The sequence below is a fragment of the Pseudomonas brassicacearum genome (assembly GCF_003732225.1).
Classification (GTDB): Bacteria; Pseudomonadota; Gammaproteobacteria; order Pseudomonadales; family Pseudomonadaceae; genus Aquipseudomonas; species Aquipseudomonas brassicacearum_E.
Map to the genome: position 1 here is coordinate 170,870 of NZ_MOBJ01000010.1, position 102,059 is coordinate 272,928.

General features: G+C 59.7%; 97 protein-coding genes, 1 other RNA gene and 2 pseudogenes (1 of these 100 cut by a window edge). 66 read left to right on the forward strand and 34 right to left on the reverse strand.

Annotated features, from left to right (window positions below; all coding sequences use genetic code 11):
- The 3 genes in view from BK659_RS17415 to BK659_RS17425 are tightly spaced (at most 34 nt apart) and all read right to left on the reverse strand, a layout consistent with a single transcriptional unit that may run on beyond the window.
- Window positions 1-503 carry the 5' portion of an amino acid ABC transporter permease gene (locus BK659_RS17415; RefSeq protein WP_123426236.1) on the reverse strand. Its footprint begins 148 nt before the window's first position, so 503 of the gene's 651 nt are visible here — the first part of the coding sequence; it begins with the start codon at window positions 501-503; its stop codon lies beyond the left edge, outside the window.
- A complete protein-coding gene (locus BK659_RS17420) occupies window positions 500-1,180 on the reverse strand; it encodes an amino acid ABC transporter permease (RefSeq protein WP_123426237.1) in 681 nt (226 codons plus the stop codon). Before BK659_RS17420 ends, BK659_RS17415 begins: the two co-directional genes overlap by 4 nt.
- Window positions 1,181-1,214: 34 nt before the next feature.
- Complete coding sequence (locus BK659_RS17425; RefSeq protein ID WP_123426238.1) at window positions 1,215-2,000, reverse strand: transporter substrate-binding domain-containing protein; 786 nt, start codon at window positions 1,998-2,000, stop codon at window positions 1,215-1,217.
- Window positions 2,001-2,254: 254 nt separating this feature from the next.
- Between BK659_RS17425 and BK659_RS17435 the strand changes: the two genes are divergently transcribed.
- From BK659_RS17435 to BK659_RS17455, 5 genes are all read left to right on the forward strand, one after another.
- Window positions 2,255-2,959: a FadR/GntR family transcriptional regulator gene (locus BK659_RS17435; RefSeq protein WP_123426240.1), complete on the forward strand. Its 705-nt coding sequence runs from the start codon at window positions 2,255-2,257 to the stop codon at window positions 2,957-2,959.
- A 120-nt stretch (window positions 2,960-3,079) separates the two neighbouring features.
- Complete coding sequence (gene trxA / locus BK659_RS17440; protein ID WP_003206727.1) at window positions 3,080-3,409, forward strand: thioredoxin TrxA; 330 nt, start codon at window positions 3,080-3,082, stop codon at window positions 3,407-3,409.
- A gap of 248 nt (window positions 3,410-3,657) precedes the next feature.
- Window positions 3,658-4,917: a transcription termination factor Rho gene (rho, locus tag BK659_RS17445; RefSeq protein ID WP_019694195.1), complete on the forward strand. Its 1,260-nt coding sequence runs from the start codon at window positions 3,658-3,660 to the stop codon at window positions 4,915-4,917.
- A gap of 141 nt (window positions 4,918-5,058) precedes the next feature.
- The gene (gene ubiD, locus BK659_RS17450) at window positions 5,059-6,525 is read left to right on the forward strand and encodes a 4-hydroxy-3-polyprenylbenzoate decarboxylase (protein ID WP_123426241.1); all 1,467 of its coding nucleotides are present in this window, start codon (window positions 5,059-5,061) and stop codon (window positions 6,523-6,525) included.
- Window positions 6,525-7,502 carry a CDP-6-deoxy-delta-3,4-glucoseen reductase gene (locus BK659_RS17455; protein WP_123426242.1) on the forward strand — a complete coding sequence of 326 codons (978 nt, stop codon included), beginning with the start codon at window positions 6,525-6,527 and terminating at the stop codon, window positions 7,500-7,502. The genes ubiD and BK659_RS17455 overlap by 1 nt, the downstream gene beginning before the upstream one ends.
- On the opposite strand, the gene BK659_RS17460 is transcribed toward BK659_RS17455, so the two are convergent.
- Window positions 7,499-7,978, reverse strand: coding sequence for a sn-glycerol-3-phosphate transporter (locus tag BK659_RS17460; RefSeq protein WP_123426243.1), 480 nt, complete (start codon window positions 7,976-7,978; stop codon window positions 7,499-7,501). The two genes, BK659_RS17455 and BK659_RS17460, sit on opposite strands and share 4 nt — an antisense overlap.
- A 342-nt stretch (window positions 7,979-8,320) precedes the next feature.
- Between BK659_RS17460 and BK659_RS17465 the strand changes: the two genes are divergently transcribed.
- The gene (locus BK659_RS17465) at window positions 8,321-8,959 is read left to right on the forward strand and encodes a gamma-glutamylcyclotransferase (protein WP_123426244.1); all 639 of its coding nucleotides are present in this window, start codon (window positions 8,321-8,323) and stop codon (window positions 8,957-8,959) included.
- On the opposite strand, the gene glpT is transcribed toward BK659_RS17465, so the two are convergent.
- Entirely contained in the window at window positions 8,956-10,305 is a 1,350-nt protein-coding gene (gene glpT, locus BK659_RS17470; protein WP_054594577.1) for a glycerol-3-phosphate transporter, read from the reverse strand. The two genes, BK659_RS17465 and glpT, sit on opposite strands and share 4 nt — an antisense overlap.
- Before the next feature lie 328 nt (window positions 10,306-10,633).
- Between glpT and BK659_RS17475 the strand changes: the two genes are divergently transcribed.
- Window positions 10,634-11,242: an energy transducer TonB gene (locus tag BK659_RS17475; RefSeq protein WP_123426245.1), complete on the forward strand. Its 609-nt coding sequence runs from the start codon at window positions 10,634-10,636 to the stop codon at window positions 11,240-11,242.
- 125 nt (window positions 11,243-11,367) lie between these two features.
- Here BK659_RS17475 and BK659_RS17480 read toward each other — a convergent pair whose 3' ends face one another.
- Together BK659_RS17480 and BK659_RS17485 are read right to left on the reverse strand one after the other, a co-directional pair.
- Window positions 11,368-11,976, reverse strand: a complete 609-nt coding sequence (locus BK659_RS17480; protein WP_259740276.1) for a flagellar basal body-associated protein FliL — start codon at window positions 11,974-11,976, stop codon at window positions 11,368-11,370.
- A 57-nt stretch (window positions 11,977-12,033) separates the two neighbouring features.
- The gene (locus BK659_RS17485; protein ID WP_123426246.1) at window positions 12,034-13,011 is read right to left on the reverse strand and encodes an NADPH:quinone oxidoreductase family protein; all 978 of its coding nucleotides are present in this window, start codon (window positions 13,009-13,011) and stop codon (window positions 12,034-12,036) included.
- A 151-nt stretch (window positions 13,012-13,162) separates the two neighbouring features.
- Here BK659_RS17485 and BK659_RS17490 point away from each other — a divergent pair, with 151 nt between their 5' ends.
- Complete coding sequence (locus BK659_RS17490) at window positions 13,163-13,570, forward strand: flagellar basal body-associated protein FliL (RefSeq protein ID WP_123426247.1); 408 nt, start codon at window positions 13,163-13,165, stop codon at window positions 13,568-13,570.
- A gap of 143 nt (window positions 13,571-13,713) precedes the next feature.
- Here the strand turns inward: BK659_RS17490 and BK659_RS17495 are convergent, their stop codons facing one another.
- Window positions 13,714-14,166 carry an EVE domain-containing protein gene (locus tag BK659_RS17495; RefSeq protein WP_123426248.1) on the reverse strand — a complete coding sequence of 151 codons (453 nt, stop codon included), beginning with the start codon at window positions 14,164-14,166 and terminating at the stop codon, window positions 13,714-13,716.
- 198 nt (window positions 14,167-14,364) lie between these two features.
- Here BK659_RS17495 and BK659_RS27780 point away from each other — a divergent pair, with 198 nt between their 5' ends.
- Window positions 14,365-14,526 carry a hypothetical protein gene (locus BK659_RS27780; RefSeq protein WP_185015404.1) on the forward strand — a complete coding sequence of 54 codons (162 nt, stop codon included), beginning with the start codon at window positions 14,365-14,367 and terminating at the stop codon, window positions 14,524-14,526.
- A 43-nt stretch (window positions 14,527-14,569) separates the two neighbouring features.
- On the opposite strand, the gene BK659_RS17500 is transcribed toward BK659_RS27780, so the two are convergent.
- The 4 genes from BK659_RS17500 to BK659_RS17515 all read right to left on the reverse strand — a co-directional run bounded on the left by BK659_RS17500 (window position 14,570) and on the right by BK659_RS17515 (window position 15,995).
- Entirely contained in the window at window positions 14,570-15,175 is a 606-nt protein-coding gene (locus BK659_RS17500) for a 5-formyltetrahydrofolate cyclo-ligase (RefSeq protein ID WP_123426330.1), read from the reverse strand.
- An 87-nt stretch (window positions 15,176-15,262) separates the two neighbouring features.
- Window positions 15,263-15,441, reverse strand: a non-coding RNA gene (gene ssrS, locus BK659_RS17505) — 6S RNA.
- 30 nt (window positions 15,442-15,471) lie between these two features.
- Window positions 15,472-15,789 (reverse strand): cell division protein ZapA, encoded by a 318-nt coding sequence (locus BK659_RS17510; protein ID WP_123426249.1) that lies wholly within the window; start codon window positions 15,787-15,789, stop codon window positions 15,472-15,474.
- Complete coding sequence (locus BK659_RS17515; protein ID WP_123426250.1) at window positions 15,786-15,995, reverse strand: TIGR02449 family protein; 210 nt, start codon at window positions 15,993-15,995, stop codon at window positions 15,786-15,788. Before BK659_RS17515 ends, BK659_RS17510 begins: the two co-directional genes overlap by 4 nt.
- 127 nt (window positions 15,996-16,122) lie before the next feature.
- Between BK659_RS17515 and BK659_RS17520 the strand changes: the two genes are divergently transcribed.
- The 9 genes and pseudogenes from BK659_RS17520 to gcvH all read left to right on the forward strand — a co-directional run bounded on the left by BK659_RS17520 (window position 16,123) and on the right by gcvH (window position 25,211).
- On the forward strand, window positions 16,123-16,680 hold the full coding sequence (locus BK659_RS17520) for a YecA/YgfB family protein (protein WP_123426251.1): 558 nt from the start codon (window positions 16,123-16,125) through the stop codon (window positions 16,678-16,680).
- A gap of 27 nt (window positions 16,681-16,707) precedes the next feature.
- The gene (pepP, locus tag BK659_RS17525) at window positions 16,708-18,042 is read left to right on the forward strand and encodes a Xaa-Pro aminopeptidase (RefSeq protein WP_123426252.1); all 1,335 of its coding nucleotides are present in this window, start codon (window positions 16,708-16,710) and stop codon (window positions 18,040-18,042) included.
- Entirely contained in the window at window positions 18,039-19,226 is a 1,188-nt protein-coding gene (ubiH, locus tag BK659_RS17530) for a 2-octaprenyl-6-methoxyphenyl hydroxylase (RefSeq protein WP_123426253.1), read from the forward strand. Before pepP ends, ubiH begins: the two co-directional genes overlap by 4 nt.
- A gap of 4 nt (window positions 19,227-19,230) precedes the next feature.
- Window positions 19,231-19,317, forward strand: a pseudogene (locus tag BK659_RS28050) (tetrameric acyl-CoA thioesterase); the annotation flags it as partial.
- 9 nt (window positions 19,318-19,326) lie between these two features.
- The gene (locus BK659_RS17540; RefSeq protein WP_185015407.1) at window positions 19,327-20,544 is read left to right on the forward strand and encodes a 2-octaprenyl-3-methyl-6-methoxy-1,4-benzoquinol hydroxylase; all 1,218 of its coding nucleotides are present in this window, start codon (window positions 19,327-19,329) and stop codon (window positions 20,542-20,544) included.
- 251 nt (window positions 20,545-20,795) lie between these two features.
- The gene (locus BK659_RS17545; RefSeq protein ID WP_123426255.1) at window positions 20,796-21,797 is read left to right on the forward strand and encodes an extracellular solute-binding protein; all 1,002 of its coding nucleotides are present in this window, start codon (window positions 20,796-20,798) and stop codon (window positions 21,795-21,797) included.
- Window positions 21,798-21,921: 124 nt separating this feature from the next.
- On the forward strand, window positions 21,922-23,538 hold the full coding sequence (locus BK659_RS17550; protein WP_123426256.1) for an ABC transporter permease: 1,617 nt from the start codon (window positions 21,922-21,924) through the stop codon (window positions 23,536-23,538).
- A 155-nt stretch (window positions 23,539-23,693) separates the two neighbouring features.
- Window positions 23,694-24,776, forward strand: coding sequence for a glycine cleavage system aminomethyltransferase GcvT (gene gcvT / locus BK659_RS17555; RefSeq protein ID WP_123426257.1), 1,083 nt, complete (start codon window positions 23,694-23,696; stop codon window positions 24,774-24,776).
- Between the two features lie 51 nt (window positions 24,777-24,827).
- The gene (gene gcvH / locus BK659_RS17560; protein WP_123426258.1) at window positions 24,828-25,211 is read left to right on the forward strand and encodes a glycine cleavage system protein GcvH; all 384 of its coding nucleotides are present in this window, start codon (window positions 24,828-24,830) and stop codon (window positions 25,209-25,211) included.
- Between the two features lie 158 nt (window positions 25,212-25,369).
- Here gcvH and BK659_RS17565 read toward each other — a convergent pair whose 3' ends face one another.
- The 3 genes from BK659_RS17565 to BK659_RS17575 all read right to left on the reverse strand — a co-directional run bounded on the left by BK659_RS17565 (window position 25,370) and on the right by BK659_RS17575 (window position 28,506).
- Window positions 25,370-26,101, reverse strand: a complete 732-nt coding sequence (locus BK659_RS17565) for a hypothetical protein (protein WP_123426331.1) — start codon at window positions 26,099-26,101, stop codon at window positions 25,370-25,372.
- 179 nt (window positions 26,102-26,280) lie between these two features.
- Window positions 26,281-26,970, reverse strand: a complete 690-nt coding sequence (locus BK659_RS17570; protein ID WP_123426259.1) for a hypothetical protein — start codon at window positions 26,968-26,970, stop codon at window positions 26,281-26,283.
- A gap of 393 nt (window positions 26,971-27,363) precedes the next feature.
- Complete coding sequence (locus BK659_RS17575; protein WP_123426260.1) at window positions 27,364-28,506, reverse strand: DegT/DnrJ/EryC1/StrS family aminotransferase; 1,143 nt, start codon at window positions 28,504-28,506, stop codon at window positions 27,364-27,366.
- A gap of 153 nt (window positions 28,507-28,659) precedes the next feature.
- Between BK659_RS17575 and gcvP the strand changes: the two genes are divergently transcribed.
- Entirely contained in the window at window positions 28,660-31,533 is a 2,874-nt protein-coding gene (gene gcvP, locus BK659_RS17580; protein ID WP_123426261.1) for an aminomethyl-transferring glycine dehydrogenase, read from the forward strand.
- A gap of 157 nt (window positions 31,534-31,690) precedes the next feature.
- Here the strand turns inward: gcvP and BK659_RS17590 are convergent, their stop codons facing one another.
- The 3 genes from BK659_RS17590 to BK659_RS17600 all read right to left on the reverse strand — a co-directional run bounded on the left by BK659_RS17590 (window position 31,691) and on the right by BK659_RS17600 (window position 34,382).
- Window positions 31,691-32,023: a DUF2388 domain-containing protein gene (locus tag BK659_RS17590; protein WP_123426262.1), complete on the reverse strand. Its 333-nt coding sequence runs from the start codon at window positions 32,021-32,023 to the stop codon at window positions 31,691-31,693.
- A 97-nt stretch (window positions 32,024-32,120) separates the two neighbouring features.
- Window positions 32,121-33,902, reverse strand: a complete 1,782-nt coding sequence (tfpB, locus tag BK659_RS17595; RefSeq protein ID WP_123426263.1) for a type IV pilus assembly ATPase TfpB — start codon at window positions 33,900-33,902, stop codon at window positions 32,121-32,123.
- A gap of 141 nt (window positions 33,903-34,043) precedes the next feature.
- Window positions 34,044-34,382: a hypothetical protein gene (locus BK659_RS17600; RefSeq protein WP_123426264.1), complete on the reverse strand. Its 339-nt coding sequence runs from the start codon at window positions 34,380-34,382 to the stop codon at window positions 34,044-34,046.
- 125 nt (window positions 34,383-34,507) lie between these two features.
- Between BK659_RS17600 and BK659_RS17605 the strand changes: the two genes are divergently transcribed.
- Window positions 34,508-34,981 (forward strand): Lrp/AsnC family transcriptional regulator, encoded by a 474-nt coding sequence (locus BK659_RS17605; RefSeq protein WP_123426265.1) that lies wholly within the window; start codon window positions 34,508-34,510, stop codon window positions 34,979-34,981.
- A gap of 107 nt (window positions 34,982-35,088) precedes the next feature.
- Here BK659_RS17605 and BK659_RS17610 read toward each other — a convergent pair whose 3' ends face one another.
- Complete coding sequence (locus tag BK659_RS17610) at window positions 35,089-36,456, reverse strand: CYTH domain-containing protein (protein ID WP_123426266.1); 1,368 nt, start codon at window positions 36,454-36,456, stop codon at window positions 35,089-35,091.
- A gap of 157 nt (window positions 36,457-36,613) precedes the next feature.
- Here BK659_RS17610 and argE point away from each other — a divergent pair, with 157 nt between their 5' ends.
- From argE to BK659_RS17660, 10 genes are all read left to right on the forward strand, one after another.
- Window positions 36,614-37,780: an acetylornithine deacetylase gene (argE, locus tag BK659_RS17615; RefSeq protein ID WP_123426267.1), complete on the forward strand. Its 1,167-nt coding sequence runs from the start codon at window positions 36,614-36,616 to the stop codon at window positions 37,778-37,780.
- Between the two features lie 226 nt (window positions 37,781-38,006).
- Window positions 38,007-39,305, forward strand: coding sequence for an amino-acid N-acetyltransferase (argA, locus tag BK659_RS17620; RefSeq protein ID WP_123426268.1), 1,299 nt, complete (start codon window positions 38,007-38,009; stop codon window positions 39,303-39,305).
- Between the two features lie 557 nt (window positions 39,306-39,862).
- Window positions 39,863-41,185 carry an OprD family porin gene (locus BK659_RS17625; protein WP_123426269.1) on the forward strand — a complete coding sequence of 441 codons (1,323 nt, stop codon included), beginning with the start codon at window positions 39,863-39,865 and terminating at the stop codon, window positions 41,183-41,185.
- Between the two features lie 290 nt (window positions 41,186-41,475).
- Entirely contained in the window at window positions 41,476-42,114 is a 639-nt protein-coding gene (locus BK659_RS17630; protein WP_123426270.1) for a peroxiredoxin, read from the forward strand.
- Between the two features lie 323 nt (window positions 42,115-42,437).
- Window positions 42,438-43,031, forward strand: a complete 594-nt coding sequence (ssuE, locus tag BK659_RS17635) for an NADPH-dependent FMN reductase (protein WP_123426271.1) — start codon at window positions 42,438-42,440, stop codon at window positions 43,029-43,031.
- A 90-nt stretch (window positions 43,032-43,121) separates the two neighbouring features.
- Window positions 43,122-44,090 carry a sulfonate ABC transporter substrate-binding protein gene (locus BK659_RS17640; RefSeq protein WP_123426272.1) on the forward strand — a complete coding sequence of 323 codons (969 nt, stop codon included), beginning with the start codon at window positions 43,122-43,124 and terminating at the stop codon, window positions 44,088-44,090.
- 25 nt (window positions 44,091-44,115) lie between these two features.
- Entirely contained in the window at window positions 44,116-45,264 is a 1,149-nt protein-coding gene (gene ssuD, locus BK659_RS17645; protein ID WP_123426273.1) for an FMNH2-dependent alkanesulfonate monooxygenase, read from the forward strand.
- Between the two features lie 8 nt (window positions 45,265-45,272).
- Window positions 45,273-46,061 (forward strand): aliphatic sulfonate ABC transporter permease SsuC, encoded by a 789-nt coding sequence (ssuC, locus tag BK659_RS17650; RefSeq protein ID WP_123426274.1) that lies wholly within the window; start codon window positions 45,273-45,275, stop codon window positions 46,059-46,061.
- Window positions 46,058-46,864: an aliphatic sulfonates ABC transporter ATP-binding protein gene (ssuB, locus tag BK659_RS17655; protein ID WP_123426275.1), complete on the forward strand. Its 807-nt coding sequence runs from the start codon at window positions 46,058-46,060 to the stop codon at window positions 46,862-46,864. The genes ssuC and ssuB overlap by 4 nt, the downstream gene beginning before the upstream one ends.
- 33 nt (window positions 46,865-46,897) lie before the next feature.
- The gene (locus BK659_RS17660) at window positions 46,898-47,113 is read left to right on the forward strand and encodes a TOBE domain-containing protein (RefSeq protein WP_003213899.1); all 216 of its coding nucleotides are present in this window, start codon (window positions 46,898-46,900) and stop codon (window positions 47,111-47,113) included.
- A 199-nt stretch (window positions 47,114-47,312) separates the two neighbouring features.
- Here the strand turns inward: BK659_RS17660 and BK659_RS17670 are convergent, their stop codons facing one another.
- Window positions 47,313-47,951: a TetR/AcrR family transcriptional regulator gene (locus BK659_RS17670; RefSeq protein ID WP_123426277.1), complete on the reverse strand. Its 639-nt coding sequence runs from the start codon at window positions 47,949-47,951 to the stop codon at window positions 47,313-47,315.
- Window positions 47,952-48,192: 241 nt separating this feature from the next.
- Window positions 48,193-49,569, reverse strand: coding sequence for a glutamine synthetase family protein (locus BK659_RS17675; RefSeq protein ID WP_123426278.1), 1,377 nt, complete (start codon window positions 49,567-49,569; stop codon window positions 48,193-48,195).
- Window positions 49,570-49,847: 278 nt separating this feature from the next.
- On the opposite strand from BK659_RS17675, the pseudogene BK659_RS17680 reads away from it, so the two are divergent.
- From BK659_RS17680 to BK659_RS17715, 8 genes and pseudogenes are all read left to right on the forward strand, one after another.
- Window positions 49,848-50,162, forward strand: a pseudogene (locus BK659_RS17680) (gamma-glutamyl-gamma-aminobutyrate hydrolase family protein); the annotation flags it as partial.
- A gap of 74 nt (window positions 50,163-50,236) precedes the next feature.
- The gene (locus BK659_RS17685) at window positions 50,237-51,595 is read left to right on the forward strand and encodes a glutamine synthetase family protein (RefSeq protein WP_071552892.1); all 1,359 of its coding nucleotides are present in this window, start codon (window positions 50,237-50,239) and stop codon (window positions 51,593-51,595) included.
- A gap of 53 nt (window positions 51,596-51,648) precedes the next feature.
- Window positions 51,649-53,013 carry an aspartate aminotransferase family protein gene (locus tag BK659_RS17690; RefSeq protein ID WP_123426280.1) on the forward strand — a complete coding sequence of 455 codons (1,365 nt, stop codon included), beginning with the start codon at window positions 51,649-51,651 and terminating at the stop codon, window positions 53,011-53,013.
- A 200-nt stretch (window positions 53,014-53,213) separates the two neighbouring features.
- Window positions 53,214-54,308, forward strand: a complete 1,095-nt coding sequence (locus tag BK659_RS17695; protein ID WP_123426332.1) for a polyamine ABC transporter substrate-binding protein — start codon at window positions 53,214-53,216, stop codon at window positions 54,306-54,308.
- A 244-nt stretch (window positions 54,309-54,552) separates the two neighbouring features.
- Window positions 54,553-55,647, forward strand: coding sequence for a polyamine ABC transporter substrate-binding protein (locus tag BK659_RS17700; protein ID WP_123426281.1), 1,095 nt, complete (start codon window positions 54,553-54,555; stop codon window positions 55,645-55,647).
- A gap of 71 nt (window positions 55,648-55,718) precedes the next feature.
- Window positions 55,719-56,861, forward strand: a complete 1,143-nt coding sequence (locus BK659_RS17705; protein ID WP_123426282.1) for an ABC transporter ATP-binding protein — start codon at window positions 55,719-55,721, stop codon at window positions 56,859-56,861.
- A 35-nt stretch (window positions 56,862-56,896) separates the two neighbouring features.
- Window positions 56,897-57,778, forward strand: a complete 882-nt coding sequence (locus BK659_RS17710; RefSeq protein ID WP_185015408.1) for an ABC transporter permease subunit — start codon at window positions 56,897-56,899, stop codon at window positions 57,776-57,778.
- Window positions 57,775-58,665 carry an ABC transporter permease subunit gene (locus tag BK659_RS17715; RefSeq protein WP_123426284.1) on the forward strand — a complete coding sequence of 297 codons (891 nt, stop codon included), beginning with the start codon at window positions 57,775-57,777 and terminating at the stop codon, window positions 58,663-58,665. The genes BK659_RS17710 and BK659_RS17715 overlap by 4 nt, the downstream gene beginning before the upstream one ends.
- Window positions 58,666-58,775: 110 nt before the next feature.
- On the opposite strand, the gene BK659_RS17720 is transcribed toward BK659_RS17715, so the two are convergent.
- Entirely contained in the window at window positions 58,776-59,417 is a 642-nt protein-coding gene (locus tag BK659_RS17720) for an HD domain-containing protein (RefSeq protein ID WP_123426285.1), read from the reverse strand.
- Between the two features lie 266 nt (window positions 59,418-59,683).
- Here BK659_RS17720 and BK659_RS17730 point away from each other — a divergent pair, with 266 nt between their 5' ends.
- Window positions 59,684-60,649, forward strand: a complete 966-nt coding sequence (locus BK659_RS17730) for a GlxA family transcriptional regulator (protein ID WP_123426287.1) — start codon at window positions 59,684-59,686, stop codon at window positions 60,647-60,649.
- Window positions 60,650-60,756: 107 nt separating this feature from the next.
- Here the strand turns inward: BK659_RS17730 and BK659_RS17735 are convergent, their stop codons facing one another.
- Window positions 60,757-63,168 carry a penicillin acylase family protein gene (locus BK659_RS17735; RefSeq protein ID WP_123426288.1) on the reverse strand — a complete coding sequence of 804 codons (2,412 nt, stop codon included), beginning with the start codon at window positions 63,166-63,168 and terminating at the stop codon, window positions 60,757-60,759.
- A gap of 101 nt (window positions 63,169-63,269) precedes the next feature.
- Window positions 63,270-63,854: a DUF6436 domain-containing protein gene (locus tag BK659_RS17740; RefSeq protein ID WP_123426289.1), complete on the reverse strand. Its 585-nt coding sequence runs from the start codon at window positions 63,852-63,854 to the stop codon at window positions 63,270-63,272.
- A gap of 109 nt (window positions 63,855-63,963) precedes the next feature.
- Between BK659_RS17740 and bipL the strand changes: the two genes are divergently transcribed.
- Window positions 63,964-64,917, forward strand: a complete 954-nt coding sequence (bipL, locus tag BK659_RS17745; protein WP_123426290.1) for a phospholipase BipL — start codon at window positions 63,964-63,966, stop codon at window positions 64,915-64,917.
- A gap of 120 nt (window positions 64,918-65,037) precedes the next feature.
- Here bipL and BK659_RS17750 read toward each other — a convergent pair whose 3' ends face one another.
- Window positions 65,038-65,790, reverse strand: a complete 753-nt coding sequence (locus BK659_RS17750; RefSeq protein ID WP_123426291.1) for a DUF2059 domain-containing protein — start codon at window positions 65,788-65,790, stop codon at window positions 65,038-65,040.
- 132 nt (window positions 65,791-65,922) lie between these two features.
- Between BK659_RS17750 and BK659_RS17755 the strand changes: the two genes are divergently transcribed.
- The gene (locus BK659_RS17755; protein WP_123426292.1) at window positions 65,923-66,555 is read left to right on the forward strand and encodes a 2OG-Fe(II) oxygenase; all 633 of its coding nucleotides are present in this window, start codon (window positions 65,923-65,925) and stop codon (window positions 66,553-66,555) included.
- Between the two features lie 2 nt (window positions 66,556-66,557).
- A complete protein-coding gene (locus BK659_RS17760; RefSeq protein WP_123426293.1) occupies window positions 66,558-67,061 on the forward strand; it encodes a 2-thiouracil desulfurase family protein in 504 nt (167 codons plus the stop codon).
- A 120-nt stretch (window positions 67,062-67,181) separates the two neighbouring features.
- Here BK659_RS17760 and BK659_RS17765 read toward each other — a convergent pair whose 3' ends face one another.
- The gene (locus BK659_RS17765; protein WP_123426294.1) at window positions 67,182-67,850 is read right to left on the reverse strand and encodes a transporter substrate-binding domain-containing protein; all 669 of its coding nucleotides are present in this window, start codon (window positions 67,848-67,850) and stop codon (window positions 67,182-67,184) included.
- Window positions 67,851-67,982: 132 nt separating this feature from the next.
- Here BK659_RS17765 and BK659_RS17770 point away from each other — a divergent pair, with 132 nt between their 5' ends.
- Window positions 67,983-68,420 (forward strand): DUF4399 domain-containing protein, encoded by a 438-nt coding sequence (locus BK659_RS17770; protein ID WP_123426295.1) that lies wholly within the window; start codon window positions 67,983-67,985, stop codon window positions 68,418-68,420.
- A gap of 62 nt (window positions 68,421-68,482) precedes the next feature.
- Here BK659_RS17770 and serA read toward each other — a convergent pair whose 3' ends face one another.
- The gene (serA, locus tag BK659_RS17775) at window positions 68,483-69,712 is read right to left on the reverse strand and encodes a phosphoglycerate dehydrogenase (RefSeq protein WP_123426296.1); all 1,230 of its coding nucleotides are present in this window, start codon (window positions 69,710-69,712) and stop codon (window positions 68,483-68,485) included.
- 204 nt (window positions 69,713-69,916) lie between these two features.
- Here serA and BK659_RS17785 point away from each other — a divergent pair, with 204 nt between their 5' ends.
- From BK659_RS17785 to BK659_RS17795, 3 genes are read left to right on the forward strand one after another with little or no spacing between them, the layout of a single operon-like run.
- On the forward strand, window positions 69,917-71,311 hold the full coding sequence (locus tag BK659_RS17785) for an FAD-binding oxidoreductase (protein ID WP_123426297.1): 1,395 nt from the start codon (window positions 69,917-69,919) through the stop codon (window positions 71,309-71,311).
- A gap of 40 nt (window positions 71,312-71,351) precedes the next feature.
- Window positions 71,352-72,017 (forward strand): fumarylacetoacetate hydrolase family protein, encoded by a 666-nt coding sequence (locus BK659_RS17790; RefSeq protein ID WP_123426298.1) that lies wholly within the window; start codon window positions 71,352-71,354, stop codon window positions 72,015-72,017.
- Complete coding sequence (locus BK659_RS17795; RefSeq protein WP_404942537.1) at window positions 72,007-72,915, forward strand: SdiA-regulated domain-containing protein; 909 nt, start codon at window positions 72,007-72,009, stop codon at window positions 72,913-72,915. The genes BK659_RS17790 and BK659_RS17795 overlap by 11 nt, the downstream gene beginning before the upstream one ends.
- 134 nt (window positions 72,916-73,049) lie before the next feature.
- Here the strand turns inward: BK659_RS17795 and rpiA are convergent, their stop codons facing one another.
- Window positions 73,050-73,724 carry a ribose-5-phosphate isomerase RpiA gene (rpiA, locus tag BK659_RS17805; protein ID WP_123426300.1) on the reverse strand — a complete coding sequence of 225 codons (675 nt, stop codon included), beginning with the start codon at window positions 73,722-73,724 and terminating at the stop codon, window positions 73,050-73,052.
- 258 nt (window positions 73,725-73,982) lie between these two features.
- Here rpiA and ilvA point away from each other — a divergent pair, with 258 nt between their 5' ends.
- Both ilvA and BK659_RS17815 read left to right on the forward strand, forming a co-directional pair.
- Window positions 73,983-75,497, forward strand: a complete 1,515-nt coding sequence (gene ilvA / locus BK659_RS17810) for a threonine ammonia-lyase, biosynthetic (protein ID WP_123426301.1) — start codon at window positions 73,983-73,985, stop codon at window positions 75,495-75,497.
- A gap of 39 nt (window positions 75,498-75,536) precedes the next feature.
- On the forward strand, window positions 75,537-75,962 hold the full coding sequence (locus BK659_RS17815; protein ID WP_123426302.1) for a DUF2269 family protein: 426 nt from the start codon (window positions 75,537-75,539) through the stop codon (window positions 75,960-75,962).
- 104 nt (window positions 75,963-76,066) lie between these two features.
- Here the strand turns inward: BK659_RS17815 and BK659_RS17820 are convergent, their stop codons facing one another.
- A complete protein-coding gene (locus BK659_RS17820) occupies window positions 76,067-76,723 on the reverse strand; it encodes a histidinol-phosphatase (protein WP_123426303.1) in 657 nt (218 codons plus the stop codon).
- Between the two features lie 143 nt (window positions 76,724-76,866).
- On the opposite strand from BK659_RS17820, the gene BK659_RS17825 reads away from it, so the two are divergent.
- Both BK659_RS17825 and ptsP read left to right on the forward strand, forming a co-directional pair.
- On the forward strand, window positions 76,867-77,346 hold the full coding sequence (locus BK659_RS17825; protein ID WP_008064982.1) for an RNA pyrophosphohydrolase: 480 nt from the start codon (window positions 76,867-76,869) through the stop codon (window positions 77,344-77,346).
- Between the two features lie 22 nt (window positions 77,347-77,368).
- A complete protein-coding gene (gene ptsP, locus BK659_RS17830; protein ID WP_123426304.1) occupies window positions 77,369-79,648 on the forward strand; it encodes a phosphoenolpyruvate--protein phosphotransferase in 2,280 nt (759 codons plus the stop codon).
- A 163-nt stretch (window positions 79,649-79,811) separates the two neighbouring features.
- Here ptsP and BK659_RS17835 read toward each other — a convergent pair whose 3' ends face one another.
- On the reverse strand, window positions 79,812-80,558 hold the full coding sequence (locus BK659_RS17835) for an NRDE family protein (protein WP_123426305.1): 747 nt from the start codon (window positions 80,556-80,558) through the stop codon (window positions 79,812-79,814).
- 124 nt (window positions 80,559-80,682) lie between these two features.
- Between BK659_RS17835 and BK659_RS17840 the strand changes: the two genes are divergently transcribed.
- The 6 genes from BK659_RS17840 (at window position 80,683) to BK659_RS17865 (ending at window position 85,888) form a co-directional block, all read left to right on the forward strand.
- Window positions 80,683-81,465, forward strand: coding sequence for a sulfite exporter TauE/SafE family protein (locus tag BK659_RS17840; protein ID WP_123426306.1), 783 nt, complete (start codon window positions 80,683-80,685; stop codon window positions 81,463-81,465).
- 97 nt (window positions 81,466-81,562) lie between these two features.
- Window positions 81,563-82,378, forward strand: a complete 816-nt coding sequence (gene lgt, locus BK659_RS17845; protein ID WP_123426307.1) for a prolipoprotein diacylglyceryl transferase — start codon at window positions 81,563-81,565, stop codon at window positions 82,376-82,378.
- Between the two features lie 63 nt (window positions 82,379-82,441).
- Window positions 82,442-83,413, forward strand: coding sequence for a thymidylate synthase (locus BK659_RS17850; protein ID WP_123426308.1), 972 nt, complete (start codon window positions 82,442-82,444; stop codon window positions 83,411-83,413).
- Between the two features lie 254 nt (window positions 83,414-83,667).
- Window positions 83,668-83,871, forward strand: coding sequence for a co-regulatory protein PtrA N-terminal domain-containing protein (locus BK659_RS17855; protein WP_019694124.1), 204 nt, complete (start codon window positions 83,668-83,670; stop codon window positions 83,869-83,871).
- 188 nt (window positions 83,872-84,059) lie between these two features.
- Entirely contained in the window at window positions 84,060-84,647 is a 588-nt protein-coding gene (locus BK659_RS17860) for an undecaprenyl-diphosphatase (RefSeq protein WP_123426309.1), read from the forward strand.
- 59 nt (window positions 84,648-84,706) lie between these two features.
- The gene (locus BK659_RS17865) at window positions 84,707-85,888 is read left to right on the forward strand and encodes an MFS transporter (protein WP_123426310.1); all 1,182 of its coding nucleotides are present in this window, start codon (window positions 84,707-84,709) and stop codon (window positions 85,886-85,888) included.
- On the opposite strand, the gene cadR is transcribed toward BK659_RS17865, so the two are convergent.
- Complete coding sequence (gene cadR / locus BK659_RS17870; protein ID WP_123426311.1) at window positions 85,885-86,334, reverse strand: Cd(II)/Pb(II)-responsive transcriptional regulator; 450 nt, start codon at window positions 86,332-86,334, stop codon at window positions 85,885-85,887. The two genes, BK659_RS17865 and cadR, sit on opposite strands and share 4 nt — an antisense overlap.
- A gap of 84 nt (window positions 86,335-86,418) precedes the next feature.
- Here cadR and BK659_RS17875 point away from each other — a divergent pair, with 84 nt between their 5' ends.
- The 9 genes from BK659_RS17875 (at window position 86,419) to BK659_RS17915 (ending at window position 96,785) form a co-directional block, all read left to right on the forward strand.
- Window positions 86,419-88,704, forward strand: a complete 2,286-nt coding sequence (locus tag BK659_RS17875) for a heavy metal translocating P-type ATPase (RefSeq protein ID WP_123426312.1) — start codon at window positions 86,419-86,421, stop codon at window positions 88,702-88,704.
- Window positions 88,705-88,720: 16 nt separating this feature from the next.
- A complete protein-coding gene (locus BK659_RS17880) occupies window positions 88,721-89,584 on the forward strand; it encodes a LysR family transcriptional regulator (RefSeq protein ID WP_123426313.1) in 864 nt (287 codons plus the stop codon).
- Window positions 89,585-89,743: 159 nt separating this feature from the next.
- On the forward strand, window positions 89,744-90,820 hold the full coding sequence (locus BK659_RS17885; protein ID WP_123426314.1) for a putative 2-aminoethylphosphonate ABC transporter ATP-binding protein: 1,077 nt from the start codon (window positions 89,744-89,746) through the stop codon (window positions 90,818-90,820).
- On the forward strand, window positions 90,820-92,544 hold the full coding sequence (locus BK659_RS17890; protein ID WP_123426315.1) for a putative 2-aminoethylphosphonate ABC transporter permease subunit: 1,725 nt from the start codon (window positions 90,820-90,822) through the stop codon (window positions 92,542-92,544). Before BK659_RS17885 ends, BK659_RS17890 begins: the two co-directional genes overlap by 1 nt.
- Window positions 92,545-92,597: 53 nt before the next feature.
- Window positions 92,598-93,623, forward strand: a complete 1,026-nt coding sequence (locus BK659_RS17895; protein WP_123426316.1) for a putative 2-aminoethylphosphonate ABC transporter substrate-binding protein — start codon at window positions 92,598-92,600, stop codon at window positions 93,621-93,623.
- A 128-nt stretch (window positions 93,624-93,751) separates the two neighbouring features.
- Complete coding sequence (locus BK659_RS17900; protein WP_123426317.1) at window positions 93,752-94,885, forward strand: TIGR03364 family FAD-dependent oxidoreductase; 1,134 nt, start codon at window positions 93,752-93,754, stop codon at window positions 94,883-94,885.
- On the forward strand, window positions 94,885-95,442 hold the full coding sequence (locus BK659_RS17905; RefSeq protein ID WP_123426318.1) for a phosphonate degradation HD-domain oxygenase: 558 nt from the start codon (window positions 94,885-94,887) through the stop codon (window positions 95,440-95,442). Before BK659_RS17900 ends, BK659_RS17905 begins: the two co-directional genes overlap by 1 nt.
- A gap of 142 nt (window positions 95,443-95,584) precedes the next feature.
- Window positions 95,585-96,115, forward strand: a complete 531-nt coding sequence (locus BK659_RS17910) for a hypothetical protein (RefSeq protein ID WP_123426319.1) — start codon at window positions 95,585-95,587, stop codon at window positions 96,113-96,115.
- Window positions 96,116-96,329: 214 nt separating this feature from the next.
- The gene (locus BK659_RS17915; RefSeq protein ID WP_123426320.1) at window positions 96,330-96,785 is read left to right on the forward strand and encodes a hypothetical protein; all 456 of its coding nucleotides are present in this window, start codon (window positions 96,330-96,332) and stop codon (window positions 96,783-96,785) included.
- Between the two features lie 26 nt (window positions 96,786-96,811).
- Here BK659_RS17915 and BK659_RS17920 read toward each other — a convergent pair whose 3' ends face one another.
- Together BK659_RS17920 and BK659_RS17925 are read right to left on the reverse strand one after the other, a co-directional pair.
- A complete protein-coding gene (locus tag BK659_RS17920; RefSeq protein WP_123426321.1) occupies window positions 96,812-98,188 on the reverse strand; it encodes a GTPase/DUF3482 domain-containing protein in 1,377 nt (458 codons plus the stop codon).
- Entirely contained in the window at window positions 98,181-99,560 is a 1,380-nt protein-coding gene (locus BK659_RS17925) for a DUF2868 domain-containing protein (protein WP_123426322.1), read from the reverse strand. Before BK659_RS17925 ends, BK659_RS17920 begins: the two co-directional genes overlap by 8 nt.
- Window positions 99,561-99,645: 85 nt before the next feature.
- On the opposite strand from BK659_RS17925, the gene BK659_RS17930 reads away from it, so the two are divergent.
- Window positions 99,646-100,158 carry a dihydrofolate reductase gene (locus BK659_RS17930; RefSeq protein ID WP_123426323.1) on the forward strand — a complete coding sequence of 171 codons (513 nt, stop codon included), beginning with the start codon at window positions 99,646-99,648 and terminating at the stop codon, window positions 100,156-100,158.
- A 120-nt stretch (window positions 100,159-100,278) separates the two neighbouring features.
- On the opposite strand, the gene BK659_RS17935 is transcribed toward BK659_RS17930, so the two are convergent.
- Window positions 100,279-101,670, reverse strand: a complete 1,392-nt coding sequence (locus tag BK659_RS17935; protein WP_123426324.1) for an L-cystine transporter — start codon at window positions 101,668-101,670, stop codon at window positions 100,279-100,281.
- Between the last annotated feature and the right edge of the window lie 389 nt (window positions 101,671-102,059).

The following is a 102,059-nucleotide window of genomic DNA, read 5'->3' on the forward strand; positions in this document are numbered from 1 at the left end:
TCGGTGAAACCGATGATCGAGGTCACCGCTGTGCCTTTGACCACCTGCACCGAGAAGCCCACGGTCGGTGCCACGCCAATGCGCAAGGCTTGCGGCAGGATCACGTAACGCAGTTGTTCAAAGGGATTGAGCGCCAGGCTCGCCGACGCTTCCCACTGACCGTTGGCGATCGAGTCGACGCAACCGCGCCAGATCTCCGCCAGGTAAGCGCTGGTAAACAACGTCAGGGCAATCGCCGCCGCCAGCCACGGCGAAATCTCGATCCCCAGTAGCGCCACGCCGAAAAACACCAGAAACAGCTGCATCAACAGTGGCGTACCCTGGAACAGTTCGATCCAGGTACGGGCGAAACTGCGCGGCAGGGCGTTTTTCGAAATGCGCAGGGTCATGATCAGCAAGCCGATCAGCCCGCCACCGATAAACGCCACCAGCGACAGTGCCAGGGTCCATTGCAGGCCGGTGAGCAAGTTGCGCACGATGTCCCAGAAGGTGAAATCGCTCATTGGCTAGTCCTCGCGCTGCTTCTGGCTATAAACCGTCGCCCAATCCAGCCCAGCAACTGGCGGATCAGCAAGGCCATGCACAGGTAAACCAGTGTGGTCAGGGCGTAGGTTTCGAAGGCGCGAAAGTTGCGTGACTGAATGAAGTTGGCGGCAAAACTCAGTTCTTCCGTGGCGATCTGCGAGCACACCGCCGAACCGAGCATGACGATGATGATCTGGCTGCTCAGGGCCGGCCAGACCTTGCCCAGCGCCGGCAGCAGCACCACGTGGCGGAACGCTTCGAAACGGCTCATCGCCAACGCCGCCGCGGCTTCCAGCTGCCCGCGCGGGATCGCTTGAATGCCGGCGCGAATGATTTCCGTCGAATAGGCGCCGAGGTTGATCACCATCGCCAACACCGCGGCCTGCCATTCGGAGATTTGCAGGCCCAGCGACGGCAAGCCGAAGAAGATGAAAAACAGTTGCACCAGAAACGGCGTGTTGCGGATCAATTCGACATAAACCCCGAAAATCCCGGCAAACGGACGGATATTCCACGCCCGTACCACGGCGCCGACAATCCCCAGGCTGACCCCGAGCAGCGCGCCGATGGCCGTTAGCTCAAGGGTGAACAGCGCACCGCGCAGCAACAGGTCGGTGTTTTGCACCACCGGTAAAAAGTCGAACTGATAGGCCATGGGCAGGTTCCTCGATTAAGCGGCGTCGCGACAATCAGAGATCGGCTGGCAGCGGTTGCTTGAGCCAGGTCTGGGAGTTTTTCTCCAGGCTGCCGTCGGTTCTGGCGGTGGCGAGGATCTGGTTGACCTTGTCCAGCAGCGCCGGCTCGTTCTTGTTCACGCCAACGTAGACCGGCGAGTCCTTGAGTTTCACTTTCAGCGCTGGAATGCGTTTCGGGTTGCGTTCACTGATGGCCACCATCACCACGTTGCCGCTGGCGATCAGGTCGACCTGGCCTGCGAGGTAAGCGGCGACGGTCGAGTTGTTGTCTTCGAAGCGCTTGATGGTTACGCCTTGCGGGGCAACGGCGGTCAGCTCGATGTCTTCGATGGCGCCACGGGTGACGCTGATGGTTTTGCCTTTGAGGTCATCCAGGCCGTTGATGGCGACCTCGGGCGGGCCGAAAACCGCGAGATAGAAGGGGGCATAGGCGCGGGAGAAGTCGATGACCTTCTCGCGCTCAGGGTTTTTACCGAGGCTGGAGATCACCAGGTCGACCTTGCCGGTGGTCAGGAACGGAATGCGGTTGGTGCTGTTGACCGGCGTCAGTTCGAGTTTGACCTTGAGCTGGTCGGCCAGGAGCGCAGCAGTGTCGATGTCCAGGCCGCGGGGTTTCATGTCCGGGCCCACCGAGCCAAACGGCGGGAAATCCTGAGGCACGGCGACCTTGAGTGTCCCGCGCTTGACCACATCCTCCAGGCCGTCGGCATGGGCGGGGAACTGACAGAGCATCAGGCTGGCGAACAGGGCAGTGAGCAGGGCGCTGCAACGCTGGGTCATGGCAAATCTCCGGATTCGGCAAGTGATTTCTGCGAATCGACAGAGCACAGCCCGTGCCAACCCCCGGCGAAATGCCTGTCAGACCGCGGATTTACTGGCATTGATCGGTCTTACTGGTCTGAACAGTTGCTGGTTTTTTCGCACCTTGATCGGGCATCGCCCAAGGCGCTCGAACCCCCGTGGGGCACGACTTGCCTGACTCGGCGATTAGCTTTACAACTAGCCGCTCACTGGTCTGGCTCGTCTGAAAAAACATGAATTCCATCTCCCGCGCCGTACCCGAAGTGGCGCTGCACGCCATCCGTAAACTGATTGCCGAACAGGGTTTCGGGCCGGGGGATGTGCTGCCTTCGCAGCGCGATCTGGCAGTGCAACTGGGTGTGAGCCGGGCGTCGCTGCGCGAGGCGCTGTCATCCTTGAGTGCCTTGGGGGTGATCAGCGTGCAGCCGGGCAAGGGGGTATTCGTGCAGGCGGTTGAGCCATCCCCGGCGATGTCGGGGGTGAGTTGGCCGTTCGCTGCTCAAGCCTCGCCTGTGGATATCTTTCAACTGCGCTATGCCCTGGAGGGTTTCGCGGCGGGGTTGGCGGCGGTGACGTTGAGCGCCGATGAGCTGGATGCCCTTGAAGACAACGTCGCAGCGATGCGCGACGAGTTGCGTGCCGGGGACTTCGACGCGGCGGCGCGACTGGATTTCGAATTCCATCGGCGAATCCTGCTGGCCAGCGGCAATCAGGCGATGTTGAGCATTCTGACGGCGAGTGCCGAGCTCTTTCTGGAGAGCCAGAAACTACCGTTCATCCGGGCCGAACGGGCCATGGAAACCTGGCAAGAACACCGCAAGATCCTTCGAGCGCTGGCCCGCCGGGCTTCGAGTGCCGCCCAGAAGGCTATGCAGGAGCATGTGCGCAACGCGGCCCTGCGCACTGGAATTTCCTTCGTGACCCCCGCCACGCCGTGACTTGAGCTATACCCAAACTCATGGGCCGCCATAGCGAGACTCAATCATCTGCGGCTTCCTGAACGAGGGAAGGGCAGCTATGATGGGCCACGTTTTTTTGCTTACAACCTGGAGACTTCCATGAGCAGCGATCTTATCAAACACGTTAGCGACGCTAGCTTCGAAGCTGACGTACTCAAGGCCGAAGGTGCTGTACTGGTCGACTACTGGGCTGAGTGGTGTGGCCCATGCAAGATGATCGCTCCGGTTCTGGACGAAATCGCTGAAACCTACAAAGGCAAGCTGACCGTTGCCAAGCTGAACATCGACGAAAACCAGGAAACCCCGGCCAAGCACGGCGTGCGTGGTATCCCGACCCTGATGTTGTTCAAAAATGGCAACGTCGAAGCGACCAAGGTTGGCGCGCTGTCGAAGTCGCAACTGGCTGCCTTCCTCGACGCCAACATCTAAGCGTCGTTGCAAGTGTCACCCAAAAGGCCCCGCAAATAGCGGGGCCTTTTCGTTATTCAGGGCTAGACGCTCCGAAACTCAGGTGTTACATTCGGCCCCGCACTGGTTTCTCCAGCGCCCCCTGCAAGCCGTCGCCGACGCTCTCCTTTTCGAATAAGTACGCGATCCTGTCGCCTTCTCTGCGGCGCGGCCTCATTAAGCCAAAAGCTTAATTTCCCCCCCTCCATAAATGATTACGTCATTCCTATATGAATCTGACTGAACTCAAGCAAAAGCCGATTACCGAACTGCTCGAATTGGCCGAACAGATGGGCATAGAAAATATGGCCCGTTCGCGCAAGCAGGACGTGATTTTCTCCTTGCTGAAAAAGCACGCGAAAAGCGGCGAGGAAATCTCCGGTGATGGCGTGCTGGAGATTCTCCAGGACGGCTTCGGCTTCCTCCGCTCTGCTGACGCCTCCTATCTTGCCGGCCCAGACGATATCTACGTCTCGCCGAGCCAGATCCGTCGCTTCAACTTGCGCACCGGTGACACCATCGTTGGCAAGATCCGTCCTCCAAAGGAAGGCGAGCGTTATTTCGCACTGCTCAAGGTCGACACGATCAACTACGATCGTCCCGAGAACGCGAAAAACAAGATTCTCTTCGAGAACCTGACCCCGCTGTTCCCGACCGTGCGCATGAAGATGGAAGCCGGTAACGGTTCCACCGAAGACCTGACCGGTCGCGTCATCGACCTGTGCGCCCCGATCGGTAAAGGCCAGCGCGGTCTGATCGTTGCTCCGCCAAAAGCGGGCAAGACGATCATGCTGCAGAACATCGCTGCCAACATCGCTCGTAACAACCCTGAAGTTCATCTGATCGTGCTGCTGATCGACGAGCGTCCGGAAGAAGTAACCGAAATGCAGCGCACCGTGCGCGGCGAAGTGGTTGCCTCGACGTTCGACGAGCCGCCAACCCGCCACGTGCAGGTTGCCGAGATGGTGATCGAGAAGGCCAAGCGCCTGGTTGAACACAAGAAAGACGTGGTCATCCTGCTCGACTCCATCACCCGTCTGGCGCGTGCGTACAACACCGTGATCCCGAGCTCCGGCAAGGTCCTCACCGGTGGTGTCGATGCCCACGCCCTGGAGAAACCAAAGCGTTTCTTCGGTGCTGCTCGGAACATCGAAGAAGGCGGCTCGCTGACCATCATCGCTACCGCGCTGGTTGAAACCGGCTCGAAGATGGATGAAGTGATCTACGAAGAGTTCAAAGGCACCGGCAACATGGAACTGCCTCTGGATCGCAAGATCGCTGAAAAGCGCGTCTTCCCGGCCATCAACATCAACCGTTCCGGCACTCGCCGCGAAGAGTTGCTGACCGCCGACGACGAGTTGCAGCGCATGTGGATCCTGCGCAAGCTGCTGCATCCTATGGATGAAGTCGCTGCCATCGAGTTCCTGGTCGACAAGCTGAAACAGACCAAGACCAACGATGAGTTCTTCCTGTCGATGAAACGCAAGTAAGTCGAGCGGGAATGCGAAAGCCGGGGAAACCCGGCTTTTTGCTATCTGATTTTTGATGATTTGCCAGGTCACTCTTCTGAACGGGTGGGTTCGAGGCTAAACTCATGCCCCCGAACGCCATGGCCAAAACGAGGCTAATGCATGCAGTATCGCGACTTGCGCGACTTTATCAGCGGCCTGGAACAGCGCGGCGAGCTCAAGCGCATCCAGGTTCCGGTGTCACCAGTGCTGGAAATGACCGAGGTCTGCGATCGCACCTTGCGGGCCAAGGGCCCGGCGCTGCTGTTCGAAAACCCGACCGGCTATGACATTCCCGTGCTTGGCAACCTGTTCGGTACGCCTGAGCGCGTGGCTTTGGGCATGGGCGCCGAAGCCGTCAGCGAACTGCGCGAGATTGGCAAACTGCTGGCCTTCCTCAAAGAGCCTGAGCCGCCAAAGGGTCTGAAAGACGCCTGGTCCAAGCTGCCGATCTTCCGCAAGATCATCGCCATGGCGCCGAAAGTCGTCAAAGACGCGATCTGCCAGGAAGTGGTCATCGAAGGCGATGACGTCGACCTGGCGATGCTGCCGGTGCAGACCTGCTGGCCCGGCGATGTCGGCCCGCTGATCACCTGGGGCCTGACGGTCACCAAAGGTCCGAACAAGGATCGCCAGAACCTCGGCATCTATCGCCAGCAGGTGATCGGCCGTAACAAAGTCATCATGCGCTGGCTGAGCCACCGTGGCGGCGCGCTGGACTACCGCGAGTGGTGCGAGAAGCATCCGGGCCAGCCGTTCCCGGTGTCCGTGGCGCTGGGCGCCGACCCTGCGACCATACTGGGTGCCGTGACGCCGGTGCCGGACAGCCTGTCCGAGTACGCCTTCGCCGGCCTGTTGCGCGGTAACCGCACCGAGTTGGTGAAGTGCCGTGGCAACGACCTGCAAGTGCCGGCCACCGCCGAGATCATCCTCGAAGGCGTGATCCATCCGGGCGAAATGGCTGACGAAGGTCCTTACGGCGACCACACCGGCTATTACAACGAAGTCGACAGCTTCCCGGTGTTCACCGTCGAGCGCATCACGCACCGCATCAAGCCGATCTACCACAGCACCTATACCGGCCGTCCACCGGATGAGCCGGCGATCCTTGGTGTGGCGCTGAACGAAGTGTTCGTGCCGATCCTGCAAAAGCAGTTCCCTGAGATCACCGACTTCTACCTGCCGCCCGAAGGCTGCTCGTACCGCATGGCCATTGTGACCATGAAGAAGCAGTATCCCGGCCACGCCAAGCGGGTAATGCTCGGTGTCTGGTCGTTTTTGCGACAGTTCATGTACACCAAGTTCGTTATCGTCACTGACGACGATATCAACGCCCGCGACTGGAACGACGTGATCTGGGCCATCACCACGCGCATGGACCCCAAGCGCGATACGGTGATGATCGATAACACGCCGATCGACTACCTCGACTTCGCCTCGCCGATTTCCGGCCTGGGGTCGAAGATGGGGCTCGATGCCACGCATAAATGGCCCGGTGAAACCACCCGCGAGTGGGGCCGGGTGATCGTCAAGGATGAGGCGGTGACACGCCGGATCGATGCCATCTGGAATCAGTTAGGAATAGATTGATGCGTGTAACCTTGCAGCCGTCCGGAGCAGTGCTTGAGATACTGCCCGGCGAGCGGATTCTCGATGGGGCGCGGCGCCTGGGCTATGAGTGCCCGCAAAGCTGTCGTAATGGCAACTGCCACGTTTGTGGAGCGTTGCTGGTTGAAGGCCGGGTCAAGCAGTCAGGCGATGTGCGCGACCACGGCGAGTTCTACACTTGCATAGCAGAGCCGCTGGAAGACTGCATCGTATTGTGGGATGGCGTCCTTGCGCTGGGAGAGCTACCGGTGCGCAGCCTGTCGTGTCAGGTCACTGAATGCATAGACGTTGGCGGCGATACCTGGCGGGTTCGACTGCGGGCTCCGGCTGGCAAGCCGCCGCGCTATCACGCTGGGCAGTACCTGCTGATCGAGCGCGAGAATGGCGAAAAATCTGCCTTCTCATTGGCCTCGGCACCGCACTCGGGGCGAGATCTGGAAATTCATGTGCTGGCGCGCGAAGCCAGCGCACTGAGCCTGATCGAGCAGTTGCAGCGCAATCGCATGGTGCGCATCGAAATGCCCTTCGGCGATACGCATCTGGCCGAATTGCCTGAGAGTCCGCTGGTGTTGATGGCTGCGGGTACCGGCATGGGGCAGATCCACAGCCTGATCGAGCATTGCCGGGCCAAGGGTTTCAAGCATCCGGTGCATTTGTACTGGGGTGTGCGGCGACCGGAAGATTTTTATCAGATCGAGCATTGGGATGAATGGCTGAAGCTGCCCAACCTGTTCCTGCACAAGGTCGTCAGCGATCTGTGCGGTTGGGAAGGGCGTTGCGGCATGTTGCACGAGGCGGTTTGCGAGGATTTCCCCGATCTGAAATCCCTGCATGTGTATGCCAGTGGTTCGCCGGCGATGGTTTACGGCACTCTGGACGCCTTGGTCAACGCCGGGATGGACGCCCACCAGATGCGCGCTGACGTCTTCGCCTACGCGCCCCGACCGCAAGCAAGCTAGAAGCGCACGCCGGTGGTGATCATCGCGGCATTAAAACCGAGCAGAACCAGCTCGGCGGCCACCGGACCGTAATGCGCGCCCAGTGATGGAATGATCACGGGCGCTACGCCGAAGTGGTTGAGCGGAATCTTGTCCTTGTACTCGCCGCTGTAACCCTGAAGTAATCCACCGGTCAGCTTTATATACACCGGATAGTCGGCGCTCTCGTAACGCTTCCCCGCATAGGCGTAATACGAGCGCTGACTGAACGAGTTACGAAAAGTCGCTGCGCCAAACAACCAGCCGGATGCTTCATTGCGTTCAAGGCCGATCAGGTCCTGATTGTTATTGTGATCGGGGTCTGGCGAATAGTGCTTGGTGTAGAGGCTACCTTGCAGGTACCAGAAACCCTTGTCTTCCCGAGTCGGGCTTTCTACTGCCAGCGCCGGGGTGGCCAGCGCCAGTAACAGCAGACCGTACATTTTCAGGTTTTTCATCTTGCGACCTCTATTGGTAATTCGGCTTGCGCCTGTGGAGGCTGCTATACGCCTGCATTCAAAGAAGGGGCGGCAGGGTATCAGACGAATACGTCAGAAAGATCTGTTAAGTGACGGTTGATTCTGAACGGCCGCAAGGCTTATGCATATTTCATTCGGGTATTTAAGGTATTTCCCAAAGAGTATTAGGCTATATATCAGGCTCCTTCATGGGTTGCAGTCCTTGATATAGAAGGGTCATACGTCCTTTAGCACTTTTCGTTTTACGTTTACTGCTATATGTTCTATGACGTTAATCTTACTTACATCTTGTAATACTTGTGGGACTGAACACCCTTTGCCATGACCGCCATTGAATCTGCTTGTTTGAATCTGGCTTACCCTCCGCGGCTCGATCTGGGCGCGCAGCTGACTCACGAACAATTGCTCAGCTCGATGCAGTCCACCATGGCTCGGCACAAGGGTGGGCCGGTCTGGTTATTCGCTTATGGTTCATTGATCTGGCGCCCGGAATGCACAGCCGTCGAGCGGGTGCGCGGGCGCGTGCATGGTTACCATCGCGGCTTGTACCTGTGGTCCCACGAACACCGCGGTACGCCGGAAATGCCGGGGCTGGTGTTTGGTCTGGATCGCGGCGGCTCTTGCAGCGGCTTTGCCTATCGGTTGCCCGAGGAGCAATTGGAAGCATCGCTGTACGCACTTTGGCAGCGCGAAATGCCGGTGCCGTCTTATCGCCCGCACTGGCTCAATTGCCGGCTGGAAGACGGAAGCAAGGTTCAGGCATTGGGGTTTGTTTTGGAGCGGCACCTGCCCAGCTACGCCGGCAACTTGCCGGACCATGTGCTGAGCCAGGTGTTCGAAAGCGCTTGCGGGCGTTACGGTACCACTCGCGATTATGTCGAGCAGACTGCACACGCCCTGCGCAGCCACGCCATGCCAGACCGGAATCTGGAGGCGCGGCTCAAGCGCTGCAAGGCTTAAGCGAGTGCTTCACGACCCTGACTGGCGACTTGCTTGTGCCACAAAGTCGGTGCCAGGCAAGCCATCGCCAACAGACACGCACCGACCAGCAACACGAAACCGCCATCCCAGCCGAAGTGGTCCACGGTGTAGCCCATCGCTGCACTGGCCGCGACCGACCCGCCCAGATAACCGAACAAACCGGTGAAACCCGCAGCAGTGCCGGCGGCTTTCTTCGGCGCCAGTTCCAGCGCTTGCAGGCCGATCAGCATCACCGGGCCATAGATCAGGAAGCCGATAGAGAACAGCGCGATCATGTCGATGGTCGGGTTGCCGGCCGGGTTCAGCCAGTAAACCAGGGTCGCCACGGTGACCAATGCCATGAACACCATGCCGGTCAGGCCACGGTTGCCGCGGAAAATCTTGTCCGACATCCAGCCGCACAGCAGCGTGCCCGGGATACCGGCCCACTCGTAGAAAAAGTACGCCCACGAGGTTTTATCCACGTCGAAGTGCTTGGCTTCCTTCAGGTAGGTCGGCGCCCAGTCCAGCACGCCGTAGCGCAGCAGGTAGACAAAGACGTTGGCCATGGCGATGTACCAGAGCATTTTGTTGCGCAGCACGTACTTGACGAAGATTTCCTTGGCGCTGAATTCGTCTTCGTGGCTGGCATCGTAGCCTTCCGGGTAATCGTTCTTGTACTTCTCGATAGGCGGCAGGCCTACCGATTGCGGGGTATCGCGCATCACCATGAAGGCGAACACTGCCACCAGCAAGGCCACGGCTGCCGGGACGTAGAACGCCGCGTGCCAGTCGTTGAAAAGGCCCATGCCAAGCAGGAACAGCGGGCCAATCAGGCCGCCGCCGACGTTATGCGCGACGTTCCAGACCGACACCACGCCACCACGTTCCTTCTGCGACCACCAGTGCACCATGGTCCGGCCGCTCGGCGGCCAACCCATGCCCTGGGCCCAGCCGTTGATGAACAGGAGGATGAACATCATGGTCACGCTGGACGTTGCCCAGGGTGCGAAACCGAAAATGAACATGACCCCGGCCGATACCAGCAAGCCAAAGGGCAGGAAGTACCGCGGGTTGGAACGGTCGGACACCAGGCCCATCAAAAACTTCGACAAGCCGTAGGCAATCGCGATTGCCGACATCGCCAGGCCCAACTGGCCACGGGTGTAGCCTTCGTCGATCAGGTACGGCATGGCCAGGGAGAAGTTTTTGCGCAGCAGGTAATAACCCGCGTAGCCAAAGAAAATCCCGGCGAAGATTTGCCAGCGCAAGCGCCGGTAGGTGCTGTCTACGTGTTCTTCAGGCAATGGAGCCTGATGTGCGGCAGGACGAAAGAAAGCAAACATTCAAGAGCTCCAAATTTCTTGTTTTGACTGCGGATGCGAATGTTACAGTTTCGTTACCGAAGATGGCACCGTTTCTCATCTGTAAAAAAGACGCAAATGAACAAAATCGCGCGTTCTTTTATGAACATGTCGCTCAGATGTAAGGAGAGGGCGGCGTAGGAATAATTACCCGAAGGCCTGAGTGCGGTTCTTTCGCGCAACGTAGGGCGAAGATTTAGGAAATGTCCTGGGTTCAGATGAGAGGTCATCGCATTTAGCTTCTGGGGTTTGAGCCTTAACCTTCGTACTGATGCCAAATTCGGTATTTCAGTCGCAAGGGAGTGGGGTTATGCGGTGGTTTATGTTGTTTTTTTTACTGGTATTGTCTGGTGCTATCCGGGCCGGGGAGGTGTTTTTGATACCGGAAAACAATCCAAAGCCGCTTTACCCCAGGGCGCTTCACAGAGCAGGGATTACCGGCGATGTGCGGGTCGGTTTTACCGTTCATGCCGATGGGTCAGTCAACAAGATCAATATTCTTCAAAGCGACCATCCAGATCTCGCCGAAGCGACCAAGGTCGCGATAGGGCAGTGGCGGTTCAAACCGTGGACGGTTGAAGGTGACAAACCAGCCGAACTGGAAATTATTGCGCCGATGGTTTTTCTACTTGATGCACCGAATGGCATCAACCAGTGGCTCAAAGAGCTGAAATGCAGCGAGGTCAACAAGGGCCTTGTTGGTACCGTGGATTACCACTGGATCGATTTAGCTGCGTTTCATTACACCCGTGCTTATCTGTCGAATGGGTTTCCCCAAGGACAATTGTCGACAGAACAACGTCTGGCGATGATCGCCAAACTGAATAGACGTGTGCCGAGTATTGCCAGGCAATGTCTGGAGTACCCAGCCTCCAGATACATGAGGTTGCTGCCGGAGGAGATTCGTAGGTTGCTTTAGAGACAAAGTAAGCAGCGTCGCCGTCGACGGCGGTGACGCTGCTTTGTTTCAGACAGTGTAAAGCGATGAGGAATCAGCGAGCCTGCACCTGCACTTGAATGAAGCCTTGGTCGGTTTCTCTATAATCAGCTGCCATCTCCGGGCAGCAGATGTTCCTGGACCTTCTGGCTATGGGATTCGACCAATTGCCCCTGGTCGTCGAAGCGCAACACGATCAGCCAGTTATAGACGTCCTCTGGCCAGGATTTCTGCCCGGTCAACGCTTGGCCATCGCCACCGAACGCTTCGATCAAATTGTCGATATGCCCGTGATGCCAGGCGATCAATACGACCGAGGCCTGGTTCTTCTTGCCCAGCGATTTGACCAGTTTGTCGACTTCTTCATCGGCATAGGGTTGCTCGATCGGAATGTGCAGGCGTTGCGACAGCGGTGTCAGGGTCAGCCGTGGTCGTGCGCTGGACTTGCTGTCGCTGGTGGCGATCAGTCGTTGCGGTACCAGGTTCTTGCCGCCCAGCTGCAGCGGGTTGAAATAGTGCGCATAAGCCTCAGCGCGCTGCTCGCCACGAGGGCTTAATCCTGTGCCCTGATCGGGCTTTTCCGCGTGCCGGACGATCAGCACCGTGACATTTTTCAGGCCCTGAGCGGCCTTGTCACTCTGATTTGCCGGTGCCTGCGTTGAAGTCACCAGCGCAGGCAAGACAGCCAGACCCAATAACAATTTACGCAGCATCATGCTCAACCTCCGTCCTGTGATGGGTAAACAGACTCGAAGCGTAGCAGGGAGTCTGGTTCACCGTACCTGCACCACCACCTTTCCAACGGCCTTGCGCTGGCCCAGATCATTGATGGCGTTGGCGGCCTGAGCCAGCGGATACACCTGCGACACCAGAGGCTTGAGCTTGCCTTCGGCGAACCAGCCAAACAGTTGCTGGAAGTTTGCGGCGTTGTCTTGCGGCTGGCGCTGGGCGAAGGAACCCCAGAACACGCCAACGACTGCGGCGCCTTTGAGCAGGGCGAGGTTTACCGGCAGTTCCGGGATGCGTCCGCTGGCGAAACCGACCACCAGCAGGCGACCGTTCCAGGCAATGGCGCGGATCGCCTGGTCGAACAGGTCGCCACCCACCGGGTCGTAGATCACGTCGGCACCGTTGCCGTCGGTCAGGCGTTTGATTTCGTCCTTGAGGTTGGCTTCGCTGTAATTAATCAGCTCGTCGGCGCCGGCAGCCTTGGCCACCGCGAGTTTCTCGGCGCTGCTGGCGGCAGCGATGACCCGGGCGCCCAGGGCTTTACCGATTTCCACGGCGGCCAGGCCCACACCACCCGAAGCGCCGAGCACCAGCAGGGTTTCCCCCGGTTGCAGGTTGCCACGCTGTTTCAGCGCGTGCATCGACGTGCCGTAGGTCATGCTGAACGCGGCGGCGGTGTTGAAGTCCATGGACGGCGGGATGGGCAGTACGTTGTAGCCCGGCACCGCGACTTGCTCGGCAAAACTGCCCCATCCGGTCAGTGCCATGACCCGGTCACCGACCTTGAGGTGGCTGACCTTTTCGCCCACCGCGCTCACCACTCCAGCGGCTTCACCGCCCGGCGAAAACGGGAAGGGTGGCTTGAACTGGTATTTCCCCTCGATGATCAGCGTGTCCGGGAAGTTCACCCCGGCCGCATGCACGTCCAGCAGGATTTCGTTCTTCTTGGCGGCAGGACTGGCGACTTCTTCCAGCACCAGCGATTCGGCAGGGCCGAAGGCTTTGCACAGCACGGCTTTCATCAGGGCTATTCCTTTGGGAGTGATGGCCGATAAGTGTAGGTGTGTGAGTCGACGGGTCAACGAGCATGCCCGACCCTGATAGTCAGCCATAAGCTTTGTGCTTGGGCTGCGGGTCGCTATGCTAGGCCGCAAACCGGATTAGGAGCGAATTGTGAAAGCGTGGATCATGTTGATGCTGGCCCTGTCTCTGCCTGTGGCAGCGATGGCCGAGGAAGCCAAAGAAGGCGAAGCGCCGAAAGTCAGCTATATCAGCCTGACCCCACCGTTCGTGGGTAACTACGGGCTGGATGGCACCCCGAAGCTCAAGGTCTACAAAGCTGATGTGGCGTTGCGGGTAACCGGTGACGAAGCGGTCAAGGCGGTGAAGGCCAACGAGCCGTTGATCCGCAATCAGCTGGTGGCGCTGTTCGCCCAGCAAACCACTGAAACCATGAGCAACGTCGAAGCGAAAGAGAAGTTGCGTCAGGAAGCCTTGAAGCAGACCCAGCAAGTGATGAATGACGAAACCGGCAAACCGGTGGTTGACGACCTGTTGTTCAACAACCTGATCATCCAGTAAGTCCTTCGCTGTTCGGGCGGCCCTCATCGCGAGCAAGCTCGCTCCCACACTGAAACGGTGTCAGTCCACAGTATTGTGAACGGCACTAATCCCCTGTGGGAGCGAGCTTGCTCGCGATAGCATTTGTGCAGTCGCCGCATTACTCACGAACGCAACACCAACACCGCAGCCCATTGCTCGGCCGTCACCGGCATCACCGATAGTCGTGAGCCTTTCTGCACCAACGGCATTTCTGCCAGCGCCGTTTGCTGCTTCAGATAGTCGAGCTTCAGCACCTTGCCAAACGTCTCGATATGGGCGACGTCGATCGCGCTCCAGGCATTTTTCTCGGGCGTGGCCTTCGGGTCGAAATAAACACTCTCCGGCTCCAGCGCCGTCGGGTCCGGATACGCCGCTTCAATGATTCGCCCGATCCCGGCGATGCCCGGCTCGGGGCAGCTGGAGTGATAAAAGAAAAACTCGTCGCCGACCGCCATGGCCCGCAGAAAGTTGCGTGCCTGATAGTTGCGAACACCGTCCCAGCGGGCTTCGCCGAGCTTCTCCAGGCCTTTGATCGAGAGCTCGTCGGGCTCGGATTTCATAAGCCAATAGGCCATCTTTTTTGCTCCGAAAGCGGTGGCCGGAAAAGGTGCCCGGCAATTTTATGACAAACCGACGGTCGGTTGACGCCAGCGTTTGCGTGTCGCTTCACGTTACCGCAAAATGCCGGACTTTTAAGCGAGACGCGGCAAGCACGGCCTATTTCGGCAACCGTTGCTGTCATCGTGTGCGACATGCCTTGAGGGGGGCAATCGATGAAACGCAAACCGGATTTACTGTGGATTTTAGTCATTGTGTTCGGCCTGGGCGTCGTAACCACGGGTTATGCGCAAAGCCTGTGGGCGAACAAGACCGATGCGCCGATCGAAGTCGCGCAACTGCAACAGCAACAACATCTAAAGCCGCACAAGCGCTAAAACCGAAGCAAGCGACGCCGCTGATGGCGGTGGCGTCTGAAGTCTAGCCTGCGAAATACCACTTCCTGTCAGTCACCGTTCCTTGCAACGGTACATCCCAGCTCGCTTGAGCCAGTTTTTCGACTTGCTGACATTCATGGGCCAGACCCAGCAGCGTCGGCTTGCGCCAGTTTTTGCGGCGCGCCAGATAGGCCAGGCTGCGATCATAGAAACCGCCGCCCATTCCCAGGCGTCCACCGTGTTCGTCAAAACCGACCAACGGCAACAACACCAGGTCCAGTGCCCAGACCTTGCGTTGCCTGGCCTGGTTGACCCGTGGTTCGAGAATGCGAAAGCGGTTGGGCCGCAGCTTTTCGCCGGGGCGAATCCGCTGGAAGACCATCTTGGTCCGCGGCCAGGCACTGAGTACCGGCAGATAGGTCGCCTTACCCCGGCGTTGAGCGGCACGCAGCAGCAGGCGCGGGTCGATTTCACCGTCGGTGGGCAGGTACAGGGAAATGTGTTTGGCGCGGCGAAACAGCGGATGCTGCGCCAATTGCCGATACAGCCCGCGTGCGGCCTGGCGTTGCTCGCAGTGCGAGAGTGCGCGACGGGCCTTGCGCAGCATGCGTCGAAGTTGCGGGCGGGAAAGCGGCGCAGGTTCGGTCATCGTCATGGGCTGTTCGAGTGTCGAGGGCAGCAGATTGATGCCTTCGTAAAAAGCCGATGCCAGCAAAAACTGGCATCGGCTTGAATCAGGCTCCCCGGATGAACCGCTGTCGACTTAGCCCTTGAACCCGAAAGTTCAAGGTGGAAGATGCAGTAGACCTTAAGGCTTTCCGTCTAGCGGACATGCACACCGGCCCAACGTGCAACTTCCAGGGTAGTGCGAATCGGCTCAGGGACATCGCCAACTGGCAAGCACCCCAGGGAGTGGCGCGAGTATACCGCAACCACCCTCAGGAATCAGCCCTTGCTGACATCCGTATCGGTGGCGAGCACCAGATCCACGCGTTCGAGCAGATCGCGCACCTGCTCGCGAGTCGAGCCGCTGGCCTGCACATCAGGACGTTCCTGGGTGTGCAACAGATCGTGAGTGATGTTCAGCGCGGCCATCACGGCGATACGATCGGCGCCGATGACTTTGCCGCTGCTGCGGATCTCGCGCATTTTGCCGTCCAGGTAACGGGCGGCGCTCACCAGGTTGCTGCGCTCTTCCTGGGGGCAAATGATCGAGTACTCTTTATCGAGGATCTGCACGGTAACGCTATTGCTTGAACTCATGAGTCTTGCTCCAGGGCTTTGAGGCGCGAAATCATCGATTCGACCTTACGCCGGGCGATTTCGTTTTTTTCAATGAGATGAGCGCGTTCCTCGCGCCAGGTCTTTTCCTGAGCTAATAAGAGTCCGTTTTGGCTCTTAAGTTGCTCGACTCGGGCAATTAGCAGCTCGAGTCTGGCCATCAGCGCTTGCAGGTCGTTGTCTTCCATAGTGTTCCACGGGATTTGTCTGATGGGCGGTAACTGGCGGACAGCCTTTAATAGTCTTGGCGAGTCTGTCGATGTAGGATACAAGGCCTTCATTCTAGACATAGCGCCGTCTGGCGCCTAGCTGCCCATGACCATTCAGAATTCCCCGTATAACGCCTTCGCCACCCTGCTGAGCTCCAGCGGCCATCCTTGCTCCCCTGCCGAGCTTCACGGCGTGCTGCTGGGCCGCAGTTGCACCGGTGTCGGCTTTGATGCCGACACCTGGTTGGCTGACGTCGCCGAGCTGCTGGAAACCGAACCGGCCGATAACGTACGCAACGCGCTGATCGGCCTGCAAGAAATGGTCAAGGGCGAGTTGACGGGCGACGACGTCACCGTGGTCCTGTTACTGCCGACCGACGACGCGCCGCTCACCGAACGTGCCGCTGCGCTGGGCCAATGGTGCCAGGGCTTCCTCCACGGCTTCGGCGTGAACGCGGGCGGCCTGGAACTGAGCAAAGATGCCCAGGAAGTGCTGCAAGACCTCGCCGCCATCGCTCAGGTGCAAGATGCCCTGGAAGAATCCGAAGACGGCGAAGGCGACTACATGGAAGTGATGGAATACCTGCGCGTCGCGCCATTGCTGCTGTTCGCCGAGACCAAGAAACCGGCGCAAGCCGCTGCTGCCAAACCTTCTCTGCACTGATCGTTTGTAAGGGACTTCCATCTGCCCATGATTCATATCCCTAAATCGGAATACACCCGCCGCCGCAAGGCGTTGATGGCGCAGATGGAACCCAACAGCATCGCAATCCTGCCGGCCGCCGCCGTGGCGATCCGCAACCGCGACGTCGAGCACGTTTACCGTCAGGACAGCGACTTCCAGTACCTGAGCGGTTTTCCCGAGCCTCAGGCGGTCATCGTATTGATGCCCGGCCGTGAGCATGGCGAATACATTCTGTTCTGCCGTGAACGCAACGCCGAACGCGAACTGTGGGACGGCCTGCGTGCCGGGCAGGAAGGCGCGATCCGCGATTTCGGTGCCGACGACGCCTTTCCGATCACCGACATCGACGACATCCTGCCGGGCCTGATCGAAGGCCGTGACCGGGTCTATTCGGCCATGGGCAGCAACCCCGAATTCGATCGTCACCTGATGGACTGGATCAACGTGATCCGCTCCAAGGCGCACCTGGGCGCCCAGCCGCCGAACGAATTCGTTGCGCTGGATCATCTGCTGCACGACATGCGCCTGTATAAATCGGCGGCAGAAGTGAAGGTGATGCGCGAAGCCGCACGGATTTCCGCGCAGGCCCACATTCGCGCCATGCAGGCCAGCCGTGCCGGCTTGCATGAATTCAGCCTGGAAGCCGAGCTCGATTACGAGTTCCGCAAAGGCGGGGCAAAAATGCCGGCTTATGGTTCGATCGTTGCCGCCGGGCGTAACAGCTGCATCCTGCATTACCAGCAGAATGACGCGCTGCTCAAGGATGGCGATATGGTGTTGATCGACGCCGGTTGCGAGATCGACTGCTACGCCAGCGACATCACCCGCACCTGGCCGGTCAATGGCAAGTATTCGCCGGAACAGAAGGCGATCTACGAGTTGGTGTTGGCGTCGCAGGAAGCCGCGTTTGCCCAGATCGCACCCAACAAGCACTGGAATCAGGCGCACGAGGCGACGGTTCAGGTGATTACGGCCGGTCTGGTGAAGCTCGGTTTGCTGCAGGGCGACGTAGACGAGTTGATCGCCAGCGAAGCCTACAAGGCGTTTTACATGCACCGCGCCGGCCATTGGCTGGGCATGGATGTGCATGACGTCGGCGAGTACAAGGTCGGCGGTGAATGGCGGGTGCTGGAAGTCGGCATGGTGTTGACTGTCGAGCCGGGCATCTACATTTCCCCGAACAACATGAGCGTGGCGAAGAAGTGGCGCGGCATTGGCGTACGCATCGAGGATGACGTGGTGGTAACCAGACAGGGCTGTGAAATCCTGACCAACGGCGCGCCGAAAACGGTCGCCGAGATCGAGGCCTTGATGGCCGCTGCGCGGACTGAAGCCGCATGAGCAGAGTCAATCTGGCAATCATCGGTGGCGGTCTGGTGGGCGCCAGTCTGGCGTTGGCCTTGCAGGCCGGTGCCCGTGCCCGTGGCTGGAAGATCGTGCTGATCGAGCCGTTCGCGCCTGGCCATACCTACCAGCCAAGCTATGACGCGCGCTCTTCGGCGCTGTCCTTTGGTGCTCGGCAAATTTATCAGCGGCTGGGCCTGTGGCAGGAAATCTCCCGCCGCGCCGAGCCGATCAAACAGATTCATGTCTCCGACCGTGGGCGTTTCTCTACCGCGCGGCTATCGGCCATGGAAGAGGGCGTTCCGGCCCTGGGTTACGTGGTGGAAAACGCCTGGCTGGGCCAATGCCTCTGGCAGGGCCTGGACAAGGACGTGATCAGTTGGCGCTGCCCGGCCGAAGTCACGCGCATGGAGCCGTTGGAAGACGGTTACCGCCTGACCCTCAACGACGAAACCAGCCTTGAATGCGACCTCGCGGTGCTGGCCGATGGCGGCCGTTCGGGCTTGCGCGAGCAGCTGGGGATCGGCGTCAAAAAGCGTCCATACAATCAAAGTGCGTTGATCGCCAACATTACCCCGAGCGAAGCCCACAACGGCATGGCGTTCGAGCGCTTCACCGATGATGGCCCCATGGCCTTGCTGCCGCTACCGGAAAACCGCTGCGCGCTGGTCTGGACTCGCCTGGGCATGGACGCGCAGCGTCTGGCCGCACTCGATGAGCGCAGCTTTCTCAGCGAGTTGCAGGGCGTGTTCGGTTATCGCCTCGGCACCCTCAAGCAGGTCGGTGCGCGGCATCTGTACCCGTTGTCGCTGATCGAAGCCGAAGAGCAGGTGCGTCCGCATCTGGCCGTACTGGGCAACGCTGCCCACAGCCTGCACCCGATTGCCGGCCAGGGCTTCAACCTGTCGCTGCGCGACGCCAAGGCCCTGGCCGAAGCGCTGCTCGCCAGCCAGAGCACGCCGGGTGACTTCGCCACCTTGCAGGCTTACCGCGAACGCCAGCGCCTGGACCAGAACCTCACCGTGGGTTTCTCCGATCAGGTCACCCGTTTGTTCGGCAGTACCCAACCGCTGGTATCGCTGGGCCGCAACATCGGCCTGTTGGGCCTCGATCTGTTGCCGCCGGCCAAACGCTGGTTCGCTCGGCAAGCGATGGGGTTGGGAACACGTTCCGATGGTTGAGTGGTTGCAGGTCGATGTTCACGACGGCTTGGTGGCGCGGGTCGATAAAACTTTTTACGTGCGGCTCAAGCCGCAAGCGAGACAGGCTTAAAGCATGGAAATGCGCGCAGATCTGCTGATTGTCGGGGCCGGAATGGTCGGGAGCGCGTTGGCGCTGGCGTTACAGAACAGTGGGCTGGAAGTCCTGCTGCTCGACGGCAGCCCCATGAGCGTCAAACCCTTCGACGCGCAGTCGGCGTTCGAGCCTCGAGTGAGTGCCTTGTCGGCCGCCAGTCAGCGGATCCTCGAACGTCTGGGTGTGTGGGAAGGCGTCGTCAGTCGGCGCTGCAGCGCTTATACCGACATGCATGTCTGGGACGGCAGCGGCACCGGGCAGATTCATTTCTCGGCCACCAGCGTCCACGCCGAGACGCTCGGGCATATCGTCGAGAACCGGGTGGTGCAGGATGCGCTGCTCGATCGCCTGCATGATTGCGACCTGGGCCTGCTGGCCAATGCGCGCCTGGAGCAGATGCGCCGTTCCGGCGACGACTGGCTGCTGACCCTGGCCGATGGCCGCACGCTGCGTGCACCGCTGGTGATCGCGGCTGACGGCGCCAACTCGGCGGTGCGCCGCCTCACCGGTGTCGCGACTCGCGAGTGGGATTACCTGCATCACGCCATCGTCACCAGCGTTCGCAGTTCGCTGGCGCACCAGATGACGGCCTGGCAGCGTTTCACCGACCATGGTCCGCTGGCGTTCCTGCCATTGGCGCGTGACGGCCAGCAAGACTGGTGCTCGATCGTCTGGTCGACCACCCCGAGCGAAGCCGAGCGGCTGATGGCGCTGGACGACGAAGGTTTTTGCCGTGAACTGGAGCGCGCCTTCGAAGGGCGCCTGGGCAGTGTGCTGAGCGCCGACCCACGACTGTGTGTGCCGTTGCGTCAGCGCCATGCCAAGCGCTATGTGGCTGAAGGCCTGGCGCTGATCGGCGACGCCGCTCACACCATTCACCCGTTGGCCGGGCAGGGCGTCAACCTTGGCTTCCTCGATGCCGCGGTGCTGGCCGAAGTGCTGTTGCACGCGGCCAGCCGTGGCGAGCGCCTGGCAGATGTGAAAGTCCTCAGCCGCTACGAGCGTCGGCGCATGCCCCACAACCTGGCGCTGATGGCGGCGATGGAAGGCTTTGAGCGCTTGTTCCAGGCTGACCCTTTGCCGCTGCGCTGGTTGCGCAACACCGGATTGAAAATGGTCGACCAGATGCCCGAAGCCAAGGCGTTGTTCGTGCGCGAAGCGCTTGGATTGATCGGGGATCTGCCGGAGCTCGCCAAGGCCTGACATTTTGCGTCGGAGCTGATGCCCTCATCGCGAGCAAGCTCGCTCCCACACTTGATCTTCTTTGTTCACACGAATGTGCGCTTCAAGAAGATTCCCTGTGGGAGCGAGCTTGCTCGCGATGGCGGCGGCACATTCACCATCAATCGCCGGTGGTGCAACATCCGGTAACTCCTCCACGGCGGGATCGGTTGAGAAGCTAAATGTGAGTCCTTATCATTTCGGCTCATTTTTGATTTCGAGAGACCGCTCCCATGTTGGCACCGAAGCGTCTACTGACAGCCCTCGCCCTGACCCTGGTCGGCACCACCGCTCAGGCCGCTGACGAGGTGGTGGTCTACTCCTCGCGTATCGACGAACTGATCAAACCGGTCTTCGATGCCTACACCCAAAAAACCGGCGTAAAGGTGAAATTCATCACCGACAAGGAAGCACCGCTGATGCAGCGCATCAAGGCCGAAGGCGAGAACGCCACCGCCGACCTGCTGCTCACCGTCGATGCCGGCAACCTCTGGCAGGCCGAGCAAATGGGCATCCTGCAGCCGTTCACCTCGAAAGTGATCGATACCAACATTCCACTGCAATACCGCGCCGCTTCTCACGCCTGGACCGGTCTGAGCCTGCGGGCGCGGACCATCGCCTATTCCACCGACCGGGTAAAACCCTCGGACCTGACCACCTACGAAGCGCTGGCTGACAAGCAGTGGGAAGGTCGTCTGTGCCTGCGTACCGCGAAGAAGGTCTACAACCAATCGCTGACCGCGACCCTGATCGAAACCCATGGCGCGGAAAAGACCGAAGAAATCATCAAGGGGTGGGTTCGCAACCTGTCCACTGACGTGTTCTCCGACGACATCGCCGTACTGCAAGCGATCAGCGCCGGGCAGTGCGACGTCGGTATCGTCAACACTTACTACTATGGCCGTCTGCACCAGCAGAAGCCGGACCTGCCGGTCAAACTGTTCTGGCCGAACCAGGCTGACCGTGGCGTACACGTGAACCTGTCGGGCATTGGCCTGACCAAATACGCGCCGCACCCGGAAGCCGCCAAGGCTCTGGTGGAATGGATGACCACGCCTGAAGCGCAAAAAATCTTCGCCGACGTCAACCAGGAATTCCCGGCCAACCCGACGGTGAAACCGTCCGCTGAAGTCGAGGCCTGGGGCACGTTCATCCCGGACACCCTGCCGGTTGAAGTCGCTGGCCTGCGCCAGGCTGAAGCCATCCGCCTGATGGACCGCGCGGGCTGGAACTGAGTCCGAAGCACTAAAGATCAAAAGATCGCAGCCTGCGGCAGCTCCTACAGGGGAACACAAACCCCGCGTAGGAGCTGCCGCAGGCTGCGATCTTTTTGCGTGATTCCCCCCAGAGAGCTTTGCCTTGGCCCATCCCGCCCAACGCCGTTGGTATCCGCTGGTTTTCGTCGTTGCCGCTCTGGTGCTGCTGCCGCTGAGCGTGTTGCTGCTGTCGTGGCAAACCGTCGATCTGCAGATCTGGTCGCACCTGTGGGACACCCAGATGCCGCGCCTGCTGGGCAACACCCTGACGCTGATCCTCGGCGTCGGAGTAGGCGTCACGCTGTTGGGTGTGAGCCTGGCGTGGCTGACCAGCCTCTGCGAGTTCCCCGGGCGACGCTGGCTGGACTGGGCGCTGATGCTGCCGTTTGCGATCCCGGCCTATGTGCTGGCGTTCGTTTTTGTTGGGCTGCTGGATTTCTCAGGCCCGGTGCAAACCCTGCTGCGTGAAGGGTTCGGCAGCGGTTTGCGGCTGCCGCGTGTGCGCTCCACCGGTGGGGTGATTCTGGTGTTGGTGCTGGTGTTTTATCCCTACGTCTACCTGCTGGCGCGCAGCGCATTTCTGGCTCAGGGCAAAGGTCTGATGGAGGCTGCGCGAGTGCTCGGTCAATCGCCGTGGCAAGCATTCTGGCGCGTGGCGTTGCCGATGGCGCGGCCGGCGATAGGTGCCGGAGTGGCCTTGGCGTTGATGGAGACACTGGCGGATTTCGGTGCGGTATCGGTATTCAATTTCGACACTTTCACCACGGCGATCTACAAGACCTGGTACGGCTTCTTCAGCCTGTCGAGCGCCGCACAACTGGCCAGCCTGTTACTGCTGGTGGTGATGTTGCTGCTTTACGGCGAACGCCGCGCTCGCGGCGCCAGCCGGGCGAGTAACGAACGTCCCAGGGGCAAGGCGCTCTATCACCTGCGCGGGTTCAAGGCCGTAGCCGCCACCGGTTGGTGTGGGCTGGTGTTTGCCTGCGCGTTTGTCATTCCGTTGCTGCAACTGGTGGTGTGGTTCTGGCAGCGTGGGCGCTTCGATCTGGATGAGCGTTACGCCGGGCTAATCACGCATACGTTGTACCTGGGCGCCATGGCCGCTGTGATCACCGTCAGCGTCGCGTTGCTATTGGCGTTTGCCCGGCGCCTGGCGCCGACGCGGGCGATTCGCTCCGGGGTCAGCCTGGCCAATATCGGCTACGCCTTGCCGGGCTCGGTGCTGGCGGTATCGATCATGTTGGCGTTCAGCTACCTGGACCGCGAACTGGTGGTGCCGCTGTCGGGCTGGCTCGGCGGTGCAGGCAAACCGTTGCTGTTGGGCAGCCTTTCGGCGCTATTGCTGGCGTATCTGGTGCGATTTATCGCAGTGGCCTACGGGCCGCTGGAAAACAGCCTGGCGCGGATTCGTCCGTCGTTGCCGGAAGCTGCACGCTGTTTGGGTGTCAGTGGGCCACGACTGTTTTTCAAAGTGTATCTGCCGCTGTTGCTGCCCGGTACGTTGAGCGCGGCGTTATTGGTGTTCGTCGATGTGCTCAAGGAAATGCCCGCGACCTTGCTGATGCGCCCGTTTGGCTGGGACACGCTGGCGGTGCGGATCTTCGAAATGACCAGCGAAGGCGAGTGGGCGCGGGCGTCATTGCCGGCGCTGACGTTGATTCTGGTGGGCCTGTTGCCGGTTATCGGATTGATCAGACGTTCGGCACATCGAAACGGCTAGGTGCCAGTCCTACACCTTGCGGCTACAATGCGCGGCATTCGGTGCGGTTCGTCCTTCAGACCAGGTTGCTGAAATTGGCTGGAAGCCCTCTATTTCAAGGCTTTCAACCACGCAGCGCCTGTCCGTACCTTCGCCACGCCCGGAAGGAGAAACCCATGGGACAGCGTACGCCTCTGTATGACCTTCATCTCGCACTCGGCGCGAAGATGGTCGATTTTGGCGGTTGGGATATGCCACTGCATTACGGCTCGCAGGTCGAGGAACACCATCAGGTGCGCCGCGACTGTGGGGTTTTCGATGTATCCCATATGACCGTAATCGATGTCAGCGGCCCTCAGGCCAAGGCCTGGCTCCAGCATTTGCTGGCCAATGATGTCGACCGTCTGCACAGCGTCGGCCGTGCCTTGTACAGCACCATGCTCAATGAACGGGGCGGGGTGGTCGACGATATGATCGTCTATCGCCTGGAAGACGCTTACCGCTTGGTGGTGAACGCCGCCACCCGTGATCAGGACATGGCCTGGATGCAGGCCCAGCTCGGCGCCTATCAGGTGCAACTGCACGAGCGCAGCGAGTTGGCGATGCTGGCGATTCAAGGTCCGCAAGCGCGGCAAAAGATCGCTGAACTGGTGACCCAGTCCCGTGGCACGTTGATCCAGCAACTCAAACCCTTCGAAGGACACTGTGACGGCGACTGGTTTATCGCCCGTACCGGTTATACCGGCGAAGACGGTCTGGAGATTGCCTTGCCGGCCGATCAGGCGCCGGGATTCTTCAACGATCTGATCGGTGCGGGTATATCGCCCATCGGTCTCGGCGCCCGCGACACGCTGCGCCTTGAGGCCGGAATGAACCTTTACGGTCAGGACATTCATCAGGATGTCTCACCGCTGGCGTCCAATATGGCCTGGAGCATTGCCTGGGAACCGGCCACTCGTCAGTTCATCGGCCGCGTAGCACTGGAGGCCGAACGGGCCGCCGGTGTGAAGCACAAACTGGTCGGTCTGGTGCTCGAAGAACGTGGGGTTTTACGCGCCCATCAGGTGGTTCGCATCGCTGATGTTGGCGAAGGGGAGATCACCAGTGGTAGTTTCTCTCCTACGCTTAGCAAATCGATCGCCCTGGCGCGGGTGCCGATGGCGACCGCCGACCGGGCAGAAGTGGAAATTCGTGGCAAGTGGTACCCGGTTCGGGTGGTCAAACCGACCTTCGTGCGTCACGGCAAAACCCTGATTTAACTTTTTCTGGCGGGCCAACACCGCTGACATTTCTTCTTGAGGACACAGAACATGAGCGATATCCCTGCCAACCTGCGTTTTGCCGAAAGTCACGAATGGGCCCGTCTGGAAGCTGATGGCACAGTGACTGTGGGCATCAGTGATCACGCTCAGGAAGCACTGGGTGATGTGGTTTTCGTCGAACTGACCGAAGTCGGCAACGTATTTGGTGCAGGCGATCAGGCTGGCGTGGTCGAATCGGTCAAGGCCGCTTCCGACATCTACTCCCCGGTCGCCGGCGAAGTGATCGCGGTCAATGAAGACCTGAGCGCCAACCCTGAGCTGCTCAACACAGACCCGTACGGCGCGTGGATCTTCAAGCTCAAGCCGGCCAATGCCGCTGATCTTGAGAAGCTGCTCGACGCAGCCGGCTACAAGGCCGCTATCGGCGAGTAATGCTCGCCCCGTAGGAGCTGCCGCAGGCTGCGATCTTTGTTCAGACGATCAAGAGATCGCAGGCTCCGCCAGCTCCTACAAAAGCGGGAAAACGCCGCGTTTCCGTTATCGGGGGTGCGGCGTTTTTCGTTTAATCCCGTAGGCATACTCTAAATAGACTAGCTGCTGGTTCGACGGGCAGTTAATGCGGCTTTCATCATCGCTTCATTTACCCTGACATTTACCCTGGCGTGCAGCTCTATTACTTCTTCTGGTGTCAGGCGCATTGCCGGCGCGCCAGATACCCAGGTGCCACTGTTCGTGTAAGTGACCGTTTTGGTTTCTCCGTCGTTTACGGTGATGACATAAGCGTTGGATACACTATTGGGGATTAATGAGCCCGCCACTTGTGTCGGGCCGAACCATAACTGAAACTCGTTTTTGGGTGTCATGATGGCTGTGCCGATACTCATGCCACCTGAACAGTTCACCCAAATAGTACGGCCTGTGGAATCCAGTAATATTTCACGTGGATTGGCCGGTAGTTGATTGTAAATTGTAACGTCTCCCTGAGTACCATTGTTTTTTGCGGTGCTAAACACACCATATATATCTAATGTCGTTGTTTGGCCGGTGTTGATGGGCAGGTTTTTTCCTCCTGAGGTGAAGGTGATATCGCCTTCTTGCAATGGCGTTGTTGTAAAGTTAGCCATATAGGAGTTGTTGGTAATGTCGAATCTGTTTTGGTATTGATAAGCGGGTTGGTTTGGCGTGGCAAGTGGGGGTTTCAAAAACCAGGTGGCGGTGAAGGTGCTGTTTATTTTCTTTGCCAGATAGAGGCTGTAGTTGTTGGTCTTTTGTGCAATCAATTGAGCCTCTTCGATATAAACGATAATAGTCTGAGTGCTCACGGCTGATCTCCCATTCATCCTGTGGGTGATGTCATGGCGGAGTTCCGAATCCACCAGACCCAATATGACTACGGCCTCGGTGCTCTCAATAAAAAACCCTGTAGATCCAGGATATACAGGGTTTTCATTGACCTAAGAAACGCCTGCGTTTCACAGACGATGCTTGATCAGCCCGCTTGCTAGGCTGTTTCTTTGATCCCGACTCTGGCGTGAAGCTCCTGGACTTGTTTGGCGCTCAGGCGGTTGGCTGGCTCGCCATTCACCCAGGTGCCGCTGTTGGTATAGGTGATGACGATGCTATCCCCATCGACCAATTTCTGTTGCGTCGGGTTAGACAGGTTTTGGGCAATTAATGAGCCTGTTTCCTGAATATTGCCGAACCATAATTGATATTCACTTTTTGGTGTCAGCGTCGCGGTGCCAATGTTCATGCCGCTCTGACGGTTTACCCAGATATTTTTTCCCGCAGCATCCAGTAAGATTTCATGTGGGTTGGCTTGTAGTTGGTTGATGATGACAACATCCGATGGCTTGGCATCCTTATTTGCCGGCGGTGAAAATATGCCGTTTACATCCAGTACGGTTGACTGACCTGTGCTGATTGCCCGGTTTTTCCCGCCGGAGGTAAAGGTGACATTGCCGGTGGTTACGGGGTCGTTTGTATAGTTGACCATGAACGACGGAGTCGTAATGTCAAATGTGTTTTTGTATTGATAACTAGGGTTGCCGACACTGGCTACGGGGCCTTTCGATTGCCAGATAACGGTGAAGTCGTTGTTTACCTTTTTTGCCAGATAGAGGCTGTAGTTGTTATCTTTTTGTGCTTTCAATTGTTCTTCTTCAATAAACAAAATTATTTGTTGGCTCATTTTTTTGAACTCCATTTCGAAGAGGTTGAAGCATCAGTAGTTGTTGTTGGCTGTGCAGTGGCTTTTCGTCGCCGCTGCTCAGTCCTCAGTAAACATAGCATGCAGATTTTCGGCCTATAGACTCATTGGCTATTGCGGCGTTTTATCTATCGCGATTGATTTTTTCAGAAATGGAGTGCGTTGATTAGCGCTGATTAATCACATGTTTGCGGATGAAGTTAGAATGAGCATCCGTTGGGTGTCTGGTTATTGGCGCAAAGAGTTGATCGATTGGCTATGTATATATAGCCATTCGTAAGTGTATCTATAGCCGGAATAAAAAACGCCCAATGCAATGCATTGGGCGTTTTAAATGTTGCAAGTGTCAGCCTGTTCAAAGGCTGGCCAGGTGACTCAGGCGTTTTGCAACACAGCTTTCACCGCTGCAACCGAACGCTCGACATCGCTTTTGCTCATGGCCGTGAACATCGGCAGCGAGACGATCAGGCGGCCGACACGTTCGGACACCGGGAACATGCCTTCCTTGAAACCGCGTTCGCGGTAAAGGCTCAGCAGGTGGATAGGCGGGTAGTGGTAGCCGATGCCGACGCCCAGTTCCTGCATTTGCTCCATGAAGGTCGCGCGGGCCGGTTTGCCGTCCTTGCGCTCTGGCAGCACCAGTTGGAACAGGTGCCAGTTGCTGTTGGTGAAGTCTGCCGGTGGCAGCTGTGCACCGTATTTGGCCTCGAAATCGCTGCCGAAACAGGCGAAGTAATGCTTGGCCAGTTCGCGGCGGTGAGCGGTGATGGCGTCAATGTGCGCGAATTGGCCCAGGCCAATGGCCGCTGCCACGTCGGTCATGTTGAATTTGCCACCCAGCACGTCGACGTCCAGGCCGTCGAAGCCGGTGCGGGTCACGCCTTGCAGGCGATATTTCTCGGCCAGCCGCACTTCTTCAGCGTTGTTCAACACCAGGCAGCCACCCTCCGAGGAGGTGACGTTCTTGTTCGCCTGGAAGCTGAACGACACGAAGTCGCCCGTAGCGCCGATGCGCTGACCATTCCAGCTCGAACCCAGCGCCTGGGCGGCGTCTTCGACAATCCGCAGGCCATGTTTCTTGGCGATTGCGTACAGGCGGCTCATGTCCACCGGCAAACCGGCGAGGTACACCGGGATGATTGCCTTGGTGCGCGGGGTAATGGCCGCTTCGAGCTGGTCCAGGTCGATGTTGCGGGTGATCGGGTCGATGTCGGCGAACACCGGAGTGGCGCCTACTTCGAGAATCACGTTGGCCGTGGCGACCCAGGAAATCGGCGTGGTGATGACTTCGTCACCGGCACCGATCCCGGCGATGCGCAGGGCGATCTCCATGGTGCAGGTCCCGGAGTTGAACGTGCGCACCGGGCGGCCGCCAAAAAACTCCGAGAGCTGGGCTTCGAACGCCTGAACCTTGGGTCCGCTGGTGATCCAGCCGGAGCGCAAGACATCGCCGACAGAGGCAATTGTGGCTTCATCGATAGTAGGTTTGGAAAATGGCAGAAAAGGCAATTGGCTCATGTCGATCAGTGCACCCGATTGGCTGACGGTAGTTATATGCGCTGCACATGATGAGCCTGATTGAGCAAAGACGCCATGCCGTCCGCGCAGGGGAGCTATGCTGCTTTGATCGAGTTGCATCGACGCTGAGCGCCATTCAAGAGAGAGCCCGTCATGTCCCAGTTGCCATCCTTGAGTCAGTTACGAGACCCGAATGCCTTCCTGCGGCGCCACTTGGGGCCGGACACCGCCGAGCAGCAGGCGATGCTCGACAGCCTCGGGCTCGGCAGCCGTGTCGAGCTGATCGAGCAGACGGTGCCGCCGGGAATTCGCCTCAACCGCGCACTGGACTTGCCGCCAGCGCTCGATGAAGAGGCGGCGCTGGCAAAACTGCGCGGCTATGCCGAACAGAATCAAGTCTGGACCAGCCTGATCGGCATGGGTTACCACGGCACCCTTCTACCCGCGGTGATCTTGCGCAACGTGCTGGAAAATCCCGGTTGGTACACCGCTTACACCCCGTATCAGCCGGAGATTGCTCAGGGCCGACTCGAAGCGCTGCTCAATTTCCAGCAATTGACCATCGACCTTACAGGCCTGGAACTGGCCAACGCCTCGTTGCTCGACGAAGCCACGGCTGCGGCCGAAGCCATGGCGCTGGCCAAGCGTGTCGCGAAGTCGAAAAGCAATCTGTTCTTCGTCGACGAAAACTGCCACCCGCAAACCATTTCCGTGGTGCAGACCCGCGCCGAGGGTTTTGGCTTCGAGCTGATCGTCGACGCTGTGGATAACTTGAAACAGCATCAGGTATTTGGCGCACTGCTGCAGTACCCCGATACCCACGGTGAGATCCGCGACCTGCGCCCGCTGATTGACCACTTGCACGCGCAACAGGCGCTGGCCTGCGTTGCGACTGATCTGCTGAGCCTGTTGTTGCTGACGCCGCCGGGTGAACAGGGCGCTGATGTGGTGTTTGGATCGTCCCAGCGCTTTGGCGTGCCGATGGGTTATGGCGGCCCTCACGCAGCGTTCTTCGCCAGCCGCGATGAATACAAACGGGCGATTCCCGGGCGGATCATCGGTGTGTCGAAAGATGCTCGCGGCAACGTCGCGCTGCGTATGGCCCTGCAAACCCGCGAGCAACACATCCGCCGCGAGAAGGCCAACTCGAACATCTGTACGGCTCAGGTATTGCTGGCCAACATCGCCAGTTTTTACGCGGTCTACCATGGCCCGCAGGGGCTCAAACGGATTGCTCAACGAGTGCATCGGCTGACCTGCATCCTTGCTGCCGGGCTTGAGCGCAACGGCATTGCCCGGCTCAACCAGCACTTCTTCGACACCCTGACCCTGGAGGTCGGCGGCCGTCAGACCGCAATCATCGAAAGCGCCAAAGCGGCACAGATCAACCTGCGGATTCTTGGGCGCGGGCAGCTCGGATTGAGTCTCGACGAGAGCTGCGATGAAGGCACCGTGGCGAAGCTGTTCGATGTGTTCCTCGGTGCCGATCATGGGCTGGATGTTGCCGGACTGGATGGCGAAGCGCTGATCCCGGGCATTCCCGATGGCTTGTTGCGGGCCACGTCGTATCTGCGCCACCCGGTGTTCAACGCCCACCACAGCGAAACCGAGATGCTGCGCTACCTCAAGCAACTGGAGAACAAGGACCTGGCGCTCAACCAGTCGATGATCCCGTTGGGCTCCTGCACCATGAAACTCAACGCCAGCAGCGAAATGATCCCGATCACCTGGCCAGCATTCGCCAATCTGCACCCGTTTGCACCGAAGGAACAGGCGGTGGGCTATTCGCTGATGATCAGCGAACTGGAGAGCTGGCTCTGCGCGATCACCGGTTTTGATGCGATCTGCATGCAACCCAACTCCGGCGCCCAAGGTGAATATGCCGGGTTGCTGGCGATCCGCAAATACCACGAAAGCCGTCAGCAAGGCGCGCGCGACATCTGCCTTATTCCCGCGTCGGCCCATGGCACCAACCCGGCCTCGGCGCAGATGGCCGGGATGCGGGTGGTGATCGTCGACTGCGACGATGCCGGTAACGTCGACCTCGATGACCTGAAAGCCAAAGCGACGGCTGCCGGCGACAAACTCTCCTGCCTGATGGCCACTTACCCTTCGACTCATGGGGTGTACGAGGAAGGCATCAGCGAAATCTGCGAAGTTATCCACAGTCATGGCGGCCAGGTGTACATGGACGGTGCCAACCTCAATGCGCAGGTCGGGCTGGCCCGGCCGGCGGATATCGGCGCCGATGTTTCCCATATGAACCTGCACAAGACCTTCTGCATTCCCCATGGCGGAGGCGGGCCGGGGATGGGGCCGATTGGCGTGCGGGCGCACTTGGCGCCGTTCGTGGCCAATCACCCGGTGGTGCCGATCGACGGACCTGATCCACACAATGGTGCGGTCAGCGCGGCGCCTTGGGGCAGTGCGAGCATTTTGCCGATCAGCTGGATGTACATCGCGATGATGGGGCCGCAACTGGCCGATGCCAGCGAAGTGGCGATTCTCTCGGCCAACTACCTGGCGAAACACTTGTCCGGTGCCTTCCCGGTGCTCTACACCGGGCGCAACGAGCGGGTGGCGCACGAGTGCATCCTCGACCTGCGCCCGCTCAAGGCGCAGACCGGTATCAGCGAAGAGGACGTCGCCAAGCGGCTGATGGATTACGGTTTCCATGCGCCGACCATGTCTTTCCCGGTGCCGGGAACATTGATGGTCGAGCCTACTGAAAGCGAGTCCAAGGCTGAGCTGGATCGCTTTATCAGCGCGATGCTGAGTATTCGCGCAGAAATTGCCGAGGTGCAGAATGGCAATTGGTCTGCCGAGGACAACCCGCTGAAACGCTCGCCTCATACCTTGGCGGACATTATCGGCGTCTGGGATCGGTCCTACAGCATTGAGCAAGCGGTGACCCCGGATACGCACACCAGGCTGCATAAATACTGGCCGGCGGTGAATCGCGTGGACAACGTTTACGGAGATCGCAACCTGTTCTGTGCCTGCGTGCCGGTGGATGAATACCGCTGAAATGCACGGGTTTGATGAGGCGCAAATCAAATGTGGGAAATGTGGGAGCGAGCTTGCTCGCGATGACGGTGTAACAGTCAGCAAAAATGTTGAATGTTATGGCCCCTTCGCGAGCAAGCTCGCTCCCACAATGGATCGCATTTTTACAGCAACAAAATTATTCCGGGGCGACCGCGTTCTTGGCCAAAATTGCGTTGGCCAACTCCATGTCGGTAGCCTTCAAACCTGGGTTGTCCGCACGGACTTTCTGCATTGCAGATTCCAGGTACGGACCGCGGATATTGCCGTCACTGGCTACGAAACTGCTGGCGTCGTCCTGAGCGGCAACGACCAGCTTGTGATCCCTGGAGGTCAGGTAGGTGGACGCGGTGGTCGCACCTGAGGAAATAACTTCTTGCAAGATGCCATCATGATCATGATCGCGAGCCATTGCTGAACCTACAGACAGGGACAGCAAGGCAAGCGTAGCGGCAGCAAGTTTAAAACGCATTATGGGTGACTCCAGTGGGATTTCTGGCAGGTTGGATTGCCAATACCCCAAACGAGTTCCGTAGCGTTCATCGGCGTGTTCGACCAGGATACCGCCCCTATTTCTGCTCACTCTGCGGCGTCACTCGCAGCACCTCTTCAATCGTCGTCAGCCCCGCCGCCACTTTTTGCGCACCCGACAGCCGCAGGCTGCGCATGCCTTCCTTGAATGCCTGGCGACGGACTGCGAGCAGGTCGGTGTCGGGGTTGATCAAGGCTTTGACGCCGTCGGTCATTTGCATGATTTCATAGACCCCGGCACGTCCGCGATAGCCGGTGTCGCGGCATTCCAGGCAGCCAATGGCGCGCTGGGCGTTGCTTGGCAGCGGTGCTTGCCAGGGGCGGGTCAAGGTTTGCCAGTCGTCTTCGCCCAAGGTCAGCGGCGCCTTGCAATGCGGGCATAAAGTGCGGACCAGCCGCTGCGCCATGACCCCCAGCACGGTCGCTTTGATCAGGTAATGCGGCACGCCGAGTTCCAGTAAGCGGCTGATGGCGCTCGGCGCGTCGTTGGTGTGCAGGGTCGACAGCACCAGGTGTCCGGTGAGTGCTGCCTGAATGGCCATTTCGGCGGTTTCGAGGTCGCGGATCTCGCCGATCATGATGATGTCCGGGTCCTGTCGCATCAGTGCGCGCACGCCGCTGGCAAAGGTCAGGTCGATGTTGTGCTGGACCTGCATCTGATTGAACGCCGGCTCGACCATCTCGATCGGGTCTTCGATGGTGCAGAGGTTGACCTCTGGCGTCGCGAGTTTTTTCAGCGTGGTGTAGAGCGTGGTGGTCTTGCCCGAACCGGTCGGCCCGGTGACCAGAATGATGCCGTTGGGTTGACGGGTCATGTCCTGCCAGCGGCGCAGGTCATCGGCAGAAAATCCGAGCTGGTCGAAGTCCTTGAGCAGCACTTCCGGATCGAAGATTCGCATGACCATTTTTTCGCCGAACGCAGTGGGTAGCGTCGACAGCCGCAACTCCACTTCGCCGCCATCCGGCGTCTTGGTCTTGACCCGGCCATCCTGGGGTTTGCGCTTTTCCGCGACGTTCATTCGCCCCAGGCTTTTCAGGCGGCTGACAATCGCCATGGTCACCTGCGGTGGAAATTGATAGACGTTGTGCAACACGCCATCGATGCGAAAACGCACGGTGCCTTGCTCGCGTCGCGGTTCGATGTGGATATCACTGGCGCGCTGCTGGAAGGCATATTGGAACAGCCAGTCGACGATGTTGACGATGTGCGCATCGTTGGCATCCGGCTCCTGATCGCTGGCGCCGAGGTTGAGCAGTTGTTCGAAGTTGCCCAGGGTGTTCATCTGCTGATCGGTGTTGGTCGCGCCACTGACCGATTTGGCCAGGCGGAAGAACTCCACACTGAAGCGCTGGATGTCCGCCGGGTTGGCCACTACCCGTTTGATCGGCAGCTGTAGAACGTGGGTCAGGTCAGCTTCCCAGCTGCGCACATAAGGCTGCGCACTGGCGACGGTGACGGCGTCGCGGTCGATCGATACGGCGAGGATCTTGTGGCGCTGGGCAAAGGCGTAGGACATCAGTGGGGTAATTTGCGCGACGTTTATTTTCAGCGGGTCGATGCGCAAATAAGGCTGACCGGCCTGTTGCGAGAGCCACAGGGTCAGGCTTTCCAGATCCAGGCGTTTGCCGGGGCGACTGAGGTCGTCGAGGTGTTGGCTGGCGAGAAACTCCAGCGGGTGCAACTGGCTGTTGCTGGTATTACGGCGGGTGGTCAGCGCGTGCTCGGCCGAGTCCTGGCTGATGAAGCCTTGGGCGACCAGTTCGCGCAGCAGGTCATTGAGATCCAGCCAGCGATCCTGAGTGGCGAGTTGAACGGACATCCGGGCTCCTTATGGAAACGATCCTGCAACGAGCGGTTTAGACAGGTGCGTCTCTGACCACAGATGCCAAGAATAGTCCCCACAAGGGCCGATCGTTTGGTCGTTGCCCGATTGATCGTTGCGAGTTTTTGCAGTGGTGCTTCAGCCGGTGGCCTGTGCAGGCTGAACCCGTTGCGAATCAGCCGTTTGCAGTTCCACCGAGCACACGCTGATCAGGTTACGTAATTTTTCCGCGATGACCTGAGCGCGGTGCCAGCTCAGGGCGTCCATGACGATATCGATCGACAGCAGGTCGTCCTGGCGCAGTACGTTGACGTGCTGCGGCACCAGAAACTGCAACGCAAACAGATTGAGCGTCCGGCACAACACGTCCGGCTCGGCCTCGGCCAGCAGTTGGTAGTGCACGCGGCAATGGGCATTGCTGATATTCCACACATCGGTGCGGGTGGGGGTGTTGCTGACGGCTTCGAGCGGGGGCATGGTCGGTCTCCAAATCACTGGAGAAATTTTTACATTCGGTGCCGGGTATTTCTTATCTATGATGGGGATAATTGGCGATAAATAGAATTGTTTAATTCTCAGTTGATGTCTTTACGGGTTTTTCTATGCATAGCGAACTTGACGCGTATGACCGACGGATTCTGGCGCTGCTGCAAGAGGACGCCTCGCTTTCCAGTGCGCAGATTGCCGAGCAGGTCGGGTTATCGCAGTCGCCGTGCTGGCGGCGCATTCAGCGGATGAAAGAGGAGGGCGTGATTCGCGGGCAGGTGACCTTGCTCGATCGCAAGAAAATCGGCCTCAACACGCAGATCTTCGCCGAGATCAAGCTCAACGCCCACGGGCGTTCGAACTTCACCGAGTTCACCGAGGCGATTCGCGGTTTTCCGGAAGTGCTGGAGTGTTATGTGCTGATGGGCGCGGTGGATTTTTTGTTGCGAATCGTCACGGCAGACATCGAAGCCTATGAGCGCTTCTTCTTCGAGAAGCTATCGATGGTGCCGGGGATTCAGGAGGTCAACTCGATCGTGGCCTTGTCGGAAATCAAGTCCACGACGAGTTTGCCGGTGTTGCGGGGGTAGGGTTTTGCAGTGAATGTGCGGGCCTCATCGCGAGCAAGCTCGCTCCCACAATGATCCGCGTCGTGCATAGATCCAGTGTGGGAGCGAGCTTGCTCGCGATGGCGGTCTTACATACGCAGCAACATCTTCCACGCGCGATTCTGATACACCGCAATCGCCTGCTGCTTGCGTGCATCCAGCACTTCGTCGGTGATCGGCTCGTTGGCCAGTTGCGCGAGTTTGTTCAGCTCACCGTACAGACGATCCATTTCCGGGATGTCCAGCACGTTGCGGGCATGGTGCAGCCAGGCCTGGATGCGTTCGATACGCGGCAGTTGCTCGGCCAGGTCTTCGGGCTGTTGCTGATAACGCTGCAACTGCAGGGACGTAGCTTCTTCACCCAGCAGGCGCGGCAGCCAGCTGCCCAGTTGCGCAGCGCCCTGGCGATTGCCGCGGGTGTTGCGATCGGCAGCCCAGGTACGGGCCAGCAACCAGCGCGAGGTGTTCAGGGAGAACAGGCCCCAGCGCGGGTCTTGCAGCTCTTCGAGGAATTGCTCCGGCGCGGCTTTGCGCACGTCTTCGTCGTCCAGACCGGCGTGTACCAGCGGGCGCCAGTCTTCGAGCAAGGCATCCAGCGCAAGACGCAGATCGTGAGTCGACTGACGTGGTGCGGCTTGACCCAAGCTGCTGAGCAGCGCGCGTAATTCAGCCAGGCTTTCGACCCAGTCCTGCAACAGGCGCCAGTGGCCGTTGAAACGGTATTGTTCGGCCAGACGCTGGCTGCTGCCCAGCAAGTGCCAGCTCAGCGCGGCGAAGGCGTCGTCCAGCGGCGTTTCGGTGGTGATCTGCGGTGCCGGCAGGCTCAACGAGTAGCTGTTGGCGTCGAACAAGCGGTAGCCGCGCTCGGCCTTACTGATGTCGCACGGCATCAGTGCGAGGGTCGCGGCCAGCTCGGCGGCCAGTTCCAGCAATGCCGCCGGCTCGCCTTCGCGCAGTTCCAGTTCCAGCTCGCAGATTTCTTCTTTCTGTTTGCCGGCAATCACGTGGCCCAGGTCCAGCGCGGCTTCGATGACCACTTTGGTCTTGCCACGGCCCCAGGCGATTTCCGCACGTTCGCGTACGAAATCAGTGGTGAAGATCGCCTTCAGGGTTTTCTTGTCCAGCTCGGCCAGTTCCTCAGGCCAGCATTCGCCGTCGAGTTTCTTCACGTCGAGCTTGGCTTTGGGCAGGTTCCAGTCGTATTCATGACGCTCGGACAGACCGGCGACGCTATGGCCACGGGTCTTGAGCGTTTGAATTACTTCTTCTCCATCGCGGCGCAGGCGCAGGGCGACCTTGGCGCGGGCCAGGTCACGCTCTGGCGTGTCGAAGTACTGGTTCATCAACTCACGGCGTTCCCAGCCACTTTTGTTGCGTTTTTTCAGTAACGGGTGCTCGCGCAGGGCGGCGAGGGTTTCGCGGCTGACGCGGAGTTTGATTTCGGTTTCTTTCTGCATGGCCGGAAAATCCAGGATCGGGAGCGCAGCCGGGGGAATGTGTGGCTGCCAAGGCCGTGCAGTGTACAGCACTCACTAAACCTACGCGCCGCGACGGTTTATTCCTGTCGCCAGATGGTTCTATGATGGACTTCAATTCGGGAGTTGGGAGTCAGCGATGCCTTTGCCGTCCATGAAAGAACAGTTCGCTTCGCTGATCGCCGCACCGTCCGTCAGCTGTACCCAACCCAACCTCGATCAATCCAATCGTGCGGTCATTGATCTGCTGGCGACCTGGCTCGGCGATCTGGGCTTTGCCTGCGACATCCAGCAGGTTAGTCCCGGAAAATTCAACCTGCTCGCCAGTTTTGGCAGCGGCCCCGGCGGCCTGGTGCTGGCCGGGCACAGCGACACGGTGCCGTTCGACGGCGCCCTGTGGCAGACCGATCCGCTGAAACTGACCGAAGTCGACGGTCGCTGGGTCGGTCTCGGAAGTTGCGACATGAAGGGCTTCTTCGCCTTGGCCATCGAAGCCGTGCTGCCGCTGCTGGATAAACCGTTCAAGCAACCGCTGATGATCCTCGCCACCTGTGACGAAGAAAGCTCGATGGCCGGCGCCCGGGCGTTGGCCGCTGCCGGCCGGCCACTGGGCAGGGCAGCGGTGATCGGTGAACCGACGGGGCTGAAGCCGATCCGTCTGCACAAAGGCGTGATGATGGAGCGCATCGACATTCTCGGTCAGAGCGGCCATTCGTCCGATCCGAGTCTGGGTCACAGTGCTCTGGAGGCCATGCATGATGCGATGGGCGAGTTACGTGGCTTGCGCCTGCAATGGCAGCGCGAGTTTCGCAATCCGCAGTTCAGCGTGCCGCAACCGACGTTGAATTTCGGCTGCATCCACGGTGGTGACAACCCGAACCGGATCTGCGGCCAGTGCTCGCTGGAATTCGACCTGCGGCCCCTGCCCGGTATGGACCCGAACGCATTGCGTGCGGCGATCCGGCAGAAACTCGAACCGGTCGCCGAGCTCCATCAGGTGAAGATCGACTACGCTCCGCTGTTCCCCGAAGTGCCACCGTTCGAGCAGGCGGCGGACTCGGAGTTGGTGCGGGTTGCTGAAAAACTCACCGGCCACCTCGCCGAAGCAGTAGCGTTCGGCACTGAAGCGCCTTATCTTCAGCGTCTTGGCTGCGAGACGTTGGTGCTGGGCCCTGGCGATATCGCCTGTGCTCACCAACCGGGGGAATACCTTGAAATGTCACGTTTGCAGCCTACCGTGCATCTATTGCGTCAACTGATCGAACATTACTGCCTGACCCCGGCCCAAAACTCGCCACCCTTGTAGGAGCTGCCGAAGGCTGCGATCTTTTGATTTTTTTAAGAAGCAAGATCAAAAGATCGCAGCCTTCGGCAGCTCCTACAGGGGTCGCAGTTAAATTGCCGGTGTTTAAACCCGTATTCATGAGGAGAGCGCGCGTGTCGCCAAGCCTGTTCCGACGATAACCATCAGCCCGCTGTGCGTATTGCTTCGTCCTTTTTATCGGCTGCTATTTATTACAGGCGCAGGTGTTATGCCCGAATACGTTAATTGGCTTCGTCACGCTTCCCCTTACATCAACGCTCACCGTGATTGCACCTTCGTCGTCATGCTGCCCGGCGACGGCGTCGAGCACCCGAACTTCGGCAATATCGTCCACGACCTGGTGCTGCTGCACAGCCTGGGTGTGCGGTTGGTACTGGTTCACGGTTCGCGCCCACAAATTGAAACCCGCCTTGCCGCGCGCGGCCTGACCCCGCATTACCACCACGGGATGCGCATCACCGATGCAGCGACCCTGGAGTGCGTGATCGACGCGGTGGGCCAACTGCGCATCGCCATCGAGGCGCGCTTGTCGATGGACATGGCGTCCTCGCCGATGCAGGGCTCGCGTTTGCGGGTGGCCAGCGGCAACCTGGTGACCGCACGGCCGATCGGTGTGCTCGAAGGCGTCGACTATCACCACACCGGCGAAGTGCGTCGGGTCGACCGCAAGGGCATCAACCGTCTGCTGGACGAGCGCTCCATCGTGCTGCTCTCGCCGCTGGGCTACTCACCGACCGGGGAAATTTTCAACCTGGCCTGCGAAGACGTCGCCACCCGCGCCGCCATCGACCTGGGCGCCGACAAGCTGCTGCTGTTCGGCGCGGACCTGGGGCTGATTGACGAGAACGGTCGTCTGGTCCGCGAGCTGCGCCCGCAGCAGGTACCCGCGCACTTGCAGCGTCTGGGCGCCAACTATCAGGCAGAGTTGCTGGATGCGGCGGCCGAAGCGTGCCGTGGCGGCGTCGGCCGTAGCCATATTGTCAGTTATGCCGAAGACGGCGCGCTGCTGACTGAGCTCTTCACCCGTGACGGTGGCGGCACGCTGGTAGCCCAGGAGCAATTCGAAGTGGTGCGCGAAGCGGCTATCGAAGACGTCGGTGGTTTGCTGGACCTGATCAGCCCGCTGGAAGAGCAGGGGATTCTGGTGCGTCGTTCGCGCGAAGTGCTGGAGCGCGAAATCGAGCAGTTCAGCGTGGTCGAGCGTGAAGGGATGATCATCGCCTGTGCGGCGCTGTATCAGATTGCCGATTCGGATGCCGGGGAGCTGGCCTGTCTGGCGGTGAATCCGGAATACCGCCATGGCGGCCGTGGTGACGAACTGCTGGAACGGATCGAATCCCGGGCCCGTGCTCAAGGGCTCAAAACCCTGTTTGTCCTCACCACCCGCACTGCGCACTGGTTCCGCGAGCGTGGCTTTGTGCCCAGCAGCGTCGAGCGCCTCCCGTCGGCCCGGGCCTCGCTGTACAACTATCAGCGTAATTCGAAGATCTTCGAAAAGACTCTGTAACCTTGGGCGCTTAGACTTCGCCCCGGGCACTGACAGATCGCCGGCTGCGCCTGCTCATGCAGGGGGCGTGCGCCGATCAGTTCTGCCGTTTTTCTGCCCGTTGCGGAATTTACCGGACGGGCGGTAAAAAAAATTATAGCGGTATACAAACTGTAACAATTTGACGGGAAGATGCACGTTTCGCCATGATGGCGTCGCTTATTTGATCGTGATTGACGTATGAAGAATACGTGAGCACGAATGGAACTAAAGAAGCGTCTGTAAATACCATTTAGGAATTAGCTCATAAGCCGATACCTCAGGATCCGGTTCGGTTGAGGTGTGCTGAGCTATATTCCAGAATCGTATGAAAAATGAATAAACAGTTCTTTTTGGGTTTATGAGGAAGTCATTAACCTGAACGGACCAAACACTGCGATTAGACCAAAGTCGTAGACGCGACTGCTTACGATTGACTTATCGGTCACGGTCTTGCGCTAATCGCGCATCGATGGGAACCGGGGCGCCAGATCCTGGACCAAAGTGCACAAAAAATTAGAAACGTAGAGGAGCGAAACATGAATAAGTCCACCTTGGCCCTGGCTGTGGCCGTAGGGGTTATGGCGCAGCAGGCAGGCGCCGCCGGTTTTATCGAAGACAGTAAGGCGACCTTGGGTCTGCGTAACTTCTACATCAACACCGACAACCGTACCGGCACCGGCGCGAACAAAAACGAAGAATGGGGCCAAGGCTTCGATCTGCGTTTCATCTCGGGTTACACCCAAGGTACTGTTAAGTTCGGCGTTGACGCCATTGGCCTGTACGGCGTGCGTCTGGACTCCAGCCCGGCCAAGAGCGGCAACTCGAGCGGCACTGCTTCTGGCGGTACGATTTTCCCAAGCGATGGCAACCGTGCGGTTCCAGACTTCGGCAGCCTGGGCTTGACCGGTAAGGTCAAAATCTCCGAGACCGAGCTGAAAATCGGTACCCTGCAGCCGAACAACCCGGTCATCAAGTACAACGATGGTCGTCTGCTGCCACAAACCTTCACCGGTGGCGAGATCAAGTCCAACGAAATCAAGGATCTGACCCTGACTGCGGGCGAGATCAATGAGGCCAAAGGCCGTAACTCCAGCAACGACGAAGGTCTGTCGATTGCCGGTGCCAACGCTGGCTCCAACTACGACGCGGGCAAGTTCAGCAACAAGTTCTACTACGCTGGTGCTGACTACAAAATCACCAAGGACCTGACTGCTTCGTACTACTACGGCGAACTGAAGGACTTCTACTCGCAGAACTTCCTGGGCCTGGTGCACAACTGGTCCATCGGTCCTGGCGTGCTGAAAAGTGACCTGCGCTACTACCGTAGCCGCGACAACGGTTCCAACGGCAACGACAAGAACTTCTTCACTACCGGTTTCTACGGCGGCAATACAACCAAAGGCAAGGTCGACAACGACCTGTACAGCTACTTGGCTCTGTACTCGGTTGAAGGTCACACCTTCGGTGGCGGTTACCAGTACACCAAGGGCGACAGCGACTTCCCTTGGCTGAACCAGGGTGACGGCTCGTCCAACAGCACCATCACCGACATGCAGATCCAGAAGTTTGCCCGCGCTGGCGAACGTACCTGGCAAGCTCGCTACGCCTATGACTTCGCCAAGGTTGGCGTACCGGGTCTGACCGCTGGTGTGATCTACCTGCACGGCAACAACATCGACAGCCCTACTGGTAGCAAGAGCGAGTGGGAGCGTGACCTGAGCCTGGCTTACGTTGTTCCGGAAGGCCCGCTGAAAAACCTCGGTGTTGCCTGGAAAAACGCCATGTGGCGCACCGACGTGGCCACCCGCGACCAGGACGAAAACCGCCTGATCGTCAGCTACTCGATCCCGCTGTTGTAATACCCAGGCGTTTACAAGCCTGTATAAAAAGCCCCGCTCGGCGTAAGCCTGGCGGGGCTTTTGCGTTTCAAGTCGGGCCCACCCCCGCAGACCCTCCTTCATTTCCCTCTTTGCAACAACTCAAGGCCTTCTCGAACCCTGGTTCCAAGACTGGTCTTCGTTGACGTATGCGTCCAGTGAACAGATGTTTAATATTCATTTATGATCTAAATAAATCGATATTTATTCTTTTTAATAAGTGCCGACACTAGGCACAGTAGGCTCATCACGCACTCACCAGGAGCAGCACCATGAGCCTCAGACTGGGCGACATTGCCCCCGATTTCGAACAGGATTCCAGCGCCGGCACCATCCGTTTTCACGAGTGGCTGGGCGATAGCTGGGGCGTGCTGTTTTCCCATCCGGCAGACTTCACACCGGTGTGCACCACGGAGCTGGGGTTTACCGCCAGGCTCAAGGATGAATTTGCCAAGCGCGGCGTCAAGGCCATCGCGCTGTCGGTCGACCCGGTGGATTCGCACCACAAGTGGATCGAAGACATCAACGAAACCCAGAACACCGTCGTCAACTTCCCGATCCTCGCCGACGCCGATCGCAAGGTCTCCGACCTCTATGACCTGATCCACCCGAACGCCAACGACACCCTGACCGTGCGTTCGCTGTTCGTGATCGATCCGGACAAGAAGGTTCGCCTGACCATCACTTACCCGGCCAGCACCGGACGCAACTTCCACGAGATCCTGCGGGTGATCGATTCGTTGCAACTCACCGACAACTACAAAGTGGCCACCCCGGCCAACTGGCAGGACGGTGATGAAGTGGTGATCGTGCCGTCGCTCAAGGATGAAGACGAAATCAACAAACGCTTCCCCAAAGGTTATCGCGCAGTGAAACCGTACCTGCGCCTGACACCACAACCCAACAAGTGAGCCATTGATATTTTTAGCGTGGCTTAAATCGCTATCGCGAGCAAGCTCGCTCCCACAGGTGTACGCATTCCAATGTGGGAGCGAGCTTGCTCGCGATAGCGGTCTGCCAGGCGCAACAGCTTCAAGGGTATCCAAAATGCAGGGGGTTTCAGGCCGTTTCGACGGCCTTTTTTTCGTCTGGAGAGTGCTTTTTCGTATATGCATTTAAAGAATAAACACATAAATAAATATGATTTATGGATATATAAATCAGCTGTTAAGGTCTGTCCAATGTCGCGAGACCGCACACTGCGAATCGCCAAAAAAGTTTAAGGAATTACCGCATGCTGGTCGTCTCACTCGGAGGAAGTCCCAGCCAACGCTCCCGCTCCGGGGTGCTGCTGGATCGCTCCCAACGCTGGTTGCAGCAACAAGGAGTCGAAGTAGTGAGTTATCAGGTGCGGGACTTCCCGGCTGAAGACTTGCTGCACGCACGCTTCGACAGCCCGAAGGTGGTCGATTTGCTGCAACAGATTGAAAACGCCGATGGCTTGCTGATTGCCACGCCGGTCTACAAAGCGTCATTTTCCGGCGCACTGAAAACCGTACTGGATCTGCTGCCTGAACGTGCCCTGAGCCACAAGGTTGTATTGCCGATGGCCACAGGCGGCAGCATCGCCCACATGCTGGCCGTGGATTACGCGCTCAAGCCGGTGCTGTCGGCGCTGAAAGCCCAGGAAATGCTTCACGGGATTTTCGCCGAAGACAGCCAGATCGCTTACGGCGAAGGCAGTGCCCAGGCGCAGTTGGCGCCACAGTTGGAGCAGCGTTTGTTTGAGGCGCTGGAGCAGTTCTTCAGCGCCATGGCCCGCCGGCCCAAGCCGCTGGACCCAAACCTGTTGAATGATCGTTTGTTGAGTGCTCGCTGGAGCATTTAAGCCTTACCCGAAAATTGAAGTACTGGCCTTACTCGCCCGCTAACGGGCAAGCAGGTGCAGCCAAAACCCTACTGCAAAAAGGAGAGCGCTATGCGCACTGTCATTTTGCGTCGTGGTCTGGTCGCTCTGTTTGCTGCGGCTGTGTCCTTCGGCGTTATTACTCAAGCTCAAGCGGCCGAGACTTTGCGAATCGGCTATCAAAAGTACGGCACCCTGGTGCTGCTCAAAGCCCGCGGCACACTGGAAAAACGCCTCGCCGCCCAAGGCGTCGACGTGCAATGGACTGAATTTCCCGGCGGCCCGCAGTTGCTCGAAGGGCTGAACGTCGGCTCGATCGATTTTGGCGTGACCGGCGAAACCCCGCCGGTCTTCGCGCAGGCGGCCGGTGCCGATCTGCTCTACGTCGCCTATGAACCGCCAGCGCCACACAGCGAGGCGATTCTGGTACCGAAAGACTCCGCGATCAAATCGGTGCAGGACCTCAAGGGCAAGAAAGTCGTCCTCAACAAAGGCTCCAACGTGCACTACCTGCTGGTGCGCGCCCTGGAAGACGCCGGTCTCAAATACACCGACGTTCAAACCGTATTCCTGCCGCCAGCCGATGCCCGCGCCGCGTTCGAACGTGGCAGCGTCGATGCTTGGGTGATCTGGGACCCCTACCAGGCCGCTGCCGAACAGCAACTGCAAGCGCGCACCCTGCGTGATGGCAGCGGCATCGTCGACAACCATCAGTTCTACCTGGCGACCAAGCCTTACGCCGAAAAACATCCGGCCGTGATCAAGGCGCTGGTGGAAGAAGTCCGCGCCATCGGCGAATGGTCCAAGGCCAACCCGGAGGACGTGACCCAGCAGGTCTCGCCGCTGCTAGGGCTGCCGGCAGACATCACCTTGAGCGTGGTGAAACGCCAAGGCTACGGCGCGCATTTCCTCACCCCGGAAGTGGTCGCGGCCCAACAGAAAATTGCCGACAGCTTCTACCAGCTCAAATTGATTCCGAAACCCCTGAGCATCAAAGACGTGATCTGGACGCCACCGGCAGCCGTTGCCACCGCGCCGTAATTCGACTTCCCAAGGAGACCACTCCATGAGCCTCAATATTTTCTGGTTCCTGCCTACCCACGGCGACGGCCATTACCTTGGCACCGCCGAAGGTGCTCGCGCCGTCGATCACGGTTATTTGCAGCAAGTCGCCCAAGCGGCGGATCGTCTGGGGTTCGGCGGGGTGCTGATTCCCACCGGACGCTCCTGCGAAGACTCGTGGCTGGTGGCCGCGTCGCTGATCCCGGTCACCCAGCGTTTGAAGTTTCTGGTCGCGTTGCGCCCCGGGATCATTTCCCCGACGGTGGCCGCGCGTCAGGCGGCGACCCTGGATCGGTTGTCCGGTGGGCGTGCGCTGTTCAACCTGGTAACGGGCGGCGATCCAGAAGAACTGGCCGGCGATGGATTGTTCCTGAGTCACGAAGAGCGCTATCAGGCCTCGGTGGAATTCACCCGGATCTGGCGTCGGGTGCTCGAAGGCGAGACGGTCGATTACGACGGTCAGCACATCAGCGTGAAGGGCGCGAAATTGCTCTACCCGCCGATTCAGCAACCGCGTCCGCCGCTGTACTTCGGTGGCTCCTCGGAAGCCGCTCAGGATCTGGCGGCCGAGCAGGTCGAAATGGTCCTGACCTGGGGCGAGCCACCGGCCGCGGTCGCCGAGAAGATCGAACAAGTACGCGCCAAGGCCGCGAAGCTCGGGCGCACTGTGCGCTTCGGCATTCGTTTGCATGTGATCGTCCGTGAAACCAACGCTGAAGCCTGGCAAGCGGCGGACCGTTTGATCTCCCATCTGGACGACGAAACCATCGCCCGCGCTCAGGCCTCGTTGGCGCGCTTCGACTCGGTCGGCCAGCAGCGTATGGCCGCGCTGCACGGCGGCAGCCGCGACAACCTCGAAGTCAGCCCGAACCTCTGGGCCGGTGTCGGTCTGGTACGTGGCGGTGCCGGCACAGCGCTGGTCGGCGACGGCCCGACCGTGGCGGCGCGGGTCAAGGAGTACGCGGACCTGGGCATCGATACCTTCATCTTTTCGGGCTACCCGCATCTGGAAGAGTCGTATCGGGTCGCGGAGCTGTTGTTCCCGCACCTCGACATCGAGCGGCCCGAATTGCCGAAAAGCGCCGGTTACGTCAGTCCGTTTGGCGAGATGGTTGCCAACGACATTCTTCCCAAAGCCGCGTCCCAGAGCTGAGGCGCACCATGAAGAGCGAAAAGATTATCCACAGCCTCGCGCCTTGGGCCTTGCCGGTGCTGCTACTGGCGGTGTGGCAGTTGTCGGTGTCGGCGGGCTGGTTGTCGACGCGGATTCTGCCAGCACCGAGCGCAGTGATCGAGGCGGGCGTCAGCCTGGTGCGCAGCGGCGAAATCTGGAAACACCTGGCGATCAGCGGCTGGCGCGCCGGCATTGGTTTTGTGATTGGCGGCGGTATCGGTCTGGCATTGGGTTTCATCACCGGCCTGTCGAAGTGGGGTGAGCGTTTGCTCGACAGTTCGGTGCAGATGATCCGCAACGTACCGCATCTGGCGCTGATTCCGCTGGTAATCCTCTGGTTCGGCATTGATGAGTCGGCGAAGATTTTCCTGGTGGCGCTGGGCACGTTGTTTCCGATCTACCTCAACACTTACCACGGCATCCGCAACGTCGACCCGGCCTTGGTGGAAATGGCGCGCAGTTACGGTCTGTCCGGTTTCAGCCTGTTCCGTCAGGTGATTCTGCCGGGTGCGCTACCTTCGATTCTGGTCGGCGTGCGCTTTGCCCTGGGTTTCATGTGGCTGACCCTGATCGTCGCTGAAACCATCTCTGCCAGTTCCGGCATTGGCTACCTGGCGATGAATGCCCGGGAGTTCTTGCAAACGGATGTGGTGGTGCTGGCGATTGTTTTGTACGCGGTGCTCGGCAAATTGGCCGACCTCGCGGCCCGTGGTCTGGAGCGGGTCTGGTTGCGCTGGCATCCCGCCTATCAAGTGGCCAAGGGTGGTGCAGCATGACGGCTCAACAACCCCCACGTCTGCTGCGCGGGATTCCGCTGGCGGTACGCAAACTGCAAAAAACCTTTGGCGCGCGGCAGGTGCTGCGCGAGATCGACCTGCACATTCCGGCCGGTCAGTTCGTCGCAGTAGTCGGTCGCAGCGGTTGTGGCAAAAGTACCTTGCTGCGCTTGCTGGCGGGCCTTGACCAACCCACGGGCGGCGAACTGTTGGCCGGCTCTGCACTGCTCAGCGAGGCGCGCGAAGACACTCGACTGATGTTCCAGGAAGCGCGATTGCTGCCATGGAAAAAGGTTATCGACAACGTCGGCCTCGGGCTCAAGGGTCATTGGCGCCAACAGGCTTTGGACGCATTGGATGCCGTGGGCCTGGCGGATCGTGCCGATGAATGGCCGGCGGCGTTGTCCGGCGGGCAAAAGCAGCGGGTGGCCTTGGCGCGGGCGCTGATCCATCAGCCGCGCTTGTTGTTGCTCGATGAGCCGTTGGGCGCACTGGATGCGCTGACTCGAATTGAAATGCAGCAACTGATCGAACGCCTCTGGCAACAGCACGGTTTTACCGTGTTGCTGGTGACCCATGACGTCAGCGAAGCGGTGGCGATTGCCGACCGGGTGTTGCTGATCGAAGAGGGCGAAATCGGCCTCGACCTGCACGTTGAACTGCCGCGCCCTCGGGTCCGCGGTTCACATCGACTGGCGGCGCTGGAAACCGAAGTACTCAACCGCGTGTTGTCACTGCCGGGCTCACCGCCCGAACCGGAACCTGTTTCACCCTTGCCCACGCAATTGCGCTGGGCTCACTAACGCAACGTTCTCCCAACCACAGGAATCAACCTCATGACTATCAAAGCCATCAACGTTCGTAACCAGTTCAAAGGCACCATCAAGGAAATCGTCGAAGGTGACGTGCTCTCGGAAATCGATGTTCAGACAGCGTCCGGCATCGTCACCTCGGTCATCACCACGCGCTCGGTCAAAGAGCTGGAACTGGTGATCGGCAGCGAAGTGATCGCCTTCGTGAAGTCCACCGAGGTGTCGATCGCCAAGTTGTAAGTCGTGCGCAGCGAACAACCCCGAAGGGTGTGAGCCCTTCGGGGTTTTTGTGGTTTTTTCTCAGGGTATCGGCGGTGCGGCCATCGCGAGCAAGCTCGCTCCCACATTAGATCTTCAGCGAACACACAATTTGTATACGACGCAGATCCAGTGTGGGAGCGAGCTTGCTCGCGATGAGGCCAGTGATGTCAGCAAAAAATCAGGCTGGAATTGCGCGCTTTGGCAGGTACGGCGGCAGATACAGTCCCAGATAAGCGTCGAACACCCGCATGCCTTCCTCAGCCATGCGCGGAGTGATCTGCCCGTGCTGTTGCACTGAACGCGCATAGACCCGGTCGCCCAATTCCATTGCCAGGGCAAACACATCGACATCCTTGGGCAGCGCCGGCAGTTCGAAATGCTGATCGAAGAGTTTGTGCATCAGGTCGCCGAGTTCGATGTCGTGCTGGCGGTCGGCCTGGGTGACTTCGGTCAGGCCGTGTTGAGCGAGGATCAGCTGGCGCGCGGCGGCGTCTTCGCTGTAGATGGCGAGCATGCGTTGCTCGACCAGTCGTGACAGATCACGCCAGCCCTTGAGCGAGTCGACTTCGATCGGTTCTTGCAGGCAAGCGCGGAAGGCGCTGTGGACGTCGGCGGTCAGGGCTTCGAGCAGGGCCGGGACGCTGGCGAAGAAGTGGTAGACCGATGACGGCGGGATCTCGGCGCGTTCGGCGACGCTGTAGATCGACAGGCTGGCCACACCCTCGGCGGCCAGCAGCGTGCGGGCGGCGTCGAGTATCGAGTCGATCCGGGCCTGGCTGCGTGCGCGGGGTTTGCGAAGGGGGGCGGGGCGCGTCATTGGAGTCTCCTGCGGGGCAGCGGGCATTGTACGAGCAGGGTTCGATGTTGTCTGCCAGGACGCCATCGCGAGCAAGCTCGCTCCCACAATTGATCTCCAGTGGACATCAAACTTGTGCTCAGCGCCGATCCAGTGTGGGAGCGAGCTTGCTCGCGATGAATTCACCTCGGTCCAGCTGAATGAGCCCATAAAAAAACGCCGCAGGCTGTGAGCCGGCGGCGTTGTTTTTTACTACGACCGCTTACACGGTGTGCAGGTACCAGTTGTACTCGAGGTCGGAGATGGAGTGTTCGAACTCCTCCAGCTCGCTCTCTTTACAGGCGACAAAAATGTCGATGTATTTCGGATCGATGTACTTGGCCATGACTTCGCTGTCGTCCAGCTCGCGCAGTGCATCGCGCAGGTTGTTCGGCAGGCTCTGTTCGTTCTGCTCGTAGCTGTTGCCTTCGACTGGCGCGCCAGGTTCGATCTTGTTGACCAGACCGTGGTGTACGCCCGCCAATACCGAAGCCATCAGCAAGTACGGGTTGGCATCGGCGCCGGCAACGCGGTGTTCGATACGTACGGCATCGGAAGAGCCTGTCGGTACGCGAATCGCTACGGTACGGTTGTCCAGGCCCCAGCACGGCGAATTCGGCACGTAGAACTGTGCGCCGAAACGACGGTACGAGTTGACGTTCGGGCAGAGGAACGCCATCTGCGCCGGTAGGGTCTCGAGCACACCGCCGATCGCGTGACGCAGTGCGGCGTTCTGCTCGGGATCCTCACTGGCAAAAATGTTCTTGCCGTCTTTATCAAGGATCGAGATGTGGACGTGCAGACCGTTACCCGCCTGGCCTGGGTAAGGCTTGGCCATGAAGGTGGTGTCCATTTCATGGTCGTAGGCGATGTTTTTGATCAGACGCTTGAGCAGTACCGCGTAATCGCAGGCCTTGATCGGGTCAGCAACGTGGTGCAGGTTCACTTCGAACTGCGCCGGAGCACTTTCCTTGACGATCGCGTCGGCAGGGATGCCTTGCTCTTTCGCACCTTCCAGAATGTCCTGGAGGCAGTCGACGTATTCGTCCAGGTCGTCGATCAGGTACACCTGGGTCGAGTGCGGACGTTTGCCGGAAACCGGCGAGCGCGGAGGTTGTGGCCGGCCATTCACGTTCTCCTGGTCGATCAGGTAGAACTCAAGCTCGAATGCGGCGCAGATGGTCAGACCCATGTCGTCGAACTTGCGCACCACATTGGCCAGCACTTCACGCGGGTCGGCGAAGAAAGGTTCACCTTCAATTTCGTGCATGGTCATTAACAGTTGCGCGGTCGGGCGCTTCTGCCAGGGTTCGTTGCACAGGGTATCGGGGATTGGATAGCAGATTCGGTCAGCATCACCGATGTCCAGGCCCAGGCCGGTGCTTTCCACCGTCGAGCCATTGATATCCAGAGCAAATAGAGAGGCCGGCAGGTTGATGCCTTTCTCGTAAACCTTGTGGAGGCTGGTGCGTTCGATGCGCTTGCCGCGCACCACACCATTCATATCCGCAATCAGAAGGTCAACGTACAGAACCTCAGGATGTTCCTTAAGGAACGCGTTCGCTTCGTTAAGCTGAACGGCACGCGGGGGTACCGACATGATGCAACACCTTTGTTGTTAAAAATATCAATCATTGATCTTTTCGGATTCCAGTCAACCCGAACGGCATGCCGAAGTCAAGCGAGGCCTTTTTTGCCCTAAAAAAGCGCTCGAAGGGCATTTTTGAGGCGCTTTGGGGCGTTTTTATGCCTTCGGGGTCTTTGTCGGCCGCAGGCTTGAGCGGGGCGTGTTGTATTTTTTACGGGGGTGTTGTGTAAAAAAATGAACAACGCTAAGCTCGAATCAAACCCATAACAGCAATAATACCGGGGTGCTTCATGTCTCGCCTGCCGTTAATCGGCGTCACCGACCGCTCCAGGCAGATCGGTTTGCATGCTTATCACATCACTGGCGATAAGTACGCCCACGCAGTGGCCATCGCTGCCAAGGGCCTGCCGTTGATGCTTGCTTCCCAGGCGGAACTGCTTGATCCGACCGATATTATTGACGGTCTGGATGGCATCCTGTTTACCGGCTCTCCTTCCACTGTAGAACCTTTTCACTATAGCGGTCCTGCGAGTGCGCCGGGAACTGCTCATGATCCTGCACGCGACGCCACTACCCTCCCGTTGATTCACGCCAGCCAGCAGGCAACACAACGCGACGCGGATGCGTCAAACAACGCCTGACGTTTAAAGACGTCAGGACACTCAGCCCAGAGGCATTTATGAGTAACAACCTCGACCAGCTCACCGATTGGTTGAAAGACCACAAGATCACAGAAGTCGAATGCATGATTGGCGATCTGACCGGGATCACCCGTGGCAAGATTTCGCCGACCAACAAGTTCATTGCCGAAAAAGGCATGCGCCTGCCCGAGAGTGTGCTGTTGCAAACAGTGACGGGCGACTACGTCGAAGACGACATCTATTACGAACTGCTCGACCCGGCCGACATCGACATGATCTGCCGCCCGGACTCGAACGCGGTATTCCTCGTGCCATGGGCCATCGAGCCGACCGCACAGGTGATTCACGACACCTACGACAAGCAGGGCAACCCGATCGAGCTGTCGCCGCGCAACGTGCTCAAGAAAGTTCTGAAGCTCTATTCCGACAAGGGCTGGCAGCCGATCGTGGCGCCGGAGATGGAGTTCTACCTGACCAAGCGCTGCGAAGACCCGGACTTCCCGTTGCAGCCGCCGATTGGCCGCTCTGGTCGCCCGGAAACCGGTCGTCAGTCGTTCTCTATTGAAGCAGCCAACGAATTCGACCCGTTGTTCGAAGACGTCTACGACTGGTGCGAACTGCAAGAACTGGATCTGGACACGCTGATCCACGAAGACGGCACGGCGCAGATGGAAATCAACTTCCGTCACGGCGACGCGCTGTCCCTGGCCGACCAGATTCTGGTGTTCAAGCGCACCATGCGCGAAGCGGCGCTCAAGCACAACGTGGCCGCGACCTTCATGGCCAAGCCGATGACTGGCGAGCCCGGCAGTGCGATGCACTTGCACCAGAGCATCATCGACATCGAAACCGGTAAAAACGTCTTCTCTAATGAAGACGGGACCATGAGCGAGCTGTTCCTGCACCACATCGGTGGCTTGCAGAAGTTCATCCCCGAGCTGTTGCCGCTGTTCGCACCCAACGTCAACTCGTTCCGCCGCTTCCTGCCGGACACCTCGGCGCCGGTGAACGTGGAGTGGGGCGAAGAGAACCGCACTGTCGGCCTGCGCGTACCAGACGCCGGCCCGCAAAACCGTCGGGTGGAAAACCGCCTGCCGGGCGCCGATGCCAACCCGTACCTGGCGATCGCCGCGAGCCTGCTCTGCGGTTATATCGGCATGGTGGAAGGCATCACCCCAAGCGCACCGGTGGTTGGGCGTGGTTACGAGCGACGCAACCTGCGTCTGCCGCTGACCATCGAAGACGCACTGGAACGTATGGAACACAGCGCGACCATCGAGAAGTATCTGGGCAAAAAATTCATCACTGGCTACGTCGCGGTCAAGCGGGCCGAGCATGAAAACTTCAAGCGCGTGATCAGTTCGTGGGAGCGGGAGTTCCTGTTGTTCGCCGTCTGATGCGCCGGGTGCGGCCCTCAAAAGCCGCACTCTCACCCAACCAGGAGAGCTTTATGATCAGCAAGAACCCGCAAACCCGTGAATGGCAAACCCTGAGCAGCGAGCACCACCTGGCCCCTTTCAGCGATTTCAAACAGCTGAAAGAGAAAGGCCCGCGGATCATCACCAACGCCAAGGGCGTTTACCTCTGGGACAGCGAAGGCAACAAGATCCTCGACGGCATGGCCGGTCTGTGGTGCGTGGCCATCGGTTACGGTCGCGATGAACTGGCCGATGCCGCCAGCAAACAGATGCGCGAGCTGCCTTATTACAATCTGTTCTTCCAGACCGCCCACCCGCCGGTACTGGAGCTGGCCAAGGCCATCTCCGACATCGCGCCGGAAGGCATGAACCACGTGTTCTTCACCGGTTCCGGCTCTGAAGGCAACGACACCATGCTGCGCATGGTTCGCCATTACTGGGCGATCAAAGGCCAGCCGAAGAAGAAAGTCATCATCAGCCGCAAAAACGGTTACCACGGTTCGACCGTGGCCGGCGCCAGCCTGGGCGGCATGACCTACATGCACGAACAGGGCGACTTGCCGATCCCGGGCATCGTTCACATCCCGCAACCGTACTGGTTCGGTGAAGGTGGCGACATGAGCCCGGAAGAGTTCGGTATCTGGGCGGCCAACCAGCTCGAAGAAAAGATTCTCGAACTCGGCGTCGACACGGTCGGTGCCTTTATTGCCGAGCCGATCCAGGGCGCCGGCGGCGTGATCATTCCGCCAGACAGCTACTGGCCGCGCATCAAGGAAATCCTCGCCAAGTACGACATCCTGTTCGTCGCGGATGAGGTGATCTGTGGTTTCGGCCGTACCGGCGAGTGGTTCGGCAGCGATTTCTACGGCCTCAAGCCCGACATGATGACCATCGCCAAAGGCCTGACGTCCGGCTACATCCCGATGGGTGGCCTGATCGTGCGTGACGAAGTGGTGAGCGTGCTGAACGAAGGCGGCGACTTCAACCACGGTTTCACCTATTCCGGGCACCCGGTTGCCGCTGCGGTGGCACTGGAAAACATCCGTATTCTGCGCGACGAAAAAATTGTCGAGCGTGTTCGTGCAGAAACGGCACCTTATTTGCAAAAGCGTCTACGGGAACTGAACGATCACCCGTTGGTGGGTGAAGTTCGCGGGGTAGGTCTGTTGGGGGCTATCGAACTGGTTCAGGACAAGGCGACCCGTGCGCGGTACGTCGGCAAGGGTGTTGGCATGATCTGCCGGCAGTTCTGCTTCGACAATGGGCTGATCATGCGCGCCGTGGGCGACACCATGATCATTGCTCCGCCGCTGGTGATCACCGAGGCCGAGATCGACGAACTGGTCGCCAAGGCGCGCAAGTGCCTGGACCTGACTCTGAGTGCGCTGCAAAGCTAAGTGCTAGGCTCTGAGCGAGGTCCGTGGCTGGCACTTCGCTCAGAGCGCACAAAGGATGGGTCTTTCCTTGAAAGCCTGCCTTGTAACTTGCCAGACTATCCGCTGTTTGAGTTGCCAAGGAATCGGCCGCTGGATCTTGGTTAACAAAAAATGTGCTTAAAAAAGAATAAATTGGAGCGTTACGCATGAAGGCATTAGGTTTGAAGAATACTGGCAAGACCCTGCTCGCCTTGTCCCTGATGGGCGTGATGGCTGGGGCAGCCCAGGCCGACGATAAAGTCCTGCACGTTTACAACTGGTCCGACTACATTGCACCGGACACCATCGCGAACTTTGAAAAAGAGTCCGGGATCAAGGTCGTCTACGACGTGTTCGACAGCAACGAAACCCTCGAGGCCAAGTTGCTGGCCGGCAAGTCCGGTTATGACGTAGTTGTGCCGTCCAACAACTTCCTGGCCAAGCAGATCAAGGCCGGTGTTTACCAGGAGCTGGACAAGTCCAAGCTGTCCAATTACGGCAACCTGAACAAGTCGCTGCTCAAAGCGGTTTCCATCAGCGACCCGGACAACAAACACGCCTTCCCTTACATGTGGGGCTCGATCGGTATCGGTTACAACGCCGAGAAGGTCAAGGCCGCGCTGGGCGTCGACAAAATCGATTCCTGGGATGTCGTGCTCAAGCCAGAGAACCTCGCCAAGCTCAAGGGCTGCGGCGTGAGTTTCCTCGATTCGCCGACCGAAATGCTGCCGGTCGCCCTGCATTACCTGGGCCTGCCAACCGACAGCCAGAAAAAGGAAGATCTGAAGAAGGCTGAAGAGCTGTTCCTGAAGATCCGTCCTTCGGTTACCTACTTCCACTCGTCCAAGTACATCTCTGACCTGGCCAACGGCAACATCTGCGTAGCCGTCGGCTATTCGGGTGACGTCCAGCAGGCCAAAACCCGTGCCGCCGAAGCCGGTGACAAGGTGAAAGTCAGCTACGCCATTCCAAAAGAAGGCGCTGGCAGCTTCTACGACATGGTCGCTATCCCTAAAGATGCGGAAAACGTCGAGGGTGCCTACAAGTTCATGAACTACCTGTTGCAGCCGAAGGTGATGGCTGAAATCACCAACGCCGTGCGTTTCCCTAACGGTAACGCCGAAGCCACTCAGTACGTGAACAAGGAAATCACCTCGGATCCAGGTATCTACCCGACAGCCGATGTGCAGTCCAAGCTGTATGCAATCGCCGATTTGCCAGCCGCCACTCAGCGTGAGCTGACCCGCAGCTGGACCAAGATCAAATCCGGTAAATAAGCTGTAAACCCCTGTAGCAGCTGCCGTAGGCTGCGTCCAACCGCGAAGCGGTTGAGCTCTCAAGAACGCGGGAAGGTCCTTCGGACCTTAACGCAGCCTTCGGCAGCTGCTACAGGAATCTGCATAAAAGTTTTGCTGGAAAGGTTTATCGAGGGTAAGTTGCGCGCCGGTTTTGTTGCCAGGCAGCCATGGCTGTCACGTAACGCTGGGCAACTTGGGCCCAACTATTTTAGAGGACCTTCACTTGCCTATTTCTTTATTTCGCAACGCCATGCTGGTCGGCGCCGGCCTGACGCTAGCCGTCAGTGTTCAAGCTGCGCCTACCGTGCATATTTATAACTGGTCGGACTACATCGGTCAGACCACCCTGGCAGATTTCGAAAAAACCACCGGCATCAAGCCGGTGTACGACGTGTTCGATTCCAATGAAACCCTGGAAGGCAAGTTGCTGGCCGGGCGTACCGGTTATGACGTGGTCGTGCCGTCCAACCACTTCCTGGGCAAGCAGATCAAGGCCGGGGCGTTCCAGAAGCTCGACAGGTCGCAGTTGCCGAACTACTCCAACCTTGATTCGGCGCTGCTCAAGCGCCTGGAGATGAACGATCCGGGCAACCAGTACGCCGTGCCGTACCTGTGGGGCACCAATGGCATCGGTTACAACGTCGACAAGGTCAAGGCAGTACTGGGTGTCGACAAGATCGATTCCTGGGCCGTGCTGTTCGAGCCCGAAAACATCAAGAAACTCAACAGCTGTGGCGTAGCGTTCCTCGACTCGGCCGACGAAATGCTGCCGACCGTCCTCAACTACATGGGCCTGAACGCCAACAGCACCAACCCGGACGACTACAAGAAGGCTGAAGCCAAGCTGCTGGCGGTACGGCCTTACGTGACCTACTTCCACTCGTCCAAGTACATCTCGGACCTGGCCAACGGTGACATCTGTGTCGCGGTCGGTTTCTCCGGGGATATTTTTCAGGCCAAGGCCCGTGCTGCCGAGGCCGGTAAAGGCGTGAACGTTGCCTACGCGATTCCCAAAGAGGGCGGCGCGTTGTGGTTCGACATGCTGGCGATTCCCAAGGACTCCAGCAACGTCAAACAGGCCCATGCGTTCATCAACTATGTGCTCAAGCCAGACGTGATCGCTCAAGTGAGTGATGCTGTCGGCTATGCCAACCCGAACCCCGGATCGGACAAACTGATGGAACAGTCGATTCGTACCGACCAATCGGTGTATCCACCGCAGGCGGTTCTCGACAAGACTTACGTGTCAATCGAGCTGCCGCCAAAGATTCAACGTTTGATGACCCGCAGCTGGACCAAGGTCAAGTCGGGTAAATAGTGACAAAGGCTCAGACTATCCAAGGTTCGCCTGCATTGGGTGAACTGCAAATTTTGTTGGGAGTTTCGTAAATGGCAGTTGCCTCCGGCGCCTATAAGAAAGCCCTCGAGGGCGACCAGTCACCTAAACAGGTGCTGGTCAAAATCGACCGGGTCACGAAGAAGTTCGACGAGACGATTGCCGTGGACGATGTGTCCCTGGAAATCAAGAAAGGCGAGATCTTCGCTTTGCTCGGCGGTTCGGGATCGGGCAAGTCGACCTTGCTGCGCATGCTCGCAGGTTTCGAACGGCCCACGGAGGGGCGCATTTTCCTCGATGGCGTAGACATCACCGAGATGCCGCCGTACGAGCGGCCGATCAACATGATGTTCCAGTCCTACGCCTTGTTCCCGCACATGACCGTGGCGCAGAACATCGCCTTCGGCCTGAAACAGGACAAGATCCCGACGGCTGAAGTCGACGCCCGCGTGGCCGAAATGCTCAAGTTGGTACAGATGAGCCAGTACGCCAAGCGCAAGCCGCACCAGCTCTCTGGCGGTCAGCGCCAGCGTGTTGCACTGGCTCGCTCGCTGGCCAAGAAGCCGAAGCTGCTGCTGCTCGATGAGCCGATGGGCGCGCTGGACAAGAAACTGCGTTCGCAGATGCAGCTCGAACTGGTGGAGATCATCGAGCGCGTTGGCGTGACCTGCGTCATGGTGACCCACGACCAGGAAGAGGCCATGACCATGGCCGAGCGCATCGCGATCATGCACCTGGGCTGGATCGCCCAGATCGGCAGCCCGATCGACATCTACGAAACCCCGACCAGCCGCCTGGTGTGCGAGTTCATCGGCAACGTCAACATCTTCGACGGTGAAGTGGTGGACGACGCCGAGGGCCATGCGCTGATTACCTGCAAGGACCTGGACCGCAACATCTACGTCGGCCACGGCATCAGCACTTCGGTGCAAGACAAGTCGGTAACCTACGCGATTCGTCCGGAAAAACTGCTGGTGACGGCAGAGATGCCGACCTGCGAACACAACTGGTCGAGCGGCAAGGTGCACGACATCGCCTACCTGGGCGGCCACTCGGTGTTCTACGTCGAACTGCCAAGCGGCAAGATCGTGCAGTCGTTCGTGGCCAACGCCGAGCGTCGCGGCCAGCGCCCTACCTGGGGCGATCAGGTTTACGTCTGGTGGGAGGATGACAGCGGCGTGGTACTGCGCTCATGAACACGCAAAAACTCAAACGCCAACTCAGTCGAATAATTCCCGGTGGCCGTCATCTGGTCATCGGGGTTCCGTTTATCTGGCTGTTCATGTTCTTCATGCTGCCGTTCTTCATTGTCCTGAAGATCAGCTTCGCGGAGGCCGACGTGGCCATTCCGCCGTACACCGAGATCTACAGCTACGTCGATCAGAAGGTCCAGTTGCTGCTGAATCTGGGCAACTACACGATGCTGGGCGGCGACGAGTTGTATATCGCCGCCTATCTTGGCTCGCTGAAGATGGCGCTGTTCAGCACCATTCTTTGCCTGCTGATCGGTTACCCGATGGCCTACGCCATCGCCAGTGCGCGCAAAGAGATACAGACCGTGCTGGTGCTGCTGATCATGATGCCGACCTGGACGGCGATCCTGATCCGTGTGTACGCGTGGATGGGTATCCTCAGCAACAACGGCCTGCTCAACGGCTTCCTGATGTCGATGGGCTGGATCAACGAGCCGCTGCAGATCCTCAACACCAACCTGGCGGTTTATATCGGCGTGGTCTATTCGTACCTGCCGTTCATGATCCTGCCGCTCTATGCCAACCTCGTGAAGCACGACACCAGCCTGCTGGAAGCCGCGTCGGATCTGGGCTCGAGCACCTTCAACAGCTTCTGGAAGATCACCGTTCCGTTGTCGAAAAACGGCATCATCGCAGGCTGCATGCTGGTGTTCATCCCGGTGGTCGGTGAGTTCGTGATTCCGGAACTGCTCGGCGGCCCGGAAACCCTGATGATCGGTAAAGTGCTCTGGCAAGAGTTCTTCAACAACCGTGACTGGCCGGTGGCGTCCGCCCTGGCGGTGGTGATGCTGGCGATCCTGATTGTGCCGATCATTCTGTTCAACCGCAGCCAAGCCAAAGAGATGGAGGGACGGGCATGAACCGTTTCGGTTTTTCAAGAATGATGCTGGTGTTCGGCCTGCTGTTCATCTACCTGCCGATGCTGATCCTGGTGATTTACTCGTTCAACGCCTCGAAACTGGTAACGGTTTGGGGCGGCTGGTCGGTGAAGTGGTACGTCGGTCTGCTGGATAACACCCAACTGATGGGCTCGGTGGTGCGCTCGCTGGAAATCGCCTGCTACACCGCGGTTGCCGCCGTAGCGCTGGGCACCCTCGCCGCTTTCGTGCTGACCCGCGTCACCCGCTTTAAAGGCCGCACGCTGTTTGGTGGCCTGGTCACCGCGCCGCTGGTGATGCCGGAAGTGATCACCGGTCTGTCGCTGTTGCTGCTGTTCGTGGCGATGGCGCAGATGATCGGTTGGCCGCAGGAACGTGGCATTGTCACCATCTGGATCGCCCACACCACGTTCTGCGCCGCCTATGTGGCGGTGGTGGTGTCGGCGCGCTTGCGTGAGCTGGACCTGTCCATCGAAGAAGCGGCCATGGATCTGGGCGCGCGGCCGTGGAAGGTGTTCTTCCTGATCACCATCCCGATGATCGCGCCGTCGCTGGCCGCTGGCGGCATGATGTCGTTCGCCCTGTCGCTGGACGATCTGGTGCTGGCGAGCTTCGTCTCCGGCCCGGGTTCCACGACCTTGCCGATGGAAGTGTTCTCGGCCGTGCGTCTGGGCGTGAAGCCCGAGATCAACGCCGTGGCCAGCCTGATTCTGCTGGCGGTGTCGATCGTCACCTTCATGGTCTGGTTCTTCAGCCGCCGTGCTGAAGAAAGCCGCAAACGTGCGATCCAGCAAGCCATCGAAGAGGGCGCTGCGGACTCTTGGAAACAACCGGACGTACGTCGCGCACAAGCACCGGAAGCGGCTTAAACCCCGCTGTCCCTGTGGGCGCGAGCTCGCTCGCGATAGCATCACCTCGGTTTACAGTTGAACCGAGTTGCCTGTATCGCGAGCAAGCTCGCTCCCACACACACACTGGCTTATACCACCCAAGGCGATGTGCGAATCACCTCGACGAAGTTCATCGGCTTGAACCCCGGCTCCTGATCCACCAGCACATCGGTCTTCACGTTGCCGAAGGTGGTTTGCGGGCGATGGCGCAGGCCGTCGGCAAAGGCGCAGATGATGCACTCCTTGAAACCGTCACCCCGTGGATGCGCATGCACCACCGCTTCACGCTGCACGGTTGAGAATGCCGCGTAGTCCACTCCCAACACGTCCATCTCCACGCCAGCGGTCACCAGCGCCACGGTCGGCCGCAGATGTTTGGGTACACCCGGCGTCGTGTGCAGGGCGATCGACAGCCAGACTTGCTCGATGTCGTCATCGCTTAACCCGTACGGTTTGAGGAAGGCTGCGGCAGCGTTTGCCCCGTCGACTTCGAAACGTTCGTCAGTGCTGCGATGACCTTCCACCAAACCCAGGTCATGGAACATTGCGCCGACGTACAGCAACTCCGGGTCGTAGGCCAGTTTTTGGCGTTCACCGCTTAAGGCACCGAACAGAAACACCCGGCGCGAGTGGTGGTAAAGCAGGTCGGACTCGATGTCGCGGATGTAGTCGGTGGTAGCGCGGGCGAGGGCGCTGTCGGGAATCTTGATGCCGGCGATGCTGCTGCTCATGCTGGTTGCCTCGTGGGGAACGCCGTGGCGGCGCTGATGAACCCAGTCTGTTCTCGCCTCCCAAAGCGAACAATCGACACGCGGCTGCGATCCCGGCCAATCAACGTGCAATTCGTGCCAGTTCGCTTCTTGGGGCCGGTTTCGTTAGGGTTGGCGGTGATCGCCAGAAAAGATCGCAGCCTGCGGCAGCTCCTACGGGTGTACGCGATCCTCTGTAGAGCTGCCGCAGGCTGCGATCTTTTTCACATTGAAGGTGAATTCGAACCATGCACAAATCCATTGCCATCGTGGTGTTCTCTGGCGTCCAGTCGCTGGATGTCACCGGTCCCATGGATGTGTTTTCCGAGGCCAATCGGTTTCTTGCGCCACAGGATCACTATCAACTGCACGTAATCGGCTTCGAACGCGGTGTAATGCCATGCTCGAACGGCTTGGCGCTGCACGCTCATCGGCATTTCAGCGAGGCGCTGGAGGCTTACGATTTGCTGTTGGTGGCCGGTGGGCCGCAGTTGCCGTTCGAGGATTTCGGCGCGCCGTTTCATGACTGGTTACGCAAGGCGTGCGCGCGTTCGCAGCGTTTCGGTTCGATCTGCAACGGCGCCTTCCTACTGGCCCGTGCCGGGCTGCTTGAAGGGCGTACTGTCACCACGCACTGGAGCGATGCCGCCGCGTTGGCGGCGCTGTGTCCGTCGACCCGGGTCGAAGCCGATCGGCTCTATGTCGAGGATGCTGAGCTGTTCACCTCGGCGGGCGTTACGGCGGGGATCGATCTGTCGCTGTATTTGCTCGCCAAGGATCACGGCCCGCAAGTGGCCTTGAGCGTGGCCAAGCGCTTGGTGGTGTTTACCCAGCGCTCCGGTGGGCAATCGCAGTTCAGCCCGTTTCTGACGCCGCACGCCGAAGCGACATCTCCTGTGGCGATGGTTCAGCATTACGTATTGGCCAACCTGACCGGCGATTTGGGCATCGCCGACCTGGCGACTGCGGCCAACATGAGCTCGCGTAACTTCTCACGGGTGTTCGCCCGAGAAGCCGGAGTCACTCCGGCAGAGTTCGTTGAGCAGGCACGGGTGGACGCTGCCCGAGTGATGCTCGAAAGCTCTCGGGCACCGCTCAAGACGGTCGCGTATCAATGCGGTTTTCGGGATGCCCAGCACATGCGCAGTGTGTTCAATCGGCGGCTGGGCGTGACGCCGCAGCAGTTTCGGCTGAATTTTTCGGCGATGCTTTGAGGCGCATTGTGGCGGGGGATTTAGAGGCCTTAAAAGATCGCAGGCTTCGCCAGCTCCTACACGAGTACTCCTCGTAGGAGCTGCCGCAGGCTGCGATCTTTTGATCTTTATTGCGCCACTCGCGCCGGCAACAGCTTCAAGGTGCTGCGGGTATTGGCCGTCACTTCTTCCTCGTTGAAATGCGCCTCTTGGTAGATGCCATCGATATAGGCTTCGGCCTGGTCATCGTAATGTGAGTCGAACGGCACGCCGCTTTGGCCGACCGGGTTGATGGTCAGGCAGTGGGCCGGGTCGGCGAAGTCGATGATCCGTCGGGTCGATGGGCCATAGGTCACTGGCCATGGTGCCGGGCCGATTTTGGCCGAGAGGTTGTTCGGTACTTCGTGGCTGCCGGGGGCGTCGAACGGGCCGACATTGAAGATTCGATCCAATGGCTTTTGCATGCCCAGCGGATGGCCATGGGTCAGGGTGTGGGCGTTGCCCCACAGCCACTGCGACGGGTCAGGGCCAAGGGTGGCTTTCAGGTGGGCGATGCTCGCCTGCCACGCGGCTTTGACGACGTCGGCGCGGGTTTCCTTGCCAAGCGTATTGCGGTTGTCCCACCACGGCGAATCCGCGGACGCGGCGAGCCGAGGCAACGCGGCATCGATGACTCGGGTCGAGAGCAGGGTCTCGAAAAAGCTGTCGCCGAGCTCGTCGTGAAACGCCCCATCGGCCAGGTTGAACACGAACTGGTTGAACAGTGTGGCACTGGTGGAGTACAGCGGGTAATCGCCTTTCCATTGCGCCAGTTGCTCGACCAGTTTCAACTCTTGCGGGTCGCCGACCACTTCACGCAGTACCGGCAACAGCGGCGCCAGCAGTCGAGGGCCGTAGCCGGTGGTGGTGCCCAGTTGCAGTTGTTGGCTGGCGTCGATGTCCCATTTCACGCTTTTGTCGCTGAGCTGGCGGTTGAGCTGCTGACCGCGATCCGGCAGGTTGTAGTAGCCAGGGATTTCCATGCCTGTCGGCGAAACCGGCTGGAAGTTGGCCGAGACGATGTAACCGCGTGCCGGGTTCTCTTCCTGAGGGTTGGCGCTGAACGGGTAGAAACCTTCCTTGTCGGCCTGATTGGTGCTGCCATCAAGAATGAACTCCGGCTTGACCCCGACCGGACGCTTGGGCAGTTGTGCCGCCGCCCACCAGCCGATGTCGCCCTTGGCGTTGGCCCAGACGATATTCAGCCCCGGTGCATGAACCTTGGCCGCTGCCGCACGGGCCTTGGCCAGGGTGTCGGCGCGATTGAGCTGGTAGAAAGCTTCGAGGATCGGGTTCTGGGTTTCGAGGAACCCCCACCACATGGCGATCGGTGTTTTGCCGGCGCCGGCGCCGAGCACGTCGTTGATGATCGGGCCGTGAGGCGACTGACGCAGCATCAATGTGACGGGCGCCTGGCCCTTCACGGCAATCTGCTGTTCGGTGTTGACCATGTCGGTCCACTTTCCGTGGTACCAGACCTGATTGGTATTGTCCGGGTTGACCTTCTCGGCGATCAGATCGAGGTCGTCGTTCTGGAACATGGTCAGGCTCCAGCCGAAGTCCAGGTTGTGGCCGAGGAAGGCAAACGGCACCAAGGCCTGATGGTGCCCGTAGAGCTCAAAGCCCGGCGCCGACAGTTGCGCTTCGTACCACACCGACGGCGTCGAAAAGCGAATGTGCGGATCACCGGCCAGCAGTGGTTTGCCGCTTTGGGTGCGCGTGCCGGAAATCACCCAGGCATTGCTGCCCTCGAACTGTGGCAGGCCGTTGTCGGCCAGTGCCTGCTCACTCAGACGCGCAATGGCGTTGAGGTCTTTCCAGTCAGTGGCGGAGAGCACCGGATTCTTGCTGGACTGACGTTTGGCCAGCGCGCCCTTGGGCTGCCAGTCGAGGTCGAAGATTTTCAGGTAATCGCTGCCCAGTTGATCACGCACATAAGTCAGCAACGGTTCGGTGCGAAACGCCGCGGCAAAACTGTAGGCCATGTAGCCGGCGACGCTGACGGTGTCTTCAGCGGTGAACGCGCGCTTATGGATGCCGAGTACGTCGAACTCCATCGGCGCGGCGTGGCTGTCCTGATATTGGTTAATCCCGTCCAGATAGGCTTGCAGGGCCTTCCACGCCGGGGACTGGCGGTCGAGTGCGGCCACGTAGCTTTCGGCGCGCTCGCGGATGCGCAGGCTGCGGAACAGTTTGTCGGTGTCGATCAGTTTCGGTCCGAGAACTTCGGCCAGCTCGCCACGGGACAGGCGCCGCATCATTTCCATCTGGAATAACCGGTCCTGGGCGTGTACGTAACCGAGGGCACGATAGAGGTCGGTTTCGTTCTCGGCGCGGATATGCGGTACGCCGCGCTCGTCGTAACGCACTGTCACCGAGCCTTGCAGGCGCTGCAATTCGACCTGACCCTGACGTATCGGCTGCTTGCTGTATACATACCAGCCACCACCTGCCGCGAGGGCGACGAGCAGCAGGGCCAGCAGGGTCAGGACGCGTTTCATGGTGACTCCTTGTTCTTCGGGGTTGCGCCAGCCAGGGGCGTCAACATTTAGCACAGACCTTGTGTACCGGGCATCACCTTCCTTGAAAAGTCCGGAATGCCCTAACGTGTTTCGTTGGCCTTCGCCCACGGGCAGTAGCAGCCCACCGCGAGGGTATGCGTGGCGCTCACCGGGCGGTCTTCGCTCAGTGCCTGGAGGATCGGTTCGATAAAGCTGTTGCTGGAATTGCAGGTCAGGCCTTCGCTGTACGGCCCGAAATACGCCAGTTTGCCGCTGCGATCCCAGATCGCTACCGCTGGGCTTGCGGGGATCTGTTCGGAACCCGGCAGGGCGTCGAGGGTTTTCAGGCGGCTCAAGGTGCTGGGTAACTGACCATGACTGCCGGGCTTTTGGACGGCATAAAACTCGACGCCTTGCGGTACAAAGTGCTCAAGCAATTCGGCCAGATGCTGTTGATTGCCGACGTTGCACGGGCAGGCCGGGTCCCAGAAATGCACGACGCGAATCGGGCCGGGGCCGGCCTGATTGGCGGGAAGGCTCAACGGATCGCCGGAAAACACCGCTGTGTGTGAGCTGAACGCTCGCAGGTAGCGTCCCTGAAACCAGTCATACGCGGCCCACAGCATGCCGGCGCACATAAGGGCGAGCAGGCTGGCAAGCAGTGTCGTGCGGTAGTGCGGGCGCATGCGGAACCATCCTTGAAGGTCGCGTAGCTTGCCATGCTTGCCGCGACAGATGAATATCGCAGGCCTATAAAGTCTGTTTTGCGCTGCGCGCTTTGCCTGGAAATCCGTCATGCCTGCGACCTTCAACCCCGATCATCTGCGTGCCAGCCTGCGGCCCTTGGCCGAGGCGCAGCCGTTGTCGGAGGAAGCGCAGGCCTATCAGCATTTTTATGGGCTGGATTTCCCGCAGCGCAGCGTGCCGGTCAAGCGCGGGCTCGGCAGTTTCAAGGTCGGTGGTTATCAGTTGGTCAGTCAGGTCTGGTGGCCACAACGGGCGGTGGCGACGATGTTCGTGTTCCACGGTTTCTACGATCACATGGGCCTTTACCGGCATGTGATCGACTGGGCTCTGGATCAAGGGTTCGTGGTGATTGCCTGCGATTTGCCGGGGCATGGACTGTCCAGCGGCGAGCGCGCCAACATCAAGGATTTCGCCGAGTATCAGGCGGCGCTGCAAGGGTTGTTCGATGAGGCGCGCGCTCTGGACCTGCCGCAACCCTGGCACCTGTGTGGGCAGAGTACAGGTGGCGCGATTGTTATCGATCATGTGCTGAACCAAGGTGCAGACAGTCCGGCGCAAGGGCAGGTGGTGTTGCTTTCTCCGTTGGTTCGACCACGTTCCTGGGGCTGGTCGCGCTTGAGTTATCACCTGATGAAGCCTTTCGTCAAAGGCATCGCCCGGCGATTCAGCGAGAACACCAACGACCCGGCGTTCTTGCCATTCCTGCAAGCCGATCCGCTACAGCCGCTGCGTTTACCAACTGCCTGGGTTGGGGCTCTGGCGCGGTGGATCAAGCGTATCGAAGCGGCTCCGCGCAGCAATCGCCGGCCACTGATCGTTCAGGGGCAGGCGGACATGACGGTGGATTGGGAACACAACCTTGAAGTGCTGGGGGGCAAGTTCGATCGACCGCAGGTGTTGAAACTGCCCGAGGCCCGCCATCATCTGGCGAATGAAACCCAGGCGTTGCGCCAGGAGTATTTCGGGTTTTTGACCAAGCGGATCAAAGGGCGGAATCTCTAGCGACTGTTGGGCCCCCATCGCGAGCAAGCTCGCTCCCACAATTGACCGCGTACTTACTGACGACTCGATCCAGTGTGGGAGCGAGCTTGCTCGCGATGGCGATCTTCCGGGCACCGAAGCTTACTGGCTGAGACTCGACGTGCTTTGTCCCACCGCCAATCCCGCCCGAATCGCCGCCAACGCCGCCTGGTAATAAGCCTTGCCTTCAGAGGACTCGGCAAACGTGGCGAACTCCTCCAGTTCGTCATCCGATAAGTCGCGATAAACGTAGAGCAGGGTGTTGTTCAAGTCGGAGCCGATCTGTTCCATCAAGCGCTGGCGTTGGCCGTTCAGCATGCCTTGGGCCTGACCGCCGCCGAGCAGGCCGGGGATCATCTGGCTCAGGCTGTCGGCCGCCACGCCGGCAATCGCCAGGCTGACTTCAGCCCCGGCTTCGCGCGCTGGCAGGGCCTGGGCCAAATGGCCAATGATCAACTGACGGGTGTCGCTGGCTTCGACTTTCGGCAGGCCCTTGGCGTTCTTTGCCAACTGGTCGCGGCGGGTCGCCAGCAGCTCGGCGGCGATGATTTTGCGACCCAGGGGCGACTGGAAAAACGCCAGCGCAGGTGTAGGGTCGGCGAGGTTTTTGCGCAGTTGCGCTTCGGCCCGACGGTCCATGGCCTGCGGGGCAAAGCGCTGATTGCTGTTATTGACCAGGGCCTGGAACACCGCAGGCGGCAGGCTGCTTTGGTAGCGCTGCTGGGCAGCGGCGAGGGCATCGTTAAAATGCGCGCGTTGGTCTGGCCAACCGGCGACCTTGTACAACTGGTCGTGGCCGTCTGCCCAGGTGGGCAAAGTGCAGAGCATCAACAGTGAAAAAAGCAAACGGCGCATAAGGACTCCTGTCGGCAGGCGACTATTCTCCGGGGCCGAACACAGGTTGTCGAGAATTCGTATCAGGGTCATCACCTTATCCGACGAGCCTCCGCTACACGGCTCTGTCGGATTTGCTGGCGCAGGAATACTATGCGCGCCATGCAAATACCCTCGGATCACCCGCTGCTGTTACGTATCGTCGACGACCTGGCAGAACGCGGCTGGTCGCAGCAGAATATTTTCTTGCCTCTGGGTCTGACCCAGGAGTTGGCGGCTGAGTGCCGTAAACGTGCGGCCGAGGGAGAACTGGCGCCAGCGGCAGTGGGACGCGGACCTTTCTCGGAGATTCGTGAAGGCATTCGCGGCGACCATATTCAGTGGCTTGAGCCCGGGCAGGTCGACGCCTGTGACCGCTATCTGGGGTTGATGGACAGTCTGCGCGAGGCAATGAACCGTGGGTTGTTTCTCGGGCTTGAGGATTTCGAAAGCCATTTCGCGCTGTACCCGCCGGGTGCGTTTTACCTCAAGCACGTTGACCGCTTTCGTGACGACGACCGGCGCATGGTTTCGGCGGTAATCTACCTCAACGACGCCTGGCTGCCGGAACATGGCGGCCAGCTGCGGATGTACCTGGAGGAGGGCAGAGAGCACGATGTGGTGCCCACCGGCGGTTGCCTGGTGGTGTTCCTGTCGGGCGAAGTGCCCCATGAAGTCCTGCCTGCGACCCGCGAGCGCCTGTCATTGACGGGCTGGTTTCGCCGGCGCGGCAACGAGCCGTTCTGATCATGCAGAAAATTCTGGTGAGTCGTTGTCTGCTGGGCCACCGCGTACGTTACGACGGCGGGGCCAGTGGGCCGTTCAATCAACTGGAACAGTGGATCGCCGAAGGTCGGGTGATTCCCTTGTGCCCGGAAGTTGCCGGCGGTTTGCCAACGCCTCGGGCAGCGGCGGAAATTCCTGGCGGGCAGGGCGTTCAGGTGCTCGACGGTACTGCGCGAGTGATAACGACCGAGGGCGAGGACGTCAGCGCCGAGTTTCTCTCGGGCGCCCATCAGGCATTGCAACTGGTGCAAAAACACGCCATCCGCATCGCCGTGCTTAAGGCCAATAGCCCGTCCTGCGGCAACCTGCTGACCTATGACGGGACCTTCAGCGGGGTCAAGGTCAGCGGCGAGGGTGTCACCGCGGCCTTGTTGACCCGCAATGGGGTGCAGGTGTTCAGCGAACTGGAGTTGGCTGAGGCTGCGCTCGCATTGGCCCAACTCATCCAACAGTCTTCACATAACTAATGTGGGAGCGAGCTTGCTCGCGATGAGGGCATCACATTCAACAATGATGTTGACTGTCAGGCCGCTATCGTCGGATCGCCGCCCGGAGCAAGCTCGCTCCCACATTGGATCTCCATTGGATTACGGTTTCGGCGGTTGGCTCGCGTCCATGCCGAACCACTTCTCCGACAGCGCCATCAATCGGCCGTCTGCCTTGATCCGTTGCAGGGCCCGGTCGAGGCTGGCCTGGAACGCCGGATTACCTTTCTGAAACGGAATCGCCAGGCTCAGGGTCGGGCCGACCTTGGCACCTTCTTTCACCGGTAGACGACTGTCGCGGGGGGCGTAGGGAATCAGCAAACGATCGCTGAAGGCTGCGTCGAGCTGTTTGCCCGCCACATCCTTGAGCGCCAGCAAAGTGCCGAGCGGGCGTTGTTCTTCCTGGCGCACGATCAATTGTGCGCTTGAATAACTATAAGGCTCGCTGAAGTCGAAACGATCCTTGAGCTCCGGGGTCAGTGCTATGTGGTTGATGGCGATGTCGTACTTGCCGCTCTCGACCCCCGGCAGCAGATCGGTTGAATCGGTGACAACGAAGTCGGCGCGCACATCCAGCTCAACGGCCAGCAGTTGGCCCAGTTCGATCTCGAAGCCGCTGAGCTTGCCGTCTTCCTTGAAATTGAACGGTGGTGTGTTGGCTTCAAGGGCAATGCGCAACTCGCCTCGGTCGTTTACATCATCGATCAGTTCAGCGTGAGCAAAAGGGCTCAAAAGGGGCAGTAAAAGTATCAGGCCAGGCAGAAAGCGCATGGTCACTCCTTGAATTCATTATGTGCGACGCGCTGTTTCGGTGCGCTTTGCTATGGTGTTGAGGAGCTTCGACAACGAATTGCGACGAAGTTGTCACAACCGTAGAGATTAAGTTCAAAACTGGAGAAAAGAATGAAAACCTTTATGTCACGTGCAGTTCTCGCCGGTCTGATGCTCAGCGCTTCGATGCTGGCGAGCGCCGCGGACGTCCCCCGCACCAATGCCCCTGCGGGTGCGAAGGTGTATATCGTCTCTCCGGCGGACGGTGCGACCGTGGACAAAACCTTCAAGGTCAGATTCGCGGTTGAGGGCATTGCCCTGGCGCCAGCCGGCGACCAGACCGTACACACCGGTCACCACCACCTGCTGATCGACGTCGACAAATTGCCGGCCGAGAACATGCCGATCCCGGCGGACGCCAACCACCTGCATTTCGGCAAGGCCCAGACTGAAACCGAGGTGACCCTGACGCCGGGCAAGCACACCTTGCAACTGGAGCTGGGCGACAAGAACCACGTGCCGTTCGACGCGCCGATTGTCTCGAAAAAAATCACCGTGACCGTGAAGTAAGTCGTTTCACAGGTATAAAAAAGGGAGACCCGAGGGTCTCCCTTTTCATTGACGCTTGAGCGTTAGAACAACACGCGGCAACGAATAGTGCCGTTGATGTGCTGCAGCTTCTCTTGCGCCAGGTCCGAGTATTCGGCGTCGACGTCGATCACGACGTAGCCGACTTTCTCGTTGGTCTGCAGGAACTGACCGGAAATGTTGATACCGTTTTCGGCGAAAACCTTGTTGATTTCGCTCATCACACCCGGGATGTTCTCGTGGATGTGCAGCAAACGGTGCTTGCCAGGGTGAGCCGGCAGGGCCACTTCCGGGAAGTTGACCGAGGACACCGACGTACCGTTGTCGCTGTACTTGACCAGTTTCTCAGCCACTTCCAGGCCGATGTTGGCTTGCGCTTCAGCGGTGGAGCCGCCGATGTGCGGGGTCAGGATCACGTTGTCCAGGCCACGCAGCGGGCTTGCGAACTCTTCGTCGTTGGAGCGTGGCTCCACCGGGAATACGTCGATGGCCGCGCCGATCAGGTGCTTGTCCTTGATCGCGTCCGCCAGGGCGTCCAGCTCGACCACGGTGCCGCGAGCAGCGTTGATCAGGATTCCGCCCTTCTTGATGGCGCGGATTTCCTTCTCGCCGATCATCCATTGGGTGGCAGCGGTTTCCGGTACGTGCAGGGTCACGATGTCGGACATGCCCAGCAGCTCGTGCAGGTTGCCGACCTGGGTGGCGTTACCCAGAGGCAGCTTGGTCACGGTGTCGTAGAAGTACACCTGCATGCCCAGGCCTTCAGCCAGGACCGACAGTTGAGTGCCGATCGAGCCGTAACCGACGATACCCAGCTTCTTGCCGCGGATTTCGAAGGAGTTGGCCGCGCTTTTGATCCAGCCGCCACGGTGGCAGGAAGCGTTCTTCTCAGGGATGCCGCGCAGCAACAGGATCGCTTCGGCCAGCACCAGTTCGGCCACCGAACGGGTGTTGGAGTACGGTGCGTTGAAGACCGCGATGCCGCGTTCGCGAGCAGCATTGAGGTCGACCTGGTTGGTGCCGATGCAGAAACAGCCGACAGCCACCAGTTTCTTCGCGTGATCGAAGATTTCTTCGGTCAGTTGAGTGCGGGAGCGAATGCCGATGAAGTGAGCATCAGCGATCTTTTCCTTCAGCTGGGCTTCCGGCAGAGAACCCGTCAGGTACTCGATGCTGGTGTAGCCCGCCGTCTTGAGGACGTCGACAGCCGATTGGTGGACGCCTTCGAGAAGAAGGAACTTGATCTTGCTCTTATCGAGAGAAGTCTTGCTCATCTGCGTAAACCTGTGTCCCGGAGAAAAATGGCAGGGAAGTGGCCAGCAGACGCTGACCCGGACGGCAGGAAAGCCGTCGCCGCAGAACAGCCTTTGGGCACTATCCTGCGGGGGCGGTATGCTAGCATATGCACCCCGCAAACACTCATTCCTGCGACGTGAAGCGTACTCAGGATGACCATGAATTGTTCGAGAGTTCTGTCGATGACCAATCCCGCCCTGATTGAAGAGCTGAAGACCCTGGTTGAGCCTGGCAAGGTGCTGACCGATGCCGACTCCCTGAATGCTTACGGTAAGGATTGGACCAAGCATTTCGCCCCGGCCCCGACGGCCATCGTGTTCCCCAAGACCACCGAACAGGTCCAGGCTATCGTCCGTTGGGCGAATGAGCACACGATTGCGCTGGTGCCGTCCGGCGGACGCACCGGGCTGTCCGCGGCTGCCGTGGCGGCCAATGGCGAAGTGGTGGTTTCCTTCGACTATATGAACCAGATCCTCGACGTGAACCTGACCGACCGTACTGCGGTCTGCCAGCCGGGCGTGGTCACTGAACAACTGCAAAATCGTGCCGAAGAGCACGGCCTGTACTACCCGGTGGACTTCGCTTCTGCCGGTTCGAGCCAGATCGGCGGCAATATCGGCACCAATGCCGGCGGGATCAAGGTGATTCGCTACGGCATGACCCGTAACTGGGTCGCTGGCATGAAAGTCGTGACCGGCAAGGGCGACCTGCTGGAACTGAACCGCGACCTGATCAAGAACGCCACCGGTTACGACCTCCGTCAGCTGTTCATCGGCGCCGAAGGCACCCTGGGTTTTGTGGTCGAAGCGACCATGCGCCTTGATCGCGCCCCGAAAAACCTCACCGCGATGGTCCTCGGCACCGCCGATTTCGACTCGATCATGCCGGTGTTGCACGCGTTCCAGAGCAAGCTCGACCTGACCGCATTCGAGTTTTTCTCCGACAAGGCCCTGGCCAAAGTCCTCGCGCGCGGCGACGTGCCGGCGCCGTTCGAATCCGATTGCCCGTTCTACGCGCTGCTGGAATTCGAAGCGACCACCGAGGAAGTGGCCAACCATGCCCTGGAAACCTTCGAACACTGCGTCGAAGAGGGCTGGGTGCTGGATGGCGTGATGAGCCAGAGCGAATCGCAGCTGCAAAACCTCTGGAAACTGCGCGAATACATCTCCGAGACGATCTCCCACTGGACGCCGTACAAGAACGACATTTCGGTCACTGTGTCGAAAGTGCCGGCATTCCTGAAGGAAATCGACGCGATCGTCGGTGAACACTACCCGGATTTCGAAATCGTCTGGTTCGGCCACATCGGCGACGGCAACCTGCACTTGAACATCCTCAAGCCGGAAAACCTCAGCAAGGACGAGTTCTTCGCCAAGTGCGCGACCGTCAACAAGTGGGTGTTCGAAACTGTCGAGAAGTACAACGGCTCGATCTCCGCCGAGCATGGCGTGGGCATGACCAAGCGTGATTACCTGACGTACAGTCGTTCGCCAGTTGAAATCGAATACATGAAAGCCGTCAAAGCGGTGTTCGACCCGAACGGCATCATGAATCCGGGCAAGATCTTCGCTGTTTGAAGCCGCTGTACCTGATGAATCAATAAGGAAGGAGTCGGTAATGAGCTATCAGCACCAGTATGTCGACGGTACGCGTATTCATTTCCCGGTCGGGAAAGTGGTGTGCATCGGGCGTAACTACGCCGAACACGCCAAGGAGCTGGATAACCCGGTGCCGACCGAGCCGCTGTTGTTCATCAAGCCGGGCAGTTGCGTGGTGCCGCTGGAAGGTGGTTTTGCGATTCCGACCGAGCGTGGCTCGGTGCACTACGAGGCAGAAATCGCGGTATTGATCGGCAAGCCGTTGTCGACCAAACCGAGCCGCGAAGAAGTGCTGGACGCGATTTCCGGGTTTGCACCGGGGCTGGACCTGACCTTGCGCGACAAGCAGGCCGAGCTGAAATCCAAAGGTCTGCCATGGGAAATCGCCAAGTCGTTCGACGGCGCCTGCGTGCTGGCGCCGTTCGTAGTCAGCAGCACCTTCGCGGACCTGACCGACATCGGTATCCGGCTGACCATCAACGGTGAAGTTCGCCAGGACGGCAACAGCAGCGCGATGCTCAACCCGATCGTGCCAATGATCCAGTACATGGCAGGCTGCTTCTCGCTGCAAGCCGGTGACGTGATCATGACCGGCACCCCGGCGGGCGTTGGTCCGTTGAACGTGGGCGATGAACTGGTGCTGGAACTGCCGGGCGCCGGCAGCTTCAAGAGCAGTGTTCGCTAAACCGCAAAACCGAGTCCTGATCGTGCTCTTCGCTACCGTCGTGGCGCTGGGCGCGGCTGGGCAACATTATCGACTGTTCGAGCGCGGCTGGTTCAACCTGCAAGCCTGGTTGCATCCGGCCGACGGTCAGTCCATCGCGCTCGATGATTACCAGGTGGTCGTCGAGGCGAAGGTCATCGAAGGGCTGGCCGCTGACGTTTCGGCGCTGACCTTTGATCCGGTGCGCAAAAGCCTGTTCACCGTGACCAATAAAAACGCCGAGCTGATCGAGCTCTCCCTCGACGGGCGAATCTTGCGCCGTGTGAAGTTGATCGGCTTTGGCGACCCGGAGGCGGTGGAGTTCATCAGCGCCGACACCTATGTGATCGCCGATGAGTACCAGCAGCGCCTGATCAAGATTCATCTGAAGGATGAAACGACGTTTCTGGATGCCGCGGATGCCGAGCAGATGACCCTGGGAGTGCACATGGGCACCAATAAAGGTTTTGAAGGCCTGGCCTATGATTCGGTGGGCAAGCGGCTGTTCGTCGCCAAGGAGCGCGACCCGATGCTGATCTATGAAGTGCAGGGTTTCCCGCATTACAACCCGGAGAAGTCCTACGCGGTGCACGTGGTCAACAACCCCAAGCGCGATGCCGGGCTGTTCGTGCGCGACCTGTCGAGCCTGCAATATGACGAACACAGCGGCCATTTACTGGCGCTGTCGGATGAGTCGCATCTGGTGCTGGAACTGGATATCGACGGTCGGCCGTTGAGCACGATGTCGCTGAACGAGGGGCGTCAGGGGTTACAAAAGACCGTGCCGCAAGCTGAAGGCATCGCCATGGACCACAGCGGCACGCTGTACCTGGTCAGCGAGCCCAACCTGTTTTACATCTTCAAGAAACCACAGCCCTGACCAACACCACAAAACCAATGTGGGAGCGAGCTTGCTCGCGATGAGGTCATAACATTCAACATCCATGTCGACTGTCACACCGCTATCGCGAGCAAGCTCGCTCCCACAGGAGGCATCACAATAATGTGTTCGTCTTACTCGGCGCGCAGGGTTTTCACGCCTTCGCTCGTGCCCAGCAGCAGCAAGTCTGCCGGACGGGCAGCGAACAGGCCGTTGGTGACCACGCCGACGATGGCGTTGATTTGGGTCTCAAGCTCCACCGGGTTGGTGATCTGCATGTTGAACACGTCGAGGATGATGTTGCCGTTGTCGGTCAACACGCCTTCGCGGTAAACCGGGTCGCCGCCGAGTTTCACCAGCTCGCGGGCCACGTGGCTGCGGGCCATCGGGATCACTTCGACCGGCAGCGGGAACGCGCCCAGGACCGGTACCAGTTTGCTGGCGTCGGCGATGCAGATGAAAGTCTTGGCCACGGCTGCAACGATCTTCTCGCGGGTCAGGGCGGCGCCGCCACCCTTGATCAAATTCAGGTGCTCGTCGCTTTCATCGGCGCCATCGACGTAGAACTCCAGGTCGCTGACGGTGTTGAGCTCATACACCGGAATGCCGTGGCCCTTGAGGCGCGCGGCGGTGGCTTCGGAGCTGGCAACCGCGCCGTCGAAGGCACCCTTGTGCAGGGCCAGCGCATCGATGAAACAGTTGGCGGTGGAGCCGGTGCCGACCCCGACGATGCTCTTGTCGTCGAGTTTTGGAAGGATGAAATCGACGGCGGCCTGAGCCACTGCCTGTTTGAGTTGATCCTGGGTCATGCGGGCTCCGAAAGCGGGCAAGGGGAACTGAAGGCCGGCATTATAGGCTGCGGGGCAGGGAAGGTCATTGTCCGATTGGCGGGTCAAAAGATCGCAGCCTTCGGCGGCTCCTACGGGTGCCCGCGGATATTCTGTAGGAGCTGCCGAAGGCTGCGATCTTTTCCGGCGTCCTTAAAACCGCCTGTTTAGTGTGGTCGCCTGGCCAAAAGCCGGGTTAGACTCCTTGGTCCTGCCCAACCCGCTCAGTGATGCTTTCCGATGCTCGAACAGTACGTCAAAAAGATCCTCACCTCGCGCGTTTATGACGTTGCCATAGAAACCCCATTGCAGACTGCTCGCCAGCTCTCCGAGCGGCTGGGCAACAGGATTTGGCTCAAGCGCGAAGACTTGCAGCCAGTGTTCTCGTTCAAGATTCGCGGCGCTTACAACAAGCTGACCCAATTGAGCGATGAAGAACGCGCACGTGGCGTGGTCACCGCGTCGGCGGGTAACCATGCGCAGGGTCTGGCGCTGGCGGCCAAGGTGTTGGGCGTGAAAGCGACCATCGTCATGCCCAAGACCACCCCCGAGATCAAGGTCGAAGGCGTGCGTTCACGCGGCGGCAAAGTGGTGCTGCACGGTGATTCTTTCCCGGAAGCCCTGGCCTATTCGCTGAAACTGGTCGACGAAAAGGGCTACGTCTACATCCACCCTTACGATGATCCGCACACCATTGCCGGGCAGGGCACCGTGGCGATGGAGATACTGCGCCAGCACCCGGGCCCGATTGATGCAATTTTTGTCCCGGTGGGCGGTGGCGGTTTGATCGCCGGGATCGCGGCGTACGTGAAGTACCTGCGACCCGAGATCAAGATCATCGGCGTTGAGCCGGACGACTCCAACTGCCTGCAAGCGGCCATGGCAGCCGGCGAACGCGTGGTACTGCCAACCGTGGGGATCTTTGCCGATGGCGTGGCGGTGGCGCAGATCGGCCAGCACACCTTCGAGATCTGCAAAGACTACGTCGATGAAGTGATCACCGTCAGCACCGACGAGATCTGTGCGGCGATCAAGGATATCTACGACGACACTCGCTCGATCACTGAGCCTGCCGGCGCCCTGGGCGTGGCCGGGATCAAAAAGTACGTCGAGTTGCGCGGCGTCACCGGGCAGACCCTGGTGGCTATCGACTCTGGCGCCAACGTCAACTTCGACCGTCTGCGTCACGTCGCCGAGCGCGCCGAGCTGGGTGAAGGCCGTGAAGCGATCATCGCCGTGACCATCCCGGAGAAACCGGGCAGCTTCAAGGCGTTCTGCGAAGCCATCGGCAAGCGCCAGATCACCGAATTCAACTACCGCTACAACACCGGCAGCGAAGCGCACATTTTTGTCGGTGTGCAGACGCACCCGGAAAACGATCCACGCAGCGCGCTGGTCGCCAGTCTGACCGAGCAGGGCTTCCCGGTGCTCGACCTGACCGACAACGAACTGGCCAAGTTGCACATTCGCCACATGGTGGGCGGCCGTGCGGCACATGTCGTCGATGAAGTGGTATTGCGCTTCGAGTTCCCGGAGCGTCCGGGCGCACTGTTCAACTTCCTTCACAAGCTTGGCGGACGCTGGAACATCTCGATGTTTCACTACCGCAACCACGGCGCGGCCGATGGTCGGGTGGTCGCCGGTCTGCAAGTGCCGCACGAAGAGCGCCATCTGGTGCCAGCAGCGCTGGCAGAAATCGGCTACCCGTACTGGGATGAGAGCGACAACCCGGCGTATAAGCTGTTCCTCGGCTGAGCGTCTACGCTGATGGGCAATCCATAAGGAAATCGAACAATGGAAACGTTAACCGCCCTGAAAATTGCACATGTCCTGGCGACCGTACTGTTGCTGGTCGGCGCGTTGGGGCTGGCGATCTGGGTCTGGCGCGCTCGCCGTAACGGTGACGTGACGGCACACACGCGCACGTTGCAGCGGCCGTGGGTGTTTGTCTGGTTGGTGATGGGCCTGGCGTTGCTGAGCATGCCGTTCACGGGATGGTGGATGGTGCATCTGGTGGGCTGGCCGTTGGGGCAGATCTGGATTCTGAGCTCCAGCCTGATCTACACCGTCGGCGCGCTGGCGGTGTTCTGGCTGCTGGTGCGGCTTAACAAGCTGCGCGTGGCGCCGGGGGGCAGTGGCAAGTTTACGTTTGCCTTGGCGTTGTTCAGTTTTGTCTGCTTTATCGCGATTGCCGGGTTGATGGGCGCCAAACCGGTTTAAGGCCTGATACCGGGTTGGCCCCATCGCGAGCAAGCTCGCTCCCACACTGGATCTGTGATCGACACAAATCCCCTGTGGGAGCGAGCTTGCTCGCGATGGCGTATTCAGTCGCGCAACGACATTACCGGCCAGCCGCGTTTTTCAGCCTCGGCCCGCAAATTCGGGTCCGGGTCCACGGCCACCGGGTTTGCCACTTCCTCCAGCAACGCCAGATCATTCATCGAATCGCTATAGAAATAGCTGTCTTCGAGCGACATGCCGGTCTCTTCCAGCCAGCGATTCAAGCGCGTCACCTTGCCTTCACGGAAGCACGGCACGTCGGTGCTGCGTCCTGTATAGCGACCGTCGATCATTTCGCATTCAGTGGCAATCAGGGTTTCAACGCCCAGACGCTGGGCAATCGGCCCTGTGACGAAACGGTTGGTGGCGGTAATGATCACCAGCTTGTCGCCGGCCGCCCGGTGCTTGGCCAGCAACTCGAGGCCCTTGGGCAATATGATCGGTTCGATGCAGTCGCGCATGTAGTTGCGGTGCCATTCGTCGAGCACGGCCATCTCGGTACGACCGAGCACTTCCAGGCAAAAGTTCAGGTACGCGGCGTTGTCCAGCTTGCCGGCCAGGTAGTCCTGGTAGAACTCGTCGTTGCGTGCTTTATAGGCAACGGCGTCGAGGAAGCCCTTCTCACACAGGTAATCGCCCCACGCGTGATCGCTGTCGCCGCCCAAAAGTGTGTTGTCCAAGTCGAATAAAGCCAGACGCATTGCAGTTACTCGCTGATAAGTCTGTAAAAAGGCGTCCAGAATACGGTCTTTTCACAAGAGTGCACATAACGTAGGAAGCTTCGTTGCCGCCTTCACAACCTTTGTGGAACAATGCGGCGACATGCGTTTGCGAGGTTGCTGCCGTGATCGACCCCGATGGTTTCCGCCCCAATGTCGGGATCATTCTCACGAATGATGCTGGCCAGGTGCTATGGGCTCGCCGTATCAATCAAGATGCCTGGCAGTTTCCTCAAGGTGGTATCAACCCTCAGGAGACGCCGGAAGACGCCTTGTACCGCGAGTTGAACGAAGAAGTGGGGCTGGAGCGCGAAGATGTTGAAATTCTCGCCTGCACCCGGGGCTGGTTGCGCTATCGTTTGCCGCAACGCCTGGTCAGAACGCACAGCCAACCGTTGTGCATCGGCCAGAAACAGAAATGGTTTCTCCTGCGCCTGGTCTCTAACGAGCAACGGGTGCGGATGGATTTGACCGGTAAACCGGAGTTCGATGGCTGGCGCTGGGTCAGTTATTGGTATCCGTTGGGCCAGGTGGTGACATTCAAGCGCGAGGTTTATCGCCGCGCTCTCAAAGAGCTTGCCCCGCGCCTTTTAGCGCGCGACTGACGACGGAGTTCGACCCCGAGCCATGCTCAATACGCTGCGCAAGATCGTCCAGGAAGTTAACTCCGCCAAGGATCTCAAGGCGGCGTTGGGGATTATTGTATTGCGCGTCAAAGAGGCCATGGGCAGCCAGGTCTGCTCGGTCTACCTGCTCGACCCTGAGACCAACCGCTTCGTGCTGATGGCCACCGAGGGCTTGAACAAGCGCTCGATCGGCAAGGTCAGCATGGCGCCCAACGAAGGTCTGGTTGGCCTGGTCGGCACGCGTGAAGAACCCCTTAACCTCGAAAACGCCGCGGATCACCCGCGTTATCGCTACTTCGCCGAAACCGGTGAAGAACGGTATGCCTCGTTCCTCGGCGCCCCGATCATTCACCACCGCCGCGTCGTCGGCGTGTTGGTCATCCAGCAAAAAGAACGTCGTCAGTTCGACGAGGGTGAAGAAGCCTTCCTGGTGACCATGAGCGCCCAGCTTGCGGGCGTTATCGCCCACGCCGAGGCCACCGGTTCAATCCGTGGTCTGGGGCGTCAGGGCAAAGGCATCCAGGAAGCCAAGTTTGTCGGCGTACCCGGTTCGCCCGGTGCGGCGGTCGGTACTGCGGTGGTCATGCTGCCGCCGGCCGATCTGGACGTGGTGCCTGACAAGACCATCACCGACATCGATGCCGAGCTGGGTCTGTTCAAGACTGCCATCGAAGGCGTGCGCGCCGACATGCGCGCGCTGTCCGCCAAGCTCGCCACGCAATTGCGGCCGGAAGAACGGGCGCTGTTCGACGTCTACCTGATGATGCTCGACGACGCTTCGCTGGGTAGCGAAGTGACCACCGTGATCAAGACCGGCCAGTGGGCCCAGGGCGCGCTGCGTCAGGTGGTCACCGATCACGTCAACCGTTTCGAATTGATGGACGACGCCTACCTGCGTGAGCGCGCGTCCGACGTCAAAGACCTCGGTCGACGCCTGCTGGCTTACTTGCAGGAAGAACGTCAGCAGACCCTGGTCTACCCCGACAACACCATTCTGATCAGCGAAGAACTGACGCCGGCGATGCTCGGCGAGGTGCCGGAAGGCAAGCTGGTGGGGCTGGTGTCGGTACTCGGTTCCGGTAACTCTCACGTGGCGATCCTGGCGCGAGCCATGGGCATCCCGACGGTGATGGGCCTGGTCGATCTGCCGTATTCCAAGGTCGACGGCATCCAGATGATCGTCGACGGCTACCATGGCGAGGTCTACACCAACCCGAGCGACGTGCTGCGCAAGCAGTTCGCCGACGTGGTCGAAGAAGAGAAGCAACTGGCGCTGGGGCTGGATGCGCTGCGCGATTTGCCGTGCGTGACCCTCGATGGTCACCGCATGCCGCTGTGGGTCAACACCGGCCTGCTGGCGGACGTGGCGCGGGCGCAGAAGCGCGGTGCCGAAGGCGTGGGTCTGTACCGCACCGAAGTGCCGTTCATGATCAATCAGCGCTTCCCGAGCGAAAAGGAGCAGCTGGCGATTTATCGCGAGCAACTCGCGGCCTTCCATCCGCAACCGGTGACCATGCGCAGCCTGGACATCGGCGGCGACAAGTCACTGTCGTACTTCCCGATCAAGGAAGACAACCCGTTCCTCGGCTGGCGCGGGATTCGCGTGACCCTCGACCACCCGGAAATCTTCCTGGTGCAGACCCGCGCCATGCTCAAGGCCAGTGAAGGCCTGAACAACCTGCGCATTCTGTTGCCGATGATCTCCGGTATCCATGAGCTGGAAGAAGCCCTGCACCTGATTCACCGCGCCTGGGGTGAAGTGCGCGACGAAGGCACCGACGTGCCGATGCCGCCGGTTGGCGTGATGATCGAGATTCCGGCAGCGGTGTATCAGACCAAGGAACTGGCGCGGCAGGTGGACTTCCTGTCGGTCGGCTCCAACGACCTGACCCAGTACTTGCTGGCCGTGGACCGTAATAACCCGCGGGTAGCCGATCTCTACGACTACCTGCACCCGGCGGTGCTGCAAGCCTTGCAGAACGTGGTGCGTGACGCGCATGCCGAAGGCAAGCCAGTGAGTATCTGCGGGGAGATGGCCGGTGACCCGGCGGCAGCGGTGCTGTTGATGGCGATGGGTTTTGACAGCCTGTCGATGAACGCCACCAACTTGCCGAAAGTGAAGTGGATGCTGCGCCAGATCAACCTGAGCTGGGCCAGGGACCTGCTTGCCGAGCTGATGACCATCGACAACCCGCAAGTGATCCACAGCTCGCTGCAATTGGCGCTGAAGAACCTTGGGTTGGCGCGGATGATCAATCCGGCGGCGATCAAGCCCCTCTGAGCCTGTGGCGCACCCATCGCGATCAAGCCCCTCTGAGCCTGTGGCGCACCCATCGCGAGCAAGCTCGCTCCCACAGTGGATTTGTGTAGGTTCACTATTTTGTGATCAACACAAAACCCTGTGGGAGCGAGCCTGCTCGCGATGAGGCCAGTGCCAACACCGCCTAATCCCTGACTTCCACTTCCCCCAAATGCCCGCCATACGGGCCGAAGCTGCGCTCGACCATCAGCCGCGTCCCGTCCGCCTGAACAATCAGCGCGGTACTCGCTCGCGTGCCATACATGGGGCTGGCAATAAACACGCTCGACAACAGACTCTCGGTCGCCAGCCCAACGCCGGTATCCGGCAAATCGGCGAACGACGCCGTTTGCGGGTCGCCTAAAAGGGCCAGCAAAGCCTGTGGCTGCGGATCAGCCAATACTTCACTCAACGCCGCCTTGGCCTTGAGCACCTTCGGCCACGGCGTATCAAGCCCGGCATTCGACAGCCCATGGATCCCTGATTGCAGTTTGACCGGCCCAGGCTCGCGTGCGTTGTAGTGCCACAACTCATGACGATTACCGATCAGCAGGTTAAACCCGGCATATTCCAGCGATCTGTCGACAACGTCGGCCAAATATTCAGCAATAGGCAAATTACCGGTCAGAAATCGCGCTACCAGCTCGCCTCGCGATTTGCGTGCTGGCGGTTGGTGCGGGTTGCGGATGTTGGTCAATGCCGCGAAACGCCCGTCGGCGCCAATACCCAGCCAGGTGCCACCGGCCTCCAGGTCGCGCCCGGCGTAAACCTGCGGCGCTTCGGGCCATTTCGCCAGCGGCAGGCTGGGGCGCGCATAGAACTCGTCACGGTTGGCCGCGACGATCAGCGGTTGGGCGTGACCCGGCCGCCAGGCGAAGACGATCAAGCACATGGGGTGATCCCTCTTGGCTTTTTTTGCCCACTCTACGCACAGATCCGGCGGGTATCCATCGCCATCCAGTGGAGCTTGAGACCATGCATCCGTTACCATGCCGCACTTATTTCGGGATGCACTCATGGAATTTCTGCTCTATCTGGGGCTGGGCGCCTGTGCAGGTGTGCTGGCCGGGCTGTTCGGAGTGGGTGGCGGGATCATCATCGTCCCGGTACTGGTGTTCAGTTTCACCTTGCAAGGCTTCAATGTCTCGATCCTGACGCACCTGGCGGTCGGCACGTCGTTGGCGACGATCATCTTTACCTCGGTCAACGCAGTGCGCGAGCATCAGCGCCGCGGTGCCGTGCGTTGGCCGATCTTTGTCTGGATGACCCTTGGCATTCTGCTCGGTGCGGGTTTTGGCGCGCTGACGGCCGAAGCCATCTCGGGGCCGAACTTGCAGAAGATCATCGGCGTGTTCGCGTTGATCGTTGCCGTACAACTGGCGCTGGAGGTCAAACCCAAGGCCAGCCGAACCGTTCCCGGCAAGTTCGGTCTGACCCTGGCCGGCAGTGTGATCGGCTGGGCTTCGGCGATATTCGGAGTCGGCGGAGGCTCGCTGACGGTGCCGTTTCTGACCTGGCGCAGTGTGCCGATGCAGCAAGCGGTGGCCACGTCTTCGGCTTGCGGTCTGCCGATTGCGCTCGTCAGTGCATTAAGTTTCATGATTCTGGGCTGGCACGATCCACGTCTGCCGGCTCATAGTCTCGGGTTCATTTATTTACCGGCGCTGTTGGGGATCGCCCTGACCAGCATGGTCTTTGCCCGCATCGGTGCGCGACTGGCCCACAAGCTGTCGCCGCGTTTGCTGAAAAGACTGTTTGCCGCTTTGCTGTTTTGCGTGGGCTTGAGCTTTTTGCTTTGAGCTTTTTTGCGAAGAGCCGCGCCGCAATCCTGGCTTAATCCCGGCGTGGCACGGTCGCGCCAGGAATTTTAGGTTTCAACTCTAACGAGGAGTCGCAATGCTGCCTTACCCGCAGATTGACCCGGTGGCCCTGGCCATCGGCCCGCTGAAAATCCACTGGTACGGCCTGATGTACCTGATCGGCATCGGCGGCGCCTGGATGCTGGCGTCGCGTCGGTTGAACCGCTTCGACCCGACCTGGACCAAAGAGAAGCTCTCCGACATGATCTTCTGGATGTCGATGGGGGTGATAGTCGGCGGCAGGCTCGGGTATGTACTGTTTTACGATCTGAGCGCCTACATCGCCAGCCCGACGCTGATTTTTGAAGTGTGGAAGGGCGGCATGTCGTTCCATGGCGGGTTCATCGGCGTGATGCTGGCAGCCCTGTGGTTCGGCAAAAAGAACGGCAAGTCGTTCTTCCAACTGATGGACTTCGTCGCACCGATGGTACCGATCGGCCTGGGTGCCGGGCGTATCGGCAACTTCATCAACGCCGAGTTGTGGGGTAAGCCGACCGACTTGCCGTGGGCAATGATCTTCCCACCGTTCAGCGATCCGGCGCAGTTGCCGCGCCACCCATCGCAGCTGTACCAGTTCGCCCTCGAAGGCGTGGCATTGTTCGTCATTCTTTGGCTGTTCTCGCGCAAGCCGCGGCCGACCATGGCGGTCTCCGGGATGTTTGCGCTGTTCTACGGGATCTTCCGGTTTGTGGTCGAACTGGTGCGAGTGCCGGATGCGCAACTTGGCTACCTGGCGTTCGGCTGGGTGACCATGGGGCAGATTCTGTGCATCCCGATGATCATCGGCGGGCTGTTCCTGCTCTGGCTGGCGTACCACCGCGCCCCGGCAGCTCCCGTGACTCCGGCGTCTTAAGGCGCCGCGCTCTACATTCGGAACGCAGGGTCACGACCCTGCGTTCAAGGACACAGGTAATTCATGAAGCAATATCTCGATCTGGTCGCCCACGTCATCAAGAACGGCACCAAGCAAGCCAACCGTACCGGCGTGAACACCATCAGCTTTCCCGGCGCGATGCTGCGCTATGACCTGAAAGAAGGTTTCCCGGCGATCACCACCCGCAAGATGGCCTTCAAATCGGCCATCGGCGAGATGGTCGGTTTCCTGCGGGGCGTGAACAACGCGGCCGAGTTCCGTGCGTTGGGCTGCAAGGTCTGGGACCAGAACGCCAACGAAAACGCCCAGTGGCTGGCCAACCCGTTCCGTCAGGGCGAAGACGACCTGGGCGAGATCTACGGCGTGCAATGGCGCAAATGGCCGGCGTACAAGCAGATCCCGGTCAGCAATCAGGCGGCTATCGAGCAGACGCTGAGCCAGGGTTATCGGCAGATCGCCGAAGGCGAAGAAGACGGTCAGGCCTATGTGGTGCTGTACAAGGCGATCGACCAGATTCGCCAGTGCGTCGACACCATCATCAAGGACCCGGGCAGCCGCCGTATCCTGTTCCACGGCTGGAACTGCGCCCAGCTCGATGAAATGGCCCTGCCGCCATGCCATCTGCTGTATCAGTTCCACCCGAACGTCGAGACCAAAGAGATTTCCCTGACGCTCTACATCCGTTCCAACGACCTGGGGCTGGGCACGCCGTTCAACCTCACCGAAGGCGCCGCGCTGCTGAGCCTGATCGGTCGCCTGACCGGTTACACACCGCGCTGGTTCACCTATTTCATCGGTGACGCCCACGTCTACGAAAACCACCTGGACATGCTCAACGAACAGCTCAAGCGCGAGCCGTTCCCGATGCCCAAACTGGTGATTTCCGAGCGTGTGCCGGAGTTCGCCAAGACTGGCGTGTACCAGCCAGAGTGGCTGGAACAGATCGAACCGGGCGATTTCTCGCTGGAAGGCTACGAACACCACGCCCCCATGACCGCGCCAATGGCGGTCTAGTCTAAAGATGATCGTTCCCACGCTCCCGCGTGGGAACGGTCAGATACCTGCTACCCCGTGGGACCCCGTAGGAGCAGCCTGCGGCAGCTCCTACGCGTTACGCGTTACGCAATTACGCGAGCGGGGCGAATATAAAAGCCTACATGTCAGAAAATTCATCTCCAGGGGAAAGGGTCGATAAATAGCGCCCTATAGGATGAGCTCCAGTCAGCCAATACACGGTCTGGCAGAACCCAACTACTGGAGAGTTCCCGATGAAATCCCTGAAAGCTTTTTTGGTCGTTTCCCTGATGTGCGCTTCTGTGGCTGCGATGGCCGAAGGCGGCGGCGACAAGGTCCAGGCTCGAATGGACGCCGCACGCGATGTGGCGATGGTTCACTATCAGCAGTCTGAGCATGCGCAGGCCGTAGCGAGCAGCCAGAAAGCGCAGTCCGACACTGTCGAACGCTCGAATTGACGGCGTGCTTCACCCAGTCGCTGACGTGCCGTGTGGCAGCAGGACTTGGGGTAAAACAGGCGTCAAACGCCTGAAGCCCGGATAGCGGAGTACTCCGACTGTCCGGGCGATTGCAACTACTATGATGTGTACCGCTCACCGCGTTATCGCGGCGCGGGGTTTTCTGATGATCTGAAGGGCGTCTATTTGTGGAAGAACTCAATCGCAGCCTGTTCATGGCGATTAACGCCAGCGCTGATGCTTCGGCACCCATGCGGTTTTTGGCGATGTTTCTGGCGCAGTGGCTGATCTTCAGCGTACCGCTTTTGCTGGCTGGCTTGTGGCTGCGAGGGACGCGTCAACAACGGGCGGCGGCGGTCACTGCGACGCTGAGTATCGTCTTCGCGCTGGGCTGCAATCTGCTGATCAGCAGCCTTTGGTTCCACCCGCGGCCGTTCATGCTGGGGCTGGGGCAAAACTTTCTGGCGCATGCCGCTGAGTCATCGTTCCCCAGCGACCACGCTACAGTGATGTTCACGCTGGCCTTTGCATTGATGCTGGCAGCGCTGCGCAAGCTGGGTCTGCTGGTTCTGCTGCTGGGGGCGTTGGTTGGCTGGGCGCGTGTCTACCTGGGCGTGCACTTTCCATTCGATATTACCGGGTCGTTGCTGGTGTCGCTGGCCAGCGCCTGGCTGGTGCGGGAAGTGTTGGGCTTCAAACAATGTGGCGAGCATTTGCTCGACGTTCTTGAGCGTCTGTACCAGCGAGTATTTCCAACACTCAGCCGTAGGGTCTAGGGCTCGGGTATCTGTTTCATAGCCGCCGATGAGGCCTTGGAGCACGACAGGATGAACAGGTGAATCAGGCCGGATCGGTACCTCTGCGTATTCCGCGGACTATTTGGGCCTTGGGCTTTGTCAGCCTGTTCATGGATGTTTCGTCTGAGCTTGTGCACAGCCTTCTGCCGGTGTTTCTGGTCACGACCCTGGGCGCGAGCGCGCTGACTGTCGGCATCATCGAGGGCATCGCCGAAGCGACGGCGATGCTGGTCAAAGTCTTCTCGGGTGCAATCAGCGACTTTATCGGCCGGCGCAAAGGCTTGCTGTTACTCGGATACGGTTTGGCTGCGTTGTCCAAACCGCTATTCCCGCTGGCTCACTCGGTGGAGGTGGTGTTCACTGCGCGTTTTCTCGATCGTATCGGCAAAGGCATTCGCGGCGCGCCGCGCGATGCCTTGGTGGCGGACGTAGCGCCGCTGGAAATTCGCGGTGCCTGCTTCGGCTTGCGCCAATCGATGGACACCGTCGGCGCCCTTGTCGGTCCTGCCCTGGCCATCGTGCTGATGCTTTGGCTCGCGGATATCCAGCAGGTGTTGTGGTTCGCCGTTATCCCGGCGGTCATCGCGGTAGCACTGATTGTCACCGGGGTAAAAGAGCCTGAGCACGCGGCTGGCAAGCACACCTTTCGATCACCCATTCATTGGCGAGTCCTTCACGACTTCTCGTCCGGGTATTGGTGGGTGGTCGTTGTGGGTGGGGTGTTTACGCTGGCGCGTTTCAGCGAGGCGTTCCTGGTGTTGCGGGCGCAGCAGACAGGTTTGTCCGCCACGTGGGTGCCGCTGGTGATGGTGGTCATGTCGGGGTTCTATGCGTTGTCCGCGTACCCCGCCGGTTGGTTGTCCGACCGTATGAATCGCACCAAACTGCTCTGTCTCGGTATGGGGCTGCTGGTGCTGGCGGACCTGGTGCTCGCTCAATCCCATTCGATCCTGACGATGATGCTGGGCGTGGCTTTGTGGGGACTGCACATGGGTTTCAGCCAAGGCATCCTCGCCACACTGGTCGCCGATACGGCTCCCCAGGAACTGAAAGGTACAGCGTTCGGCATTTTCAATCTGATCAGCGGCGTTTGCCTGCTGATTGCCAGTGTTCTCGCCGGCTGGCTGTGGCAAACCGTCGGCGCACAAAGCACCTTCATCACCGGAGCGGTGCTGGCCGCTATGGCCATGCTTTTGCTGCTGCTACGCCGGGCCGATTAATGCCCGTGGCTTCTGCCGACATGCGAATGCCCGGCTTCACTCGCCACCACGCCGCCGCTGACTTCCAGCTGCTGCAAAATCCCGCACTGTTCGATATCCGGCCGTTCGCTGCAGCTTTGGCGCAGTTCCAGCAGTTGTGTCTGCAAGGCCAGTAAACCGTCGATTCGCGCCTTGACGTGGTGGATGTGCTCGTCGATCAGTGCGTTGACGCTTTCGCATTGATCCTGCGGGCTGTCGCGCAGGCTGAGCAGGCTGCGGATTTCTTCGAGGGTCATATCGAGCGTGCGGCAGTTGCGGATGAAGGTCAGGCGTTCGGTGTGGGCCTGGGTGTACAAGCGGTAATTGCCTTCGCTGCGGGCCGGTTCCGGCAACAGGCCTTCGCGCTCGTAATAACGGATGGTTTCGACCTGGCAGTCGGTCAGTTTCGCCAGTTCACCGATCTTCATTGCGTCAGTCTCCAAAAGGTTGCTTGACCCTATAGTGGCTACAGGGTCTTTACTTGGCAACAGGCACTTTTTGGACGCGACCTTATGAGCGACTCCCAGCACACCCACAAACCCCACGCTGATCACGATCACGATCACGATCACGATCACAGCCACGGGCCAAAGCTTCAGCCGGTTCAAAAACACGATCACGCCAGTCACGGCGGTTCTTGCTGTTCCAGTGCGGCGGCGCCTTCGTTGATCAAACTCAGCGAAACGCCGACCGAAGGCGCACGCCTGAGCCGTTTTCGCATCGACGCCATGGACTGCCCGACCGAGCAGACGCTGATCCAGAACAAACTCGGCAAGCTTGCGGGTGTGCAGCAACTGGAATTCAACCTGATCAACCGCGTGCTGGGCGTGACCCACGATCTGCCGAGCACTGCGCCGATCATCGATGCCATCAAGTCGATTGGCATGTTGGCCGAACCCATTGAGCAGGGCGCGGATGCGCACGCCAGCCCGGCACCGGTGAAAAAGCCCTGGTGGCCGTTGGCGGTGTCGGGTATCGGTGCTTTGGCTGCCGAGGTGCTTCACTTCACCAACGCCGCGCCGACCTGGGTGGTGGCGATTGTTGCTCTGATTTCGATCCTCAGCGGCGGTTTGGGCACCTATAAAAAGGGCTGGATCGCCCTGAAGAACCTCAACCTGAACATCAACGCGCTGATGAGCATCGCGGTGACCGGGGCCGTGCTGATCGGCCAATGGCCGGAGGCGGCGATGGTGATGTTCCTGTTCACCGTGGCCGAGCTGATCGAAGCCAAATCCCTGGACCGCGCGCGCAATGCAATCAGCGGGCTGATGCAGATGACCCCGGAAAAGGTCACCGTGCAGCAGGATGACGGTAGTTGGATCGAGCGTGAAGCTAAAAGCATCGATCTCGGCGCGCGAGTGCGGGTTCGTCCCGGCGAGCGCATTGGCCTGGACGGCGAAGTGCTGTCCGGCAGCTCGACCATCGATCAGGCGCCGATCACCGGTGAAAGCCTGCCCGTCGAGAAAACCGTCGGCGACAAAGTCTTCGCCGGGACCATCAACCAGGCCGGTTCGCTGGAATTCAAGGTGACCGCCGCTGCCAACAATTCGACCCTGGCGCGGATCATTCATGCCGTGGAAGCGGCGCAAGGCGCACGGGCACCGACCCAACGCTTCGTTGACCGCTTCTCGAAAATCTACACACCGGCGGTGTTCATTTTCGCTTTGGCCGTGGCGCTCATTCCGCCGCTGTTCATGGGCGCGGCCTGGTTCGACTGGATTTACCGTGCACTGGTGCTGCTGGTGGTCGCCTGTCCATGTGCGCTGGTGATTTCCACCCCGGTGACCATCGTCAGCGGTCTGGCGGCGGCGGCGCGCAAAGGCATCCTGATCAAGGGCGGCGTGTACCTGGAGGGTGGTCACAAACTGGATTACCTGGCGCTGGACAAGACCGGCACGATCACTCACGGCAAACCGGTGCAGACCGATTACCTGTCTCTGGACTCAACGGTCGAAAGCACCGCAGAGGTTCTGGCCGCCAGCCTCGCCGGGCGTTCCGATCACCCGGTATCGCTAGCCATCGCCAACGCGGCTGTGGATAAACAGCTGACGCTGCTCGCTGTGGATAACTTCGAAGCGCTGACTGGCCGTGGCGTGCGCGGTGAGATCGATGGTCAGATTTACCACTTGGGTAACCATCGCTTGGTGGAAGAGCTGGGCCTGTGCTCGCCAGCCCTGGAAGAGAAACTGTTTGCCCTCGAAGAGCAGGGCAAGACCGTGGTATTGCTGCTCGACAGCTCTGGCCCGCTGGCGCTGTTCGCGGTGGCCGATACGGTCAAGGCATCCAGCCGCGAAGCGATCCAGCAGTTGCATGAACTGGGCATCAAGACCTTGATGCTGACCGGCGACAATCCACACACCGCTCGGGCGATTGCCGCCCAGGTGGGCATCGATCAGGCGCAAGGCGACCTGTTGCCGACCGACAAGCTCAAGGCTATCGAAGGCCTGTACGCCCAAGGGCACCGGGTCGGCATGGTCGGCGACGGCATCAACGATGCCCCGGCGCTGGCCCGTGCGCAGATCGGTTTTGCCATGGCTGCCGCGGGCACCGATACCGCGATTGAAACCGCCGATGTCGCCCTGATGGACGATGATCTGCGCAAGATCCCGGCGTTTATCCGGTTGTCGCGGCAGACCTCGAATATCCTCACGCAAAATATTGCCTTGGCATTGGTCATCAAGGCGATCTTTCTTGGGGTAACCTTCGTGGGTCTCGCCACCATGTGGATGGCGGTCTTTGCCGACATGGGCGTGGCCCTGCTGGTGGTGTTCAACGGTCTGCGCCTGTTGCGCAAATAATCGATGCGAGGGTGATGTGCTGAGTGCCGAGCTGAAGGCTTTTTACAGGGTCGCGCGATTGGGCAGCATTACCCTCGCGGCGAAAAAGCTCGGCCTGAGCCAACCCACGGTGACAACCCAGATTCGTCATCTGGAAAGCCAGTACTCGGTTGAACTGTTCTACCGTGGCGGTCGTCGGCTGACGGTCAGCGAGGAAGGTGCGCGGCTGCTGCCGATGGTCAAAGCGCTGTTGCAGCAGGAAGCCGATATCGAGTTCTTCCTGCGCAACAGCGGCCAGGTTCAAGGCGCGTTGCGCATCGCCGCCACCGCGCCGTATTACATCCTCGACCTGGTGAAAACCTTTCGCGAGCGCCTGCCGCAGGTGGAAGTCTCGGTGGAGATCGGTAACTCCCAGCAGGTGCTCGAATCCCTTGAGGAATACCGGGTCGACATCGCCGCGTCATCGCAATTGCTCGAAGACTCACGGTTGATCCGCCGCGTGCTGGGCAGCGATCCGCTGGTGCTGGCAGTACACCGCAACCATCCACTGGCGGTGCATGATCATGTGCCGCTGAGTGCGCTGGTCGGGCACACCTTGCTGATGCGTGAAACCGGCTCGACCACCCGTCGTCTGACTGAAGAGCTGCTGGCGAGCGCCGGAGTGAGTTTCGGCCCGTTGCTGGAGATCGGCAGCCGTGAGTCGATCCGTGAAGCGGTGCTGCGCAATATCGGCATCAGCATCATCGCCCGCCAGGAAGTGCCTCATGACCCGCAACTGCGGGTGCTGACCCTCGAAAACGCCCCGCAGATCCCCGAATACCTGTACTGCCTCAAAGAACGCAAAGGCGCACGCCTGCCGGCGGCGTTTCTTGGCCTGGCGCAGGAAATGGCCCCGGTCTAGAGACCTTTATCGCCAGTGAGGGCCTCATCGCGAGCCCATGCAACACATGACTTGAACCAAAATCCCCGAATACCACTATCGGCCGTTTTTGCCTCGCTGCCACATGACGGACGCATTACAAACCTAGGATGGCCTTCATCTGCTTGATGAGGCCCGTCCATGAACCACCCGAACGCAATTGCCCAGGTCTTCCCCGGTGCGCCGATGAAGGTGCGCGGTATCGAGAAACGCTTCGGCGCCTTCACTGCGCTGGATAACGTTTCGCTGGACGTCGAGGCCGGTGAACTGGTGTGCCTGCTCGGGCCTTCCGGTTGCGGCAAGACCACCTTGCTGCGCTGCATCGCTGGCCTCGAACGCCAGGATCGCGGCGAGTTGTACCTGGGTAGTCGGGATGTTTCCCTGCTGGCACCGCAGGCTCGGGACTACGGCATTCTCTTTCAGTCCTACGCGCTGTTCCCCAATCTCACCGTCGAAGCCAACATTGCCTACGGCCTGGCCGGCAGTGGCCGCGAGGAAGTGCGCAAGCGCGTGGCGCAAATGCTTGAACTGGTGGGCCTGATCGGCAGTGAAAAGAAATACCCCGGCCAATTGTCCGGCGGTCAGCAACAGCGCGTGGCACTGGCCCGGGCCTTGGCGCCGGCACCGTCACTGTTGCTGCTGGACGAACCGATGTCGGCCCTCGACGCGCGGGTTCGTGAGCATCTGTGCACCGAGTTGCGCCAATTGCAGCGCAATCTCGGCATCACCACCTTGATGGTCACCCACAATCAGGACGAGGCCATGCTGATGGCCGACCGCATTGCCGTGATGAACAACGGCAAGGTCGAGCAATACGCCACGCCGCAGGAAATCTACAACCGACCGGCCACACCGTTCGTTGCCGAGTTCGTCGGGCAGGGCAACTGGTTGCCGTTCCAGCGCAACAGCGACAGCCACGCGCAGGTCGGCGGAATGAATGTGCGGCTGGCCGACAACTCCGGCAAAGCCGCTTCAGGTCGACTGTTCTGTCGCCCGGAAGCGATCAGCATCAACCCGCCGGTGCATGAAGAAAACCTGTTCCCGGCCAAGGTTCGCGAAATCACCTTTCTCGGCAATCGCTGTCGGATGAGCTTTGAACTCAACCAACTGCCAGGCCATGCGCTGCTCGCCGAGCTGGCGCCTGAAGCCATGCCGCGATTGGGCGCGCAGGACATCATGGTCGCCTTGCCGCCGCGCAGCTTGCAGGTGTTTGCCTGATGAGCGAGCAGATCGCCCTGCCGATACCGCACAAGCAGGTTCGGCAGACTTCCCGCGCCGAAATCGGCGATCGGCTGTTCGTGGTCGGTGGCAAAGTTTTGCTGCTGTGCCTGCTCAGCGTTGCGGTGTTGATGCCGTTGCTGGCGATCTTCTGGCGCGGCTTCAGCAGCGACGCCGGGCAGGGCGGTGGATTAGTTGCCGCCCGCGAACTGCTGACCAGCGACAACTTCCACTGGCTGCTGGGCAATAGTCTGAAAGTCTCGCTCAGTGTGGCGGCTATCGTCGTGCCACTGGCCTATCTGTTTGCCTACGCGCTGCAACGCACACTGATTCCCGGCAAGGCGATCTGGCGCGGCATGTCGCTGTTGCCATTGATGGCACCGTCGATGCTGCCGGGTATCGCATTGGTCTACCTGTTCGGTAACCAAGGCATGTTGCGTGGGCTGCTGTCGGACAACATTTACGGCTTCTGGGGCATCGTCCTTGGCGAAGTGATTTACACCTTTCCCCACGCCTTGATGATCCTGCTCTCGGCGTTGTCCCTGGCCGATGCGCGCTTGTTCGATGCCGCATCGAGCATGGGCGCCAGTCCGGCCAAGGCCTTTCGCAGCATCACCTGGCCGGCGACCCGGCAAGCGGTGTTCGCCGCGTTCTGCCTGGTGTTCACCCTGACCATTACCGATTTCGGTGTGCCGGTGGTGGTCGGTGGCGACTATCAAGTACTGGCGCTGGAAGCCTACAAAGCGGTGGTCGGCCAGCAGCAATTCGGTCGCGGAGCGCTGATCGGCATGGTGTTGCTGCTGCCGGCACTGTTCAGCTTCGGCGTCGACGCCTGGTTGCGCCGTCGGCATGGCGACTCCATGAGCGGTCGGGCACAAGTCTTTCAACCGGCGCCGTCGCGGCTGCGGGATGGCTGCTATCTGAGCATCGTCCTGTTGATCTGCGCCGCGCTGCTGCTGGTGTTCGGTATGGCGGTGTACTCGTCGCTGGTGAAGTTCTGGCCATACAACCTGTCGCTGTCGCTCAATCACTACCAGTTTGGCGACACCGCCGGTGGCGGCTGGCTGGCCTACGGCAACAGCGTGAAGATGGCCTTGTGCACGGCGTTGATCGGCAGCGGCTTGATCTTCACCGGCGCCTATCTGATGGAGAAAACCCGTGGTCAGCGCGGCTTGAATCTGGCGCTGCGAATGCTCAGCTTCGTGCCGATGGCGGTGCCGGGTTTGGTGCTGGGCCTGGGCTACGTGTTCTTTTTCAACCTGAACGGCAACCCGCTGCATGTGCTCTACGGGACGATGACCCTGCTGGTGGTCTGCACCATTGCTCATTATTTGACCACTGCGCAAATGACCGCCACCACCGCGCTGCGTCAGCTCGACGCCGAGTTCGAAGCCGCCGCGCTGTCGCTCAAGGCGCCGCTGTACCGCCACTACCTGCGCGTCACCGTGCCGATCTGCCTGCCGGCGCTGCTGGACATCGTGCGCTACCTGTTCGTCTCGGCGATGACCACGGTGTCGGCGGCGATCTTCCTCTACAGCCCCGACACCATCCTTGCGGCGGTGGCGGTGCTGAACATGGACGACGCCGGCAACGTCGGCGGCGCGGCGGCCATGTCGACTCTGATTCTGTTCACCTCGGCGGGCGTTTCCCTGCTCCTGGCCTGGGCTTCGCGCGGCTTGCTGCGCCGCTCCCAGGCCTGGCGGCAAACAGCGCCCGGCAACTGATTTCCACTCCCGCAAACCTGAACTCAACTGCCGGTAAACAAAAGGAAAAAGACATGTTCAAGCCTATGGCCCTGGCCGCTGCTGTCCTCACCGCTTTCAGCCTGAACGCCTTCGCGGCGAAAACCGAGTTGACGGTGTACACCGCCCTTGAAGCCGAACAACTGAAGACCTACAAAGAAGCGTTCGAAAAGGCCAACCCGGACGTCGAGATCAAATGGGTGCGCGATTCCACCGGGATCATCACCGCCAAACTGCTGGCCGAAAAAGCCCGCCCGCAGGCTGATGCAGTCTGGGGCCTGGCCGCGTCCAGCCTGGCGATCCTCGATCAGCAAGGCATGCTGCAAAGCTACGCACCGAAGGACCTCGGCAAGATCGGCAGCAACTACCGCGACGCCGCCAACCCACCAGCCTGGGTTGGCATGGACGTCTGGGCGGCAACCATTTGCTTCAACACCGTCGAAGCCGAGAAACAGGGCCTGACCAAACCGGTGAGCTGGCAGGACCTGACCAAGCCTGAATACAAGGGCAAGATCGTCATGCCGAACCCGGCGTCGTCCGGCACCGGTTTCCTCGATGTCAGCGCCTGGCTGCAAACCTTCGGCGAGAAGCAGGGCTGGCAGTACATGGACGCACTGCACCAGAACATCGGCCAGTATGTTCACTCCGGTTCCAAGCCATGCAAGCTGGCCGCTGCCGGTGAATTCCCGATCGGTATCTCTTTCGAATACCCGGCCGTGCAGTTGAAGCGCCAGGGCGCGCCGCTGGACATCGTCCTGCCGAAAGAAGGCCTGGGCTGGGAAATCGAAGCCACCGCCGTGATCAAGGGCACACCGCATGAAGACGCGGCGAAGAAACTCGCCGACTTCTCCGCAAGCCCGGCGGCGATGGAGCTGTACAAGGAAAACTTCGCGGTACTCGCCCAGCCAGGCATCGCCAAGCCACAGACCGAACTGCCGGCCGACTACGAACAACGCCTGATCAAGAACGACTTCGCCTGGGCCTCGAAAAACCGCGACGAGATCCTCAGCGAATGGCGCAAGCGCTATGACGGCAAGTCCGAGAAAGTGGTTGCCAAGTAAGATCTTCATCGGCTGACAGGGCCCCATCGCGAGCAAGCTCGCTCCCACATTGGATCTGTGATCAACGCCAATCCACTGTGGGAGCGAGCTTGCTCGCGATAGCGGTCTTGAACCCAGGACATATCTCCATGAATCAACACAACGACATGCTGATCGTCGGCGCCGGCATTCTGGGTTTGTCCCACGCCTTCGCCGCAGCCAAACGCGGTTTGAAGGTCAAGGTCTTCGAACGCAGCGCCACACCCCTGGGCGCCTCGGTGCGCAACTTTGGCCAGGCGCTGGTCACCGGTCAACCGCCGGGACAGATGCTCGAACTGGCCAAGGCCAGCCGCGAGATCTGGGGCCAATGGGCGCAACGGGCGGGATTGCAGCTCAAGCGCAACGGTTCGTATTTGTTTGCTCGCACCGAAGCTGAAGAGCAACTGCTGGAAGCCTTCTGTGCCGGCCGCGCTATCGAACACGGTTACCGCGTCGAGCTGTTGCGCGGCGCCGCATTGGGCGATGTGTACGGCGGCCAGTTCCGGCATCATCGCGCAGCGTTGCACGGCCTGGATGACCAGCAACTGTATTCCCGCGAAGCAATTCCAGCGTTGATCGACTACCTGCGTCGCGACCTCGGCGTGGAATTTCACTTCTCCACTCTGGTACGCGATATCGAACCCGGTCGCGTACACAGCACCGCCGGCACCTTCACGGGGGAGCAGATCATCGTCTGTTCCGGCCACGATTATCAGACCCTGCTGGCCGAGCCGATTGCCGCGCTCAAGCCGCAGATCTGCCGCCTGCAAATGCTCCGCGCCCGGCCGCAGCTCAACCTCAATCTGCAACACGCCTTGCTCACCGGTTTGAGCTGTGTGCACTACGGAGCATTCGCCGATTTGCCGGAAGCTGCGGCAGTGCAGGCGCAAATTCTGCGTGAGGCGCCCCATCTGCATGAACACGGTATTCACCTGCTGATCAGCCCGACGCCGCATGGCGAACTGATCATTGGCGATTCCCACGACTACGGCAGCGACCCGTCACCGTTCAACGCGGAACAGGTCGATACCTGGCTGCTCGAACTGGCCGAGCAGACTCTGGGTTGCAAGGTGCAGGTGGTTGAGCGCTGGCAGGGCGTCTATGGCGCTCGCGGAGCAGTACCGTTTTCGTTCTTGCAGGCCGCACCGGGCGTGCATGCCGCGTTGATGCACACGGGCGTCGGCATGAGCGTCGGGCCGGCGATGGCTGAGCGCAACATCAGGACCTTGCTGGGAGAACACTGATGGACCGCAATGAACGGGTGATAGCCGAAGTGTTCGGCTGGTATGAGCGCTTCGGTGACAGCGACTACATCGGCGAACCGGTGTCGCAGATCGAGCACATGTCCCAGGCCGCCGAACGGGCCATGGCCGAAGGCTTCGACGATGAAGTGGTGCTGGCCGCGTTCTTCCATGACATCGGGCATCTCTGTGCCGCGAACGCCGAGAACATGGGCGGCTTTGGTGTGGCCAGCCATGAACGCCTCGGTGCCGACTACCTGCGTCGTCTGGGGTTTAGCGAGCGGATGGCGCGGTTGGTGGAATATCACGTTCAGGCCAAGCGTTACCTGACGTTCAAAGAACCGGGCTACTACCAACGCTTGAGCGAGGCCAGTCGGCGCACGCTGGAATATCAGGGCGGGGTGATGACGGCTGCCGAGGCTGAGGCGTTTGAGCGGGATCCGTTGTGTGCGATTAGCCTGCGGATGCGTCAGTGGGATGAGCAGGCGAAGGAGATGTGGGTGCCGGTGATTGATCTTGGGGTATTGAAAGCGAAGGCTTTGAGGTTATTAGCGTTCTGACCCCTTGTTTGGATCATACGAACGGAATGGTGGAGGTCAGCAGAATTAGACGTTTCCTACGAGATATCAGGACGAGGCTGGCTAGTCGTTTCGCAAGGGGCTGTCTAGCTTTGCTGACCCTTTCGCGTATAGAGACACAACCATGCGTTACTTAAAAATTACCGCTCAGGATCGCAGCGGCAATCATCGTGCAGACACGGTCCTGCTGCATTTTTTTGAAGCAGTGAAAAATGGTGAAGACAAACTGATTCACAAGGCGTACGCGCTGGATATCACTGCAGATGGCAAGGTTGACTTTCAGGTTGGCGACGTCAATAACGACGGTAAAGAGAACACCAAAGATGAACGGTTACTCAAGAAGTTCGCAGATGCCTTTTTGCAACTGAACTGGTTCAATCCTGGCGAAGCTTCAGCGCGCTACCTGAAGATTTTTGTCGAGGACTTTGCTCAGGACGGCTCTCCGGATACGGTCCGTTTGCACTTTCATGAGGGCGAGGGCGAGCCGACGGATAACTCCATCGTCTATACCGCGTCGGCTTATGACACCAACAATGACGGGAAGCTGGATTGGCTCGTGCATTTCGATGTCGATAATGACGGCGACATCGATGCGGTGGATCAGAAACTTGTCACGTTGTTGAGTAACGAGTATTTGAAGTTCAAATGGAAATGATCGGTCGACTGGCAGCGTTTTCAACGTCGCCTTGAAGCATCATTGATGCGGTTCCGGCTTTGTCCGAAGCCGCATTTTTTATACCCCGTCGACGTTATCCCGCAAACAGGTGTTAACTGAGGAAAATCCTTACGGATTGCGGCGGCCTGATGCCGTATGGAAGGTCTGCTCAGGTGGTTAGTGTTCCAGGCTCTTTACTTTGCAAGGAATGCTCATGCTCTATTTAACAGCAACTGCTCAGGACCGTGGCAGGAAGGGCGAGGCAGATACTGTTCATTTCCAGTTCTATGAAGATGAACGCCTGATAAGGGAGGTGGTTGTTACTGCTACAGACTCTGGGCGCCAGCCGCTGGTGAAATTTGCCAGGACCTATTTGAAGCTCGGGTGGTTCAATGCCGGAGATGATTCGGAGCGGTACTTGCAGATATTTGCGCAAAACCTTGTCGGCAATGGAACCCCGGAAGCTGTGCGGCTGCATTTTCATGACGAAGCGTTGCACGCGACCGGGAGCACGATTGCGTACAAGGCATCAGCGCTTGACCGGGATAATGACGGGAGTTTCGAATTGATCCTGAGCTCGGATGTGGACAACGACGGTCATGCTGACAGGACCGACCGACGTCGAGTGAAGGCGCTGGCCATTGAGTTTCTGAAAATCGACGCAGGCTGACGGTGCTGCGGGACAATGATCAGTTGCTACAGTTGCTGAGCCAGCGCCTCAATCTGCTCCTGCCGCTCCGCCTGACTCAACCTTGCATGAGGATTGAGCGAAGACCACTGCGGATGTGCGCGGGCTTTGCTCAACGCCTCCGGCAGTTTGCCTTCGCGCCAGCTCTTGTCCTGCGGCGTGGCGACCTGAATGCTGTCCATCGCTGCGTGTCCGCGCAGGTTCATGGCCTGTACCAGTTGCCGCTGACGCAACGCCAACAAACGCAGCACACTGTCGTCGACGGTCAGCTCGCGCTGGCCTTTGATTTTGCCCAGCAAGCGGCTGCCATAACTGCGCGCCGTTTGCAGCGCGCCGCCGGCAATCGCCCCGGCCAGCGCCGCCGCGCCGAGGGTCAGGCCGCCGACCAGCAAGTCCACGCCGGCACCGGCCGCGGCGCCAGCGGCGATTCCGCTGCCGACCCGCACGCCCAGTTGTTTGAGGGTTTCGGGGTTGAACAAATCATCGCCCCAGCGGCCATCCAGCAGCGGCAAGTCGCTGGCTGCGGCATCCTGTAGACGGAAGGCGTACAGCTTGAGCAGCGCTTCGACGCAGCGTTGTTCGCGTTGGCGAACGGCTTTGCGCAGTTCGCTGATGGCCTGCTGTTCCTGTGCGGCATCACTGACCACGCTGCGTCGACAGGCGGCGCAATCGATCAGCAATTCGGCGATCAAACGTGCCGCGCTTTGCTGGCGCGCTTCGCGCTGGGCCTGCTGGTCGACGATCAATCGCTCAAGCTGACCGCGCGCGCTTTCGATCAACAGCGCGAGACTTTCATAGAGCCGCCGCTCGCCATCCTCGGGCGGCGCCACGCTGTCAAAACGCACCAGCGCATGCAGACCCAAACGGGCCAGGGCTTCGCGCCAATCCGGCTCGCGGTGGTTGGCGCTGCTGACGAAGTTCAGCACCGGCAGCAGCGGTTTGCCGCAACTGGCCAGCACTTCGAGTTCGTCACGGTACTTGGCCAGCACCGGCTCGCGGGCGTCGATCACGTACAGGCCGGCGTCAGAGGCCAGCAGTTGGCGCAGCACCTTGGCTTCCTGTTCGAAACGCTGGCGCGCCTCGCTGCCATCGAGGAAACGCGTCAGCCGCGCCGGGCCGTCGAGGCGTTCGCCGGGGCGTTCCAGACGTTCCAGATAATCGAGCAGGGCGATCGCGTCTTCAAGCCCCGGCGTGTCGTAGAGCTCAAGCAAGGCTTCACCATCCACCGACAACCGGGCGCCCTCGACATGCCGGGTGGTGCTGGGGCGATGGGAGACTTCGCCGAAACCGACGTCGCGGGTCAGGGTGCGCAGCAATGAGGTTTTGCCAACATTGGTATGGCCGACCACGGCGAGTTTCAGTGGCCGTTTTTCAGCATCAGTCATGGCCCGACTCCAACCAGTTCATCGGCGCGCAGTCAGCGAACGGCAACTCCAACTGTCGCAGAGCGGCGTGCCAGTCGCCGAGGCGTTCAGCGTCGAGTGCCTGACCGGGTGGCGCTTGCAGCAGCCAGATGCGTGTCGCGCTGGCGCTGCGGGCGAGTTCGGCGATCAGCGCCAGGCTGCCACGATCCGGCGAGCGCTGAGGGTCACAGGCAATGGCCAGACGTTGCGGTGGGAAACGGGTCAGCTGTTCCAGCAATTTTTGTCGGGACTCACGGCTGTCGAGGATGCCAGCGTCTTTGACGCTTTTCGGCAGTTGCGGTGGCCATGGGCGCTGGTCGTCCAGTTCGATGGCCACCAGCAACGCGCCGTCGCTGTCCAGGGAGTTGGCGCCGCCTTCGACCTGATGCAGGCGCTCGGGCGCGGCATCGTTGACGCCGAGGCGTTCGCTGCTCGGCATCAGCCGTTCGCGCAACTGTGCGTAACCGGGCAGGTTAAGGTCCAGACGCAACGTAGTACGACCGCTTTTCCAGTGCCACAGGCAGAACAGCGCGAGCAGCAGGCGTGGCAACACGCCGTACACCAGCAACACCCCAACCAGCCAGGCAGCCCAGGCTTGCCGAGCGCTTTCGATGTTCAGCGCGGTGTCACCGCTGGCGCGAATCATCTCCACGGTCGGCACGCTGAAGCCGAGCAATGCGGGCAGGGCGCCGAGGGTCTGGGTCATGACCACGAACGTGTCGCCGCTGAGAATCGTGGTTTCCCAGACGAAGCCGTAGCGCCGGGTTGCCATCAGCGTCAGCAAAATCGCCAGAGCGCTGAGCATCGCCAGCAGCCACAAGCCGTTGACCAGCACGCCGAGTACCCAGCGATTGAGTTTCTGCCGTTGCAGCAACAGCAGCAGGGCCGGCGCCAGTTGCGCGGCTTTGGCGTCGCGGGCGAGTTTTTCGCTGAGCCACAACCACAAACGCCCAAGGGTGGCGCCGTAATCGCCAGCGAATATCAGGCCCGAGGCCCAGCTCAGCAGCAGAATCAGGTTCAGCCCGAGCAGGCTGCCGAGGGCCCAGAACACGTTGACCGGTGTCTGGCCGTCGCTCAACGCAGCGAACGCCATACCGGCACCGCTGATGATCGCCAGTACGGCCAGAACGATCAGCGCCAGTCGCGCACCTTGCAGCCAATGGCGCAAGGCGACGGTCAAGCCGTCGCGTTCGGCCAACCACAGGGCGCGCGCCTCGATACGGGTCGGCAGGTCGCCGCCAGCGCTGCGGGCCAGCCGGTTGGCTTCCTGGTCTTCCAGTGGACCTGCGTGTTCCTCGCGCAGGCGGATGGTTTCAGTCAGCCAGAGCTTTGTCAGTGGTGTCAGTTCAGTCACGCGGCATCCCGTCGCTCAAATGAACGCTGAGCATAACCGCTGTGGCGCTTATCGGGGTAAGCGCGGCTCTGGTATCCTCGCCGACATGAAAAAAACTCTCCCCCTCAGCCTGATCGCAGCCCTCGGTGAAAACCGTGTGATCGGCGTCGACAACAGCATGCCCTGGCACTTGCCGGGGGATTTCAAATACTTCAAGGCCACAACGTTGGGCAAGCCGATCATCATGGGTCGCAAGACCTGGGATTCGCTCGGTCGTCCGCTGCCTGGCCGGTTGAACATCGTGGTCAGCCGTCAGGCCGACCTGCAACTTGAAGGCGCGGAAGTCTATCCGTCGCTGGAAGCGGCGGTGATTCGGGCGCAGGAATGGGCGCTGGAGCAGGGCGTCGATGAGTTGATGCTGATTGGCGGCGCGCAGTTGTATGCGCAAGGCCTGGCACAGGCCGATCGGCTGTACCTGACCCGCGTGGCGCTGAGCCCCGAGGGTGATGCGTGGTTTCCGGAGTTTGATCTGGAACAGTGGAAGCGGGTGTCGAATGTTCCGAATCCGGCTGAGGGCGACAAGCCGGCGTACAGCTTCGAGGTGTGGGAAAAGGCTTAAGAGCATCGCGAGCAAGCTCGCTCCCACAGTGGACAAGGTGAAACACAGAGTGTGTGAACACCAAAAATCCCTGTGGGAGCGAGCTTGCTCGCGATAGCGATCTATCTGGCGACGCTGGGCTCAAGCCTGAGCCAACTCCTCATGCTCATCCGCATCCAGCAGCTCTTTGTCGGTCTGCTGCATGATCTGGCTGGTGATCGCGCCGGCAGTCATCGAACCACTGACGTTCAATGCGGTGCGGCCCATGTCGATCAGCGGTTCAACCGAGATCAACAGCGCCACCAGTGACACCGGCAAACCCATGGCCGGCAGCACGATCAGCGCGGCGAAGGTTGCGCCACCACCGACACCGGCAACCCCTGCTGAACTCAAGGTCACAATCGCCACCAGCGTCGCGATCCACAGCGGATCCAGCGGGTTGATGCCCACGGTCGGCGCAACCATTACCGCCAACATCGCAGGGTAAAGGCCGGCACAGCCGTTCTGGCCAATGGTCGCGCCAAACGAGGCGGCGAAGCTGGCGATCGATTGCGGAATGCCCAGGCGACGGGTTTGCGCTTCGATGCTCAGCGGAATGCTCGCGGCGCTGGAGCGGCTGGTGAAGGCGAAGGTCAACACCGGCCAGACTTTGCGGAAGAAGCGCAGCGGGTTGATCCCGGCCAGTGACACCAACAGGCCGTGAACCACGAACATCAGGCCCAGGCCGATGTAGGACACCACCACGAAACTGCCGAGTTTGATGATGTCTTGCAAGTTGGAACCGGCAACCACTTTGGTCATCAGCGCCAATACGCCGTACGGGGTCAGCTTCATCACCAGACGCACCAGACGCATCACCCAGGCTTGCAGGGTGTCGATGGCGTTGATCACTTTCTGACCTTTTTCGACGTCATCCTTGAGCAGTTGCAGCGCCGCGACCCCGAGGAATGCGGCGAAGATCACCACGCTGATGATCGAAGTCGGCTTGGCCCGGGCCAGATCGGCGAACGGGTTCTGCGGGATGAAGGACAACAGCAACTGCGGGACATTCAGGTCAGCGACCTTGCCCGCGTAGTCAGTCTGAATGGTTTGCAGGCGAGCCATTTCCTGGGTGCCGGCGACCAGACCTTCGGCAGTCAAGCCGAACAGGTTGGTCAGGCCAATGCCGATCAACGCCGCAATGGCGGTGGTGAACAGCAGGGTGCCGATGGTCAGGAAGCTGATCTTGCCCAGCGATGAAGCGTTGTGCAGACGGGCGACGGCGCTGAGGATCGAGGCGAACACCAGCGGAATCACGATCATTTGCAGCAACTGCACATAACCGTTGCCGACCAGATCGAACCAGCCGATCGAGGCCTTCAGCACCGGGCTGCCGGCACCGTAAACAGTGTGCAGGGCAACACCGAACACCACGCCCAGCACCAGTGCGACCAGGACTTTCTTGGCCAGGCTCCAGGTGGTGTGACGGGTTTGTGCCAGGCCGAACAGCAAGGCGAGGAATACCAGCAGATTGAGGATCAGCGGCAGATTCATTGAGACTCCAAAAAGACTTGTGCCAATCGCATTCCAGGGCGACTGCGAACCGGCAAGCCTAACAGCTTGATATCTAATGAATTAATATCAAAAACGCATGGCAACTGTCGTTTTTGGAATAACGCTGTAACGCTGTGGTGTTTGTAGGAGCTGGCGAAGCCTGCGATCTTTTGATCTTCCGGGGGGGCGGAAAAGATCGCAGCCTGCGACAGCTCCTACGGGGGATCTTCAAGAAAAATGCCCCGCACATGGCGTAATGCTGTTCACTTAAGCGGAGCAGCCTTACGGTCTACTGGAAAACGGGTCTTTGAAATCTTCACCGTCCTTGGCCTTGATGGCCTTGGACGGTGATCCAGAAACATCCCTCCGACACCTGCTCTCAACTCTGC

Bases quoted from the DNA above. Each gene is read 5' to 3' on its own strand.
- ilvA (WP_123426301.1), top strand. From the start codon at position 73,983: ATGCTCGAACAGTACGTCAAAAAGATCCTCACCTCGCGCGTTTATGAC.
- BK659_RS17875 (WP_123426312.1), top strand. From the start codon at position 86,419: ATGAGCGACTCCCAGCACACCCACAAACCCCACGCTGATCACGATCAC.
- BK659_RS17575 (WP_123426260.1), bottom strand. From the start codon at position 28,506: ATGAGCCAATTGCCTTTTCTGCCATTTTCCAAACCTACTATCGATGAA.
- argE (WP_123426267.1), top strand. From the start codon at position 36,614: ATGCCTTTGCCGTCCATGAAAGAACAGTTCGCTTCGCTGATCGCCGCA.
- BK659_RS17930 (WP_123426323.1), top strand. From the start codon at position 99,646: ATGAAAAAAACTCTCCCCCTCAGCCTGATCGCAGCCCTCGGTGAAAAC.
- BK659_RS17675 (WP_123426278.1), bottom strand. From the start codon at position 49,569: ATGTCGGTACCCCCGCGTGCCGTTCAGCTTAACGAAGCGAACGCGTTC.
- BK659_RS17485 (WP_123426246.1), bottom strand. From the start codon at position 13,011: ATGAAAGCCGTGCTGTGCAAAGCCTTCGGCCCTGCCGAATCGCTGGTG.
- BK659_RS17900 (WP_123426317.1), top strand. From the start codon at position 93,752: ATGAATCAACACAACGACATGCTGATCGTCGGCGCCGGCATTCTGGGT.
- BK659_RS17720 (WP_123426285.1), bottom strand. From the start codon at position 59,417: ATGAGCAGCAGCATCGCCGGCATCAAGATTCCCGACAGCGCCCTCGCC.
- pepP (WP_123426252.1), top strand. From the start codon at position 16,708: ATGATTCATATCCCTAAATCGGAATACACCCGCCGCCGCAAGGCGTTG.
- BK659_RS17790 (WP_123426298.1), top strand. From the start codon at position 71,352: ATGAGCTATCAGCACCAGTATGTCGACGGTACGCGTATTCATTTCCCG.
- BK659_RS17460 (WP_123426243.1), bottom strand. From the start codon at position 7,978: ATGAAAAACCTGAAAATGTACGGTCTGCTGTTACTGGCGCTGGCCACC.
- glpT (WP_054594577.1), bottom strand. From the start codon at position 10,305: ATGTTTGCTTTCTTTCGTCCTGCCGCACATCAGGCTCCATTGCCTGAA.
- BK659_RS17625 (WP_123426269.1), top strand. From the start codon at position 39,863: ATGAATAAGTCCACCTTGGCCCTGGCTGTGGCCGTAGGGGTTATGGCG.
- BK659_RS17685 (WP_071552892.1), top strand. From the start codon at position 50,237: ATGAGTAACAACCTCGACCAGCTCACCGATTGGTTGAAAGACCACAAG.
- BK659_RS17890 (WP_123426315.1), top strand. From the start codon at position 90,820: ATGAGCGAGCAGATCGCCCTGCCGATACCGCACAAGCAGGTTCGGCAG.
- BK659_RS17835 (WP_123426305.1), bottom strand. From the start codon at position 80,558: ATGTGCTTGATCGTCTTCGCCTGGCGGCCGGGTCACGCCCAACCGCTG.
- BK659_RS17515 (WP_123426250.1), bottom strand. From the start codon at position 15,995: ATGGAAGACAACGACCTGCAAGCGCTGATGGCCAGACTCGAGCTGCTA.
- BK659_RS17435 (WP_123426240.1), top strand. From the start codon at position 2,255: ATGAATTCCATCTCCCGCGCCGTACCCGAAGTGGCGCTGCACGCCATC.
- serA (WP_123426296.1), bottom strand. From the start codon at position 69,712: ATGAGCAAGACTTCTCTCGATAAGAGCAAGATCAAGTTCCTTCTTCTC.
- BK659_RS17420 (WP_123426237.1), bottom strand. From the start codon at position 1,180: ATGGCCTATCAGTTCGACTTTTTACCGGTGGTGCAAAACACCGACCTG.
- BK659_RS17815 (WP_123426302.1), top strand. From the start codon at position 75,537: ATGGAAACGTTAACCGCCCTGAAAATTGCACATGTCCTGGCGACCGTA.
- BK659_RS17840 (WP_123426306.1), top strand. From the start codon at position 80,683: ATGGAATTTCTGCTCTATCTGGGGCTGGGCGCCTGTGCAGGTGTGCTG.
- BK659_RS17570 (WP_123426259.1), bottom strand. From the start codon at position 26,970: ATGAGCCAACAAATAATTTTGTTTATTGAAGAAGAACAATTGAAAGCA.
- BK659_RS17540 (WP_185015407.1), top strand. From the start codon at position 19,327: ATGCGCGCAGATCTGCTGATTGTCGGGGCCGGAATGGTCGGGAGCGCG.
- BK659_RS27780 (WP_185015404.1), top strand. From the start codon at position 14,365: ATGAAACGCAAACCGGATTTACTGTGGATTTTAGTCATTGTGTTCGGC.
- BK659_RS17760 (WP_123426293.1), top strand. From the start codon at position 66,558: ATGCAGAAAATTCTGGTGAGTCGTTGTCTGCTGGGCCACCGCGTACGT.
- BK659_RS17600 (WP_123426264.1), bottom strand. From the start codon at position 34,382: ATGCCCCCGCTCGAAGCCGTCAGCAACACCCCCACCCGCACCGATGTG.
- ubiD (WP_123426241.1), top strand. From the start codon at position 5,059: ATGCAGTATCGCGACTTGCGCGACTTTATCAGCGGCCTGGAACAGCGC.
- lgt (WP_123426307.1), top strand. From the start codon at position 81,563: ATGCTGCCTTACCCGCAGATTGACCCGGTGGCCCTGGCCATCGGCCCG.
- ssuC (WP_123426274.1), top strand. From the start codon at position 45,273: ATGAAGAGCGAAAAGATTATCCACAGCCTCGCGCCTTGGGCCTTGCCG.
- gcvH (WP_123426258.1), top strand. From the start codon at position 24,828: ATGAGCGATATCCCTGCCAACCTGCGTTTTGCCGAAAGTCACGAATGG.
- ubiH (WP_123426253.1), top strand. From the start codon at position 18,039: ATGAGCAGAGTCAATCTGGCAATCATCGGTGGCGGTCTGGTGGGCGCC.
- rho (WP_019694195.1), top strand. From the start codon at position 3,658: ATGAATCTGACTGAACTCAAGCAAAAGCCGATTACCGAACTGCTCGAA.
- BK659_RS17590 (WP_123426262.1), bottom strand. From the start codon at position 32,023: ATGCGTTTTAAACTTGCTGCCGCTACGCTTGCCTTGCTGTCCCTGTCT.
- bipL (WP_123426290.1), top strand. From the start codon at position 63,964: ATGCCTGCGACCTTCAACCCCGATCATCTGCGTGCCAGCCTGCGGCCC.
- BK659_RS17630 (WP_123426270.1), top strand. From the start codon at position 41,476: ATGAGCCTCAGACTGGGCGACATTGCCCCCGATTTCGAACAGGATTCC.
- cadR (WP_123426311.1), bottom strand. From the start codon at position 86,334: ATGAAGATCGGTGAACTGGCGAAACTGACCGACTGCCAGGTCGAAACC.
- trxA (WP_003206727.1), top strand. From the start codon at position 3,080: ATGAGCAGCGATCTTATCAAACACGTTAGCGACGCTAGCTTCGAAGCT.
- tfpB (WP_123426263.1), bottom strand. From the start codon at position 33,902: ATGTCCGTTCAACTCGCCACTCAGGATCGCTGGCTGGATCTCAATGAC.
- BK659_RS17915 (WP_123426320.1), top strand. From the start codon at position 96,330: ATGCTCTATTTAACAGCAACTGCTCAGGACCGTGGCAGGAAGGGCGAG.
- BK659_RS17850 (WP_123426308.1), top strand. From the start codon at position 82,442: ATGAAGCAATATCTCGATCTGGTCGCCCACGTCATCAAGAACGGCACC.
- BK659_RS17755 (WP_123426292.1), top strand. From the start codon at position 65,923: ATGCGCGCCATGCAAATACCCTCGGATCACCCGCTGCTGTTACGTATC.
- BK659_RS17465 (WP_123426244.1), top strand. From the start codon at position 8,321: ATGACCGCCATTGAATCTGCTTGTTTGAATCTGGCTTACCCTCCGCGG.
- ssuE (WP_123426271.1), top strand. From the start codon at position 42,438: ATGCTGGTCGTCTCACTCGGAGGAAGTCCCAGCCAACGCTCCCGCTCC.
- BK659_RS17500 (WP_123426330.1), bottom strand. From the start codon at position 15,175: ATGACCGAACCTGCGCCGCTTTCCCGCCCGCAACTTCGACGCATGCTG.
- BK659_RS17730 (WP_123426287.1), top strand. From the start codon at position 59,684: ATGCACAAATCCATTGCCATCGTGGTGTTCTCTGGCGTCCAGTCGCTG.
- BK659_RS17640 (WP_123426272.1), top strand. From the start codon at position 43,122: ATGCGCACTGTCATTTTGCGTCGTGGTCTGGTCGCTCTGTTTGCTGCG.
- BK659_RS17425 (WP_123426238.1), bottom strand. From the start codon at position 2,000: ATGACCCAGCGTTGCAGCGCCCTGCTCACTGCCCTGTTCGCCAGCCTG.
- BK659_RS17705 (WP_123426282.1), top strand. From the start codon at position 55,719: ATGGCAGTTGCCTCCGGCGCCTATAAGAAAGCCCTCGAGGGCGACCAG.
- BK659_RS17610 (WP_123426266.1), bottom strand. From the start codon at position 36,456: ATGCAGAAAGAAACCGAAATCAAACTCCGCGTCAGCCGCGAAACCCTC.
- BK659_RS17715 (WP_123426284.1), top strand. From the start codon at position 57,775: ATGAACCGTTTCGGTTTTTCAAGAATGATGCTGGTGTTCGGCCTGCTG.
- BK659_RS17480 (WP_259740276.1), bottom strand. From the start codon at position 11,976: ATGATGCTGCGTAAATTGTTATTGGGTCTGGCTGTCTTGCCTGCGCTG.
- BK659_RS17670 (WP_123426277.1), bottom strand. From the start codon at position 47,951: ATGACGCGCCCCGCCCCCCTTCGCAAACCCCGCGCACGCAGCCAGGCC.
- ssuB (WP_123426275.1), top strand. From the start codon at position 46,058: ATGACGGCTCAACAACCCCCACGTCTGCTGCGCGGGATTCCGCTGGCG.
- ssuD (WP_123426273.1), top strand. From the start codon at position 44,116: ATGAGCCTCAATATTTTCTGGTTCCTGCCTACCCACGGCGACGGCCAT.
- BK659_RS17820 (WP_123426303.1), bottom strand. From the start codon at position 76,723: ATGCGTCTGGCTTTATTCGACTTGGACAACACACTTTTGGGCGGCGAC.
- BK659_RS17605 (WP_123426265.1), top strand. From the start codon at position 34,508: ATGCATAGCGAACTTGACGCGTATGACCGACGGATTCTGGCGCTGCTG.
- BK659_RS17785 (WP_123426297.1), top strand. From the start codon at position 69,917: ATGACCAATCCCGCCCTGATTGAAGAGCTGAAGACCCTGGTTGAGCCT.
- BK659_RS17765 (WP_123426294.1), bottom strand. From the start codon at position 67,850: ATGCGCTTTCTGCCTGGCCTGATACTTTTACTGCCCCTTTTGAGCCCT.
- gcvT (WP_123426257.1), top strand. From the start codon at position 23,694: ATGGGACAGCGTACGCCTCTGTATGACCTTCATCTCGCACTCGGCGCG.
- BK659_RS17690 (WP_123426280.1), top strand. From the start codon at position 51,649: ATGATCAGCAAGAACCCGCAAACCCGTGAATGGCAAACCCTGAGCAGC.
- BK659_RS17735 (WP_123426288.1), bottom strand. From the start codon at position 63,168: ATGAAACGCGTCCTGACCCTGCTGGCCCTGCTGCTCGTCGCCCTCGCG.
- BK659_RS17455 (WP_123426242.1), top strand. From the start codon at position 6,525: ATGCGTGTAACCTTGCAGCCGTCCGGAGCAGTGCTTGAGATACTGCCC.
- BK659_RS17520 (WP_123426251.1), top strand. From the start codon at position 16,123: ATGACCATTCAGAATTCCCCGTATAACGCCTTCGCCACCCTGCTGAGC.
- BK659_RS17935 (WP_123426324.1), bottom strand. From the start codon at position 101,670: ATGAATCTGCCGCTGATCCTCAATCTGCTGGTATTCCTCGCCTTGCTG.
- BK659_RS17510 (WP_123426249.1), bottom strand. From the start codon at position 15,789: ATGAGTTCAAGCAATAGCGTTACCGTGCAGATCCTCGATAAAGAGTAC.
- BK659_RS17545 (WP_123426255.1), top strand. From the start codon at position 20,796: ATGTTGGCACCGAAGCGTCTACTGACAGCCCTCGCCCTGACCCTGGTC.
- BK659_RS17740 (WP_123426289.1), bottom strand. From the start codon at position 63,854: ATGCGCCCGCACTACCGCACGACACTGCTTGCCAGCCTGCTCGCCCTT.
- BK659_RS17855 (WP_019694124.1), top strand. From the start codon at position 83,668: ATGAAATCCCTGAAAGCTTTTTTGGTCGTTTCCCTGATGTGCGCTTCT.
- BK659_RS17905 (WP_123426318.1), top strand. From the start codon at position 94,885: ATGGACCGCAATGAACGGGTGATAGCCGAAGTGTTCGGCTGGTATGAG.
- BK659_RS17495 (WP_123426248.1), bottom strand. From the start codon at position 14,166: ATGGCCTATTGGCTTATGAAATCCGAGCCCGACGAGCTCTCGATCAAA.
- BK659_RS17910 (WP_123426319.1), top strand. From the start codon at position 95,585: ATGCGTTACTTAAAAATTACCGCTCAGGATCGCAGCGGCAATCATCGT.
- BK659_RS17770 (WP_123426295.1), top strand. From the start codon at position 67,983: ATGAAAACCTTTATGTCACGTGCAGTTCTCGCCGGTCTGATGCTCAGC.
- argA (WP_123426268.1), top strand. From the start codon at position 38,007: ATGCCCGAATACGTTAATTGGCTTCGTCACGCTTCCCCTTACATCAAC.
- BK659_RS17885 (WP_123426314.1), top strand. From the start codon at position 89,744: ATGAACCACCCGAACGCAATTGCCCAGGTCTTCCCCGGTGCGCCGATG.
- BK659_RS17920 (WP_123426321.1), bottom strand. From the start codon at position 98,188: ATGACTGATGCTGAAAAACGGCCACTGAAACTCGCCGTGGTCGGCCAT.
- BK659_RS17660 (WP_003213899.1), top strand. From the start codon at position 46,898: ATGACTATCAAAGCCATCAACGTTCGTAACCAGTTCAAAGGCACCATC.
- rpiA (WP_123426300.1), bottom strand. From the start codon at position 73,724: ATGACCCAGGATCAACTCAAACAGGCAGTGGCTCAGGCCGCCGTCGAT.
- BK659_RS17750 (WP_123426291.1), bottom strand. From the start codon at position 65,790: ATGCGCCGTTTGCTTTTTTCACTGTTGATGCTCTGCACTTTGCCCACC.
- gcvP (WP_123426261.1), top strand. From the start codon at position 28,660: ATGTCCCAGTTGCCATCCTTGAGTCAGTTACGAGACCCGAATGCCTTC.
- BK659_RS17475 (WP_123426245.1), top strand. From the start codon at position 10,634: ATGCGGTGGTTTATGTTGTTTTTTTTACTGGTATTGTCTGGTGCTATC.
- ptsP (WP_123426304.1), top strand. From the start codon at position 77,369: ATGCTCAATACGCTGCGCAAGATCGTCCAGGAAGTTAACTCCGCCAAG.
- BK659_RS17895 (WP_123426316.1), top strand. From the start codon at position 92,598: ATGTTCAAGCCTATGGCCCTGGCCGCTGCTGTCCTCACCGCTTTCAGC.